General features: G+C 66.2%; 105 protein-coding genes and 1 pseudogene (2 of these 106 running past the window's edge). 64 read left to right on the forward strand and 42 right to left on the reverse strand.

Annotation, left to right across the window (positions count from 1 at the left end):
* Window positions 1-3, reverse strand: partial view of a sensor histidine kinase RisS gene (risS, locus tag AGI3411_RS05100; protein ID WP_165359067.1) — the 5' portion only. 1392 nt of this gene lie to the left of the window's left edge; 3 of the gene's 1395 nt are visible here — the first part of the coding sequence; it begins with the start codon at window positions 1-3; its stop codon lies beyond the left edge, outside the window.
* A 34-nt stretch (window positions 4-37) separates the two neighbouring features.
* Complete coding sequence (gene risA / locus AGI3411_RS05105; protein ID WP_129526314.1) at window positions 38-772, reverse strand: response regulator transcription factor RisA; 735 nt, start codon at window positions 770-772, stop codon at window positions 38-40.
* Window positions 773-903: 131 nt separating this feature from the next.
* Here risA and tsaB point away from each other — a divergent pair, with 131 nt between their 5' ends.
* Together tsaB and AGI3411_RS05115 are read left to right on the forward strand one after the other, a co-directional pair.
* Complete coding sequence (tsaB, locus tag AGI3411_RS05110; protein ID WP_129526315.1) at window positions 904-2157, forward strand: tRNA (adenosine(37)-N6)-threonylcarbamoyltransferase complex dimerization subunit type 1 TsaB; 1254 nt, start codon at window positions 904-906, stop codon at window positions 2155-2157.
* Window positions 2154-3089 (forward strand): uracil-DNA glycosylase, encoded by a 936-nt coding sequence (locus AGI3411_RS05115; protein ID WP_129526316.1) that lies wholly within the window; start codon window positions 2154-2156, stop codon window positions 3087-3089. The genes tsaB and AGI3411_RS05115 overlap by 4 nt, the downstream gene beginning before the upstream one ends.
* A 62-nt stretch (window positions 3090-3151) precedes the next feature.
* Here the strand turns inward: AGI3411_RS05115 and lplT are convergent, their stop codons facing one another.
* Entirely contained in the window at window positions 3152-4465 is a 1314-nt protein-coding gene (lplT, locus tag AGI3411_RS05120; RefSeq protein WP_129526317.1) for a lysophospholipid transporter LplT, read from the reverse strand.
* Window positions 4466-4729: 264 nt separating this feature from the next.
* Here lplT and smc point away from each other — a divergent pair, with 264 nt between their 5' ends.
* Genes smc through ligA form a run of 3 tightly spaced genes read left to right on the forward strand, consistent with a single transcriptional unit; the run spans window position 4730 to window position 11496 of the window.
* On the forward strand, window positions 4730-8263 hold the full coding sequence (smc, locus tag AGI3411_RS05125) for a chromosome segregation protein SMC (protein WP_129526318.1): 3534 nt from the start codon (window positions 4730-4732) through the stop codon (window positions 8261-8263).
* A gap of 46 nt (window positions 8264-8309) precedes the next feature.
* Window positions 8310-9389: a cell division protein ZipA C-terminal FtsZ-binding domain-containing protein gene (locus tag AGI3411_RS05130; protein WP_129526319.1), complete on the forward strand. Its 1080-nt coding sequence runs from the start codon at window positions 8310-8312 to the stop codon at window positions 9387-9389.
* Window position 9390: 1 nt separating this feature from the next.
* Window positions 9391-11496 carry an NAD-dependent DNA ligase LigA gene (gene ligA / locus AGI3411_RS05135; RefSeq protein WP_129526320.1) on the forward strand — a complete coding sequence of 702 codons (2106 nt, stop codon included), beginning with the start codon at window positions 9391-9393 and terminating at the stop codon, window positions 11494-11496.
* An 81-nt stretch (window positions 11497-11577) separates the two neighbouring features.
* Here the strand turns inward: ligA and AGI3411_RS05140 are convergent, their stop codons facing one another.
* The 4 genes from AGI3411_RS05140 to msrB are packed head-to-tail and all read right to left on the reverse strand — an operon-like array spanning window position 11578 to window position 13680.
* Complete coding sequence (locus AGI3411_RS05140; RefSeq protein WP_129526321.1) at window positions 11578-12354, reverse strand: peptidylprolyl isomerase; 777 nt, start codon at window positions 12352-12354, stop codon at window positions 11578-11580.
* A gap of 17 nt (window positions 12355-12371) precedes the next feature.
* On the reverse strand, window positions 12372-12641 hold the full coding sequence (locus tag AGI3411_RS05145; protein ID WP_129526322.1) for a BolA family protein: 270 nt from the start codon (window positions 12639-12641) through the stop codon (window positions 12372-12374).
* Between the two features lie 58 nt (window positions 12642-12699).
* Window positions 12700-13281, reverse strand: a complete 582-nt coding sequence (locus AGI3411_RS05150; protein WP_129526323.1) for a septation protein A — start codon at window positions 13279-13281, stop codon at window positions 12700-12702.
* Window positions 13282-13680: a peptide-methionine (R)-S-oxide reductase MsrB gene (gene msrB, locus AGI3411_RS05155; RefSeq protein ID WP_129526324.1), complete on the reverse strand. Its 399-nt coding sequence runs from the start codon at window positions 13678-13680 to the stop codon at window positions 13282-13284.
* A 52-nt stretch (window positions 13681-13732) separates the two neighbouring features.
* Between msrB and AGI3411_RS05160 the strand changes: the two genes are divergently transcribed.
* From AGI3411_RS05160 to AGI3411_RS05190, 7 genes are all read left to right on the forward strand, one after another.
* Window positions 13733-14410, forward strand: coding sequence for an energy-coupling factor ABC transporter ATP-binding protein (locus tag AGI3411_RS05160; protein ID WP_129526325.1), 678 nt, complete (start codon window positions 13733-13735; stop codon window positions 14408-14410).
* Window positions 14407-15003, forward strand: coding sequence for an energy-coupling factor transporter transmembrane component T family protein (locus AGI3411_RS05165; RefSeq protein ID WP_129526326.1), 597 nt, complete (start codon window positions 14407-14409; stop codon window positions 15001-15003). Before AGI3411_RS05160 ends, AGI3411_RS05165 begins: the two co-directional genes overlap by 4 nt.
* 25 nt (window positions 15004-15028) lie before the next feature.
* Entirely contained in the window at window positions 15029-15583 is a 555-nt protein-coding gene (locus tag AGI3411_RS05170) for a biotin transporter BioY (RefSeq protein WP_129526327.1), read from the forward strand.
* Between the two features lie 242 nt (window positions 15584-15825).
* Entirely contained in the window at window positions 15826-16989 is a 1164-nt protein-coding gene (locus AGI3411_RS05175; RefSeq protein ID WP_129526328.1) for an ABC transporter substrate-binding protein, read from the forward strand.
* Between the two features lie 161 nt (window positions 16990-17150).
* Window positions 17151-18188, forward strand: coding sequence for a branched-chain amino acid ABC transporter permease (locus AGI3411_RS05180; RefSeq protein WP_129526329.1), 1038 nt, complete (start codon window positions 17151-17153; stop codon window positions 18186-18188).
* 5 nt (window positions 18189-18193) lie between these two features.
* Window positions 18194-20029 (forward strand): branched-chain amino acid ABC transporter ATP-binding protein/permease, encoded by a 1836-nt coding sequence (locus tag AGI3411_RS05185; RefSeq protein WP_129526330.1) that lies wholly within the window; start codon window positions 18194-18196, stop codon window positions 20027-20029.
* Window positions 20029-20790, forward strand: a complete 762-nt coding sequence (locus AGI3411_RS05190; protein WP_129526331.1) for an ABC transporter ATP-binding protein — start codon at window positions 20029-20031, stop codon at window positions 20788-20790. The genes AGI3411_RS05185 and AGI3411_RS05190 overlap by 1 nt, the downstream gene beginning before the upstream one ends.
* Window positions 20791-20944: 154 nt before the next feature.
* On the opposite strand, the gene AGI3411_RS05195 is transcribed toward AGI3411_RS05190, so the two are convergent.
* The 4 genes from AGI3411_RS05195 to AGI3411_RS05210 all read right to left on the reverse strand — a co-directional run bounded on the left by AGI3411_RS05195 (window position 20945) and on the right by AGI3411_RS05210 (window position 26285).
* Window positions 20945-23092, reverse strand: coding sequence for a phosphocholine-specific phospholipase C (locus AGI3411_RS05195; protein ID WP_129526332.1), 2148 nt, complete (start codon window positions 23090-23092; stop codon window positions 20945-20947).
* Window positions 23093-23129: 37 nt separating this feature from the next.
* Complete coding sequence (locus tag AGI3411_RS05200; protein WP_129526333.1) at window positions 23130-23846, reverse strand: IclR family transcriptional regulator; 717 nt, start codon at window positions 23844-23846, stop codon at window positions 23130-23132.
* Between the two features lie 34 nt (window positions 23847-23880).
* On the reverse strand, window positions 23881-24762 hold the full coding sequence (locus AGI3411_RS05205; protein WP_129526334.1) for an NAD(P)-dependent oxidoreductase: 882 nt from the start codon (window positions 24760-24762) through the stop codon (window positions 23881-23883).
* Window positions 24763-24830: 68 nt separating this feature from the next.
* Complete coding sequence (locus AGI3411_RS05210; RefSeq protein WP_129526335.1) at window positions 24831-26285, reverse strand: aldehyde dehydrogenase; 1455 nt, start codon at window positions 26283-26285, stop codon at window positions 24831-24833.
* Between the two features lie 167 nt (window positions 26286-26452).
* Between AGI3411_RS05210 and AGI3411_RS05215 the strand changes: the two genes are divergently transcribed.
* The 9 genes from AGI3411_RS05215 (at window position 26453) to AGI3411_RS05255 (ending at window position 34413) form a co-directional block, all read left to right on the forward strand.
* Window positions 26453-27421, forward strand: a complete 969-nt coding sequence (locus AGI3411_RS05215) for a Bug family tripartite tricarboxylate transporter substrate binding protein (protein WP_129526336.1) — start codon at window positions 26453-26455, stop codon at window positions 27419-27421.
* Window positions 27422-27800: 379 nt separating this feature from the next.
* Window positions 27801-28196: a hypothetical protein gene (locus AGI3411_RS05220; protein WP_129526337.1), complete on the forward strand. Its 396-nt coding sequence runs from the start codon at window positions 27801-27803 to the stop codon at window positions 28194-28196.
* Window positions 28193-29041: an alpha/beta fold hydrolase gene (locus AGI3411_RS05225; protein WP_129526338.1), complete on the forward strand. Its 849-nt coding sequence runs from the start codon at window positions 28193-28195 to the stop codon at window positions 29039-29041. The genes AGI3411_RS05220 and AGI3411_RS05225 overlap by 4 nt, the downstream gene beginning before the upstream one ends.
* A gap of 50 nt (window positions 29042-29091) precedes the next feature.
* Window positions 29092-30255 carry an ABC transporter substrate-binding protein gene (locus AGI3411_RS05230; protein WP_129526339.1) on the forward strand — a complete coding sequence of 388 codons (1164 nt, stop codon included), beginning with the start codon at window positions 29092-29094 and terminating at the stop codon, window positions 30253-30255.
* Between the two features lie 17 nt (window positions 30256-30272).
* Window positions 30273-31142, forward strand: coding sequence for a branched-chain amino acid ABC transporter permease (locus AGI3411_RS05235; protein ID WP_129526340.1), 870 nt, complete (start codon window positions 30273-30275; stop codon window positions 31140-31142).
* Between the two features lie 3 nt (window positions 31143-31145).
* The gene (locus tag AGI3411_RS05240) at window positions 31146-32120 is read left to right on the forward strand and encodes a branched-chain amino acid ABC transporter permease (protein ID WP_129526341.1); all 975 of its coding nucleotides are present in this window, start codon (window positions 31146-31148) and stop codon (window positions 32118-32120) included.
* Window positions 32117-32899, forward strand: a complete 783-nt coding sequence (locus AGI3411_RS05245; protein ID WP_129526342.1) for an ABC transporter ATP-binding protein — start codon at window positions 32117-32119, stop codon at window positions 32897-32899. Before AGI3411_RS05240 ends, AGI3411_RS05245 begins: the two co-directional genes overlap by 4 nt.
* Window positions 32886-33599 (forward strand): ABC transporter ATP-binding protein, encoded by a 714-nt coding sequence (locus tag AGI3411_RS05250; RefSeq protein WP_129526343.1) that lies wholly within the window; start codon window positions 32886-32888, stop codon window positions 33597-33599. Before AGI3411_RS05245 ends, AGI3411_RS05250 begins: the two co-directional genes overlap by 14 nt.
* 25 nt (window positions 33600-33624) lie before the next feature.
* Window positions 33625-34413: an N-acyl homoserine lactonase family protein gene (locus AGI3411_RS05255; RefSeq protein ID WP_129526450.1), complete on the forward strand. Its 789-nt coding sequence runs from the start codon at window positions 33625-33627 to the stop codon at window positions 34411-34413.
* A 23-nt stretch (window positions 34414-34436) separates the two neighbouring features.
* On the opposite strand, the gene AGI3411_RS05260 is transcribed toward AGI3411_RS05255, so the two are convergent.
* The 12 genes from AGI3411_RS05260 to fdxA form a co-directional block, all read right to left on the reverse strand.
* Entirely contained in the window at window positions 34437-35282 is an 846-nt protein-coding gene (locus AGI3411_RS05260; RefSeq protein WP_129526344.1) for a branched-chain amino acid aminotransferase, read from the reverse strand.
* Window positions 35283-35377: 95 nt separating this feature from the next.
* Complete coding sequence (locus tag AGI3411_RS05265; protein ID WP_129526345.1) at window positions 35378-36403, reverse strand: ABC transporter substrate-binding protein; 1026 nt, start codon at window positions 36401-36403, stop codon at window positions 35378-35380.
* 124 nt (window positions 36404-36527) lie between these two features.
* Window positions 36528-37511 carry a branched-chain amino acid ABC transporter permease gene (locus AGI3411_RS05270; protein WP_129526346.1) on the reverse strand — a complete coding sequence of 328 codons (984 nt, stop codon included), beginning with the start codon at window positions 37509-37511 and terminating at the stop codon, window positions 36528-36530.
* A complete protein-coding gene (locus tag AGI3411_RS05275; RefSeq protein WP_129526347.1) occupies window positions 37508-38395 on the reverse strand; it encodes a branched-chain amino acid ABC transporter permease in 888 nt (295 codons plus the stop codon). The genes AGI3411_RS05270 and AGI3411_RS05275 overlap by 4 nt, the downstream gene beginning before the upstream one ends.
* Before the next feature lie 92 nt (window positions 38396-38487).
* Window positions 38488-39702: an ABC transporter substrate-binding protein gene (locus AGI3411_RS05280; protein WP_129526348.1), complete on the reverse strand. Its 1215-nt coding sequence runs from the start codon at window positions 39700-39702 to the stop codon at window positions 38488-38490.
* Window positions 39703-39762: 60 nt separating this feature from the next.
* Complete coding sequence (locus AGI3411_RS05285) at window positions 39763-40473, reverse strand: ABC transporter ATP-binding protein (RefSeq protein ID WP_013392192.1); 711 nt, start codon at window positions 40471-40473, stop codon at window positions 39763-39765.
* Window positions 40470-41243: an ABC transporter ATP-binding protein gene (locus tag AGI3411_RS05290; RefSeq protein ID WP_129526349.1), complete on the reverse strand. Its 774-nt coding sequence runs from the start codon at window positions 41241-41243 to the stop codon at window positions 40470-40472. The genes AGI3411_RS05285 and AGI3411_RS05290 overlap by 4 nt, the downstream gene beginning before the upstream one ends.
* Window positions 41244-41594: 351 nt before the next feature.
* Window positions 41595-42230 carry an endonuclease III gene (gene nth, locus AGI3411_RS05295; protein WP_129526350.1) on the reverse strand — a complete coding sequence of 212 codons (636 nt, stop codon included), beginning with the start codon at window positions 42228-42230 and terminating at the stop codon, window positions 41595-41597.
* Between the two features lie 5 nt (window positions 42231-42235).
* A complete protein-coding gene (gene rsxB, locus AGI3411_RS05300) occupies window positions 42236-42862 on the reverse strand; it encodes an electron transport complex subunit RsxB (protein WP_129526351.1) in 627 nt (208 codons plus the stop codon).
* A gap of 153 nt (window positions 42863-43015) precedes the next feature.
* On the reverse strand, window positions 43016-44242 hold the full coding sequence (locus AGI3411_RS05305) for a polyhydroxyalkanoate depolymerase (RefSeq protein WP_129526352.1): 1227 nt from the start codon (window positions 44240-44242) through the stop codon (window positions 43016-43018).
* Window positions 44243-44455: 213 nt separating this feature from the next.
* Window positions 44456-45256 carry a ferredoxin--NADP reductase gene (locus tag AGI3411_RS05310; RefSeq protein WP_129526353.1) on the reverse strand — a complete coding sequence of 267 codons (801 nt, stop codon included), beginning with the start codon at window positions 45254-45256 and terminating at the stop codon, window positions 44456-44458.
* 48 nt (window positions 45257-45304) lie between these two features.
* Window positions 45305-45628 carry a ferredoxin FdxA gene (gene fdxA, locus AGI3411_RS05315; protein ID WP_043543338.1) on the reverse strand — a complete coding sequence of 108 codons (324 nt, stop codon included), beginning with the start codon at window positions 45626-45628 and terminating at the stop codon, window positions 45305-45307.
* Window positions 45629-45782: 154 nt separating this feature from the next.
* Between fdxA and pncB the strand changes: the two genes are divergently transcribed.
* Window positions 45783-46958: a nicotinate phosphoribosyltransferase gene (gene pncB / locus AGI3411_RS05320; RefSeq protein ID WP_165359068.1), complete on the forward strand. Its 1176-nt coding sequence runs from the start codon at window positions 45783-45785 to the stop codon at window positions 46956-46958.
* Window positions 46959-47030: 72 nt separating this feature from the next.
* Entirely contained in the window at window positions 47031-47381 is a 351-nt protein-coding gene (locus tag AGI3411_RS05325; protein WP_129526355.1) for a RidA family protein, read from the forward strand.
* A gap of 269 nt (window positions 47382-47650) precedes the next feature.
* Here AGI3411_RS05325 and AGI3411_RS05330 read toward each other — a convergent pair.
* Both AGI3411_RS05330 and AGI3411_RS05335 read right to left on the reverse strand, forming a co-directional pair.
* A pseudogene (locus tag AGI3411_RS05330) lies at window positions 47651-48161 on the reverse strand (flavodoxin family protein).
* A complete protein-coding gene (locus tag AGI3411_RS05335; protein ID WP_129526356.1) occupies window positions 48158-48991 on the reverse strand; it encodes a M90 family metallopeptidase in 834 nt (277 codons plus the stop codon). The pseudogene AGI3411_RS05330 and the gene AGI3411_RS05335 overlap by 4 nt, the downstream one beginning before the upstream one ends.
* 103 nt (window positions 48992-49094) lie before the next feature.
* Between AGI3411_RS05335 and AGI3411_RS05340 the strand changes: the two genes are divergently transcribed.
* The gene (locus AGI3411_RS05340; protein WP_129526357.1) at window positions 49095-51359 is read left to right on the forward strand and encodes a RelA/SpoT family protein; all 2265 of its coding nucleotides are present in this window, start codon (window positions 49095-49097) and stop codon (window positions 51357-51359) included.
* 39 nt (window positions 51360-51398) lie between these two features.
* Here AGI3411_RS05340 and AGI3411_RS05345 read toward each other — a convergent pair whose 3' ends face one another.
* Entirely contained in the window at window positions 51399-52712 is a 1314-nt protein-coding gene (locus AGI3411_RS05345; RefSeq protein WP_129526358.1) for an MFS transporter, read from the reverse strand.
* Window positions 52713-52846: 134 nt separating this feature from the next.
* On the opposite strand from AGI3411_RS05345, the gene argE reads away from it, so the two are divergent.
* The 7 genes from argE to AGI3411_RS05380 all read left to right on the forward strand — a co-directional run bounded on the left by argE (window position 52847) and on the right by AGI3411_RS05380 (window position 60863).
* Complete coding sequence (gene argE, locus AGI3411_RS05350; protein WP_129526359.1) at window positions 52847-53998, forward strand: acetylornithine deacetylase; 1152 nt, start codon at window positions 52847-52849, stop codon at window positions 53996-53998.
* 136 nt (window positions 53999-54134) lie between these two features.
* Entirely contained in the window at window positions 54135-55334 is a 1200-nt protein-coding gene (gene trpB / locus AGI3411_RS05355) for a tryptophan synthase subunit beta (protein WP_129526360.1), read from the forward strand.
* A gap of 11 nt (window positions 55335-55345) precedes the next feature.
* Entirely contained in the window at window positions 55346-56209 is an 864-nt protein-coding gene (gene trpA, locus AGI3411_RS05360) for a tryptophan synthase subunit alpha (protein ID WP_129526361.1), read from the forward strand.
* A 35-nt stretch (window positions 56210-56244) separates the two neighbouring features.
* Window positions 56245-57120, forward strand: coding sequence for an acetyl-CoA carboxylase, carboxyltransferase subunit beta (gene accD, locus AGI3411_RS05365; RefSeq protein ID WP_129526362.1), 876 nt, complete (start codon window positions 56245-56247; stop codon window positions 57118-57120).
* Window positions 57121-57382: 262 nt separating this feature from the next.
* Window positions 57383-57931, forward strand: a complete 549-nt coding sequence (locus AGI3411_RS05370; protein WP_129526363.1) for an acyloxyacyl hydrolase — start codon at window positions 57383-57385, stop codon at window positions 57929-57931.
* A gap of 314 nt (window positions 57932-58245) precedes the next feature.
* Window positions 58246-59253, forward strand: a complete 1008-nt coding sequence (locus AGI3411_RS05375) for a Bug family tripartite tricarboxylate transporter substrate binding protein (RefSeq protein WP_129526364.1) — start codon at window positions 58246-58248, stop codon at window positions 59251-59253.
* Window positions 59254-59315: 62 nt separating this feature from the next.
* Window positions 59316-60863 (forward strand): UxaA family hydrolase, encoded by a 1548-nt coding sequence (locus AGI3411_RS05380; RefSeq protein WP_129526365.1) that lies wholly within the window; start codon window positions 59316-59318, stop codon window positions 60861-60863.
* A 79-nt stretch (window positions 60864-60942) separates the two neighbouring features.
* Here the strand turns inward: AGI3411_RS05380 and AGI3411_RS05385 are convergent, their stop codons facing one another.
* Window positions 60943-61878, reverse strand: a complete 936-nt coding sequence (locus AGI3411_RS05385; protein WP_129526366.1) for a dihydrodipicolinate synthase family protein — start codon at window positions 61876-61878, stop codon at window positions 60943-60945.
* A 173-nt stretch (window positions 61879-62051) separates the two neighbouring features.
* On the opposite strand from AGI3411_RS05385, the gene AGI3411_RS05390 reads away from it, so the two are divergent.
* Window positions 62052-62948 (forward strand): LysR family transcriptional regulator, encoded by an 897-nt coding sequence (locus AGI3411_RS05390; RefSeq protein WP_129526367.1) that lies wholly within the window; start codon window positions 62052-62054, stop codon window positions 62946-62948.
* Between the two features lie 119 nt (window positions 62949-63067).
* Here the strand turns inward: AGI3411_RS05390 and AGI3411_RS05395 are convergent, their stop codons facing one another.
* Window positions 63068-66115: an Rne/Rng family ribonuclease gene (locus AGI3411_RS05395; protein WP_129526368.1), complete on the reverse strand. Its 3048-nt coding sequence runs from the start codon at window positions 66113-66115 to the stop codon at window positions 63068-63070.
* A gap of 511 nt (window positions 66116-66626) precedes the next feature.
* Here AGI3411_RS05395 and AGI3411_RS05400 point away from each other — a divergent pair.
* The 4 genes from AGI3411_RS05400 to msrQ all read left to right on the forward strand — a co-directional run bounded on the left by AGI3411_RS05400 (window position 66627) and on the right by msrQ (window position 70036).
* Window positions 66627-67604 (forward strand): RluA family pseudouridine synthase, encoded by a 978-nt coding sequence (locus tag AGI3411_RS05400; protein ID WP_129526369.1) that lies wholly within the window; start codon window positions 66627-66629, stop codon window positions 67602-67604.
* A gap of 1 nt (window position 67605) precedes the next feature.
* Window positions 67606-68274: an HAD family hydrolase gene (locus tag AGI3411_RS05405; RefSeq protein WP_129526370.1), complete on the forward strand. Its 669-nt coding sequence runs from the start codon at window positions 67606-67608 to the stop codon at window positions 68272-68274.
* Between the two features lie 153 nt (window positions 68275-68427).
* The gene (gene msrP / locus AGI3411_RS05410) at window positions 68428-69390 is read left to right on the forward strand and encodes a protein-methionine-sulfoxide reductase catalytic subunit MsrP (RefSeq protein ID WP_129526371.1); all 963 of its coding nucleotides are present in this window, start codon (window positions 68428-68430) and stop codon (window positions 69388-69390) included.
* Window positions 69391-69397: 7 nt separating this feature from the next.
* On the forward strand, window positions 69398-70036 hold the full coding sequence (msrQ, locus tag AGI3411_RS05415; protein WP_129526372.1) for a protein-methionine-sulfoxide reductase heme-binding subunit MsrQ: 639 nt from the start codon (window positions 69398-69400) through the stop codon (window positions 70034-70036).
* 12 nt (window positions 70037-70048) lie between these two features.
* Here the strand turns inward: msrQ and AGI3411_RS05420 are convergent, their stop codons facing one another.
* From AGI3411_RS05420 to AGI3411_RS05430, 3 genes are read right to left on the reverse strand one after another with little or no spacing between them, the layout of a single operon-like run.
* The gene (locus AGI3411_RS05420; RefSeq protein WP_129526373.1) at window positions 70049-70834 is read right to left on the reverse strand and encodes an N-acetylmuramoyl-L-alanine amidase; all 786 of its coding nucleotides are present in this window, start codon (window positions 70832-70834) and stop codon (window positions 70049-70051) included.
* Between the two features lie 3 nt (window positions 70835-70837).
* Complete coding sequence (locus AGI3411_RS05425) at window positions 70838-71611, reverse strand: SAM-dependent methyltransferase (protein WP_244240259.1); 774 nt, start codon at window positions 71609-71611, stop codon at window positions 70838-70840.
* Complete coding sequence (locus AGI3411_RS05430; protein WP_129526374.1) at window positions 71608-72210, reverse strand: Maf family nucleotide pyrophosphatase; 603 nt, start codon at window positions 72208-72210, stop codon at window positions 71608-71610. The genes AGI3411_RS05425 and AGI3411_RS05430 overlap by 4 nt, the downstream gene beginning before the upstream one ends.
* Window positions 72211-72282: 72 nt before the next feature.
* Here AGI3411_RS05430 and AGI3411_RS05435 point away from each other — a divergent pair, with 72 nt between their 5' ends.
* The 18 genes from AGI3411_RS05435 (at window position 72283) to AGI3411_RS05525 (ending at window position 89470) form a co-directional block, all read left to right on the forward strand.
* The gene (locus AGI3411_RS05435; RefSeq protein WP_129526375.1) at window positions 72283-73023 is read left to right on the forward strand and encodes a YceD family protein; all 741 of its coding nucleotides are present in this window, start codon (window positions 72283-72285) and stop codon (window positions 73021-73023) included.
* 52 nt (window positions 73024-73075) lie between these two features.
* The gene (rpmF, locus tag AGI3411_RS05440) at window positions 73076-73258 is read left to right on the forward strand and encodes a 50S ribosomal protein L32 (RefSeq protein ID WP_013392223.1); all 183 of its coding nucleotides are present in this window, start codon (window positions 73076-73078) and stop codon (window positions 73256-73258) included.
* Window positions 73259-73317: 59 nt separating this feature from the next.
* On the forward strand, window positions 73318-74385 hold the full coding sequence (gene plsX / locus AGI3411_RS05445; protein WP_129526376.1) for a phosphate acyltransferase PlsX: 1068 nt from the start codon (window positions 73318-73320) through the stop codon (window positions 74383-74385).
* Entirely contained in the window at window positions 74385-75371 is a 987-nt protein-coding gene (locus AGI3411_RS05450; protein ID WP_129526377.1) for a beta-ketoacyl-ACP synthase III, read from the forward strand. Before plsX ends, AGI3411_RS05450 begins: the two co-directional genes overlap by 1 nt.
* Before the next feature lie 96 nt (window positions 75372-75467).
* Entirely contained in the window at window positions 75468-76403 is a 936-nt protein-coding gene (gene fabD, locus AGI3411_RS05455; RefSeq protein WP_129526378.1) for an ACP S-malonyltransferase, read from the forward strand.
* A gap of 5 nt (window positions 76404-76408) precedes the next feature.
* Complete coding sequence (gene fabG / locus AGI3411_RS05460) at window positions 76409-77161, forward strand: 3-oxoacyl-ACP reductase FabG (RefSeq protein ID WP_129526379.1); 753 nt, start codon at window positions 76409-76411, stop codon at window positions 77159-77161.
* Window positions 77162-77374: 213 nt separating this feature from the next.
* Window positions 77375-77614, forward strand: coding sequence for an acyl carrier protein (gene acpP, locus AGI3411_RS05465; RefSeq protein ID WP_003813816.1), 240 nt, complete (start codon window positions 77375-77377; stop codon window positions 77612-77614).
* Between the two features lie 192 nt (window positions 77615-77806).
* Window positions 77807-79036: a beta-ketoacyl-ACP synthase II gene (gene fabF, locus AGI3411_RS05470; RefSeq protein ID WP_129526380.1), complete on the forward strand. Its 1230-nt coding sequence runs from the start codon at window positions 77807-77809 to the stop codon at window positions 79034-79036.
* 492 nt (window positions 79037-79528) lie between these two features.
* Complete coding sequence (rpoE, locus tag AGI3411_RS05480; protein ID WP_043543305.1) at window positions 79529-80128, forward strand: RNA polymerase sigma factor RpoE; 600 nt, start codon at window positions 79529-79531, stop codon at window positions 80126-80128.
* Window positions 80129-80140: 12 nt separating this feature from the next.
* Window positions 80141-80653 carry a sigma-E factor negative regulatory protein gene (locus AGI3411_RS05485; protein ID WP_129526382.1) on the forward strand — a complete coding sequence of 171 codons (513 nt, stop codon included), beginning with the start codon at window positions 80141-80143 and terminating at the stop codon, window positions 80651-80653.
* Complete coding sequence (locus tag AGI3411_RS05490) at window positions 80653-81717, forward strand: MucB/RseB C-terminal domain-containing protein (protein WP_129526383.1); 1065 nt, start codon at window positions 80653-80655, stop codon at window positions 81715-81717. Before AGI3411_RS05485 ends, AGI3411_RS05490 begins: the two co-directional genes overlap by 1 nt.
* A 108-nt stretch (window positions 81718-81825) precedes the next feature.
* Window positions 81826-83235 (forward strand): DegQ family serine endoprotease, encoded by a 1410-nt coding sequence (locus tag AGI3411_RS05495; RefSeq protein ID WP_425265317.1) that lies wholly within the window; start codon window positions 81826-81828, stop codon window positions 83233-83235.
* Between the two features lie 374 nt (window positions 83236-83609).
* On the forward strand, window positions 83610-85403 hold the full coding sequence (gene lepA / locus AGI3411_RS05500; protein WP_129526385.1) for a translation elongation factor 4: 1794 nt from the start codon (window positions 83610-83612) through the stop codon (window positions 85401-85403).
* A gap of 24 nt (window positions 85404-85427) precedes the next feature.
* Complete coding sequence (lepB, locus tag AGI3411_RS05505; protein WP_129526386.1) at window positions 85428-86312, forward strand: signal peptidase I; 885 nt, start codon at window positions 85428-85430, stop codon at window positions 86310-86312.
* A gap of 2 nt (window positions 86313-86314) precedes the next feature.
* Window positions 86315-87076, forward strand: coding sequence for a ribonuclease III (rnc, locus tag AGI3411_RS05510; protein WP_129526387.1), 762 nt, complete (start codon window positions 86315-86317; stop codon window positions 87074-87076).
* Window positions 87073-87963, forward strand: coding sequence for a GTPase Era (gene era / locus AGI3411_RS05515; protein ID WP_129526388.1), 891 nt, complete (start codon window positions 87073-87075; stop codon window positions 87961-87963). Before rnc ends, era begins: the two co-directional genes overlap by 4 nt.
* The gene (gene recO, locus AGI3411_RS05520) at window positions 87956-88543 is read left to right on the forward strand and encodes a DNA repair protein RecO (protein WP_129526389.1); all 588 of its coding nucleotides are present in this window, start codon (window positions 87956-87958) and stop codon (window positions 88541-88543) included. Before era ends, recO begins: the two co-directional genes overlap by 8 nt.
* 18 nt (window positions 88544-88561) lie before the next feature.
* Complete coding sequence (locus tag AGI3411_RS05525; protein ID WP_129526390.1) at window positions 88562-89470, forward strand: LysR family transcriptional regulator; 909 nt, start codon at window positions 88562-88564, stop codon at window positions 89468-89470.
* A gap of 15 nt (window positions 89471-89485) precedes the next feature.
* On the opposite strand, the gene AGI3411_RS05530 is transcribed toward AGI3411_RS05525, so the two are convergent.
* From AGI3411_RS05530 to AGI3411_RS05570, 9 genes are all read right to left on the reverse strand, one after another.
* A complete protein-coding gene (locus AGI3411_RS05530) occupies window positions 89486-90583 on the reverse strand; it encodes a pyridoxal-phosphate dependent enzyme (protein WP_129526391.1) in 1098 nt (365 codons plus the stop codon).
* Window positions 90584-90589: 6 nt separating this feature from the next.
* Window positions 90590-91570 carry a M14 family metallopeptidase gene (locus AGI3411_RS05535; protein ID WP_129526392.1) on the reverse strand — a complete coding sequence of 327 codons (981 nt, stop codon included), beginning with the start codon at window positions 91568-91570 and terminating at the stop codon, window positions 90590-90592.
* Window positions 91571-91601: 31 nt separating this feature from the next.
* A complete protein-coding gene (locus tag AGI3411_RS05540; RefSeq protein ID WP_129526393.1) occupies window positions 91602-92570 on the reverse strand; it encodes a Bug family tripartite tricarboxylate transporter substrate binding protein in 969 nt (322 codons plus the stop codon).
* A gap of 90 nt (window positions 92571-92660) precedes the next feature.
* Window positions 92661-93947 carry an NTP/NDP exchange transporter gene (locus AGI3411_RS05545; RefSeq protein ID WP_129526394.1) on the reverse strand — a complete coding sequence of 429 codons (1287 nt, stop codon included), beginning with the start codon at window positions 93945-93947 and terminating at the stop codon, window positions 92661-92663.
* Window positions 93948-93951: 4 nt separating this feature from the next.
* Window positions 93952-94869, reverse strand: coding sequence for an aldo/keto reductase (locus AGI3411_RS05550; protein WP_129526395.1), 918 nt, complete (start codon window positions 94867-94869; stop codon window positions 93952-93954).
* Window positions 94870-94933: 64 nt separating this feature from the next.
* Window positions 94934-95644, reverse strand: a complete 711-nt coding sequence (locus AGI3411_RS05555) for a Bax inhibitor-1/YccA family protein (protein WP_129526396.1) — start codon at window positions 95642-95644, stop codon at window positions 94934-94936.
* Window positions 95645-95774: 130 nt separating this feature from the next.
* Complete coding sequence (locus tag AGI3411_RS05560) at window positions 95775-96149, reverse strand: hypothetical protein (RefSeq protein ID WP_129526397.1); 375 nt, start codon at window positions 96147-96149, stop codon at window positions 95775-95777.
* Between the two features lie 61 nt (window positions 96150-96210).
* Window positions 96211-96672: a DNA polymerase III subunit chi gene (locus AGI3411_RS05565; RefSeq protein WP_129526398.1), complete on the reverse strand. Its 462-nt coding sequence runs from the start codon at window positions 96670-96672 to the stop codon at window positions 96211-96213.
* 22 nt (window positions 96673-96694) lie between these two features.
* A complete protein-coding gene (locus AGI3411_RS05570) occupies window positions 96695-98203 on the reverse strand; it encodes a leucyl aminopeptidase (RefSeq protein ID WP_129526399.1) in 1509 nt (502 codons plus the stop codon).
* A 57-nt stretch (window positions 98204-98260) separates the two neighbouring features.
* On the opposite strand from AGI3411_RS05570, the gene lptF reads away from it, so the two are divergent.
* A complete protein-coding gene (lptF, locus tag AGI3411_RS05575) occupies window positions 98261-99364 on the forward strand; it encodes an LPS export ABC transporter permease LptF (RefSeq protein ID WP_129526400.1) in 1104 nt (367 codons plus the stop codon).
* A gap of 27 nt (window positions 99365-99391) precedes the next feature.
* Here lptF and AGI3411_RS05580 read toward each other — a convergent pair whose 3' ends face one another.
* Complete coding sequence (locus AGI3411_RS05580) at window positions 99392-100312, reverse strand: LysR family transcriptional regulator (RefSeq protein WP_129526401.1); 921 nt, start codon at window positions 100310-100312, stop codon at window positions 99392-99394.
* Between the two features lie 202 nt (window positions 100313-100514).
* Between AGI3411_RS05580 and AGI3411_RS05585 the strand changes: the two genes are divergently transcribed.
* The 4 genes from AGI3411_RS05585 (at window position 100515) to AGI3411_RS05600 (ending at window position 104882) form a co-directional block, all read left to right on the forward strand.
* On the forward strand, window positions 100515-101732 hold the full coding sequence (locus tag AGI3411_RS05585; protein ID WP_129526402.1) for an ABC transporter substrate-binding protein: 1218 nt from the start codon (window positions 100515-100517) through the stop codon (window positions 101730-101732).
* Window positions 101733-101832: 100 nt separating this feature from the next.
* The gene (locus AGI3411_RS05590) at window positions 101833-103326 is read left to right on the forward strand and encodes a CoA-acylating methylmalonate-semialdehyde dehydrogenase (RefSeq protein ID WP_129526403.1); all 1494 of its coding nucleotides are present in this window, start codon (window positions 101833-101835) and stop codon (window positions 103324-103326) included.
* Between the two features lie 94 nt (window positions 103327-103420).
* A complete protein-coding gene (locus AGI3411_RS05595; protein ID WP_129526404.1) occupies window positions 103421-104365 on the forward strand; it encodes a CysB family HTH-type transcriptional regulator in 945 nt (314 codons plus the stop codon).
* 193 nt (window positions 104366-104558) lie between these two features.
* Window positions 104559-104882, forward strand: coding sequence for a DUF2325 domain-containing protein (locus AGI3411_RS05600; protein ID WP_039883953.1), 324 nt, complete (start codon window positions 104559-104561; stop codon window positions 104880-104882).
* A 147-nt stretch (window positions 104883-105029) separates the two neighbouring features.
* On the opposite strand, the gene AGI3411_RS05605 is transcribed toward AGI3411_RS05600, so the two are convergent.
* On the reverse strand, window positions 105030-105689 hold the full coding sequence (locus tag AGI3411_RS05605; RefSeq protein ID WP_165359070.1) for a C40 family peptidase: 660 nt from the start codon (window positions 105687-105689) through the stop codon (window positions 105030-105032).
* 289 nt (window positions 105690-105978) lie between these two features.
* Here AGI3411_RS05605 and AGI3411_RS05610 point away from each other — a divergent pair, with 289 nt between their 5' ends.
* The 5 genes from AGI3411_RS05610 to AGI3411_RS05630 form a co-directional block, all read left to right on the forward strand.
* Window positions 105979-107868: a propionate--CoA ligase gene (locus AGI3411_RS05610; protein ID WP_129526406.1), complete on the forward strand. Its 1890-nt coding sequence runs from the start codon at window positions 105979-105981 to the stop codon at window positions 107866-107868.
* A complete protein-coding gene (locus tag AGI3411_RS05615) occupies window positions 107865-108272 on the forward strand; it encodes a heme-binding protein (RefSeq protein ID WP_129526407.1) in 408 nt (135 codons plus the stop codon). The genes AGI3411_RS05610 and AGI3411_RS05615 overlap by 4 nt, the downstream gene beginning before the upstream one ends.
* A 233-nt stretch (window positions 108273-108505) precedes the next feature.
* Window positions 108506-109729, forward strand: coding sequence for an MFS transporter (locus tag AGI3411_RS05620; protein ID WP_129526452.1), 1224 nt, complete (start codon window positions 108506-108508; stop codon window positions 109727-109729).
* Window positions 109730-110013: 284 nt separating this feature from the next.
* The gene (acs, locus tag AGI3411_RS05625) at window positions 110014-111993 is read left to right on the forward strand and encodes an acetate--CoA ligase (RefSeq protein ID WP_129526408.1); all 1980 of its coding nucleotides are present in this window, start codon (window positions 110014-110016) and stop codon (window positions 111991-111993) included.
* Window positions 111994-112124: 131 nt separating this feature from the next.
* Window positions 112125-112519, forward strand: partial view of a DMT family transporter gene (locus AGI3411_RS05630; RefSeq protein WP_129526409.1) — the beginning only. It continues 493 nt past the right edge of the window; 395 of the gene's 888 nt are visible here — the first part of the coding sequence; it begins with the start codon at window positions 112125-112127; its stop codon lies beyond the right edge, outside the window.

A 112519-nucleotide genomic window follows, 5' to 3' on the forward strand; every position in this document is an offset into this window, starting at 1 on the left:
CACGAAGCTGCGCTCCTGCCCGGGGCGGGCGAGCCGGTCAACTACCACCGTCCGGCACGAACACGTATCCCAGACCCCAGACGGTCTGGATGAATACGGGCTTGGACGGATTCGGTTCGATCAGTTTGCGCAGGCGCGAGATCTGGACGTCGAGGCTGCGGTCGAAGGCTTCGTATTCGCGGCCGCGGGCCAGCTCCATGAGCTTGTCGCGCGACAGCGGGATCTTCGGGTGCCGCGCAAACACCTTGAGCACCGAGAATTCGCCCGTGGTGATGGGCACCTGTTCGCCGTTGCGCGTGAGCGTGCGGGTGGACAGGTTCAGCACGTAGGGGCCGAAGGCGATGGATTCGTTCTCCTGGCTGGGGGCGCCGGGGTGTTCCTCGGTGCCGCGGCGGCGCAGGGTCGCGTTGATCCGCGCCAGCAGTTCCCGGGGGTTGAACGGCTTGGACAGGTAATCGTCCGCGCCCATCTCCAGGCCGACGATGCGGTCGATCTCTTCCGCCTTGGCCGTCAGCATGATGATGGGAGTATTGTCGTGGCCACCGCGCAGCCGGCGGCAGATGGACAGGCCATCTTCGCCAGGCAGCATCAGATCCAGCACGAGCAGGTCGAAATGCTCGCGTTGCCAGAGTTTGCCCATCTCTTTCGCGTCTTCTGCGACGAAAACGTTGAATCCCTGCTCGGACAGATACCGACGCAGCAGATCGCGCAAGCGCGGATCATCGTCGACGACGAGGATTTTTCGGGTGGGGGTGGTGTTTTGCGTATTCATGGCCGGAAATGTAACAGTGACAAGAACCAGCGGCTAGTGGGCGTTCACAAGATATTACACATTGCGAACCATCGTTGAAATCCCCCTTACAACCGGGGGCGGAGCCGCGGTATTTCGTACAATCTGCATCTATGGAACTAAACCTGCTGGCCTTGGAAACTTCTTCGTCCCGTTGCGGCGTGGCTCTTTTGCGCGCGGCCGGCGGCCGCCTGGAGGTCAGCGTCAGGGAACACGAGGGCTCCCAGGAGCACGCGGAACGGCTCTTGCCCATGGCCAACGAGCTGCTGGCGGCCTCGGGGCTGACGCCGGCCGCCCTGCACGCGGTGGCTTTTGGCCAGGGGCCGGGCGGCTTCACGGGCCTGCGGGTGGCTTGCGGCGTGGCCCAAGGCATGGGCCTCGGGCTGGGCATTCCTGTATTGCCCATTGTCTCTCATCAGGCGGTCGCTGCCCAGGTGGATGCGACGCCCGCGGATGCGATCGTCGTGGCGCTGGACGCCCGCATGAACGAAGTCTATCTGGCGGTGTACCGGCAGGCCGGCATTTCGGATGGCGAAATTTCCTGGGAAACGCTGCAGGCGCCGATGCTGATCGCGGCGGCCGAGGTCGTGCCCTGGACCGCCCATCACCTGCCGGGCTGGTCCGACAGCGCGGGTCGTCCGCTCGATGTGGTGCTGGTCGGCGACGCCTGGGATGCCTACGCGGCCGAGATGGTTCCGCCCGGGCAGTGGCGTCGCGCCGCTGGCGCGCAGCGCCCCGAAGCGGCCAGCGTGGCCCGCCTGGCGCGGCAGGGTTGGCTGCGGGGCGAGGCACTGGCTCCCGAGCTGGCCGCGCCGCTCTATGTGCGGGACAAGGTCGCCTTCACCACCGCCGAGCGCATGCGCGGGGAGGGCGGCAATCCCAAGGCCCAGCCCTCGCTGGCGCCCCTGGTTCCGCAGCCGATGATGGATGCGGACCTGGAAGAGGTCGTGGCGCTGGAGGCGCATGTGCAGTCCTTTCCCTGGACGCGCGGCAATTTCGCCGATGCGCTGGCGGCGGGCTATGGCGCATGGGTACTGCGGCGCGAGGGGAAACTGGCGGGATTCTGTGTTGTCATGTTTGCCCCGGACGTGGCCCACCTGCTTGTGATTGCCGTGGCGAAGAAGCTGCATCGCCAGGGGCTGGGCGGCATCCTGCTCGACTGGTGCGAACAGCAGGCGCGCGAACGCGGCCTGGAGGGGGTGCTGCTGGAAGTGCGTCCGTCCAATGCGTCGGCCATCAGCTTCTATAAGCGTCATGGCTACCTGCAGATCGGCGTGCGCCGCGCCTACTATCCTGCGGAAAAAGGCGGCAGGGAAGATGCCCTGGTCATGCAGAAGCGCTTTGCGGCAGCCGGAGCCGCCGAATGATGCCGCCCGCCGCCGCCCCGCGCGTCAATCCGCTGCAGCGCATCTGGCTGCGCGAGATCGGCATGGAACGGCTATGGCTGCGTCCAGCGCCGGCCGCCAGCCGCCCGGCCATCGAGCCCCAGGCCCTTGTTTCCAACCCGGTTTTGCCCGCATCGGCGCCTGCGGCGCTGGCGGATGCGCCTGGCGGCGCCGCGCCTGCCGTGGCGCGGCCTGCCGCTACACCTGCGGCGCCGCCCGCGGAGCCCGCAGCGGCTCGTCCGGGCATGCCTGCTTCCATCCTGAACCGCAACGGCCCGCCACCGCGTCCGGCGCCCAAGGCCGCGGACGAAGCGCCGCCGCCCGCGCCCATCCCGGTGGCCGAAACCATCAGGAATGCCACCCTGGACGAGATGCGCGACCTGGTCGTGGCCTGCGAGGCTTGCGGGCTGTGCAAGGGCCGCCGCAACGCGGTATTCGGCCATGGCGGCCAGCCGACGCGCTGGCTGGTGGTGGGCGAGGCGCCCGGCGAGCAAGAGGACCGGCAGGGGCAACCGTTCGTGGGCCGCTCCGGCCAACTGCTGGACGCCATGCTGTCGGCGGTGTCCATGAGCCGCGAGCGCGACGTTTTCATCACCAACGTCATCAAGTGTCGTCCGCCCGGCAACCGCAACCCCAAGCCCGAGGAAATCGCGGCCTGCAGCCCGTATCTGATGCGGCAGATCGCCCTGCTCAAGCCCGAGCGGATCCTGGTCCTGGGTCGTTTCGCCGCCCAGACGCTGCTGGGCACGGACGCCACGATCGGCAGCCTGCGGGGCCGCATCCATCAGTTGAAGACGGACGAGGGGCAGCAGATTCCGGTCGTGGTCAGCTACCACCCCGCCTATCTGTTGCGCAGCCCGAGCGAGAAGGCGCGGGCCTGGCAGGACCTGAAGCTGGCGGCGCGCATGGGCTGACCCCCGCCGCGGACGAAAAAAAACCGGGCGAAAGCCCGGTTTTTCATTGGAAGATCAAGCGCTTAGTGCGAGGAATCCAGCGCGCGGCCGTGGCCTTCCTGGCCGATCTGCTCGTGAAGCTCGGGGTTGGCCTGCAGGTTGCGCTTGCTCCAGCGCATGAAGACCACCATCAGCACGGCGACCACGGTGCCGAAGATCACGATGATCACGTTGATCGGCAATTGCAACCACAGCAGCAGCGTGTACATGGCCACCATCAGCAGGATGTTGAGCTGCTCGTTGAAGTTCTGCACGGCGATGGAGTGGCCGGCCGACAGCAGGACGTGGCCGCGGTGCTGCAGCAGGGCGTTCATCGGAACCACGAAGAAGCCGGCCAGGCCGCCCGTGATCAGCAGCAGCAGGTAGACGCTCCAGGGCGAATAGACCAGCGGCATCAGCAGGACGACGAGGCCCATGGCCGCGCCGACGGGCAGCACGGAGAGCGCGCGGCGCAGCGGGATGCGGCCCGCCAGGATCGAGCCGACCACCGTGCCCAGGGCGGCCACGCCCATCAGCATCGAGGCCTTGTCCAGCTGGTATCCCAGATGGCTGCGGCCCCATTCGATGACGATCAGCTGCAGCGTGGCGCCCGCGCCCCAGAAGAGGGTCGTGACGGCCAGCGAGATCTGGCCCAGCTTGTCTTTCCAGAGCACCCGGACGTAGCCCCAGAAGGTGCGGACGAGACGGACCGGGTTCTTCTGCTGCGGCGGATAGCGCACGTGGGTGTGCGGAATCAGCAGGTTGCACAGCGCCGCCAGCAGGTAGACGAATGCGATCACCAGGATCGCGGCCTCGGCCGGGGTGTGGACCAGCTTGCCGATGAACGAGTGGCTGAGCAGGGCGGCGGAAACGGAGGACGAAATGAGCAGGCCGCCCAGCACCGTGCCCAGGATGATGGAGAAGACCGTCAGGCCTTCGATCCAGCTGTTGCCCTTGACCAGCATGGCGGGCGGCAGCATTTCGGTCACGATGCCGTATTTGGCCGGCGAATAGGCCGCGGCGCCGATGCCCACGATGCCGTAGGCCATGCAGACGAGATAGGTTTGGTACTGAGAGGGGACGCCGATGTTGGCGTAGGAGAACATCAGCATGCAGCCGGCCACTTTCAGCGCGTTGGTCGAGAACATCACGCGCCCCTTGGGGAAGGAGTCCGCCAATGCGCCGACAAAGGCCGCGAGGACGACATAAGCCAGCGCGAAGGACCACTTCATCATGGGGGCCAACCAGTCGGGGCCGTGCAGTTCCTGTATCAGGGCGATGGCTGCGATGAACAGCGCATTGTCCGCCAATGACGAGAAGGCCTGCGCGGCCATGACCAGATAGAAACCACGTTTCAAGAATGTCCCCGTTCTTCGGCCTGAGCCCGGTCAGTCCGCGTGAAAATTTATGTGCCGTGCCAAAAAGTGTCAGGGAGTATAGCCGGAGCCCAAACGGCGGCCATTGAGCGTTTGCCCGTGGGTTGCGCATTGCCGGCTTCGGCAATGGACCGCCTGCGGTATCATACGTGGCATATGAGAGCCGGCCCTCTATGGGCCGGTTTGCAATCTGCGCGGCAGGTCCGTTAACGCCTTTCGTTCAACCCACCCCGTCGTCATCGTACTGTGCGTCTTACTCAGCTCAAACTAGCCGGCTTCAAGTCCTTCGTCGATCCCACCGTGATTCCCGTGCCCAGCCAACTGGTGGGCGTGGTGGGTCCCAATGGCTGCGGGAAGTCGAACATCATCGACGCCGTGCGCTGGGTGCTGGGCGAGGCAAAGGCCTCGGAACTGCGCGGCGAGTCCATGCAGGACGTCATTTTCAACGGCTCCGGCAATCGCAAGCCGGCCGCCCGCGCGTCGGTCGAAATGGTGTTCGACAACAGCGAGGGGCGCGCCGCCGGCCAATGGAGCAGCTACGCGGAAATCGCCGTGCGCCGGGTGCTGACCCGCGACGGCACCAGCAGCTACTTCGTCAACAACCAGCAGGTCCGCCGCCGCGACATCCACGACATCTTCCTGGGCACCGGCCTGGGCGCCCGGGGCTACGCCATCATCGGGCAGGGGATGATCAACCGCCTGATCGAGGCGCGCCCGGAAGAACTCCGGGTATTCCTCGAGGAAGCGGCCGGGGTGTCGCGCTATAAGGAACGGCGCCGGGAAACCGAGAACCGCCTGTCCGACACGCGCGAGAACCTGACCCGCGTCGAAGACATCCTGCGCGAACTGAATAATCAGCTGGAAAAACTGGAAGCGCAGGCCGAAGTGGCTACGCGCTACCGCGAGCTCCAGGCCGATGGCGAAAAGAAGCAACATGCGCTGTGGTTCCTGAAGGAAACCGGGGCGCGCGAGGAGCGCGCCAAGAAGGCCCAGGAAATGGCGCAGGCCCAGAACGAGCTGGAAGCCGCCATCGCCGGCCTCCGCGCGGGCGAAGCGGCGCTGGAGTCCCGGCGCCAGGCCCACTACGCGGCTAGCGACGCCGCCCATACCGCCCAGGGCGCGCTGTACGAAGCCAATGCCCAGGTGAGCCGCCTGGAAGCCGAGATCCGGCACGTCGTCGATTCCCGCAACCGCCTGCAGGCGCGCCGCGAGCAGTTGCAGCAGCAGATCGGGGAATGGACCGCCCAGCGCGAGCACTGCACCGAGCAGATCGCCCAGGCCGAGGATGACCTGGCGACCGGCGCCGCCCGTACCGAAGAGGCGCGCGCCAAGGCGGAAGACGCCCAGGCCTCCCTGCCCGCGGTGGAGCAGCGCGTGCGCGAGGCCGCCTCCGGGCGCGACGAGATGCGCGCCGCGCTGGCCCGCGTCGAACAGAACCTGGCCCTGGTCGCCCAGACGCAGCGCGACGCGGACCGCCAGATGCAGGCCCTGGAGCAGCGCCGCGAGCGCCTGCAGCAGGAACTGCGCGAATTGCACAGCCCCGATCCGGTCCGCCTCGAGCAACTGGCCGGCGACCGGGTGGCCGGCGAAGACCAGCTCGAGGAAGCCCAGGAAGAACTGGCCACCCTGGAAGGCCGCGTGCCCGAAGCGGACGCCGAGCGCAGCAGCGCCCAGGCCGCCGCCCAGACCGACGCGCAGAACCTCGCGCGCCTGGAAGCCCGCCTGTCCGCGCTGGTCAAATTGCAAGAAGACGTGCAGAAGCAGGGGGCGCTGGAGCCCTGGCTTGCCAAGCATGAACTGACGGGGCTGACCCGCCTGTGGCAGAAGCTGCATGTCGAGCCCGGCTGGGAAACCGCCCTGGAAGCCGCCATGCGTGAACGCATGGCCTCCATGGAAGTCCGCAGCCTGGATTGGGCCCGCGCCTTCGCCGAGGACGCGCCGCCGGCCCGCCTGGCGTTCTATCAATTGCCGGTTGCCGCGCCCACGCCGCCGGCCCCGGCCGGGCTGACCCCGCTGGCCAGCCTGCTGCGCATCACGGATCCCGACCTGCGCACGCTGCTCAACGAGTGGCTGGACGGCGTCTATACGGCCACGGATCTGACCCAGGCCCTGTCCATGCGCGCCAGCCTGCCCGCCGGCAGCGCGTGCGTGGTCAAGGCCGGGCATCTGGTGGACGCGCACAGCGTGCGCTTCTACGCGCCGGACTCCGAGCAGGCCGGCCTGCTGGCCCGCCAGCAGGAAATCGAAAACCTCCAGCGCGAAATCAAGGCCCAGCAGCTGATCGCCGATCAGGCGCGCGCCGCCGTGGCCCGCGCCGAGGCCGCCTGGCAGCAAGTGTCCCAGGCCATCGCGCCGGCCCGCCAGCGCGTGGCCGAAGTCACGCGCCGGGTGCATGACATCCAGCTGGAACATTCGCGCCTGCAGCAGCAGGCCGAACAGTCGGGCGAGCGCGCCTCGCGCCTGCGGCAGGACCTGGAAGAAATCAAGGTCCAGGAAGAAGACCTGCGCGCCACCCGCGAAGAGGCCGAGGCCCGCTTCGAGACGCTGGACGAAGAACTGGCCGAACACCAATCCCGTTTCGCCGACGCCGAGATCGACGGCGAAACCCTGGCCGCCCAGGCCGAAACCGCTCGTGCCGGGCTGCGCGAACTGGAGCGCGCCGCTCAGGAAGCCGAATTCGCCGAGCGCAGCATCCAGGTCCGGATCACGGATCTGCAGCGCAACCAGCAATTGGCCGCCGACCAGAGCCAGCGCGCCAGCGTCGAACTGGAGCAGTTGCAGGAAGACCTCGTCGAACTGGACGCCTCGGCTTCCCAGGCCGGCCTGCAGGACGCCCTGGAAGTGCGCGCGGAGCGCGAGGAAGCCCTGTCGCGCGCGCGCCAGGAAATGGACAACCTGGCGGCCCTGCTGCGCGGCGCCGACGAAGACCGCCTGCAGCAAGAGCAAACGCTGGAACCGCGGCGCGCCCGCATCATGGAATTGCAGCTGCAAGAGCAGGCCGCCCGTCTGGCCGAAGAGCAGTTCACGGAACAGCTGAATGCGCGCGAGGTCGACCGCGAGGCCCTGGCCCAGGAACTGGCCAACCAGTCCGACGAATGGCGCCGCGCCAGCTGGCTGCAGTCGGAAGTAGGCCGCATTTCGCGCCAGATCGAGTCCCTGGGCTCGGTCAACCTGGCCGCGCTGGACGAACTGAACACCTCGCGCGAGCGCAAGGGCTTCCTGGATGCGCAGCACCAGGACCTGATGACCGCCATCGAGACCCTCGAAGACGCCATCCGCAAGATCGACCGCGAAACGCGCGAACTGCTCCAGGAAACCTTCAACGTGGTGAACGGCCACTTTGGCGAGCTCTTCCCCAAGCTGTTCGGCGGCGGCGAGGCCAGGCTGAGCATGACGGGCGAGGAAATCCTCGACGCCGGCGTGCAGGTCATGGCCCAGCCTCCCGGCAAGCGCAACAGCACCATCCACCTGCTGTCGGGTGGTGAAAAGGCGCTGACCGCGACCGCGCTGGTGTTTGCGCTGTTCAAGCTCAACCCCGCCCCGTTCTGCTTGCTGGACGAGGTGGACGCGCCGCTGGACGACGCCAACACGGAACGCTACGCCAATCTGGTCGCCAACATGAGCGAGCAGACCCAGTTCCTGTTCATCTCGCATAACAAGATCGCGATGCAGATGGCCAAGCAATTGATCGGTGTAACCATGCAAGAGCAAGGGGTTTCGCGTATCGTTGCGGTAGACATAGATTCGGCCGTGCAGATGATGGCCTCCGAAGCGGCATAAACCAATATTCAGAAGGGCGCCGGGCGTTTCGGCGCGGGATTGATACATGAGTGATTTGCAGATCGGGCTGATTGCCCTCGGCGTCCTGCTGATACTGCTGGTGCTGGGATTCAACTGGTGGCAGGACCGGCGCGTCCGGCGCAAGATGCAGACCCATTTCCCCACGTCCGAGCAGGATCCCCTGCTGGGGGCGGGAACCGCCGCTGGCGCCGCCGGCGCCGGCAGCAGTCCGGCGCCCCGGCGCGAACCTGGCATGGGCGGCGAGGCGCCGCGCGCGCAGGCCGGCCAGCCGGCTCCGGTCGATCCGGGCACGGATGCCGACGATGCCGCCGAGCCGGATCCCGCCTGCGAGGTCGTCATCGAGATCAATTTCGCCGAACCGGTGCGCGGTGCCGAGCTGCTGCCCTATATGCAGAGCCTGCGCCACGTGGGCCGCAAGCCCATGCGCGTGTTCGCCGAGACCGACCAGCGCCGCCACCGCGCGCACGTCCACGCCGACGAATCCTACGCCTCGATGCAGCTGGCTGTCCTGCTGGCCAATCGCAGCGGTCCGCTGACCGCGATCGAATGGTCGCAGGCCTGGGCCAGGGCCCAGGACATGGCCGAGCGCTTCGACGCCACCATCGAGGGCCCGGACCAGCAGGCCGTGCTCGAACAGGGCGCCCGCCTGGACGACACCTGCGCCGCCCTGGATACCCAGGTCGGCCTGACCCTGCTGCTGGGCACGGCCCAGCCCGCCGCCGAGGTGCTTGCCGTGGCACGCGATAGCGGCTTCGTCCCGGACGGCAACCGCCTGGCCTGGCCCGCGGAAAACGGCGTGGCCCGCTTCACGCTGGCGCGCGCCGACGGCGCGGCGTTCGATGCCGGCATGGGCGGCATCGAACGGCTGTACCTGTTGCTCGACGTGCCGTGCAGCCCCGCTGACACCCGCGCGTTCGGTCGTATGGTCGACGTGGGCCGCGACCTGGCCGCCCGTTTGCGTGCGGAACTGGTCGACGATCAGGGCAAGCCGCTGGCCGATGGTTCTGAAACGGTCATCGACGAACGGCTGCAGGTGCTGTTCGGCCAGCTGGAGCAGGCGGGCCTGCCCGCCGGCAGCGAACGCGCCCAGCGGGTGTTCGCCTGATATGAAAGGGTCTTCCGGCGGTGAAAGCGCGGCGCAAGCCGCGGCGCGCTTGCGCGCTGAAATCGAACAGCACAACGTCCGCTACTACGTCTACGACGACCCCTCCGTTTCGGATGCCGAGTATGACGGGCTGATGCGGGAGCTGCAGGCCCTGGAGGCCGAACACCCTGAACTCGTAACGCCGGAATCGCCCACCCAGCGGGTCGGGGCGGCGCCCGTGTCCGCCTTCGGCGCGGTGCGCCACGCGGTACCCATGCTCTCCCTGAGCAACGCCTTCGACGAGGAGGACGTGGTGGCGTTCGACCGCCGCGTGACCGATACCCTGCGCGGCGCAGGCCTGCTCGGCCCGGCGCAGCAGGCGGATTACTTCTGCGAACTCAAGCTCGACGGTCTGGCGATCAGCCTGCGCTACGAGGACGGCCGCCTGGTGCAGGCCGCCACGCGCGGCGATGGCCAGACGGGCGAAGACGTCACCTCTAACATCCGTACCATCAAGGCGATTCCGTTGCGGCTCAAGGGAGCCGCGCCGAAGGTGCTGGAGGTGCGCGGCGAGGTGCTGATGAACCGCACCGACTTCGAAAAATTGAACCAGGCCCAGGCCAAGCGCGACGAAAAGGTGTTCGTCAACCCGCGCAATGCGGCGGCAGGCAGCCTGCGCCAGCTGGATCCGCGCATCACCGCCAAGCGGCCCCTGCGTTTTTTCGCTTATGGCTGGGGTGAGGTGCACGGCTTGCCGGGGGCGCAGGGCGGCCTGTTCGCCGAGGCCTCGGCGGGTGCGGCCGAAGCCTCGCAGCTGCCAGAGAAATCGCATGGCGCCATGCTGGACTGGCTTGCCTCGCTGGGCCTGCCGGTCAACGTGAAGCACAACCATCGCGCCACCGGCGCCGAAGGCCTGATGGCCTTCTACGCCAAGGTCGGCGCGATGCGCGCCGAATTGCCCTACGACATCGACGGCGTGGTCTACAAGGTGGATTCGCTGCCCGCCCAGAAGGTGCTGGGCTTCGTGGCGCGCGCGCCGCGTTTCGCGCTGGCGCACAAGTTTGCCGCCGAAGAGGCCACCACCACGCTGCTGGATATCGAGGTGCAGGTCGGCCGTACCGGCGCCATCACCCCCGTCGCCCGCCTGAAGCCGGTGTTCGTGGGCGGCGTCACCGTCACCAACGCCACGCTGCACAACGAAGACGAGATCCGCCGCAAAGACGTGCGCATCGGCGACACGGTCATCGTGCGCCGCGCGGGCGACGTGATTCCCGAAGTCCTGGGGCCGGTGCTGGAGAAACGGCCGGACGACGCCCGGGAATTCATCATGCCCACCGCCTGTCCGGTGTGCGGTTCCGCCATCGAACGCCTGGAAGACGAGACCATCGCACGCTGCACCGGCGGCCTGTTCTGCGGCGCCCAGCGCAAGCAGACGCTCTGGCACGCGGCCAGCCGCAAGGCGCTGGACATCGAAGGCCTGGGTGAAAAGCTGGTCGACCAATTGGTCGACAGCGGCCGCGTCAAGACGCTGGCCGATCTGTACAGCCTGCGTCCGCTGGAGCTGGTTGGGCTGGACCGTATGGGCCAGAAGTCCGCCGACAACCTGGTGGCCGCCATCGAAAAGGCGCGCGCACCGGCGCTGGGCCGCTTGCTGTTCGCGCTGGGCATCCGCCATGTGGGAGAGACCACAGCGCGCGACGTGGCTCGCCATTTTGGCAGCATCGACGCCATCATGGACGCCGATGAGGACGCCCTGTCGTCCGTGCCCGACGTGGGGCCGGTGGTGGCGGCCTCGATCCGCCGCTTCTTCGCTGAACAGCACAACCGCGACGTGATCGGGCAACTGAAAGCGCAGGGCGTGAATCCGGTGGCCGAAGCGGCGCCGCAAGGCACGACGCTGGCGGGCAAGACTTTCGTGCTCACGGGCACCCTGCCCAACTGGACGCGCGAAGAAGCATCGATGCACATCCAGGCCGCCGGCGGCAAGGTCAGCGGCTCGGTGTCCAAGAAGACCGCCTATCTGGTGGCCGGCGAGGATTCCGGCAGCAAGCTCGCCAAGGCCCAGGAACTGGGCGTGGCGGTGCTGGACGAAGACGGGTTGAAAACCCTGCTGGGAATGGCCGGCTGAGGCCTGCTCCCAGACATTATTCTTTCTCCAAACAAAAACTGCCCGCGAAAAGCGGGCAGTTTTTGTTTGAGCGGGCCAGGGTTACTGGATCTTGGCCTTTTCGCGCAGTTCCTTCTGGTAGTCGGCCAGGGTTTGCTGGCGCAGCATTTCTTCCAGCTGCGTGCGCACCTGGTCGAGCGGCGGGAATTCCACCGGGCGGGTGTCGTCGACCATGATGATGTGCCAGCCGAACTGGGTTTGCACCGGCTTGTCGACCAGTTCGCCCTTCTTCAGTTGCGTCACGGCTTGCGCGAACGGCTGGACGTAGTTGGTGGGGGGAGCCCAACCCAGGTCGCCACCCTTTTCGGCGCTGCCGGGGTCCTTCGAGTTCTTCTTGGCCAGGTCGTTGAACTTGCTCTTGTTGCTCTTGATCTGGGCCAGCAGGTCATTGGCCGTCTTCTCGTCTTCGACGAGGATGTGACGGACCTTGTATTCCATCTTGCCGGCCTGTTCCTTCTTGATCTTTTCGTATTCCGCCGTGACCTTGGCGTCCGACACCGGGTGCTTGGCCAGGTAGTCGGCCATCAGGGCGCGGACCAGGATGCCCTGGCGGGCCAGTTCGATTTCGGTCTGGACGTCGGCCTGCTTGGCGATGCCGCTGGATTCGGCGGCCTGCACGAAGATCTGGCGGTTGATCATTTCCTGCTTGACCTGTTCGCGCAGTTGCGGCGAATCGGTCGCGCCCTGGCTGACCAGCAGCTTGACGAATTGATCCAGGCTCTTTTGCGGAATGGCCTTGCCGTTGACCGTGGCAACGTTCTGGGCGAAAGCCGGCACGGCGATGACGCAGGCCGCAGCCAGCATGACGATGCGTTTCATGAATATCCTTTTACTTTCTATTTGGGAGCCTGGGCATCAAGCGCAAGCGCATGAATCGGATAAGGGATCAAATCTTGCAAATGATGATACACCAGCCTATGCCGCGCGACGGGGGAGAGCCCCGCAAAGCAAGACGCAACGATGACCACGCGATAGTGGCCGGCGCCGTTTTTACTGCCTTCGTGCCCGGCGTGCAAATGTGAGTCATCCAGGATGTCCAGGCTGGCGGGTTCCAGGACGGCGAGCCGTTCCCGGATCAGGGCGATGCGGTCGGTGGTGTCTGACATGGTGGCGAGTATGAAAATTCCGGCGTCTGGGACGCCGGACAGGGGAGGGCGGAGCGGTTCAGGGCTTGCCGGGCGGGGTGTCGGGGCCGGAGGGCGTTTGCTCTTCGGTCTGGATGTGCTTGCCTAGCCACACCGACTGCCCGATCACGAAGACGACCATCAGGCCCATCAGGCCGAAGGCCTTGAAGCTGACCCATTGCGACTCGGTAAAGTGGCCGGAAAACGCCACGTAGAGGTTGAGCGCGCCGGCGATCAGGAAGAATGCGGCCCAGACGAGGTTCAGGCGTTCCCAGGCGGCATCCGGCAACTGGATCTGCTTTTCCATCAGGCGGCGGATCAGGTTGCGGCCGAACAGCAGGCGCGCGAAAACCAGCGAGCCGCCGAACAGCCAGTACAGCACCGTGGGCTTCCATTTGATGAAGACGTCGCTGTGCAGCCAGATGGTGGCGCCGCCAAACACCAGGATGACCGTGAGGTTGATCCAGTGCATGGCCTCGGTGGCGCGCCCGGTGGCCTTCAGCCAGATGATCTGCGCGACGGCCGCGGCCATGGCGACGCCCGTGGCGATGAAAATGTCCGTGTACCGATAGGCGATGAAGAAAAGGAACAGCGGAAACAGGTCGAACAGGAACTTCTTCATTCAGTCTTCTACGGGTTCAAACGTCATCGACAGGGAATTGATGCAGTAGCGCAGGCCGGTGGGCTCGGGGCCGTCGGGGAAGACGTGGCCCAGGTGCGAGTCGCAGACATTGCACAGCACTTCGGTGCGGACCATGCCGTGGCTGGCATCCCGCTCTTCGCGCACCTTTTCCGGATCCAGCGGCTGGAAATAGCTGGGCCAGCCACAGCCGGCATCGAACTTGGTGTCGGACGCGAACAGCGCCGTGCCACAGCCTACGCAGCGGTAGATTCCATGCGAGAACGTATTCCAGTAACGCCCGGTGAATGCGCGTTCGGTACCCTTTTCACGGGTGACGACGTATTCTTCAGGGGAAAGCTGGGCACGCCATTCGGCGTCGGATTTTCGTACTTTGTCCATATGAGCTCTTGGAGTCCCGATGCCCGAAATGGTTCGGGCATAATCCCGCCCCATGTTAATCGAGTTTGACCAGGCGGTTGTATCCACGCCCCAGGCGGAAGTGCTGCGCGGGGTGAGCGTGACGCTGGCCGAGCGCCGCGTCGGCATCGTCGGCCCCAACGGCGCCGGCAAGAGCACGCTGGCGCGCCTGGTCAACGGGCTGGTGCTGCCGTCCTTCGGCAGCGTGCGGGTGGGCGGGCTGGATACCCGGCAGGACCTGAAGGCGGTGCGCCGGCAGGTCGGATTCGTCTTCCAGAACCCCGAAAACCAGATCGTCTTCCCTATCGTGCGGGAAGACCTGGCGTTCGGCCTGAAACACCTGGCGCCGGACCGCCGGCAGCGCGAGACCCGCATCGAGGCCCAGTTGGGCAGCCTGGGGGTGGGGCACCTGGCCGACCGGACCAGCCATACCCTGTCGGGCGGTGAGCGCCAGTTGGTGGCGCTGGCGGCGGTGCTGGTCATGGAACCCGCGCTCATCGTGTTCGACGAACCCACCACCCAGCTCGACCTGCGTAACCGCAACCGGGTGCGCGACGCCATCGGCGGGCTGCCTCATGACGCCATCGTCGTCAGCCACGACCTGGAACTGCTGGAAGATTTCGACCGGGTGCTGGTCGTGCGCGACGGCAATATCGCGGCGGACGATACCCCGGCCGCCGCCCTGCGCTGGTACCGGGAGCATTGCGCATGATGGAGCCGCTGTATGTGCCGGGCGGCACGCCGCTGCACCGCTTGCCGGCTTGGCTGAAGCTGCTGACGCTGATGGCCGCGGGGGCGGGGCTCTTCCTGCTGCGCGACCCGCGCTGGCTGGCGCCGGCGTTCCTGGCCGCCTGCGTGCTGGTCTGGTCCACGGGCGTGGGCGCGGCCGCTGTCTGGCGGCAGTTGAAGGGGCTGGTCTGGGTACTGCTGGCCGTGGGCGGCTTCACCGCCTGGTTCCAGGGCGGGATGGCGGCGCTGGCCGTGTTGCTGCGCGTCGGGGCGCTCGTGGGCCTGGCGCTGGCCGTCACCCTGGCCACCCGCACATCCGACCTGATCGAGGTCTGCGAAAAGGCGCTGATGCCGTTGCAGCGCGCCGGGTTGGTCGACGCCGGTAAGGTCGCGCTGGCGCTGGCGCTGGCCCTGCGCTTCGTGCCCGAAATCTGGCGCAATTTCCAGGAAATCCGGGAGGCGCAGGCGGCCAGGGGGCTGGGCGCCAATCCCGTGGCGCTCATCGTGCCATTGATCGTGCTGACCCTGAAAAGGGCGCAGGAAGTCGCTGAAGCCATCGACGCGCGCAGCGCCTGACTATCATCCACCAGGGGGAAAACCCATGAAATCCAGCAACACCGTGCTGATCGCGCTGTTCGCGGCGCTGATCGTCGTCCTCAGCCTGATCCCGCCTATCCCGCTGCCCGCCATCCCGGTGCCCATCACGCTGCAGACGCTGGGCGCCATGCTGGCGGGCGCGATGCTGGGACCCGTGCGGGGCGCGCTGGCCTGCCTGTTGTACCTGGCGCTGGCGGCCATCGGGCTGCCCGTGTTGCCGGGCGGCCGCGGCGGACTGGGCGCGTTCCTCGGGCCGACGGGCGGCTTTCTTGTGGGGTTGGTGGCCGGCGCCTTCGTGACAGGCTGGCTGGCCCGCCGGCTGGCCGCCCGTGCAGCGGGCGCCGCGCAGGTGGCCGGTTATGTGGCCGCCTGCGTCGTGGGCGGGATTGCCGTGGTGTACGCCTTCGGCGTGCCCTGGCTGGCCGCCGTCGCGAAGATGGACCTGGCGAAAGCCGCGCTCGCGGTAGCCGTGTTCGTGCCCGGCGATCTCATCAAGGCCGTGGTGGCCGCGTGGGTGGCGTCGAGGGTGGAGCGCGCGTGGCCGATGCTGGGGCGCTGACGCGGGCGCGGTGGGCCAAGGGAATCCCCCAACTGACGCGCGGCAGCCTTTTCTAGTACAAGTTCGCCATTAACGAATGCGTTTGCTGAAACGCCTTTCTGTACCACATCAGGGATTTACCGGAGTTGCGCGTAGTCATCTGATACTGTTTTAACCCTATAATATTTTTTTCTGTATAACTTTAACTAGGCTCGCCCATGCCTCGATCGAGGCGCCTCTGAGCCACCACAGGAGACAAAAATATGCGCAAGCACTTCGGCTTGTCCGCGGCGGCTGCCGCTGTTGCCCTGACGCTGCCGCTTCTGGCAAGCGCGCAGGTCAAGGTTGGCGTGACGGTGGCCAGCACCGGCCCCGCCGCCTCGCTGGGTATCCCCGAGCGCAACACGGTGGCGCTCCTGCCCAAGGAAGTGGCCGGCCAGAAGATCGAATGGATCGTCCTGGACGACGCCACCGATACCACGCAAGCCGTCAAGAACTCGCGCAAGCTGGCGTCCGACGACAAGGTCGACGTGCTGATCGGCACCTCGGTCACACCGGGCTCGCTGGCCATGGTCGACGTGGCCGCGGAAGCCAAGGTCCCGATGATCAGCGTGGCCGCCAGCGCCAAGATCGTCGAACCCGTGGACGACAAGCGCCGCTGGGTCTTCAAGACCCCGCAGAACGACGCGCTGATGGCAGGCGCCTTGGCTGACGCCATGGCCAAGTCCAAGGTCAAGACCCTGGGCTTCATCGGCTTTGCCGACGCCTACGGCGACGGCTGGCTGGACGTGATGCAGAAGGCCGCCAAGGCCAAGGGCATCGAGATCGTCGCCGTTGAAAAATACAGCCGCACCGACACCAGCGTCACCGGCCAGGTGCTCAAGCTGGTCGGCGCGAAGCCCGACGCCATCCTGATCGCCGGCGCCGGCACCCCTTCCGCGCTGCCGCAGAAGGAACTGAAGGCCCGCAACTACGGCGGCACCATCTACCAAACGCACGGCGCCGCCAACAACGACGTGCTGCGCGTCTGCGGCAAGGATTGCGACGGCATGCTCCTGCCGGCCGGCCCGCTGCTGGTCGCGGCCCAGCTGCCGGACAGCAATCCGGTCAAGAAGTCGGCCCTGGCCTACGTGCAAGCCTACGAAAAGGTCAATGGCGCGGGTTCCACCAACACGTTCGGCGGCCATATGTGGGACGCCGGCCAGCTGGTTGTGGCCGCGCTGCCGGTGGCGCTGAAGTCGGGCGCCAAGCCGGGCACGCCGGAATTCCGCGCCGCCATGCGCGACGCCCTGGAAGGCGTGAAGGACCTGGCCGCCTCGCAAGGCGTGTTCAATATGTCGCCGACGGACCATGCCGGCTTTGACGAGCGCTCGCGCGTCATCGTCAAGGTGGAAGGCGGCAAGTGGGTCTACCAGCCCAATCTGTAAATCCACGGGATCGCCCGATCCACGGGCGCACAACGCGGACGGCGCCGGCAAGGCGTCCGCCTGCGGCGCTCGAGCAATGCTTCGCACCGGCCCTTCCGGCCGGTGTGTCGTATCAGTGTCCCGGGTGCGGCCGGAGCACCAAGAATAAATAAGGTTGTTAGATGGATTCCTCAATTGCGCTGATCCTGCTGCAAGACGGTGTCGTCAACGGCGCCATCTATGCCCTGCTGGGCATGGCTCTGGTGCTGGTATTCGCCGTTACGCGCGTCATTTTCATTCCCCAGGGCGAGTTCGTGGCGTTCGGCGCCCTGACCTTGGCCATGCTGGTGGACGGCAAGGTGCCCGGCACCGCTTATCTCTTGCCGTTGCTGGGCGCCGTCTGCCTGGCGCTCGAGCTGTTGCGTGCGCTGCGCACCCGCAGCGCTTCCGGCCTTCCCAAAGCCCTGGTGACCTGCGTGGCCCTCCCGCTGGCGCTGCTTTGGCTGACCGTGACCTACACCGCGCCCGGCAATTCGCTGTGGCTGAACATGCTGCTGACGCTGTTGCTGGTGATCCCGATGGGCCCGATGGTCTATCGCATCGTCTACCAGCCGCTGGCTGAAGCCACCGTGCTGGTGCTGCTGATCGTTTCCGTGGCGGTGCACTTCGCGCTGACCGGCCTGGCCCTGGTGTTCTTCGGCGCCGAAGGCTGGCGCACGCCGGCATTCGTCAGCGGGCAGGTCGACCTGGGCTTTACCACGTGGTCCGCGCAGAGCCTGTTCGTGGTCGCGACCTGCGCCCTCCTGATCGTGGCCCTGTGGCTGTTCTTCGGCAAGACGCTCTATGGCCGCGCCCTGCGCGCCACCGCGGTCAACCGCCGGGGCGCCCGCCTGGTGGGTATCAGCACGACCATGTCCGGCAGCCTGACCTTCACGCTGGCCGTCGCCATTGGCGGCATGTCCGGCATGCTGATCGCGCCCATCACCACCGTCTACTACGACACCGGCTTCCTGATCGGCCTGAAGGGCTTCGTGGGTGCCATCATCGGCGGCCTCGCCAGCTACCCCGTGGCGGCCGCGGGCTCGCTGCTGGTGGGCGTGCTGGAATCCTTTTCCTCCTTCTGGGCCAGCGCCTATAAGGAAGTCATCGTCTTCACCCTGATTATCCCGGTTCTGGTCTGGCGTTCGTTCAGCACCCATCACGTGGACGAAGAGGAATAAACGTCATGAACCGCATTCTGCTTGCCGTCTTCATCGTCGTCCTGGCGGGCCTGCCCATGGTGTCGGCCACGCCCGAATTCTGGGTGACGCAACTCAACTACATCGGGCTGGCCAGCCTGGTCGTGCTCGGCCTGGTGCTGCTGACCGGCGTCGGCGGCCTGACGTCGTTTGGCCAGGCGGCCTTCGTGGGCCTGGGCGCCTACACGACCGCCTTCCTCACCACGCAGTACGACGTGTCTCCCTGGCTGGCGCTGCCGGCCGGGCTGATCCTGACCGCCGTGGTGGCTTACCTGCTGGGCGCCATTACGCTGCGCCTGTCGGGCCACTACCTGCCGCTGGGCACCATCGCATGGGGCCTGTCGCTGTACTTCCTGTTCGGCAACATCGATTGGCTGGGCAAACATGACGGCATCGCTGGTATCGAACCCATCAGCATCTTCGGCATGTCCCTGGCCAGCGGACGCCACATTTACTACCTGATCTGGGTGTTCGTGCTGCTGGCGCTGTGGGCGACCCGCAACCTGCTGAATTCGCGTCCCGGCCGTGCCATCCGCGCGCTCAAGAGCGGCGCGGGCATGGCCGAGTCCATGGGCGTGAACACCGCCGCCTACAAGGTCGTGATCTTTGTCTGGGCCGCGCTGCTGGCTTGCGTGTCCGGCTGGCTCTATGCGCACATGCAGCGCGCGGTCAGCCCCAGCCCCTTCGGTGTGAACTACGGCATCGAATACCTGTTCATGGCCGTGGTGGGCGGCGCGGGCTACGTCTGGGGCGCTCTGCTGGGCTCTAGCGTCATCCTGGTGCTGAAAGATCAGCTGCAGAACCTCCTGCCCAAGCTGCTGGATACCAACGCCAACTTCGAGATGATCGTTTTCGGCGTGCTGCTGATCTTGATGCTGCAATACGCCCGCAACGGCCTGTGGCCGATCCTGGCCGGCTGGTGGGACAGCATCACCGGCGCCGACGGCTCGCGCCGCAACCTGGCGCCGCCGGCCCCGGCGCCGGCCCTGCCGACGCGGGCGCGTCCGCAAGCCGGCCAGGTGGTGCTGGAAGTGGATGCCATCCGCAAGGAATTCGGCGGCCTGGTCGCCGTCAACGACATCTCTTTCAAGGTCAGCTCCGGCGAGATCATGGGCCTGATCGGCCCGAACGGCGCCGGCAAGAGCACAACCTTCAACTTGATCAGCGGCGTGTTGCCGGTCACGCGCGGCAAGGTCACTTTCATGGGCCAGCGCATCGACAGCCGCTCGGCGCGCGAGATCGCCAAGCTCGGCGTCGGACGCACCTTCCAGCACGTGCAGCTGCTGCCCGGCATGACGGTGCTGGAGAACGTGGCGCTGGGCGCGCATCTGCGCTCCGACGTCGGCGTACTGGCTGGCGCGCTGCATTCGGACCGTGCCCGCGAAGCGCAATTGCTGCACGAGGCCGCCGAACAGATCAAGCGCGTGGGCCTGGGCGAATACCTGTACGAACAGGCGGGCAACCTGGCGCTGGGCCAGCAGCGCATCCTGGAAATCGCGCGCGCCCTGGCCGCCGATCCGATGCTGCTGCTGCTGGACGAACCGGCCGCCGGCCTGCGCTACAAGGAAAAGCAAGACCTGGCCCGCGTGCTGGAGCAGCTGCGCGCCGAAGGAATGAGCATTCTGCTCGTCGAACACGATATGGATTTTGTGATGCGCCTGACCAACCACCTGGTGGTGATGGATTTCGGCACCAAGCTGGCGGAAGGCGTGCCGGCCGACGTGCAAAAGAACCCGGCGGTGCTGGAGGCCTATCTGGGCGGCATCGATGATGACCTGCCCGAAGCGGACCAGGCCAAGCCCGTATCGGCAGGAGGCGTGTGATGAGCGCAACGCAATCCCCCGTCCTCGAAGTCAGCAGCCTGTCGGCCCGTTACGGCAAGGTCGGCGCGCTGGTGGGCGCCACGCTCACCGTGCCCGCCGGCAGCATCGTCACGGTGATCGGCGCCAACGGCGCCGGCAAATCCACCATGTTGAACGCGATCATGGGCTCTTTGCCCCATACCGGCCACGCGGCGGGCGCCGTGCAGTACGCCGGCGCCGACGTATCGGGCTGGCAGGTCGAGCGCCGCGTCGCGGCCGGCATGTCGCTGGTACCCGAACGCCGCGAGCTGTTCGGCACGATGTCGGTGGAAGACAACCTGCTGCTGGGCGGGTTCCGCCGCTACCGCGCCCGCGAGAGCGGCTGGCGCGACACGCTGAACGAAGTCTTCGACCTGTTCCCGCGCTTGCGCGAGCGGCGCGGCCAGCAGGCCGGCACGCTATCGGGCGGCGAACGCCAGATGCTAGCGGTGGGCCGGGCGCTGATGGCCAAGCCAAATCTGCTGATGCTGGACGAACCCAGCCTGGGGCTGGCGCCCCGCATCGTGCGCGAAATCTTCCACATCATCGCGCGCCTGCGTGAAACCGGCGTGGCGATCCTGCTGGTCGAGCAGAATGCGCGCGCGGCGCTGCAAGTGGCCGACTACGGCTATGTGCTGGAAACCGGCGAGGTCATCCTGCACGGCCCGGCGCGCGAGCTGGCCGGCGATCCGAAGGTTATCGAAAGCTACCTGGGGCTGGGCAAGGGCGGCGAGCAGGGCTGAACGGCCGCGTCTCCCTGGGCATTCTTGTTCCGCAAGAGAAAAAGCGCCGGCTTATGGCAAGCCCGGCGCTTTTTCATTACGGGCGTTCGCCCTGGCCAGCGCGGGCGAGGCGCCGAACGGGAACGTCACGGCGTTTCCATCGGGGCGGGCGGTTTCACTCCGCGGGTGTCCATTGCAGTATCAGCGCCTGTCCCATGGCGGGGTCGGACGTGGACGGTGCCCCGGTTTCGATGCGTCCGGCCAGCCGGCGGGCGTAAGCGGGGTCATTGTTGTCGCGTACCGTGACGTCGTACCAGCCCGCGCTGCGCGACATGTCCCACGACAGGCTGACCGCCTCGCCCGGGGGCAGGGCGGTGGCGGCCGGGCGCGGGTAGCCATAGGCGTTGGCCTCCACCAGGAACGAGCGGGCCTGCGGCGCGGGGTTGCGCACCGTCAGGCGCAGCGGCATGCCGGGCCCCTGGTGGTCGGCCGTGACTTCCAGCGGCGGCGTGGCCGGCGAGCCCAACCGCCCCGTGCAATGCCGGTGGAATCCATTGGGGCCCAGCACCCACAGGTCGTAGCGGCCGTCGGCCAAGGCCGGCCATGCGTCTTGCAGCGACTTGCCGGCTTCCACGGTGTAGCGGCGCGGACCATGCTCCAGATGCAGCCGGTCGTACACGTGGAGCACGGCGCCGGCCGCGCCGGTGTTTTCGAAATGCAGCGTGATGCCTTCGCCTTCCGTGCGCGCATGGACTTGCAGTGCGTAAGGCAGCGGGCGCGACGGGCGCGTGCCGGGCTGTTGCCGGGCCCCTTCGGGCTGGAGCGGCGGCAGCGGGATGACGGTGCCCGGCAGCGCGGAGGCGAGGCCGGCGCGTTCGGCCGTGGGCGGCAGCTCGCGCAGCAGGTCTGCGTCGTTGGGCGTGGCGAAGTTGAAGATCGAGGTCAGATCGCCGCAGACTGCCCGGCGCCACGGCGAAATGTTCGGCTCGGCCACGCCGAAGCGGCGCTCGATGAAGCGCAGCACCGAGGTGTGGTCGAACACCTGAGAATTGACCCAGCCGCCCTTGGTCCAGGGCGACAGCACGTACATCGGCACGCGCGGCCCCAGTCCGTACACGCCATGCAGGTGCGCCGGCGTATCGTCCTTTTCGGCGCCGCTGACGATCTCGTGGTATTCGCCTGCCGTATCGACGGTGGATGCGCCGGCCAGCGTGCCCGAGGGATCGCGCGAGGGCGGCGCGGGCGGCGGCATGTGATCGAAGAAGCCATCGTTCTCGTCGAACATCAGCAGCAGGACCGTCTTGCTCCAAACTTCCGGGTTGGCGGTCAGCGCATCCAGCACGCGGGCGGTGTAGTCTGCGCCCTGCGCCGGGCTCGACGGACTGGGATGTTCGGATCCGGCCTTGGTGGCGCAGATCCAGGACACCTGGGGCAGCGTGCCGTCCAGCACGTCCTGGCGCAGCCGGTCCAGGCTGCGCGTGGTCAGGGCCTTTTCCTTCAGCGCGGCAAGCGAACCGGGCGCGCCATGGTAGGCATCGCGGTAGGCCTTGAAGCCGGCGGTAGGGTTGAGCGAATAGTTGTCCGCCATGTCCTGGTAGATGCGCCAGCTGACGCCGGCCGCCTCCAGCCGTTCCGGATACGTCGTCCAGGTGTAGCCGCCTGCGGGATCGCCGCCGGAAAGCTTGTTGTAGAGATTGCCCAGCGCCGGACCGTTGCCCCGGCCCAGGCCGTCATTGGTGCCGGTCCACAGGAACAGCCGGTTGGTGTTGGTGCCGCCGGTGAACGAACAGTGATAGGCGTCGCACACGGTGAAGGCGCGCGCCATGGCGTACTGGAAGGGCATGTCGCCTTCCGTGAAATACGCCATGGAATGGTTCTTCTTGGCCGCGGGCCACTTGCCCATGCGGCCGCCGTCCCAGGCCGCTTGCGCGTTCGACCAGGTGTGCGGCGTGCTGGCGATGCGCATGTACTCCGCCACCTTGCGCGTATCCGTATGGAAGGGCAGGACGGTGCGCGGCCCTTCGCCGACCTGGTCGTTGTACTGGGCCCAGACCGTGCGATGCGCGTGGTCGGGGCTGCCGGGCACGGGAATGGGAAAGCGGTCGCCGAAGCCGCGCACCCCCGCCAGCCCGCCAAAATAATGGTCGAACGAGCGGTTTTCCTGCATGAAGACCACGATGTGTTCGACGTCGCGGATCGTGCCCGTGCGGCGGGCGGCCGGAATCGCGAAGGCGCGGCGCAGCGATGCCGGCAACAGGGCCAGGGCGCTGCCTGTGGCGGCGAGCGACGCGCTGTTGCGGAGGAAGTCGCGGCGGGTGTGCATGGAGTTCCTCCGTGGGGGCGGCGTTGCCGGTGTTTCCCTACCTGCCCGATGGCCAGCGGCCGCCCAGCGCCTGGGTTGCCGAAGCCGCGGCCTCCTGAGCCAGCTTCGACATTTTCTTGACGGCGGCGGGGGAGAAGCGTTCTTTCGGACCCGACAGCGAAATGGCGCCGCAGATATCGTCGTCCGGACCGAACACCGGGCTGGCCACGGCCGCGCAGTTTGGATCCCGTTCGCCCATGGACGTCAGGACCAGGCCCGCCTGCGCGGGCGCCTGACCGTCGATCAGGTAGGCGGTGATCAGCCTGCCCGCCGCGCCCTTGTCCAGGGGAAGAAGATCGCCGACGCGGATCCGGTCCAGTGTGGAATGGTGGGAATCCACGCGCAACACGCAGACGCGCGATTGCCCGTCATGGTAGACGTGGAAGGACGCGCTTTCCGTTCCCTTGTCCACCAGCCCCTGCAGCAAGGGCAGGATGGTTTCCGTCAAGCGGTAGGTGGCTTCGTAGGCGCGCCCCAATTGATGGGCATAGGGGCCCAACGCGTAGCGGCCGTCGGCGCGGCGCACGACCAGGGCGGCTTTTTCAAGCGAGGCGATAAGCCGCAAGAGCGTGCTCTTGTAAAACCCCGTGGCCCGGGAAAGGTCGGCAAGCGTGATGGGATCGGTGCGTTGCGCAACGGCCCCGATGATTGCCAGGGCGCGTTCGACGGCGGCGACGCCGTCGGTGGAGTTGTCCTGAGTGGGGGTACGGCTCATTGGAATGATAAGGGGGTGATTTGGCGGTGGTTCCCTACTCCGCGTCGATCACCCGGCTGATGACCGGGAAATAACGGTTGCCTTGTCCCTGGACGAGCGCCGCATCGAACCAGACATCCACGTTGCGGGCGCCAAGCGCTTGCACGCCGGTCTGTTCCGCCAAGGCCAATGCATAGCGCAGGTCTTTGCGGGCGTAGTCCACTGGGAAGGCTTTTTCGGGAAAATCTCCAGGCAGAATAGCCTTTAAGCCGTGGTTGCGCAACGCGAAGCTATCGGCCGATCCACGGGTGAAGGTCTCCAGCAGGACTTGCGGATCCACCCCCGAACGGCGCGCGATGGCGCGCGCTTCGGACAGGGCTACCACCGTCTCGAACAGCACCATATTGTTCAGGATCTTCACCACCTGGCCGCTGCCGATGGGGCCGCAATAGGTGATTTCGTTGGCGAAGGTGGAGACCAGGGGCTTGACGGCTTCGAAGGTCTGTTTGTCCCCGCCGATCATGACCGACAGCGTGCCGGCCTCCGCCGCGGCTCGGGTGCGGGCCACCGGGGCGTCGATGAAGGTGGCGCCCTTGGCCGCGAACTCGCGCGCCAGTTCGCGCGTGACGTCCACCGGCGAGGTGCTCAGGTCCACGATCAGTTGGCCCGCGCGCGCGTTCGCCAGCAGGCCGTCGGCGGCGCGCGACAACTGGGCGACCACTTCGCCCGACGGCAGGGACAGGAACACCACGTCGCTCTGCTGCATGATCTGCACGATGGTCGCGGCCGCCACGCCGTGCGGTGCCAGACGTTGCAGCGGGGCAGGGTCGGTGTCGCAGCCCAGTACCGGCAATCCGCATTTGACGGCCAGGTTGCGGCAGATCGGTTCGCCCATGACGCCCAGGCCAATGAAACCGGCGCGTTGAAATTCAGCCATTTAGGTAGTCTCCGATAGGAAGAAGGGGCCGCAGTCGCGGCCAGGATTGGAAAGGATGGCCGCTGCGGCTACATGCCGAAGTAGATGCCCTTGGATTGCTGGTAGAGCCGCAGTCCGCTCGCGCCTTTCTCACGGCCGATGCCGCTTTGCTTGAAGCCGCCGAAGGGGGTGGAGATCGACAGCTGCTTGTAGGTGTTGATCCACACGCTGCCTGCTTCGAGGCGCCCGGCCACGCGCCAGGCGCGGCGGTAGTCGGCGGTCCAGATGCCGGAGGCCAGGCCGTAGGCGCTGTCATTGGCCTGCTCGACCAGATCGTCTTCGTCGTCGAACGTCAGCGCGCACAGCACCGGCCCGAAGATCTCCTCGCGCACGGCCTGCGCCTCGCGCGAGAGCCCGCCCAGCACGGTGGGCCGGTAGAACGCGCCCGCCGACAGCGCGGCACCGTCCGGCCGTTCGCCGCCGGTCAGTACTTGCGCGCCTTCGCGGCGGGCCGTCTCCACCATGCTCTCGATCCTGCCGCGATGCGCGAAAGAGGCAATTGGGCCCATTTGCGCGCCTTCCGCATCGGGCAGGCCGACTTTCAGCTGGCCTGCGCGGGCCACCAGCTTCGCGATGAACGATTCGGCGATGCTGCGTTGCACGTAGAGCCGCGAGCCCGCCACGCACGATTGCCCGCTGCCTTCGAAAATGCCGCCGATCACGCCGTCGATCGCGGCATCCTGGTCTGCGTCCGCGAACACGATGTGCGGCGATTTTCCGCCGAGTTCCAGGGCGACCGGCATGAGCTTTTCCGCGGCGGCATGCGCGATGGCGCGGCCGCTGGCGGTGCCGCCGGTGAACGACACCATGCGCACGCCCGGGTGTTCGACCAAGCGGCGGCCCACCGTCGATCCCAGTCCGGTGACGACGTTGAGGATGCCGGGGGGGAGGCCGGCCTCGAGCGCGATGCGGCCCAGCACCAGGGCGGGAGATGACGTGACCTCGGAAGGCTTGAGGATCACGGCATTGCCCGCGGCGAGCGCGGGCGCAACCTTCTGCGCTTCCATCGTCAACGGCGAATTCCACGGCGTGATGGCCACGACGACGCCATACGGTTCGTAATGCGTCATTGAAAGATAGTTGCCGCGCGGCGGCGTCACTTCTGCGCAGAGCGTCTCGCAGACGCCGGCGTAGTAGCGGAAGGTGGCCGCGGCGCTGGCGACCTGGGCCTTGCACTCTGCCCACACCTTGCCGTTTTCGATCATCTGCAATCGCGCCAGGACGGAAGCGTTGGCGTCCATGCCGTCCGCGATGCGCCGCAGGATCGCCGCGCGTTGATGCGGCAGCATGTTGCGCCAGGCCGCTTGGCGTTGCGCCTGCCACGCGGTGTCGACGGCCTGGTCCACCTGGGCGTCGGACGCTGCGCTGATCAGGTAGTTGCGCGCGCCGGTCGCGGGGTTGATGGACTCGAATGGGCTGACTTCCTGCGCAATCCACTGACCGCCTATCAGCATGGATTTCAGGGTGTCCGGTGTGTCGGCCATGATGCTTTGCTCCTCTCTCGTTGGCGTTTTCCGGATGGATCGCAGAACGCCGGAAAACACTTGGTCATTGACATATCAGGTTTGAAAAAATATAAAATAGAATAAGCGTTCTGTCTACAGGAACGATAAAAAGCAAGCTCAAACCGAAGAAAAGAGGAGACATTCCGATGCCATGCAATTGGTTGCGCGCCGTGGCCTGTGCCGCCGCGCTGTTGTCCGGAGCGGTTCAGGCCGATTCGTATCCCGCCAAGCCCGTCACGATGGTGGTGCCTTATCCGGCAGGCGGGGCCACCGACGTGGTGGCGCGGGCCGTGGCCGAGAAACTGACGCAGGCGTGGAAGCAGACGGTCATCGTCGAGAACCGCGCCGGCGCGGGTACGACGATCGGGGCGAGCGCGGTGGCGCGCGCGCTGGGTGACGGCTACACGCTGTTCATGACCACGTCGGCGCACACCATCAGCGGCCATCTCTACAGCAAGCTCAGCTACGACCCGGCAAAGGACTTCGCGCCCATCACGCTCGTCACCAAGGTTCCGCTGGTGCTGGTGGTCAATCCGTCCGTTCCCGCCAGAAACCTGCAGGAATTCCTGGGCTATCTGAAGCAGGATGGCGCGGCGGTGAACTTCGCGTCGCCAGGCAATGGCACAGCCCAGCATTTGAGCGGCGAACTGTTCAAGATCGCCACGCGGTCCGCCATCACCCATGTGCCGTATCGGGGAGACGCACCCGCCTTCACCGACCTGGCCGGCGGCCAGGTGCAGATGATGCTGGCGACCATTACGTCCGCGCTGCCGCTGATCCAGTCCGGCAAGCTGCGCGCGCTCGCAGTCGCCAACGGCAAGCGCGTGCAGGCGCTGCGCGACGTGCCCACTTTCGCCGAAGCCGGCATGCCGGGCTTTGAGGCCGCCACCTGGTTCGGATTGCTGGCCCCCGCGTCGCTGCCGCCGGCGCAGGCGCGGCGCATCTACGAGGACGTGTCGAAGATCGTCGCCACGCCCGACATGCAGGCGCGGATCGAAGGGCTGGGAGGGGAGGTCGTCAACAGCACGCCCGAGGCCTTCGCCGCATTCATGGCTCAAGAGCAGGAGAAGTGGGGGCAGGCCGTCAAGGCTTCGGGCGCCGTCGTGACGCAATGACCAATACCGGCCCGTAGCGCCGCGCCGATGTAGCGCGGAACGCGGAGCCGGGATTCAACGGAGGAGACTCATCATGCAAGCATCAAAACTGCTGGCCGCGGGCGCGTCCGTCCAGTCGACGATCGTTCCCCTGACGGCTGGCGCCGCCATTCGTCGTCGAGAACAGGACGGGCGCCAACGGCATGATCGCCGCGCGCGCGGTCGTGCAGGCCGTGACGAGATGCCCGTTGGTACTTGCGCCCGACTGCCGATCCCTCTAGCAATAATCAGCCAAATCTTTGACGCGCCGTGTTGACACGGAAAGTTTTCGATCGATAGAATGTTCTTACAGAAAGAATATTCGTTCTGTCAAAAAGAACGACAAAAGAAGGGAGACACCATGGAAGTCCAATCCATTCCCACCGACGAGAGCCTGGGCGCCCAATTGGTCCGGCGCTTCTGCCGGCTGGCGCCGTCGTTTTCGCGCCCTCGGGCCGTGCAGCTGGACATGCTGGTCGGGTTCGGCGTCCACCGCGTGCTGGTGCGTGTCCGGGATGGACGCGTGGACTCGGCGGAAACGCCGTTCGGGCCGCTGCCGTCGTGCGACTTTTCGCTGCGCGCCTCGGCGGACGCCTGGTCGCGCTTCTGGCAACCGGTGCCGGCCGCCGGCTGGCACGATCTCTTCGCCCTCAGCAAGCGGCGAGAGCTCGCGATCGACGGCAACCTGCAACCGCTGATGGCGCACCTGCAATTCATCAAGGACCTGCTGGCCGTGGGGCGGGAGACACAAGCATGAGCGCGGCCCTGGAACCCATCGTCGGCCGCTACGTGTCGTTCGACATCGCCGGCAAGATCTGCCGCGTCTATTTCGAAGAGGCGGGCAGCGGCATTCCGCTGGTCTGCCTGCATACGGCGGGCGCGGACAGCAGACAGTACCGGCACATGATGTGCGATCCCGACATCACGTCGCGGTATCGCGTGATTGCTTTCGACCTGCCATGGCACGGCAAGTCCTATCCTCCGGAGGGCTGGCAGGACGAGGAATATCGGCTGTCGACCGACCGTTACGTCGAGACCGTCCTGGCGTTCTGCGATGCGTTGGCCCTGGAGCGTCCGGCGCTGATCGGCTGTTCCATCGGCGGGCGGATCGTCCTGGAGCTCGCGAATCTGCACGGGGCGCGCTTTCGCGCATTGATCGGCGTGGAAGCGGCCGATTTCCAGGAACCCTGGTACGACACGTCCTGGCTGCATCGCGGCGATGTGCACGGAGGCGAGGTCTGCGCCGCCCTGGTTTCGGGCCTGGTCGCGCCGCAATCGCCGGCCGTGTATCGCCATGAAACCCTGTGGCAATACATGCAGGGCGGACCCGGCGTGTTCCGCGGCGATCTGTATTTCTATCGCGTGGATGGCGACCTGCGCGGGCGGCTGGACGGTATTCGCACCGAACAGTGCCCACTCTATCTGCTCACAGGCGAGTACGACTTTTCCTGCACGCCTGAAGACACTTTGCGAACCGCCGCCGGCATTCCCGGCGTGCAGGTCACGATCATGCGCGAATTGGGGCATTTCCCGATGAGCGAGAACCCGCGGCAGTTCCGTGGCTACGTGCTGCCGGTCCTGGACGCCATCGCCCGCCAATAGCGCGGACGCAATAGACGGGCAGCCATTGCCCGCGCCCCACAGGAGACATCATGCGTTATTCGATCATTCTGGCCAGTCTTCTGGCCTTTGCTGCCGTGCCCACGTCCCAGGCGCAGGAAACTCTGAAGCTGGGCGCGCTGGTCACCCTGTCCGGCGCCGGCGCCGCATGGGGGCAGGGCATGAAGAACGCCGCCGAGGTGGCGGCCGACCAGGTCAACGAGGCCGGCGGGCTGGAGGTAGGCGGCAAGAAGTACCGCGTCCAGGTCGTCGCCTATGACGATAAATACCAGGCGAACGAAGCGGTCACCGTGGCCAACCGGCTGGTGTTCGAGGACAAGGTCCGCTACATCATCGGGCCGGTTGGTTCGGCGCCGGTGTTGGCGATCCAGCCCATGACCGAGAAGAACAAGGTCATCCTGCTGACACTGGGTTTCACGGCGAAGGCCTTAGCGGCAGAGAGGCCCTATACCTTTCGCCCCAACGTGACCACGGCCGAGGTGTCGCAGCCGCAGATCGACTGGCTCGTCAAAGCGCAGGGGCTGCGCAAGGTGGGAGCGCTGTTTCCCAACGACGAGACCGGGCAGCAGATTGCGCTAGACCTCGAGGCTGCCTACAAGAAGGCGGGCGCGGCGCTGTCGACGAAGGAATTCTTCGAGCGCGACCGGGTCGATTTCGTGCCCTTGCTGACCCGCATGATGGCGCGCGGCATTGACGCAATCGAGCTTGACGGAAACTCCCCCACTACGGCCGGCCTGATCGTCAAGCAGGCGCGCGAGCTCGGTTTCGAAGGGCGCATCGTTCGCACGGGCGGGCCTGCGACGCAGGAGATCGTGAACGTGGCCGGAAAGCAGGCCACGGAAGGCATGTTGGTCCATACGCCGATCGATCCCGACCTGGCCGCGACCAAGGCCTACGCCGAGCGGTACGCGGCCAAGTACAAGCATCCCATGAACGGCTTCAGTCCGGCATTCTATGACGGCACGCTCATGCTGTTCGAGGCCATGCGGCGCGCGGGCACCGTCGAAGATACCGAACGCGTGCGCGTCGAGATGGAGAAACTCGACGGCTTCGAAGGATCGCTGGGCAAGTTGAGCTGGACCGGGCGGGCCATGTACGGCATCGACCATCAGCTCAACGCGCCGTTCTACGTCGCCGAGGTCAAGGACGGCCGCGAGGTGATCCGCGCGCGTTGCAGCGTCGAGGGCTGCCGCTGACGCGGCGGGAGGGCGACGTGGATTGGAGCACTCTGCTGGCACAGGCCACCATCAACGGTCTGATCGTGGGCTTGTTGTATCTGCTTATGGCGGTGGGTTTCACCCTGGTGTTCGGCGTAATGAGGATGGTGAACTTCGCGCATGGCGAGTTCTACATGCTCGGCGCGTTCGGCGCCTACTTCCTGACGACCCAGGCGGGCCTGTCTTTCCTGCCGGCGGTGGCGTTGACCTTCGCGCTGGCTGTCGCCGGAGGCGCCGTGCTGGAATGGGGCGTGCTCAAGCCGTTCCGCCGGGACGAGCTTAACGGCATGATCGCGACCATCGGCCTGGCGATGATTCTGCAGAACGTCGCCCTGATGTTCTTCGGGCCCGATCCGCTGTCCATGCCGGCGGTCGCCCAGGGCACCGCGCGGCTGGGCAAGGTCGTCATTCCGCTGTCGCGCATCTACGTGGTGGTGTTCGCGCTGCTGGCGTTGGCGCTGCTATACGGGTTCCTGAAGTTCTCCCGCCCGGGCCGCGCGCTGCGGGCGGTGGTGGAGGATTTCGAGATCGCGGCCATACAGGGGATCCGTTCCCGCATCTACTACCCGCTGGGTTTCGGGCTGGGGGTTGGGCTGGCGGCGGTCGCCGGCGCGTTGATGGCGCCGCTGTTTTCGGTCTCGCCATTCGTCGGCGCCACGCCGCTGCTCAAGGCGTTCATCGTGGTGATCCTGGGCGGGCTGGGCAGCATTCCGGGCGCGGCCGTGGCGGGCCTGGCGCTCGGGCTGGCCGAGAGCTACGGCAGCCTGATGTTCGAAAGCAGCACGGCGGACATGCTGATTTTCGCCATCGTGATCGTGATGCTGGTCGTGCGGCCCAAGGGCTTGCTGGGCCGGGGGGAGGCATAAGCCATGACAGTAATTTCACTTGAATGCGGTTCGGCGCGGCCGGCGCCGTTGCGCTGGCTATTGTGGTCGGCGCTGGCCGCGGCCGCGGTGGCGCCCTGGTTCGCCGGGCCTTTTGTCCAGCATCTGGCGGTGTTGACCTGCCTTAACGTGCTGATCGTCAACGGCCTGGCGCTCATTGCGCGTTGCGGCCAGCTGTCGCTGGGGCACGCGGCCTTCGTCGCCGTGGGCGCCTATGGCTCGGTGCTGGCCGGACGCCATCTGGGCCTGGGTTTCCTGCCCGCGGCGCTGATCGGCATTGCGCTGACGGCGTTGGTCGCGCTCGCGCTGGGCGCGGTCATCCTGCGCCTGAAGGGCGTCTACTTCGTGCTGGTCACGTTCGCGTTCGGCGAACTGCTAAGGCTGATTCTCCTGGATGGCGCCTCCTGGTCGGGCGGCGCCAACGGCATCGCCGGTATCGAACCCGCCGCGCTGGCCGGGTTGGTGTTCGACTCGCGCGCCCGCTTCTATGGACTGGCGCTGCTCATTGCGCTGGGCTCGGTCGCCCTGTTGAGCGCGCTGGCGCGGCGACCGTTCGGCCACGCGATCGACGCGGTGTCTGAAAACCCCGCGCTGGCGGAATCCACGGGTCTGAGCGTGCGCCGCATCCAGCTGTGCGCGTTCGTGGGCGGCTGCGCGCTTGCCGCCGCGGGCGGTGCGTTGCAGGCGCGCTATGTGGGCTACGTGTCGCCGGAATCGTTCAATGCCAGCATCTCTATCGGCTTCATCATCATGCTCGTCATCGGCGGACGGCGTTCGGTATGGGGAGGACTGATCGGCGCGATGGTGCTGACGCCGCTGCCGGAATTGTTCCGCGGCGCGGTGCAGACCCAGCACATTTTCTACGGCGCAGCGCTGATCCTCATCCTGCGTTTCCTGCCCGTGGGCCTGGCGGGCCTGCCGGGCCCGTGGCAAGCCCGCCGGGGCCAGGAGTCCCAATGAACCCGTCCCTATTGCAAGTCGAGGGCTTGTCGCGCAGCTTTGGCGGCCTGGCGGCCTTGCGCGGCCTGAGCTTCTCTATCGCCGAAGGCGAGATCGTCGGGCTGATCGGCCCGAACGGCGCCGGCAAGACGACGGCATTCAATGTCATCAGCGGCACCATGCCGCCCAGCGCCGGCCGTGTGCGCTTCGACGGCCGCGATATTTCCGGTGGCCCGCCCAGCCGCGTGGTGGTGCAAGGCCTGGCGCGCACCTTCCAGTCCACGTCGACCTATCCCGAGGCCACGGTCGCCGAGAACATCCGGCGCGGCATGTTGTCGCGCGTCCAGCATTCGTGGCTGCGCCGGCTTGCCGGGCGCAGCCACGACCTGCTCGGCGATGCGCAGCTCGCGCAGGAGGTGGATCGCCTGTTGACCCTGCTGGACCTGCATGCCTGGCGCGACGCGCCCGCGGGGGCCTTGGCGTATGGGCTGCAGAAGAAGCTGGGGATCGCGGTGGCGCTTGCGTGCCGTCCCCGGATGCTGCTGCTGGACGAGCCGGCCGCGGGCCTGAACCATGAGGAGTGCAATGAGCTGGGCCGGCTGCTGCGCAGGCTGCAGGCGGAGGAGGGCCTGACGATGCTTCTGGTGGAGCATCACATGGCGCTGGTCATGGAACTGTGCCACCGCATCGTCGTCCTGGTGCAGGGAGAGAAAATCGCCGAAGGCGAGCCACAGGCAATCCGCGAGAATCCCGCCGTCATTGAAGCCTATCTGGGAGCGCCTGACTATGCCCATGCTTGAAGTCCAGGACCTGAATGTGCGCTACGGCCGGCTGGAGGCCGTCCGGGGAGTCAGCTTCTCGGTGGAACGCGGCCAGATCGTGGCCCTGGTCGGTTCCAACGGGGCGGGCAAGAGTTCCACCCTGAAGGCGCTGATCGGGCTGACGCCGGTGGCGGCTGGCCGCATCGTTTTCGACGGCCGCGATATCGCCGGCCAGGGATCCGCCGCCCGCGTCGCGGGCGGGTTGTCGCTCTCGCCCGAAGGGCGCCGCCTGTTCGGCCGCATGACCGTGCGGGACAATCTGCTGGCCGGCGCCCATGCGGTGCGTTCGCGCGCGGCCGTGCGCGGCAGGCTCGACGAGATCTACGCGCTGTTTCCGCGGGTGCATGAACGCCGGGCCCAACTGGCGGGATCGTTGTCCGGCGGAGAGCAGCAGATGGTCGCCATCGGGCGCGCGATGATGGCGCAGCCGCGTCTGCTGATGCTGGACGAACCCTCGCTCGGCATCGCGCCTAAGATCGTCGCGGAGATCGCCGGCGCGATCGAACGCATCAATCGCGACAATGGCATCGCCATCGTGTTGGTAGAGCAGAACGCGCGCCTTGCGCTGCGCCTCGCCCATCAGGCATATGCGTTCGAGCACGGCGAAGTGGTGCGCAGCGGCAGCGGCGCCGAACTGCTGGCGGACCCGTTCGTGCAGAAGGCCTATCTGGGAGTTTGACGTGAGCCATAGCCAGCTTGGGCCCATGCCCGAATACGAGGTCTATGCCATCCGCTATGCGCGGATGCCGCGTCAGCGGCGCGATAACTTCCTCGGCGGAGATCCGCATGACGGCGACATGCCGATGGATTTTTTCGTGTGGTTGTTGCGCGGCGCCGAAGGCATTGTCCTGGTCGATACCGGATTCAACGCGGAAATGGCGCGCAGGCGCCGCCGCGAATTGATCCACTGCCCGATCGAGGCGCTGGCGCCGTTGGGCGTGCGCCCCGAAGACGTGCAGCACGTGGTGTTGACCCATCTGCACTACGACCATGCCGGCAATCTCGACCGCCTGCCGCGGGCGCGTTTCCATGTGCAGGACGCCGAGATGGAGTACGCGACGGGCCGCTGCATGTGCTTCGAGCCGCTGCGGCACGCTTATGCGGCCGAGGACGTGGTTGCCTTGGTCAGGCGGGTCTACGAAGACCGGGTCGTGTTCCATGACGGGGATTCGGCGCTGCTGCCCGGCATCGAACTGCTGAAGATCGGCGGCCATACGAAGGGGCTGCAAGCCGTGCGCGTGCACACGGCAAGGGGATGGGTGGTGCTGGCCTCGGATGCCAGCCACTATTACGAGAACATGGGGGCGGGCCGCCCCTTTCCCATCGTCTACAACACCGCCGAGATGATTTCAGGATACGCCAGGCTGCTCGGCGCGGCGCAATCCCGGGCGCACGTCGTGCCGGGGCACGATCCGGAGGTGCTGGAGCGCTATCCGCGCTGGCGGGAATCGCCGCATGTGGCGGCGCTGCACCTGCCGCCCCGGGAACCTTGACTCCGGAGCGGCCCAGGGCCGCGTCAGCGGCGGCCCGTGCTTTCCGCGTAATCCATGTACAGCTTGTGCGCGCGGCGCGCTAGCGGGCCGTACTCCAGGGCGCGGTCTTCGACGCGGTTCACGTGTACCACCTTGCCATAGTTGCCGGACGAGAAGACTTCATCGGCGGTTTCGACGTCGGCGCGGGTGAGGCTGCGCTCTTGCACGTCGACGCCGTCGGCCTTCAGCAGGGCCAGCACGCGGCGGCGGGTGATGCCGTTCAGGAAGGTGCCGTTGTCCACGGGCGTGGAGACCACCCCGTTCTTGGCGATCCAGAGGTTGCTGGTGGCGAATTCGGCGATGTTGCCCGCGCCGTCCAGCATGATGGCGTTGTCGAAACCCTTTTCCGCAGCTTCGCGGATGGCGCGCTGGCCGTTGGGGTAGAGGCAGGAAGCCTTGGCGTCTGTCGGCGCCATGTTGGGCCAGGATCGGGCGAAGCTGGAGAAGCAGGCGGAAAAGCCCTGGTCGCCGGGCATCGGGACCTTGAACACGTGCAGCACGAACTGCGTCTTGTCGGCGTCGGGCAGCAGGAAGCCGTCGGCGCAGTAGAACATGGGCTTGATATAGAGCTCGGTGCCCGGCGGGAACTTGGCGACGGCCTGCAGGCACAGCGACTGGATTTCTTCCCAGCCGAGCTGCGGCTTCATCAGCATTTTCTCGGCGGAGCGCACGACGCGCTGACAGTGCAGGTCCAGGTCGGGTGTCAGGCCGCGGAAGGCGCGGGCGCCGTCGAAGACCATGCTGGCCATCCAGAAGGCGTGGTCGGCGGGGCCGAGCAGTTTGGGGTTTTCAGTGGTCCAGCGGCCGTCGTGCCAGTACAGGGCATCCATGGTTGTCTTCCTTCGCTTGTATGAGGTGGCGCGTCAGCCGCGCCGAAACGTCAGGATACATGAGCGCGGGGCTGGGGCGGCCCCGGCCGCCCGCCTCACTCCTTCGCCAGCGCCGCCTGCACGCGCGCGGCGGTCTCGGCGGGCATCCACTGCCGCCACACCGCGCCGTACTGCTTGAGGAAATAGCGGGCGGCGTCCTCGGGTTCCTTGCCCTCGTTTTCCAGCCAGCCGAGGGTTGCGTCGATGGCGTCTTCCGGCACGGTCAGCTTGGCGAAGAAGGCAGCCAGCTGCGGCGCGTCTCTGGCGAAGCCGGTGTTCAGGCCCGTCACTACGGGGTTGGGCTTGAACTCGGTGGCCACCGGCTGAGCGCATTTCGGGTCGGTCATGCAGGTGTAGGCCTGCTGGTCGAAGGGGGGCAGTTCCAGCTTGACCAGGTCCAACGCGCCCACCAGCGAGGTGGGCGTCCAGTAGTAGAAGACGATGTCGCGCTTGCGCTTGTAGGCGGAGACGATGGCGGCCTTCTGCGCGGCGCCCGAGCCGGGCGCGAAGAGGGCGTAGTCGCGGTCCAGGCCCAGGGCGCGCAGCAGGTTTTCGTTGAGCGTGCCGCAGGCCCACCCGGCGGGGCAGCCATAGATGCGGCCGCGCCCCGGGTCTTCGGGGTCGGCGAAGACTTCCTTGAAGCGCGCCAGATCGGACGCGGCCTTCAGGCCCGGGTGGCGTTCCGCGGTGTAGCGAGGCACGTACCAGCCTTCGCCCGCATCGTAGACGTGGCCCACGCCCACCACGCGGCCGCTGGACAGCGCCTTCTTCCATGCCCCCTCGATCTGCCCCGGCCAGACTTCCGGGGTGACGTCTACGTCGCCGCGCTGCAGCGCGGCCAGCATGGGCAGCGTTTCGCCGATTTCGACCGAGGTCTTGCAGCCGTAGCCATGTTCGAGCACATAGCGTTCAATGCCGGCCAGCACCAGGTTGGATTCCCAGTTCAGGCCGCTGAAGCGCACGGGACGGTCTACTTCGCAGACCGGAGGAGCGGAGGGAGGGGTTTGCGCCGCCGCGGCGGACGGCATGGCCGCGGCCAAGGCCAGGGCGCAAAAGGCGGAGGCGATGTGCAAGTTGCGCATGGTCAGGCACCTGTCGGATTGGGTCTTGCCATTGTACGGGGGGGGCTGTGCAGGCGGGCGCCGGGGCGGAATGCAAACGGGGCCGCTTGCTGCGGCCCCGTCTGGTCATCGGGTGGTGGATGCGCTAGACGCGGGCGGCGCGCCGCCGGCTTATGAAGGCGCCGATCTCGCCCACGATGCCGCGCCGGAACGCCAGCACGCAGATCACGAAGATCAGGCCGATGACGATCGTGACGGATTCACCCAGCCGCAGGAACCAGTCCACGCCGGTCACGTTGGCCAGCATCTGGCCGAAGTCGCCCACCTTGTTCTCGAGCAGCACCACGATGAAGGCGCCCAGGATGGGGCCGGTCAAGGTGCCCAGGCCGCCGATCAGCGTCATGAGGATCACGAGGCCGGACATTTGCCAGGTGGCGTCAGACAAGGTGGCCGATACGAAGACCAGCGTCTTGGTGGCGCCGGCCAGCCCGGCGATGGCGGCCGACAGCACGAAGGCAAGCAGCTTGAAGCGCTCGACATCGTAGCCCAGCGAGATGGCGCGCGGCTCATTCTCGCGCAGGGCTTGCAGCACTTGCCCGAAGGGCGAGTGCACCGTGCGCCAGATGATGAAAAAGCCCAGCGCGAACACGCCCATCACCACGTAGTACAGGTTCAGGTCCTTGGACAGGTCGACCAGGCCCAGCAAGGTGCCGCGCGGCACGCTTTGCAGGCCGTCTTCGCCGCCGGTGAAATGCGCCTGCAGGAAGAAGAAGAACACCATCTGCGCCAGCGCCAGCGTGATCATGGCGAAGTAGATGCCGCTGCGCCGGATGGCGAGCGCGCCCATGGCCAGGCCCAGCAGCGCCGCGACGGCCACGCCGAACAGCAGGCCGATCTCGGTGGGGAAGCCCCACACCTTCATCGCGTGCCCGGCCGCATAGGCCGCGCTGCCCAGGAAGGCCGCGTGGCCGAACGAGAGCAGCCCGGTGAAGCCCAGCAGCAGATTGAATGCGCAGGCGAAGAGGGCATAACACATGACCTTCATGGCGAAGATCGGATACACCCCGACGAAGGGAAGAATGGCCACCACGATGGCCAGCGCCGCATAGCCCAGGAATTGACGATTCATTTCTCTTTTCCGAACAGCCCGGCCGGGCGGATCAACAGAACAATGGCCATGATGATGAAGACGACCGTGCTGGAGGCTTCGGGCCAGAACACTTTGGTCAGGCCTTCGACGACGCCCAGGCCCAGCCCGGTGACGATGGCGCCCAGGATGGACCCCATGCCTCCGATCACGACGACCGCGAATACGACGATGATGAGGTTGGATCCCATCAACGGGGAAATCTGCAGGACGGGCGCGGCGAGCACGCCCGCAAAGCCCGCCAGCGCCACGCCGAACCCGTAGGTCAGCGTGATCATGCGAGGCACGTTCACTCCGAAGGCCTCGACCAGTTTCGGGTTTTCCGTGCCCGCGCGCAGCAGCGCGCCGAGCCGGGTGCGCTCAATGACGAACCAGGTGGCCAGGCACACCACGAGGGAGGCCGCCACGACCCAGCCGCGATAGTTCGGCAGGATCATGAAGCCCAGGTTGGTCGCGCCGCGCAGGGCGTCGGGCGTGGGATAGGGCTGGCCCGACACGCCGTAGAAGCTGCGGAACAGCCCCTCGATGAGCAGCGTCAGCCCGAACGTCAGCAGCAGGCCGTACAGGTGGTCGAGTTTGTACAGGTGCTTGAGCAGGAGTTTTTCGATGATGATGCCGAACAGCCCGACGACCAAGGGCGCCAGGATCAGCATGATCCAGTAGTTCAATCCCAGGTACGACAGCCCCATCCAGGCCACGAACGCGCCCAGCATGTAGAGGGCGCCGTGCGCGAAGTTGATGACGTTTAGCAGCCCGAAGATGACGGCCAGCCCGAGCGACAGCATGGCGTAGAAGGAGCCGTTGACCAGGCCTAGCAATAGCTGGCCGAACAAGGCCTGTATGGGGATGCCGAAAAAGTCAGTCATCTTGTGAAAATCCTGCGCTTACGGATGGGGGCGGGCGATTCGGGATGCTGCCCGGCGGGTGGCCGGACAGCATCAGGGACACATGGGCTGGATTACTTCTTGACCAGCTTGCAGGTGGACTCGGACAACTTGGTGTAGACCTCGTCGCCGGGCAGCGTCGCCACGACCTTGTAGTAGTCCCACGGAGCCTTGGACTCGGCGGGCGTCTTCACTTGCATCAGGTACATGTCATGGATCATGCGGCCGTCTTCGCGCACGTAGCCGCCCTGGGCGAAGAAGTCGTTGACCTTGTTCGACTTCATCCACTTCATCACGGCATCGCCGTCGTCCGTGCCGGTGGCCTTGATGGCGTTCAGATAGAAGGCCGTGGCGGAGTAGTCGCCCGCCTGCAGCATGGAGGGCTTGCGGCCGACCTTGGCCTCGAACTTCTTGGACCAGGCGCGCGAGGCGTCGGATTGATCCCAGTACCAGCCATCGGTCAGGTACATGCCCTGCGTGGCTTGCAGGCCCAGCGCGTGCACATCATTGATGAAGACCAGCAGGCCGGCCATCTTCATCGTCTTGGTCACGCCGAATTCATTGGCGGCCTTGATCGAGTTGATGGTGTCGCCGCCGGCGTTGGCCAGGCCCAGGATCTGTGCCTTGGAGGCTTGCGCCTGCAGCAGGAAGGACGAGAAGTCCGACGCGCCCAGCGGTGCCCGCACCTGGCCCTTCACTTCGCCGCCGGCGGCCTTGACCACGGCTATCGTGTCGCGCTCAAGCGCATGGCCAAAGGCGTAGTCGGCGGTCAGGAAGAACCAGCTCTTGCCGCCGTCCTTCACCACGGCGGAGCCGGTGCCGCGCGCCAGCGCCACGGTGTCGTAGGCGTAGTGAACGGTGTAGGGCGAGCATTGGGCGTTGGTCAGGTCCGATGCGCCCGCGCCGATGGCCATGAAGGGCTTCTTCTTCGCGGCGGCCACGCCGGCCATGGCCAGGCTGGTCGACGAGTTCGTGCCGGCGATGATGACGTCCACCTTCTGCTCGTCGAACCATTCGCGCACGCGCGCGGACGCCACGTCGGCCTTGTTCTGGTGGTCTGCGGAAACGATTTCGATCTTCTTGCCGTTGATCGAACCGCCGGCGTCTTCGATTGCCATGCGCACGGCTTCCAGACCGGCCTTGCCGTCGATGTCGGAATACACGCCCGACATGTCAGTGATGAAGCCGATGCGGATGACATCGTCGGAGATACCTTGCGCGTGGGCGGTCGCCCCAGCAAATCCCAGGCCCGCCATGGCCAGTGCAGCAGTGATGGTGTGCAGCTTCATGGGATGACTCCTCTTCCCTACGGTGTAGTGTTGCCGGGGTTCCGGCGGATGACAGGTTTATTACACGCCCAGCAGTTCGTTGAGCGTGTCCTGTTTTTCTGAAAGTTCTGCCGCTTCGAAGTGTTCGACGATCTGGCCGTGTTCCATGACGTAGAAACGGTCGGCCAGCGGCGCTGCGAAGCGGAAGTTCTGTTCCACCATGACGATGGTGTAGCCGCGCTGCTTGAGCGCCGTGATCATGCGCGCGAGCGCTTGCACGATGACGGGTGCGAGGCCTTCGGAAATTTCATCGAGCAGCAGCAGGTTGGCGCCGGTGCGCAGGATGCGCGCGACGGCCAGCATCTGCTGTTCGCCCCCCGACAGCCGGGTGCCGGGAGAATTCCGGCGTTCCTGGAGGTTGGGGAACATGTCGTAGATCTCGGCCAGCGACATGCCGCCGCCCAGCGAGCCGACAACGGGAGGCAGCAGCAGGTTTTCTTCGCAGGACAGGCTGGCGAAGATGCCGCGTTCTTCGGGGCAGTAGCCCACTCCCAGATGGGCGATCTTGTAGGTGGGCAGGTCGATGGCTTCGGTGCCGTGGATGCGTACCGAGCCCTTGCGCGATCCCGTCAGGCCGAGAATGGCCCGCAGCGTGGTGGTGCGGCCGGCGCCGTTGCGCCCGAGCAGCGTGACCACTTCGCCCTGCCCGACGCGCATATCCACGCCGTGCAGGATATGCGATTCCCCGTACCAGGCCTGCAGGCCCGAAATTTCCAGCGCGGGGGTGCTCATGCGTGTGCTCCTTGAAGTTCGCCCTCGGTGGTGCCCATGTAGGCCTGCATCACTGCCGGATGGCGGGAGACTTCGGCGTAGGTTCCTTCGGCCAGCACGGAACCGCGCGCCAGCACGGTGATGGTGTCGGCGATGGAGGACACGACATTCATGTTGTGTTCCACCATGAGGATGGTCCGTCCGACGCTGACCCGCTTGATCAACTGCGTGACGCGATCCACGTCTTCGTGGCCCATGCCCTGGGTGGGTTCGTCCAGCAGCATCAGCTCGGGCTCCATCGCCAGCGTGGTGGCGATCTCGAGCGCGCGCTTGCGGCCGTACGGCAGGTTGACGGTGGTTTCGTCGGCGAAGGCGCCAAGATCCACCTGCTCAAGCAGGGCGCGCGCCGGCTCGTTCAGCGCGGCGAGCTGCTTGTCGCTGCTCCAAAAGTGGAACGACAGCCCGGTCTTGCGCTGCAAGCCGATGCGCACGTTCTCCAGCACGGTGAGGTGGGGAAACACGGCCGAGATCTGGAACGACCGGATGATGCCGCGCCGCGCGATCTGCGCGGGCCGCTCGCCGGTGATGTCGATGCCGTTGAACTTGATGCTTCCCGAAGTGGGGGATAGAAACTTGGTAAGGAGGTTGAAGCATGTGGTCTTGCCCGCGCCGTTAGGCCCGATCAAGGCATGAATCTCGCCTCGCTTGATACGCAAATCGACCCCATTGACCGCGACGAAACCGCGGAATTCCTTCGTGAGGCCTTTTGTCTCCAGGATCGTGTCGTCCATGTTCGCTGCACCAGCGTTGTATTTATTGGTCTGCACCTGCCGTTATTGCGCCAGGCCCCGCGGGGTTCGGAAATCCAGCGAGGTATCGCAGTTTTCCGATGAGTTGCCGGCGAGTATGCGCACCTATTTATCAAAATTCCATGAGGGTTTGTCATAGGTTTTGCAGTGCGGAAAGGGCAATTGTCGGCGGGCCGACAATGCTCTCGCTGCGCGGGGAGAAAGCACTGCCAGAGTGGAAATGCATCGCAGCAAATAAGCGTTGATCGTCATCAACGCGTCACAACTTTTTGCACGAGGGAAAACCCGGTTTTCCCGTTGCTGATGCGATGCGCGCGCCATGGCACGCGGTGTTCAGGCGGGTGTTTTCTGCTTGAATTCGCAGAGATCGGAGATGCCGCACTGAGGGCATTTCGGCTTGCGGGCCACGCAGACATAACGGCCCAGCAGGATCAGCCAATGGTGCGCGTCCTGCATATATTCGCGGGGCACGAATTTTTCGAGCTTGCGTTCGACTTCCAGCACGTTCTTGCCGGGCGCGATGCCGGTGCGGTTGGACACGCGGAAGATGTGCGTGTCCACGGCCATCGTGGGTTGGCCGAACGCGGTGTTGAGCACTACGTTGGCGGTCTTGCGGCCCACGCCGGGCAAGGCTTCCAGCGCCTCGCGGGTTTGCGGCACTTCGCCGCCGTGCTGCTCCAGCAGAATCTTGCAGGTGGCGATGGTGTTCTTCGCCTTCGTGCGGAAGAGTCCGATGGTTTTGATGTAGTCCGCCAGGCCCGCTTCGCCCAGCGCCAGCAGGCCTTGCGGCGTGCCATGTTGCGGGAAGAACTTGCGCGTGGCGATGTTGACCGATTTATCGGTGGCCTGCGCCGACAGCAGCACCGCGATCAGCAGCTGGAACGGCGTGTCGTATTCGAGTTCGGTGGTGGGATGGGGATTGGCCGCTTGCAGGCGGGCGAAGATCTCTTGGCGTTTGGCGGCGTTCATGGCTGCTAGGCGTTGCGGCGGGCCCGGGCGCGAGCCAGCGCGGATTCGATGGCGGAGCGCTTGCGCTCCTCGTTGCCGGCGTCGGCGGCGGGCGTGCTGGGGGAGGCAGGCGCTTCGGGCGCCATCAGGCGCGCGTTGTCGGCCGCCAGGCGTTCCATTCGCGCCTGGTGGCTGCGGTGACGTTCGCGGCTGATGGCGGCGTCTTGCGCGCCCCAGGTGCGTCCCGCGGGCACCATCTCGATGCAGTCCACCGGACAGGGCGCCACGCACAGGTCGCAGCCGGTGCACCAGTCGTCCAGCACGGTGTGCATGTGCTTGTTGGCGCCGACGATGGCGTCCACCGGACAGGCCTGGATGCACAGCGTACAGCCGATGCAGTGCGATTCGTCGATGCGGGCGACCAGCAGCGGGCCGGGCTCGCCGCGGGCCGTGTCCAACGGCAGGACGGGCGTGCCGAGCAGGGTGGACAACGCGGCGATGCCTTCGTCGCCGCCGGGCGGACAGCGATTGATCGGAGCGGCGGCGTCGGCGATGGCGTCGGCGTAGGGCCGGCAGCCGTCGTATCCGCACTTGGTGCATTGCGTCTGGGGCAGCAAGGCATCGATGCGGTCGGCAAGGGAGCGACAGGACATGATAGGAAACAGAAAACCGTAGGAGGGGCGTGGCGCGTCGATGCAAGGCCCAAATGCCGATCGCGCGCAAGCGGTCAAGCGAAGACCGCTTGACCGCTTGCGCGCGCTTGACATCCGGGGGCTAGTTCAGGCGCGGCTCACGCGGCATCCATCCTACGCAGATTGCCGGATGAATTCGGCAATTTTAGGACAGATCATTTCCCGCCAGCGGCGGCCCGAGAAAATCCCGTAATGGCCGCAGTTGGGCGCCGTGTAATGCATCTTGCGCTCGGCCGGAATGTTCTTGCACAGCTTGATGGCGGCGCGCGTCTGGCCCTGGCCGGAGATGTCGTCCAGTTCGCCTTCAATGCTGAAGAGGGCGACCTTCTTGATGTCCGCGGGGCGCACCGGCTTGCCTTCGACTTCCCAGGTGCCGTTGGGCAGCTGGAATTCCTGGAACACCATGCGGATCGTGTCCAGGTAGAACTCGGCCGGCATGTCCAGCACGGCGTTGTATTCGTCGTAGAAGCGGCGATGCGCCTCGGCGTCGCTGTCGTCTCCGCGCAGCAGGTCCAGGTAGAAGTCGTAGTGCGACTTCATGTGGCGGTCCGGGTTCATGGCCATGAACCCGGCATGCTGCAGGAAACCCGGGTAGACCTTGCGGCCCGAGCCCGGATAGCGCGGCGGCACCGGGTGGATGACCTGGTTCTCGAACCAGGAGTAGGGCTTGGTCGTGGCCAGGCGGTTTACCTGCGTGGGCGACTGGCGCGGGTCGATGGGGCCGCCCATCATCACCATGCTGCGCGGCTGGCAGGGATCGTTGGCGGAGGCCATCAGGGAAACGGCGGCCAGCACCGGCACCGTGGGCTGGCAGACGGACATAACGTGCACGTCCGGGCCCAGATGGCGGATGAAGTCCTGCACGTAGCGCACGTAGTCGTTCAGGTGGAACGGTCCGGCGGACAGCGGCACCATGCGGGCGTCGATCCAGTCTGTGACGTAGACGTCATGGGCGGGCAGCAGGGCCCGCACCGTGTCGCGCAGCAAAGTGGCGTGATGGCCGGACAGGGGAGCGACCAGCAGGATCTTGGGATCGTCGCCGCGGGCATGGCGGACGTCGCGGTGAAAGTGCACCAGGCGGCAGAACGGCTTGTCCATCACCACGCCTTCGGTGACGCGGACGGCCTTGCCATCGATCTGGGTGGTGGGGAGGTTCCAGGCCGGCTTCTGGTATTCCTTGCCGATGCGTGTCATCAGCTCGTACCCAGCCGCCATCTGGCGGGAAATCGGGGTGTAAGCGAGAGGGCTGTAGGGGCTGGAAAACAGCTGGGAGCCGGCGTCCGTGAAAGCTGCGAACGGAGTCAGGAAGGCGCGCTGCATTTCGTGCAATTGATACAGCATGTGGGAAAAGTCCTTCTGGGTCGTGCGTGTGTCCCGATTATTGCCCCGGGGACTAACGATATTTCTAAACAGCCTGAAGAAACGTCGACAAAAAAAGCAAATATGTTGCTAAAAAACGACCCAATACCCGATTAGGCACCAGTTTAGGGCGCTTCTTATGCCTTGCCGTGATGCCAAATGGAGGATTTATGCACTACACCGGGCGGTGTCGGGTCACCAGTAGTTTTCGACCGCCAGATTGCCGGGGATGCCGCGGCGGCCCGGCTTGAATCCGCGCTCGCCCAGGAGCTTGCGGGCGTCCGCCAGCATGGCGGGGTTGCCGCAAAGCATGACCTTCGCGTGCTCGGGATCCAGGGATTGGCCGGCCAACTGTTCCAGGCGGCCGTCGGCGATCAGCGTGGTGAGGCGCTCCTGCGGCATGCCGGGCAGGGGCTCGCGCGTGGCGATGGGCAGGTAGATAAGCTTCTGCGGATCCGTCGCGAACAGCTCGGCGAGGCCGGGCTGCCGGCGCCAGGATTCGATCTCTTCGCGATAGGCCAGTTCCGCGGCGGTGCGCACGCCGTGCACCAGGATGATGCGGCGGTAGGCGCGCCAGGCGGCAGGATCACGCAGGATGGACAGGTAGGCCGACAGGCCGGTGCCGGACGCCAGCAGCCACAGGTCGCCGCCGGGAGCGAAGCGTTCCAGCGTCAGGAATCCGTAGGGGGCCTTCTCGACGTACAGCGAGTCCCCGGGCTGCAGCCGCGCCATGCGCGGGCTGAACAGTCCTTCGGGGACCACGATGGAATAGAACTCGAGCCACGGCTCGTGCGGCGCCGACACCATGGAGTAGGCGCGCCACAGCGTGGGGTCGCCGCCGGGGGCGTCGGCTTCAGGCAGGCCTACGCGGGCGAACTGGCCAGGCAGGAATGCGTACGCGTCGTCGCGCGTCACGCGCACGGAGAACAGCTTGTCCGGCACCCAGGTATGGACGTGGGTTACGGTCTGGCACGTGTATTTGGAGTCGTCGGTCATCGGGGCATCGCACGAAGCCGGCCGCCAGGCGGGGCCGGCCTTCGCCGATTATTTTTCCAGGTATTGCAGCTTGTCCTGCTTGCCGTTCCAGTCGTCGGCGTCGGGCAGGGGCTTCTTGGCGCGGCTGATGCTGGCGAACTCGGGGGAGAGTTCGGCGTTCAGGGCGATGAAGTTCATTTGGTCCTGCGGCACGTCTTCTTCGGCGTAGATCGCATTGGCCGGGCATTCCGGGATGCAGACGGCGCAGTCGATGCATTCGTCGGGATCGATCACGAGGAAGTTCGGGCCCTCACGAAAACAGTCCACCGGGCACACGTCTACGCAGTCGGTGTACTTGCACTTAATACAGTTTTCGGTGACAACGTGGGTCATTCAGGAACTCCGGGATCGGCGGCTTTGGTCTTGTTGCAGCGATTTTACCCAATGCCGCGCGGATGTGCCGGTAATACCCGTATTGACATCGTGGCCCTTCGCCCCTTGCGGCGCACGCTCTATGCTATGGTGTCGCGAAACGAAACGCGCAATCATGATAATTACCTCGCTGCTCGACACCGACCTGTATAAATTCAGCATGATGCAGGTGGTCCTGCATCAGTTTCCCGCTGCCCAGGTCGAGTACCGTTACAAATGCCGTACTGCCGGGGTGGACTTGCGCCCCTATCTGGACGAAATCCGCGAGGAAGTGCACCAGCTGTGCCAGCTTCGGTTCACCGACGACGAACTTAAATATCTCGGCGGCTTGCGTTTTATCAAGAGCGACTTCGTTGATTTCCTCGAGCTGTTCCACATGCCCGAGCGCTGCATTCATATCGGCGAGGGCGATGCGCCCGGCGAAATCAGCATTGAGGTCAAGGGGCCGTGGCTGCACACGATCCTGTTCGAGATCCCGGTGCTGGCCATCGTCAACGAGGTCTATTTCCGCAATACGCGCAAGAGCCCCGACTGGGAAGAGGGGCGCAAGCGCCTGCAGTCCAAGATGCACCTGGTGCTTGACGACCCTGCGCTGGCGGACTTCCGGGTGGCCGAATACGGCACGCGCCGCCGGTTCTCCAAGGTCTGGCACGAGGAAATCGTGTCCACCATGAAGGCACAGATGGGCCCGCATTTCGCCGGCACCAGCAACGTGTTGTTCGCCAAGCAGCACGAGGTCCTGCCGCTGGGAACGATGGGCCACGAATACCTGCAGGCCTGCCAGGCGCTGGGTCCGCGCCTGCGCGATTCGCAAGTATTCGCGCTGGAGGTCTGGGCCAAGGAATACCGCGGCGACCTGGGCATCGCGCTGTCCGACGTCTACGGCATGGATGCCTTCCTGCGCGATTTCGACATGTATTTCTGCAAGCTGTTCGACGGCGCGCGGCATGACTCCGGCGATCCGTTCATCTGGGGAGAGCGCCTGCTCGAGCACTATCGCCAGAACCGCGTGGATCCGCGCGCCAAAACGCTGGTGTTTTCAGATTCCCTGACCTTCCCGCGCGCCATCGAACTGGCCCGCCAGTTCTCCGGCCGCTGCAAGGTGTCCTTCGGCATCGGCACCAACCTGACCAACGACCTGGGCCACGAACCTCTGCAGATCGTCATGAAGATGGTCCGTTGCAACGGGCAGCCCGTCGCCAAGGTGTCGGACGCGCCGGAAAAGACCATGTGCGACGATCCGGCCTACCTGGCCTACCTGCGCCAGGTTTTCCAGCTGCCTCCCGCCTGAGGGCGGCTCGGGGTACAGTGCGGGTTCCTTGTCATTGTTTCACCCAACCCACTCGAATCTAGGGGAATATTCATGAGCAGCATCAAGCGCTTCCACGTCGACAAGCGCCTGTCGGACATGGCCGTGTTCAACGGCGTTGCATACCTGGCTGGTCAGGTGCCGGATGATGCCACGCTGGACATCACCGGCCAGACCGCGCAAGTGCTCGCGACGATCGACCGCCTGCTGGCCGAAGCCGGCACCGACAAGACCAAGATCCTGATGGCCCAGATCTACGTGGCCAACATGAAGGAATTCGACGGCATGAACAAGGCGTGGGACGCCTGGGTCGCCGCCGGCAACTCGCCTCCGCGCGCCACGGTCGAAGCCCGCCTGGCCAATCCCGACTACAAGGTCGAGATCGTCGTCACGGCCGCGATCTAAAACCCAGCCGAGCCTTCCGTGTGTCTGACACCAGCCGAGCCTTCCGTGTGTCTGACACCTTGTGTGTCTGACACCGGCTGACTTCGAGGACACCGGCTGACTTCGAGAGATATCTGCCATGCGGTTGGTGTCAGACACCCGCGAAACACCCGAGCATGGCGCAGTCCGTCTCCTCGGGTGTCAGACACCTGTCCTATAGCCGAGTCCTGTCTTATAGCGACCATCGACCCAGCGACCGCCTCACACCCGCCCCGAGCGCGGCATCGCCCTCACTGCCCCAGTAGCAGTGTCCCCGCCAGCAATCCCCCCAGTTCCTCGCATTTCTCCAGGTCCGCCTGAGCCACCGTCTTGGGCGCCAGGATCTGCTGCGCCGTCTGCGCGCCCATATTGACGATGAGGGCAGGGGCCACGGCCTTGAGCCGCCATCCGGTGCAGATGCGTTCCGTCTGCCGGGCGGCGCCCGAGCCGTCGCTGCCCGCGCTGATCGCGCAGGCATAGGGCAGCCCCTGTATCCGGTCCAGCACCGCGTAGTAGTTGCGGTCGAAGCATTCCTTCATCTCGCCGCTCAGCCCCGCCAGGTTCTCGGGGGGCGCAGAACAGATAGCCATGGCTGGCGAGCAGGTCTTCGGCCTGCACGTCCGAGGCGCGCCGCAGCTCGACGCGCAGCTCGCTCTCTTGTTCGAGCTGGGCGGCGGCGGACTGCGCGCCACGGGCTGCGGCCTCGGCCATCTGGCGCGCGGCGCCGGTGCGGGAATGCCAGACGATCAGCAGCTGTTTCATGCGTAGCGTTCCAAGGGGTCCTGCCGGTAGTAGGCCTTCAGCAGTTCATACCATTGCGGCAGCGCCTGCTGCATGGGGTAGGGATCCACGAAGAAGTGTTCCGAGCTGACCGCGAAGAACTCGGCTTCGTCGGTGGCGGCGTACGGGTCCATCGGCAACTGGCCGTACCAGGTGTCCGCTTCTTCGCTTTCGGGATCGACGTCGGGCGGGATGGCGGCCTCCACCGCGTCGAGGGCGGCGATGAAGCGGTTCAGGCTGTCGTCCAGGACGCGGCGCCAGGCGCCGGGCTTCAGGCTGGGATGCGCCGCCAGCGACGGCATCCCGTCCGCGAAACCCGAGCGCAGGTCCAGCTTGTGGGCGAATTCGTGGATGACGACGTTGAAGCCGCCTTCGGAGAGCTGCGCGTCCTCCCAGGACAGAACCAGCGGCCCGCCTTCCCAGGCCTCGCCGGCGGCATCTTCGATGTACTCGTGCACCACGCCGTCTTCGTCCTGGCGCGACCGGGGAATGCGGAAACTGGCCGGGTACACGATGATTTCGTCCCAGCCTTCGTACAGTTCGGGGGCGAGGTTCAGGATGGGCAGGCTGGCCTGGGCCGCAATGGACAAGCGCATGAAGTCCGACACTTCCAGCCCCTGCGCGCCGTTGATGTTCTTGCTGGCCAGCAGCCAGGCCGAACGCGCCAGCAACTGGGCGGATTCATCGGCGTTCAATACCGCCAGGAACGGGTGGGTGTCCAGCACCTGCCGCCACAGTTCAGGCGAGATGCGGGACTGCATTTCGGCCACTGCGGACGGGCGGGCGCCGCGGCCCTTCAGCCAGCGCAACATAAGCTCGGGTTCCTTCCATATGCCGCGGGCAGCGGCGCCTTTTGGTGTCTACAGGCCCTAGTGTAGAGTGTCGGAATATCAACCTACTTCGCTCACGTCCGTCATGTCCGCCCCGCCTGTTCTCGACGCGCCTTCGCCTTTCGACGCCGCCTGGCGCCAGGAGGTAGGGGTTGGCCTGGATGCCGACGGCCGGGCGTTGATCGATCAGGCCGTCGCCTGGGCCGAACCCCGTTTCGACGGGCAGCACGCGCTCACGGGCGAGTCCCTGGTCGGGCACGGCGCTGGCGTGGTCCGGATCCTGGCGGCCCTGCATACCGATGCCGCGACGCGGGCGGCGGCCTTGCTGGCCGCCTTGCCGACCGATCTGATGGCGCCCGCGCCGTCCTTGCGCAATGACCCGGTCGCGGCCGCCTTCGGCGCCGAGGTCGCGCGGCTGGTGCAAGGCACGCACGCTTTGCTGCGGCTGGGCGTGGTGGCCCGGCAGGCCAGCGACGCCGAGGCCGAAACCGGCTCGCAGAAAGAGATGCAGCGCAAAATGCTGCTGGCCATGGCGGCCGACCTGCGCATTGTGCTGATGCGGCTGGCGTCCCGGCTGCGCAGCCTGCGCTGGCACGCGGAAAGCAAGGCGCCGTGCTCCATCGCCTTCGCCCGGGAAACCCTGGACCTGTACGCGCCCCTGGCCAACCGGCTGGGGATCTGGCAGATCAAATGGGAAATGGAAGATCTGGCGTTCCGCTTCCTGGAGCCCGAAAAGTACAAGCAGATCGCTCGTCTGCTCGAGGAAAAGCGGGTGGAACGCGAGGCCTTCATCGCCGGCGCCATCGAGCGCCTGCAGGCGGCGCTGGCCAGGAGCGGGGTCGAGGCCGAGGTCAGCGGCCGGCCCAAGCACATCTACAGCATCTGGAACAAGATGCGCGTGAAGGGCCTGGACTTTGCCCAGATGTACGACCTGCGCGCCCTGCGGGTCATTGTGGACGACGTGCGCGCCTGTTATACGGCGCTGGGCATGGTGCACGAGATGTGGACGCCGATCTCCGAGGAGTTCGACGACTATATCTCCCGGCCCAAGCCCAACGGCTACCGCTCCCTGCACACGGTCGTGACCGACGATGACGGCCGTCCCTTCGAAGTGCAGATCCGCACCCGCGAGATGCACCAGTTCGCCGAGTACGGCATGGCCGCGCACTGGCGCTACAAGGAAGCGGGAGCCAAGGGCGGCCAGGTGGCGGCCTCCAGCGAATACGACCGCCAGCTGGCCTGGATGCGCCAGCTGCTGGCCTGGAACACCGATGTCGAAGGCGGCGAACCCGCCAAGCCGGCTTCCGGCAAGCCCGCCGCGGGCAAGGGCCGCAATGCCGCGGCCGCGCCTGCCCACACCGACGAACGCATCTACGTGCTGACGCCGCAGGCGCGCGTGATCGAGCTGCCCGCCGGCGCCACGCCGGTTGACTTTGCCTATCACCTGCATACCGACCTGGGCCACCGCTGCCGCGGCGCCCGCGTCGACGGGCAGATGGTGCCGCTGCAGACAAGGCTGGCCACGGGCCAGACGGTAGAGATCATCTCCGCCAAGTCCGGCGGCCCGTCGCGCGACTGGCTCAATCCCCAGCTGGGCTTCCTGGCCAGCCCCCGGGCCCGCGCCAAGGTGCGCATGTGGTTCAACGCGATCGAGCTGCAGCAGCGCATCACCCAGGGCCAGGCGCTGGTGGAAAAGGAGTTGCAGCGCCTGGGCAAGACCGCGGTCAATCTCGAACAGCTGGCGCAGAACCTGGGTTTCGCGCGGGCGGACGACCTGTACGTGGCGGCGGCCAAGGAAGAGTTCAGCCTGCGGCAGATCGACGCGCTGTTCCAGCAGCCGGCGCCCGCGGCCGAGCCGCAGCCGGCCGCGCTGCGCAACGCCAGCGCGGGCAGCGCCGAAAAGAGCGGCAAGAGCGGTGTGCTGGTGGTGGGCGTGGGCTCGCTCCTGACCCAGCTGGCTCGCTGCTGCCGCCCGGCGCCGCCGGACGCGATCGCGGGCTTCGTCACACGGGGGCGCGGCGTGTCCATCCACCGCAGCGACTGCCATAGCTATCTGGCCCTGGCCGCGCGCGAGCCCGAACGCGTGATCGAAGTGGCGTGGGGCGAGACGGCCGACACCTTCTATCCGGTGGACATCAGCGTGCGCGCGCACGACCGCTCCGGCCTGTTGCGGGACCTGTCCGAAGTCTTCGCCCGGCTGCGCCTGAATGTGGTGGGCGTGAACACACAGAGCAAGCAGTCGCTTGCCCATATGGTGTTCACGGTGGAGGTGCGGGGAGGGGAGTCCCTGGCGCGCGCGCTGGACGCGCTGGCCGAAGTGCCGGGCGTGTCGTCGGCGGCGCGCCGCTGACCCCTACGGCGCGCGCGGCGCCGAGGGGCGGTGCCGGACTCAGTCGTCCAGCGTCTCGTGCGCGCGGTCGCGCATGTAGAACGAGGCGACCAGGCCCAGGGCCACGCCGAACATGACGTAGTAGGCGGGCGCCATCGGCGAGCCGGTCGTCTTGATCAGCCAGGTGACGATGAACTGGGCGAAGCCGCCGAAGACCATGACGGCCACGTTATAGGCCAGGGACAGGCCCACCGAGCGCACGCGCGCGGGGAACAGCTCCGCCATCACGGTGCTGAACACGCCGAAGAAGGCCGAAACGAACAGGCAGACGACGATCTGCACGGTCAGGAGGCGCGCGATCGACGGCGCGTCCGACAGCCAGTAATACAGCGGATACAGCACGAGTAGGTAGCCGATCAGCGAGCCGATCACGATCGGCCGGCGGCCGACGCGGTCCGACCAGGCGCCCATGAAAGGCGTCAGCAGCACCATCAGGGCCGCGCCCGCCATCTGTACCAGGAAGGTCTGGTTCAGCGGCAGCTTGAGGATCTGCGTGGAGTACGTCACCAGGTACGTGAAGGTGATGTAGATGGAGACGGTCGCGGTTACGACGAGGCCCACGCCGATCAGCGTTTCGCGTGTGTGCGTCTTCAGCATCTGTCCCAGGCTCAGGCGCTGCACCTCGCCGCGCGCGGCCGCCTGGCGCTCTTCTGCCTTGATCTGCTTGAAGGCGTCGGTTTCGTCGATGTTGCGGCGGATGTAGATCGCGATCGGCACGATGACCAGGCCGAAGGCGAAGGGCAGGCGCCACGCCCAGTCGGCGATCTGCTGCGGGGTGAAGAATTCGGTGATGAGCGTGCCGCAGGCGGCGCCGATCAGCAGGGCCAGCATCTGCCCGGCCATTTGCCACGAACCGTAGAACCCGCGCTTGCCGTTGGGCGCCATTTCGATCAGCAGCGCCGTGGAGGTGCCGAATTCGCCGCCAGCCGAGAAACCCTGCAGCAGACGCGCGATTAGGATGAAGATCGGGGCCAGGATGCCGGCGGCGTGATAGGTGGGAGCGACGGTGATCAGCGCGATGGATACGGCCATCAGCGACGTGACCATCACCATGGCGGCCTTGCGGCCCTTTTTGTCGCCGTACAGGCCCAGGATGATGCCGCCCACCGGGCGCATGAAGAAGCCGACGCCGAAGATCGCCGTGGTCATCAGGATGGCGTTCAGCTCGCTGCCGGGCACGCTGGGATCGGTGGGGAAGAACAGCTTCGAGATGATCGGCGTCATGAACGCGAACACCAGGAAGTCATACCATTCGAGGGCGTTGCCGATTACTGCCGCCACGATGTTGCGTGTGGGAACTGCCTTGTGCTGCACGGTTTCTCCTTGGGGTGTTTGTTCGATGCGGCCGACATTCTAGGCGCTTCGCCGGACCCGGCGCCTGTCCGGTCGTCCGAGACGCGGGCGCCGCCTGGCTTTACACTTCTCTTTTTCCCCACGAGAGTAGTGACATGAACGCGCGCACCTGGCTGGAAACGCTGGTCGGTTTCGATACCACCAGCCGCAATTCCAATCTTGCCCTGATCGAAACCGTCCGCGATTGGCTCAAGGGCCAGGGCGTCGACGCATGGCTGGCGCACAATCCGGAGCGCACCAAGGCCAATCTGTTCGCGACCCTGCCGGCGCAGGACGGCGGCCTCCAGGGTGGAATCGTCCTGTCCGGCCATACCGACGTGGTGCCGGTGGACGGCCAGGACTGGAGCACGGATCCGTTCAAGCTCGTCGAAAAGGACGGCCTGCTCTACGGCCGCGGCAGCTGCGACATGAAAGGCTTCATCGCCGGTTCGCTCGCGATGGTGCCGGAATTCCTGGCTATGCCCCGCAAGAAGCCCATCCACCTGGCGTTCTCGTACGACGAGGAAGTGGGTTGCGCCGGGGCTCCCTACATGCTGGCCGACCTGCACGAGCGGGGCATCCGGCCCGAAGGCTGCGTGGTGGGCGAGCCCACGGGCATGCAGGTCGTGGTGGCGCACAAGGGCATCAACCTGTTCCGCTGCAAGGTGCATGGCAAGGCGGCGCATTCGTCCCTGACCCCGCGCGGCTGCAACGCCATCGAATACGCCGCCCGCCTGATCTGCCGCATCCGCGATCTGGCCGACAGCTTCAAGGCCAACGGCCCCTACGACCAGTTCTACGACGTGCCGTTCTCCACGATGACCACCAACCAGATCCAGGGCGGCATCGCGGTCAATACCATTCCGGAATCCTGCGAATTCAGCTACGAATTCCGCAACCTGCCCGGTATGCAGCCCGACGCGATCCAGGCCGAAGTCGAGAAATACGTTCGTGAAGAGCTCCTGCCGCGCATGAAGGCCGAGTTCGACGGCGCCAGCATCGAGATCGAAACGGGCGCGGCGGCGCCGGCGCTGGAAGCCTCCGAGGAGGCCGCGATCACCCAGCTGGTGCGCGCGCTGACCGAAGACCGTGCGACCCGCAAGGTTGCGTACGGCACCGAAGCCGGCCTGTTCCAGGGAATTGGCATCCCTACGGTCGTCTGCGGCCCCGGTTCGATCGAACAGGCCCACAAGCCGGACGAATACGTCGCACTGGACCAACTGGCCTCGTGCGAGACCTTCCTGCGCCGCCTCGGGCAGTCGCTCTGACGCCGCTTCAGCCGTTTCCGGGCCGGGTACGCGCCCGCGCCCGTACCCGGCCGTGGCCGGCGTCAGGTAAAATGCCGGGTTGCAAACCGGATTTGCGGACGGCAGAGGCCTGCCGCGATGCCGGGGGAGATGCTTGGTGAAACCTTACGACTTTCCGGATGCCAAGGGCCATTTCGGCCCTTATGGTGGCGTTTTCGTGGCGGAAACGCTGATGCACGCGCTCGACGAGCTGCGCGCGGCTTACGACCGATATCGTGTCGACCCCGCTTTCCTGGAAGAGTTCAACTACGAACTCAAGCATTTCGTGGGCCGGCCCAGCCCGGTCTACCATGCCCGCCGCTGGTCTGAACAGCTGGGCGGCGCCCAGATCTGGTTCAAGCGCGAAGACCTGAACCACACCGGCGCCCACAAGGTGAACAACTGCATCGGCCAGGCATTGCTGGCCAAGCGCATGGGCAAGCCGCGCGTCATCGCCGAGACCGGCGCCGGCCAGCACGGCGTGGCCACCGCCACCGTGGCGGCCCGCTACGGCATGGAATGCGTGGTCTACATGGGCAGCGAAGACGTCCGCCGCCAGGCGTCGAACGTCTATCGCATGAAGCTGCTGGGCGCCACGGTCGTTCCGGTCACCTCTGGCTCGTGCACCCTGAAGGACGCGCTGAATGAAGCCATGCGCGACTGGGTCACCAATATCGAGAACACGTTCTACATCATCGGCACGGTGGCGGGCCCCGACCCTTACCCCCGCATGGTGCGCGATTTCCAGACCGTGATCGGCAACGAATGCCTGACGCAGATGCCCGAAGCCGCCGGCCGCCAGCCCGACTACGTCGTGGCGGCGGTGGGTGGCGGCTCCAATGCCATGGGCATCTTCCATCCCTATATTCCGTACGAAAACGTGCGCCTGATCGGCGTCGAGGCGGCGGGCGAGGGCATGGATACCGGCCGCCACGCCGCGTCCCTGGCCGCGGGCCAGGTGGGTGTGCTGCACGGCAACCGCACCTACGTCATGCAGGACGCCGACGGCCAGGTCATCGAAACGCATTCCGTGTCGGCCGGCCTGGACTATCCCGGCGTCGGTCCCGAACACGCCTGGCTGAAGGATTCCGGCCGCGCCGAATACGTCGGCATTACCGACGAAGAAGCCCTGAAGGCCTTCCACGACTGCTGCCGCATCGAAGGCATCATGCCGGCGCTGGAATCGTCGCACGCCATCGCCCAGGCCGTGAAAATGGCGCCTGCGCTGCCGCGCGACGCCATCGTCCTGGTCAATTTGTCGGGCCGTGGCGACAAAGATATGCATACCGTCGCCGAAAAGGCCGGTATCGAGCTTTAAGGGCCCCGACCATGGCAACTCGCACCGACCGCATCGCCGCCGCTTTCGCGCGCACCGCCGAATCCGGCCGCGCCGCGGCGCTGATCCCCTACATTGCCGCGGGCGATCCCTCGCCCGCGACCACCGTTCCCCTGATGCATGCGCTGGTCGAGGCCGGCGCCGACGTCATCGAACTGGGCGTGCCGTTCTCCGATCCCATGGCCGACGGCCCAGTCATCCAGCGGGCCGCCGAGCGCGCCATCGCGCAGGGGGTGGGCCTGGCCCGGGTGCTGGACATGGTGGCCGAGTTCCGCCAGCGCGACACCGTCACGCCGGTGGTCCTGATGGGCTACGCCAACCCGATCGAACGCATGGGCCAGGACCGGTTCGCGCGCGACGCCGAGCAGGCGGGCGTGGACGGCGTGCTGGTGGTGGACTATCCGCCCGAGGAAGTCGTCGAATTCGCCGCCACGCTGGGCGAGCATGGCATTGCCCCCATTTTCCTGCTGGCGCCCACCTCTACGGAAGACCGCATCAAGGCGGTCGCCGAGGTGGCCCGCGGCTACGTGTACTACGTGTCGCTCAAGGGCGTGACGGGCTCGGGCTCGCTGAATACTGACGACGTGGCCGAGCGCGTGGCCGTGATCCGCCGCCATGTGCGCGACATTCCGGTCGGCGTGGGGTTCGGCATCCGTGACGCCGAGAGCGCCCAGCGCGTGGCGCGCGCGGCCGATGCGGTCGTCATTGGCAGCAAACTGATTGAAACCATGGAGCAGGCGGTGACGGACGTCCCAGCTGCCCAGAAAACCGATGCCGCAGTCGCCGCCGCCAGCGGCTGGCTGCGCACCATCCGGCAGGCGCTGGATCTAGTGAAACGAGAAAACGCGTCGGCCTGAATGGCGGGCGCGACCTCATACGGGATGAAAAAACAATGAGCTGGATCGAAAAACTCCTGCCTCCTCGCATCAATAAAACCAGCGACAGCGGCGCCCGCCGCGTTCCTGAAGGCCTATGGGTGAAATGCCCGTCGTGCGAGTCGGTGCTGTACAGCGAAGACCTGGCCGCCAACCTGCATGTCTGCCCCAAGTGCGACCATCACATGCGTATCGGCGCCCGCGCCCGCATCGATTCGCTGCTCGACATGGAAGGCCGCGTCGAAATCGGCCAAACCACGCGTTCGGTCGATACGCTGAAGTTCAAGGACACGCGCAAGTACCCTGAGCGCCTCCAGGAAGCGGTCAAGCAAACGGGTGAGTCCGACGCCCTGGTGGTCATGAGCGGCTCGATCCGCGGCGTGCCGGCGACGCTGGCCTGCTTCGAATTCGAATTCATGGGCGGCTCCATGGGCTCGGTGGTCGGCGAACGCTTCGCGCGCGGCGCCCAGGCAGCCCTGGACAACAAGACGCCCTTCATCTGTGTGGCCGCCTCGGGCGGCGCGCGCATGCAGGAAAGCCTGCTGTCGCTGATGCAGATGGCCAAGACGAACGCCATGCTGACCCGCCTGTCGGCGGCCGGCCTGCCGTTCATCAGCGTGCTGACCGATCCCACCATGGGCGGCGTGTCGGCCAGCTTCGCCTTCATGGGCGACGTGGTCATCGCCGAACCGAAGGCGCTGATCGGCTTTGCCGGCCCGCGTGTGATCGAACAGACCGTGCGTGAAAAGCTGCCGGAAGGCTTCCAGCGCGCCGAGTTCCTGCTGCAGAAGGGAGCCATCGACATGGTCGTGGACCGCCGCCAGCTGCGCGAGGAGATCGCCCGCCTGCTGGCCTTGCTGACCAACCAGCCGGCGGACGTGGTCACGGCCTGACGAATTCCTTCCGATTCCCGGACCAACCGCCACTAGGCGGCGGGGGCTGGCAGTAGCAAAATGCCGTCGGCGGGCCGAGCCCTCCGGCGGCATTTTCGTGGGGCGAGCGTAGTACCCCCGGCATGCCTGGCGGGTTTGTGGCGGCTGTTTTACGGAACAGTGTTTTCCATCGGCGATGTTGCCTGCGTGCGACACAAATCAAGTCGTTTGACCCGTATTTTGCTATGTTGCGATCTAGAGTTGAAATCACGGAGTAATTCCAATGCAGTCGATCAAGAAAAAAATGCTTACAGGCCTTGTCGGGCTGGCTCTGGCGGCAACCACGACCTTAGCAAGCGCCCAATCGGCCACCGGCACCCAGGGTGGCGTGAGCATGCATTACGGCATTGGAGACCACTATCAGCGCCTGACGCTGAACTACGAAACGCCTTCCGTGTGGACGTACCAATTCGGCGGTAATTGGGGCCGCCTGGACCTGACGCCCGAATTCGGCGCCTCGTACTGGTGGGCAGACGGTTCGCGCTCCCCGGGCCATGTCTGGCAGTTCAGCGCCATCCCGATGTTCCGCTGGTGGACCGGCGAACGCTTCTACATCGAAGCGGGCATTGGCGCCACGCTCTTCTCTAGCACGCGCTTCGCCGACGAAAACATCAGTACAGCTTTCCAGTTCGGCGACCACGTCGGCCTGGGCTTCTTGTTGACGCCGAACAATCGTATTGGGGTGCGCTATTCGCACTTCTCGAACGCCAGCATCAAGCGCCCGAATCCTGGCCTGGACGTGGTGCAGCTTACGTACACCTACCAGTTCTGATTCCGCTGCCTGCCCGGCGCAGGGAACGCTCGCTTTCGAGGGTTCGCGCAGCAGGAAGTCTTGCAAATCCACCCGCGCGGGTGGATTTTTTTTGCGCCGCGGAATCCGCGGATCCGGCTGCCTCGCATCTGCGTTCAATACTCAAAAAATATTATGGTCTGACGGTGCGTTCACATACTTGTTGCTGTGGAGTGCGATGGCCAGAATGCCCTGGCAAGACACAAAACACACAATGAGCCGCCACGGGGCTCCGAGACTTCCAGCGCGCAGGGTCGCGCAGAAGGGCCCGAATGGCGGCAAATGGAGACCGTCAAATGAGTTACCCCTGTATGCCCGCGCGTCCGACGACGCGCATGGCTCGAGCGATCGGCCTGGCCTTCGCGCTTTCCTGCGCTTCGTCCGCCGTGATGGCGGACGCATTCCCGAACAAGCCCCTGCGGATGGTCGTGGGCTTCGCACCCGGCGGCGGCGCGGACATCGTGGCTCGCCTGGTCGGCGCCAAGATGGCGGAAAACCTGGGGCAGCAGGTGGTGGTGGAGAACCGGGCGGGCGCCACGGGTACGATAGCGGCCGACAACGTCGCGCGCTCGCCCGCCGACGGCTATTCGCTCTTCCTGGGATCGCAATCCACCATGGTGGTGGCTCCTTCCTTGTTTCCCTCGCTGCCATTCAAGCCCGAAAAGGACTTTTCCCCGGTGTCGCAGGTGGTGACCATGCCCTTGATCCTGGTGGTCAATCCCGCCTTGGTCGACGCGAAAAACGTGCAGGAACTCACCGAGCACATCCGCAAGGCAGGCGACGGCGCGGTGAGCTATGCCTCGTCTGGCCAAGGGGGGCCGCAGCATATCGCCGGAGAGCTCTATGCGCACATGGTGGGCACCAAAGTGACGCACGTGCCCTATAAAGGCGAATCGGCGGCGATCGCCGATGTGCTGGGCGGACACGTGCCGTATATGTTCGCGAATCTCCCCGTGGCGCTGCCCTACATCAACTCAGGCAAGGTCCGGCCGCTTGCCATTACCAGCCTGAAGCGGGATCCCAAGGCGCCGGAGATTCCGACGCTGGCGGAATCCGGGTTCAAGGATTTCGAGGTGTCGACCTGGTACGGCGTTTTTGCGCCGGCCAATACGCCCAAGCCCGTGGTGGACAAACTTTCCGGATCCATCCGCGCCGCCCTGGAACAGAGCGACATGCAGGCCAAGCTCAGCGAACAGGGCTTTACGGTGGTGGGCAGCGACGCCGACGCCTTCACGCGCTTCGTTGGGTCCGAACTGCCCCGCTGGTCCGTGGTGATCCGCGACATCGGCATCAAACCCGAGTAATCGGGGCTGCTTGTACGGAGCGGCCGCTGTCGGGCGCTCCATTATCAATCCGAGACGACGATATGATCGATTTGAACGAAAAACGCGCCACGGGGCCCGTCATACGGCTGCATTCCGCCGACAACATCGTGGTGGCGCGGGTGCCCATCGGCATCGGGACGGCGGTGACTTCCGAGGGGATCGTCAGCCGCAGCCAAGTGCCGGCCGGGCACAAAATCGCGGCGCGGGACCTGCGCGCCGGCGAACCCATCCTGAAATACAACGTCTGTATCGGCTTCGCCGCGGTGGACATCCAGGCGGGCACGTATGTGCATTCGCACAATATGGAGTTCCAGGAGTTCGACCGGGACTACGCGCATGCGCGGAAATACGTGCCCACCGAGGTCCTGCCCGAGTCCGAACAGGCGCGTTTCCAAGGCATCGTGCGCGCCAACGGGCAGGTGGGCACGCGCAATTACATCGGCATCATGGCAACGGTCAATTGCTCGGCGACGGTGGTGCACCGCATTGCCGCCGCCTTTACGCCCGAACTGATGGCCGCCTATCCTAATGTGGACGGTGTGGTGGCGCTCAGCCATGGCATGGGTTGCGGCATGGAAATGTCCGGCGAGCCGATGGATCTGCTGCGCCGTACGATGGGAGGGTACGCCTGCCACGCGAACTTCGCGGGTGTGCTGATCGTTGGGCTGGGCTGCGAGCGCAACCAGTTGGACGCCTTGCTCAAGGACCAGGGCCTCGAAGCGGGCGCGCGCCTGAAAACCTTCATCATGCAGGAGACCGGCGGCACGCGCAAAACCATCGAGGCGGGCGTCGCTGCGGTCCAGGCCATGCTTCCCCAGGCAAACGAGGTATCGCGGGTGCCGGTGCCGGCGCGCCACCTGAAGGTCGGCCTGCAGTGCGGCGGGTCTGATGGGTTCTCGTCGATTACCGCCAACCCGGCACTCGGCGCCGCCATGGACATCCTGGTACGCCACGGCGGCACCGCCATCCTGTCCGAAACGCCGGAGATCTACGGGGTAGAGCACACGCTGACGTCGCGGGCGCGCAATCGCGAAGTCGGCGAGAAGCTGGTGCAGCGCATCCGCTGGTGGAAAGAGGATTATTCGCCGGGACGCGATGTGCAGATCAATGGCAAGGTCAGCCCGGGCAATCAGATGGGCGGGTTGGCGAACATCTTCGAGAAATCGCTGGGATCCTCGATGAAGGGCGGCACGACCGGGTTGATGGAGGTGTACCGCTACGCGGAGCCGGTGCGGCAGCCGGGCATGGTGTTCATGGATACGCCCGGATTCGATCCCGTGTCCGCGACCGGGCAGATCGCGGGCGGCGCCAACATGATCTGCTTTACGACGGGGCGCGGTTCCATGTTCGGCGCCAAGCCCGTGCCTTCGATCAAGCTGGCCACTAATACACCGATGTACGAACGGCTGACGGAAGACATGGACGTCAATTGCGGAGACATCCTGGACGGCACCGCTACGCTGCCGGAAGTGGCCCAGCGCATTTTCGAGGAGATCCTGCTCGTGGCTTCAGGCACGCGCAGCAAGAGCGAACTGCTGGGGCTGGGCGATCACGAATTCGTCCCCTGGAACATCGGCGTCGTGAGCTGATCCGGCGGCCGTCATCCGCGGCCCCGCCAGGGACGATCGCGAATGATCGTCCCTGGCGGGCGCCCCCGCAGGGCGCGAATCAGGATCCGGCCAGCGTATCGGCGCCAGGCATGTCGAAACCAATGCCGTCCAGCGCGGCTTTCAACGCCGCGGTTTGCGCGGCGTTCAATTCGACCAGGGGCGGGCGCACCGTCGCCCAGGCGGCATCGCCGGACTTCCAGGCGATGGCGGCCTTCATGGCCGGAATCATGGGGAACTGCTGGAATGCATTGCGGGTCGCGTTCAGCCCCGCCTGGCGTTCGTTGGCGTCCGCGTCCTGCCAGTGCTGGTGCAAGGCGACGATCGGGCCCGGATTGACGTTGCCGGTGGCCGTGATGCAGCCCACGCCGCCCGCGCGCAGAGTCTGGAGCAGGAAGGCCTCGCTGCCGGCATAAACGTGGAACCCGCGCGGCGCAAAGCGTTCGATCATGGCCGCCGTGTTGCTCCAGTCGCCGCCGCTGTCCTTGACGCCCGCGACGATGCCCGGGTAGCGGTCCAGCAGGCGGTCGATCAGGTCCAGGCTCAACGGCACCTGGCTCACAGGCGGAATGTGATACAGGTACATGCGCAGCTTATCGTCGCTCACGCCTTCGATCAGTCCGGCGTAGTAGCGGAACAGGCCTTCGTCGCTCACGCCCTTGTAGTAGAACGGCGGCAGGACCAGCACGCCCATGCTGCCGCTACGGACAGCGTGGCGGGTCAGGGCGACGGCGTCGGGCAGCGCGCAGGCGCCCGTGCCGGGCATCAGGGCCGCCGGTTCCACACCGGCGTCCAGCAGCGCGTCCAGCAATTCGTGCTTTTCGCTCAGCGAAAGCGAGTTCGCCTCGGAATTGGTGCCAAAAATAGCCAGGCCGACCGATTGCTCACGCAGCCAGCGGCAATGCTTTACGTAGCGCCCCAGGGCCGGCCGGTGGGCCTCGTCGAATGGCGTCAATACCGGAGAAAAAACGCCGGGAATGCGGGCATGGGTCGTCATGATCTCTACTCGTCGTCGGGGGCAGGAGATTGGCGCGCCAGGAGCGGCGCGCCAGCAACATTCGATTCTGGCACTGATCCTGCCCATGAACATCTGCTGTTTAATTACTTCAATCCATAAAATTGTTGTGGTTTGCGGTCGCTCAAACCACGCAGCCAGAAAAGGGGGAGACTGTGGATACTCGATATGTGCAGAGCTTTGTGTCGGTGGTCGAAAGCGGATCGCTGGCGGAAGCGGCTCGGCGCCTGGACCTGACCCCGGCCGCCATCGCGGCGCGGGTGCGCACCCTGGAGGACGAGCTTGGCGCAACCCTGATCAAGCGGGTGGGCCGCAGCGTCAAGGCGACCGAGGCCGGCCTGAAGGTTCTGGAGCGGGCCCGCGCGGTGCTTCGCGAAGTGCGCGACCTGCGGGCCAGTGCCTGCGACGATGCCCCGCTGGGCGAACTGCGCCTGGGGGTGTCGGCTTCGGCCCTGACGGGGACCATGCCCGCCGTCCTGGCGCGCCTGTACCGGCGCATGCCGAAACTTGCCGTGTTCATGGAGCCTGGGACGTCCAATCACTTGTATCACCGGGTGATCAACGGGGATCTGGACGCCGCCTTTATCGTCAAGCCCCAGTTCAATCTGTCGAAGGGCTATGCGTGGCGGCTGGTCACCGAGGAACCGCTGGTGGTGCTGGCGCCGCCGGACACCCTGAGCGAGGATGCGCACGAATTGATGAGGACGCAGCCCTTCATACGGTACGACCGCAACGTCTGGGGCGGCCGCTTGGCGGATCAATACCTGCGGCAGCACGACATTACCCCGCGCGAGCGCCTGGAGGTCGATGGCCTGATGGGGATCGCCTGCATGGTGTCGGAAGGGTTGGGCGTGTCGCTGGTACCCGATTGGGCGCCAGACTGGCTCGACAGCCGGCGCGTCAAGCGGGTGCTTTTGCCCGGGCGAGCGCCGTTGCGCCGAATGGGCATCATATGGGCGCGGCACATGCCGCATTCGGCCCTGGCGGAAGCGTTTGTGGAAGAGGCCGCATTGGCGTTGAACCTGCCGGACCGCGGGCCGAGCGGCGATTGATTGGCCGTTCGCGCCGGGTAGAAGCAGGGCCGCCATGAAAAACACCCCGGAAGCTGGAACATGTCCAGCTTCCGGGGTGCGGTTTACTACCGGGCAAGCCTTTTCAGGCTTGCGGCGGATCAGTGACGCGTCTCGATCTGAACCAGGGGTTCGTTGGAGACGGCCGCGACCGGCTTGCGCTCGCGGCCCAGGCGGACCGGCGTGTGCGTGGCGGCGATGCGCAACTGCGTCTGAGCGTGGCGGTCCGGGTCGGTTTCAACCCACTGCAGGCCAGCGGCGTTCACCACGTCATGCAGGGCCTGGGCCTTGGCCGACGGGGCCGCGGCGGGCACCACGATAGGCTGTTGCGCGCTGGCCGGCGCTTGCGCTGCGGCGGGAGCCGGGGCGGGCGTGACGACCGGCGCGGGGGCTTCCACCTGGACCGGCACGGCGGGGGGCGTGATCACGGGTTCGGCCGCGGCGGTTTCCACGGGGGCGGCGGGAGCCGCGGGCGCGGAGACTTCGCTGGCGGGCTGCACCACGACTGGCTGCGTCGCATCGGCGGCAGGGGCGGTTTGCACGGGCTGGGCGACGGGCTCGGCGGCTTGCGCTTGCACGGGCTCGGCCTGCTGCTGGGGCGCCTCGACCGGGGCGGCTTCCGCCTGCTCGACTTGCACCGGAGCGGCTTCGACCGGCTGGGCCTGAGGGGCTTGCACCGCTTCCGCCACGGCTTGCGCGGGCGCTTCGGCGGGCTGGGCGGCGCCTTCCGGTTGCTCGCCGGCTTCTTCGTCGGCGCCTTCCTCGAGCTGCTCGTCTGCGGCCAAACCTCCTTCTTCCTGGCTGCGGCGGCCACGGCGGCTGCGGCGGCGGCGGCGCTTGCGTTCCGGATCGGCTGCATTTTCCGCACCTTCGGCGCCCGGAATGGCATCGGCGGTCTGCTCGACGGCCTCGGCGGCTTCCTGGATCGCGTCCGAGGCGGGCGGCTGCGTGGTGTCGGGCAGGGCGGTCGCGACCGTCTGCGCCAGGGCGGCGACCATGCTTTCCTGTTCGCTCATCGGCGCGTCGGACTGGCCTTCCTCGCGGCGGTTGCGGCCGCGGCCACGGCGGCGGTTACGGCCAGCGCCGGTATCCTCTCCGGCAGCCTGCTCGGCCTGCTCGGGGCGGTTCGACGCCAGGGCCGATTGCGTGGCCTGGGTGTCGCGCTCGGCGCGGGCTTCGTTGCGGTTGTGGCGTTCGCCGCGTTCCTGGCGCTCGCCTTCGGCGCGACGGCCGCCGCGCACGTGATGGCGGCCGCCTTCGCTGCCTTCCGCGCCTTCGCCGCGCGATTCGCCGCGGCGGTTGCGGTTGCGGTCCGAGCCATGGCGCTCGCCACGGCGTTCCTGGCCATCATGGTTGCTGCGGCCCTTGCCGCGGCCGGAGGCGGCGCGCTTGGCGCTGTCATCCTGGGCGGCGGGGGCGGGCTTGGCCGTGTCGGCATTGCCGGTCAGCCATCCGACCAGCCGCTTGAACAGGCCGCCCAGACCGCCGGAGGCTGCCGGAGCAGGTGCGGCGGCGGGAGCGGGGGCCGGCGTGGAAACGGGGGCGGGTTGCGAAGGCGTGATGCCCTTGACCAGCGCTTCCGGACGGGACTTGACCTCGTGCTCGCGCGGCTGCCAGGGGGCGTCCGTGGCCGGGGCCTCGACCAGTTCGAAGCTGGTCTTCAGCTCTTCCAGGCGGGGATCGTCGTGACGCAGGCGTTCGATGTGGTGATGCGGGGTCTCCAGGTGCTTGTTGGGGATCAGCAGCAGGTTGACCTTCAGGCGGGCTTCCATCTTGGTGATGTCGGCGCGCTTTTCGTTCAGCAGGTAGGTGGCCACGTCGACCGGCACCTGGGCGTGCACGGCGGCGGTGTTTTCCTTCATCGCCTCTTCCTGCAGCAGGCGCAGCACGTGCAGCGCGCTGGACTCGGCGTCGCGGATCACGCCGGTGCCGTTGCAACGCGGGCAGGTGATGTGCGAGCCTTCATTCAGGGCAGGGCGCAGGCGCTGGCGCGACAGCTCCATCAGGCCGAAGCGCGATATCTTGCCCATCTGGACGCGGGCGCGGTCGAAATGGAGGGCATCGCGCAGGCGCTGTTCGACGGCGCGCTGGTTCTTGCTGTCCTCCATGTCGATGAAGTCGATGACGATCAGACCGCCCAGGTCGCGCAGGCGCAGCTGGCGGGCCACTTCGTCCGCCGCTTCCGAGTTGGTGCGCAGCGCGGTTTCTTCGATGTCGGCGCCGCGGGTGGAGCGGGCCGAGTTGACGTCCACGGACACCAGCGCTTCGGTGTGGTCGATGACGATGGCGCCGCCCGAGGGCAGCTGCACCGTGCGCGAGTACGCCGTTTCGATCTGGTGTTCGATCTGGAAGCGGGAGAAGAGCGGGATGTCGTCGCGGTAGCGTTTGACGCGCTGGACGTTGTCAGGCATCACCACACTCATGAAGGCGGTGGCCTGATCGGCGATCTCGTCGGTATCGATGAGGATTTCACCGATTTCCGGGGAGAAGTAGTCGCGGATGGCCCGGATGACCAGGCTGGACTCCAGGTAGATCAGGATGGGCGCGGAGTTGTCGCGCGCGGCGCCGTCGATGGCCGTCCAGAGCTGCAACAGGTAGGACAAGTCCCACTGGAGTTCTTCGACGTTGCGGCCGATGCCGGCAGTGCGGGCGATGATGCTCATGCCCTGGGGCAGCTCGAGCTGCTCCATGGTGTCGCGCAGTTCCTGGCGGTCTTCGCCCTCGACGCGGCGCGAAACGCCGCCGCCACGGGGGTTGTTGGGCATCAGGACCAGATAGCGGCCGGCGAGCGAGATGAACGTGGTCAGGGCGGCGCCCTTGTTGCCGCGTTCTTCCTTTTCGACCTGGACAATCAGTTCCTGGCCTTCGCGCAGGGCGTCCTGGATGCGGGCACTGCGGACGTCTACGCCTTCCTTGAAGTAGCTGCGGGCCACTTCCTTGAAGGGCAGGAAGCCGTGGCGGTCTTCACCGTAGTTGACGAAGCAAGCTTCGAGGCCGGGTTCGATCCGGGTGATGACACCTTTGTAGATGTTGCCTTTGCGTTGTTCGCGGCCGGCAGTCTCGATGTCGAGGTCGATGAGTTTCTGCCCATCGACGATAGCGACGCGTAATTCTTCCTGATGCGTCGCATTGAACAGCATGCGCTTCATGAGAGGGGTTCTCCGTTGTCATGACGCGCCGATATCGGCGCGTGACCTCGGGTCACTCGGGCTGCGGGCTGAAGCGGGCAAGAAAGAATGCGGACCGTACCTGGGCGGCGCCCAGGCGTATCCGCCGCGGGTCAGGCGGGCACGTCGTGCCGTGGGGCACGGGGTTCTGTCAGCAGGAGGGTCAGCTTCACTGAATGTGGTTTGACGGAAAGATTGCTGTGAACGGCAGTTGCGGTCGGAATGGTTGCCCACGCGCAGCTGGTGCTTTAAATATGCGACGATTCTTGCAGTGCTTCAGAGCCGCTTGCGGCATGCAACGGACCTGCTGGGACAGCGGGCAAAATGAATGCCACACCACTATCCGGCAGGGCGCGGTTGCGCCGGCGACCAAGAGACCCAGGGACTGAATGAGCAGGCAGTACAATGGCGGCCCACGCGCTCGACGGAGTTGCGCACAGTTGCATCTCTACGTCAGGCGGCTAGTTCAGCCCCTTTAGGCTGTCCCGATTATATGTCGCTTTCCGCAATGCGCAAAGAAACTTCCTCCCCCTCATCTCCCTCTAAAGCCGCTCCCTCCGTCCGCATGGTGGAAGTGGGCGCCGAGCACGCCGGCCAGCGCCTGGACAATTACCTGGTCAGGCTGTGCAAGGGCGTCCCCAAAACGCACATCTACAAGGCCATCCGCGGCGGCGAGGTGCGGGTAAACAAGGGACGTATCTCGGCCGACTACCGCGTCGCCGAAGGCGATGTCGTCCGCATTCCGCCGCTGCGGTTGCCCGATGCCGGCACGCCCCGTCCGGTGCCGGGCGCGGAATTCCCCATCGTCTTCGAGGACGACGCGCTGCTGGTGGTGGACAAGCCCGCCGGCGTGGCGGTACACGGAGGCAGCGGCGTGTCCTTCGGCGTGATCGAGCAGTTGCGGGCCGCCCGGCCCGGCGCCAAGTTCCTGGAGCTGGCGCACCGGCTGGACCGCGAGACCTCGGGCCTGCTGATGGTGGCCAAGAAGCGCAGCGCGCTGCTGGCGCTGCATTCCATGCTGCGCGAAGGAAAAGGGGACAAACACTACCTGGCGCTGGTCGAGGGCGATTGGGTCAACGACCGTCAGCACATCAAGCTGGGCCTTTCCAAGTGGACCACGCAGTCCGGCGAGCGCCGGGTCAAGGTGGACCCGGACGGGCAGTCGGCGCACACCATTGTCACGCTCAAGCGCCGGTTCGGCGGCTACAGTCTGGTGGACGCCGAGCTGCGCACCGGGCGCACCCACCAGATCCGGGTGCACCTGGCCGCCAGCGGCTTTCCCATCGTGGGCGACGACAAGTACGGCCATGACGAGGTGCGGGCGCATTTTGCGCGCCAGGGCTTCGGCAGGATGTTTCTGCACGCCCACCAATTGACGCTGGCTCACCCCACCACGGGCGAGCCCCTGACGCTTACTGCCGAACTGCCCCCGGCTTGCGTGAAAATACTGAAACAACTGGAGTCGGTCTGATATGTCGTATTCGCTGGTCGTTTTTGACTGGGATGGCACCCTGATGGATTCCACGCACAGCATCGTGGCCGCCATCCAGGGGGCTTGCCGCGACCTGGACCTGGCGGTGCCGTCGGCATCCGACGCCAGCTGGGTAATTGGTCTGTCCCTGGAAAGCGCCCTGCGGCGAGCCGTTCCGGAACTGACGCAGGCCATGCTGCCGCGTTTCCTGGAACGCTACCGTACGCATTACCTGCTGCGGGATCCTGAGTTGCGCCTGTTCGAGGGCGCGCGGGAACTGCTGACCGAACTGGCGGAGCAGAACGTGCGCCTGGCGGTCGCTACCGGCAAGAGCCGAGTCGGCCTGACCCGCGCCTTGGCCGCGACGGGGTTGGGGCCGCTTTTTGACGCCACCCGCACCGCCGACGAAACCTTCAGCAAGCCGCATCCCGCGATGCTCCACGAACTGATGCAGGAGCTGGACGTGGCGCCGGACCGCGTGGTGATGATCGGCGATACCTCGCACGACCTGCAGATGGCGATCAACGCGGGCGTGCACGGGCTGGGGGTAACCTATGGCGCTCATACGCTGAAGGAACTTGAGGGTTGTGCCCCTCAGGCCGTGCTCGACAGCGTGCCCCGCGTGCGCGAATGGCTGCTGCCGCGGGTTTTGGCTGGCGCCGAGCTGTAAAGCCAGGCGTTTTCGGGCGAGGAACGTCTGGCTTGCCGGCCGGTCTATAAGAAATACCCGCAAGCGCCGCATCTGCGGCGGAATATCATGGAGCCCCGCGTCGTCCATGGGAGGCGCGGGCGTGATTCCGCAGGCGCCACACCGGAGACCATGATGTTGATACGCAAGCCCGACGATATTCTTCCCTCCGAGATTACCTCCGAAGCCGTCTGGCGGTCGCGCCGCGAGTTGATGTTGCGGGCCGGCCTGGTTGCTGCCGCAGCGGGCTTGCCGGGCTGGACCATGCGCAGTGCGTTTGCGCAGGAGGCCGGCATATTGCCCGGCAAGGCCAATCCGGTCCTGAGCGTCATGGACAAGCAGACCTCGTTCGCCGACGTCACGTCTTACAACAATTACTACGAGTTCGGCGTCGATAAGGGCGATCCGGCCGCCAATGCCGGCAAATTGCAGACGAGCCCCTGGGCCGTGAGCGTCGAGGGCGAGTGCGGCAAGCCGCGCACGTTCTCCCTGGACGAGCTGCTCAAACTGGCGCCCATGGAAGAGCGCGTCTACCGGCTGCGCTGCGTCGAGGGCTGGTCCATGGTCATTCCCTGGGTGGGCTATTCGCTGTCGGCGCTGCTCAAGCAGGTCGAGCCCACGGGCAACGCCAAGTACGTGGAATTCGTGACGGCGGTGCAGCGCGAGAACATGCCGGGCGTGCGCGCCGCGATCCTGGAATGGCCCTACGTCGAGGGGCTGCGCATCGATGAAGCGATGAATCCGCTCGCCATGCTGGTTTTCGGCGTCTACGGCAAGGTGCTGCCCAACCAGAACGGCGCGCCGCTGCGGCTGGCCGTTCCCTGGAAGTACGGTTTCAAGTCGGCCAAGTCCTTGGTGAAGATCCGCCTGGTGGAAAAGGCGCCCGTTTCATCGTGGATGCAGGCCGCGTCCCAGGAATATGGCTTTTACGCCAACGTGAACCCCGGCGTGCCCCATCCGCGCTGGAGCCAGGCGACGGAGCGCCGCATCGGCGAGGACGGCCTGTTCTCGCCCAAGCGCAAGACCCTGATGTTCAACGGCTATGGCGAACAGGTCGCATCGCTCTATCAGGGCATGGACCTGAAGGCGAATTACTGAGGCGCCTATGCCCGATGGCATTTCGCAGGCGCCGCCGCGCAAGGCGCAGCTTTCCGCAAAGGCGGTCGGGCGTTTCAAACCCCTGTTGTTCCTGCTGGGGCTGGCGCCGTTCGCGCGCTGGTTCTGGCTGGGCGCGAACGACGGCCTGACCGCGAATCCGGTCGAGTTCCTGACCCGTTCCTCGGGCACCTGGACGCTGGTCTGCCTGCTGATTACTTTGGCCATTACGCCGCTGCGCCGCCTGACCGGGCAGCCGGCTCTGGTGCGCCTGCGGCGCATGTGCGGGTTGTTTGCCTTTTTCTACGGCGCCATGCATTTCATGGCCTGGGTCTGGTGGGATCGCGGCCTGGACCCGGCGGCGATGCTGCGCGACATCGGCGAGCGTCCGTTCATCACCGTGGGATTCGCGGCGTTCGTGCTGATGAGCGCGCTGGCGGCCACGTCCACGCAGTGGGCCATGCGCAAGCTGGGCAAGCGCTGGCAAAGCCTGCATCGGGCCGTCTATGCCATCGGCCTGCTGGCAGTGCTGCACTACTGGTGGCACAAGGCCGGCAAGAACGACTTCGCGCAGCCCTTGCTCTATGCCTCCATCCTGGCCCTGCTGCTGGGCTGGCGGGTGGTGGCTTGGCTGCGGCGCCGTCCCTAGCGGGGCTTGGCGCTACAGCATCGCCAGCATGATGGCGGCGGTTTCCGCGTCCGGCTGGCCATCGTGCAGCGCCGGGCGATAGTGCATCTGGAATGCCGCCAGTGCATTGATCGTGGGTTTGTCCAGCACGCCGTCCTGCGGGCAGGCGTAGCCCAGCCGCTGCAATTGCTGCTGGAACCAGGCGGTGTCCGGAAGGCCCTGCAACTGCAGGCGGGCAAGATGCTCGGCCGCGCCGGTTTCGTCGTACCAGCGTCCGATCCCGGCGTCGGCCAGGGCCTTCCAGGGGAAAAGGGGGCCGGGGTCCACCTTGCGCTGCGGCGCGATGTCGCTGTGGCCCACCACGTTCTCGGGCGCGATGCCGTGACGCTGGATGATGTCGCGCAGCAGGATGGTCAGCGCGCGCAGTTGGCGGTCGTTATAGGGGTGCCACAGCGGTTTGCCGTCAGGCCCTTCCGTCCAGCCCGAATTGACGACTTCGATGCCGATGGACGTGCTGTTCATGGCGATATTGCCGTACCAGGAACTGGCGCCCGCGTGCCAGGCGGCACGGTTTTCGTCGACCAGCCGATAGGCTCGCCCCGAATCGGTCACGAGATAGTGGGCGCTGACCTTGCCCTTGGAGAGCAGGTGTATTGAGCTGGCATCGTCGACCGACGTGTAGTGCAGCACGACGGAGCGGACCCGGCTGGCCTGGCTGACGGCGGTGATGGAGGTGTCCAGGTCCAGGCCGGCGGGGCCGCGCGCCGCGCATCCGGCCAGGACTGCCGTGGTCAGCAGCGCGGAGGTCAGGCGGAACATGGTTCAGCGGGCCAGATAGAGGAACAGCGTGGGCAGCTTGTCGAGCTGGGGCGCCGGTTGCTGCTTCCACTCGGCCACGCTGCGAGTAGCGATCCATTCGTCGGCGGTCGTCACTGAGCGGGCCACGCATAGCCTGGTGTCGCCTTTCAGGCTGGCCAGCAGCGTCGCGAACATCGCGGCGTTGCGATAGGGTGTTTCGATCAGCAGTTGGGTCTGGTTGTGCTTGGCGGAATGCTGTTCCCAGGCCCGCAGCTGCTTGGCGCGCTCGGCGGGGTCCACGGGCGCGTAGCCGTGGAAGGCGAAGCGCTGGCCGTCCAGCCCGCTCGCCATCAGGGCCAGCAGGATGGAGGAGGGGCCGACCCAGGGTTTGACGGGCATGCCCAGCTTGTGGGCGGTATCCACGACTTTGGCGCCGGGATCCGCCACCGCGGGGCAGCCGGCCTCGGAAACCAGCCCGATCTCCGCCCCGTGCTTGATGGGGGCGAGCCAGGCCTTGATCTGGGCGGCGTCGACCCTGTCGTTCAGGGTGTGGATGGTGATTTCCTGGAGCGGCCGGGCCGTGCCGATCAGCTTGAGGAAGGCGCGGGCGGTCTTGGCGTTTTCCGCGATATAGGTGTCCAGGCGGCCGGCCAGGGCGCGTACCTCGGCGGGTAGCCAGCGCTCGGGCGGTGCGTCGCCCAGGCCGACGGGGATCAGGTGCAGGGCGCCGTTTGCCGGAGTGCCTTCGCGCTGGCGCGCTGCGGCGCTATGAGCCGTCGGGGTGGCCGGGGGGCTCATGCGGGCGCTCCAGGCGCGTCCAGCGGGTCCAGTCCGAAGCGGACCAGCATGCCGGTCAGGGCGATCAGCGGCAGGCCGATAATGGCGGTCGGATCGTCGCTCTGGATGCTTTCCATCAGGGCGATGCCCAGGCTTTCCGCCTTGGCGCTGCCTGCGGTATCGTAAGGTTCCTCGGCGTGCAAATAGGCCTCGATCTCCTGGTCCGTCAGCCGGCGGAAGCGGCAACGCGTGATGATGTCGGCCTTTTCCACGCGTTGGCCGTCCGTGACCGCCAAGGCACTGTGGAATTCCACGATCTGCCCCGACAGGGCCTGCAATTGCGCGAGAGCGCGCGGAAAATCGCCGGGTTTGCCGATGGGCTGCCCGTCCACGGTGGCCACCTGGTCCGAGCCGATCACGATGCTGCCCGGGCGGTTTGCCGCCACGGCCATGGCCTTGGCGACGGACAGCCGCAGGGCCAGGGCCTCGGGTGTTTCGCCGGGTTGTGGCGTTTCGTCCACATCGGGGGAAATGGCGGTAAACGGCAGGCGCAGGCGGGACAGCAATTCTCTGCGGTAACGCGAGCTGGAGGCGAGGATGAGACTGGGCTTCAAGGACATGCGATATTTGACGCTGATACGTAAGTCACAGTATTATCTAACGTTTTGCGGCATTTTTGCAGGAACATCGACATGAACACCAAGGGCTTAGCTGAGCTTGGCGAAAGCGCGGGTGACCGGGATGTGAGCGCCGATGCCGCGGCAGTGGTTGCAAACGCGGGTGCAAAACCGGGTGCAAAACCCGGGGATGCAAAGCAGGCAGATGCGAAGCCGGTAGATGCAAAGCGCATCGACGCGTTCGCGTTTGCCCGGTTGGGCAAGGAAGCGCAGGGTAGTGTGCCGCTCGTGCGGTTCACGAGGCTCGTCGATGGGCTGCCCGAGCAGCCTGCAGGCGAAGCCGGTCTTGTGTACTGGTCCGTTCGCGGAGAAGAGGGCAAGTCCGGTCTCCTGGCAGGTCTGCCGCTGCTGCATCTTCATGTGCAAGCGAATCCGGTGGTCGTGTGCCAGCGGTGCAACGTGCCGTTTGCGTACCCGGTCGACAGCGAAGTCCTGCTGCAGCTGGTCAAGTCCGAAGACGATCTCGATGACGGCTTTGCTTCCGGAGAACACTCCGGCGGCATCGAAGACGAGGACGACGAGGACGAAGAAGGAAAAGGTTTTGTGTCCAGCCTGCCTGAAAAGGTGGTGGGTTCACATCATTTCGATCTGCTGGCCCAGATCGAAGATGAGCTCATTCTGAGCGTTCCGTATGTGCCCAAGCATGATGTATGCCCGGGCGCGCAGGCCAATGCCGGCGAAGCTTCTCCCGAGGAGCCCGCTGTCAAGCGTCCGTCGCCGTTTGCGGTGCTGGAACAACTGAAGCACAAAGATTGAGATCAACATCGGGCCGCATCGCGTACAATGCGCCCCGTTTCTAGGAGTCATCATGGCCGTTCAACAAAACAAGAAGTCCCCGTCCAAGCGCGGTATGCACCGCTCGCACGATTTTCTGGTGAACCCGCCGACCGCGATCGAGCCCAACACGGGCGAAGCGCATCTGCGTCACCACATCAGCCCCAACGGCTTCTACCGCGGCCGCAAGGTCCTGAAGACCAAGGCCGACGAATAAGGCCCCCGGGCCGAACTCGTACTCGGACCAACTCGGCTGAGCGCTGATACCTGGCACCCGTGATACGCATCGCCATAGACTGTATGGGCGGAGACTTCGGTCTGCCCGTCACGATTCCGGCTGCGATCGAGTTCGCCCGGCAATTTCCGGATACCCGGCTATTGCTGGTCGGGCTTCCCGACGCTATCGAAGCGGCGCTTTCCGAGCACCGCGGCGTGGCGCGCGATCGTCTTGAGATCGTGGCGGCTTCCGAGGTCGTCACCATGGACGACCCGGTCGAGGTCGCCTTGCGCCGCAAAAAAGACTCCTCCATGCGCCTGGCCGCCCAGTCCGTCAAGGACGGGCGCGCCGACGCCTGCGTTTCCGCGGGCAACACCGGCGCGTGGATGGCCATTTCACGCTACGTGCTCAAGACGCTGGACGGCATCGACCGTCCCGCTATCGCCACGTCCATTCCGAACCAGACCGGCCGTGCCACCACGGTGCTGGACCTGGGCGCGAACGTGGACTGCACGGCCGAGCACCTTCTGCAATTCGCCATCATGGGCGCCGCGCTGTCGCAGGCGGTGGACCATCGCGACAACCCTTCGGTTGGCCTGCTCAACATCGGCGAAGAAGTCATCAAAGGCAACGAAGTCGTCAAGGAAGCCGCTGAACTGCTACGCAGCAGTCCGCTGAACTTCTACGGCAACGTCGAAGGCAATGACATTTTCAAGGGCACGGTCGACGTCGTCGTTTGCGACGGTTTCGTCGGCAACGTCGTGCTCAAGTCCGTCGAGGGGCTGGCGAAGATGCTTTCCAGCGTCATTCGCGAAGAGTTCAAACGCAATCTGATCACGCTGCTTGCCGGCGCGGTGGCCAAGCCGGTGCTGAACCGCCTGCGCACCCGCGTCGACAACCGGCGCTACAACGGCGCCGCGCTGCTGGGCTTGCGCGGCGTGGTCATCAAAAGCCATGGCTCCGCGGACGTTTACGCCTACGGTTTTGCCTTGCAGCGTGCCCGTGAAGCCGTAGTGAGTAAACTGCTGGAGCGTACCGCTCAGACGGTCGCTCAGATTACCAAGCGCGTTCAATCCGGCAGCGTCCCTTCGGCGCCGCCGCAAAACGTGGCTGGGGACACCGCTTGATGGATACCGCAATGAAATATTCCGTGATCGCGGGCACCGGCAGCTTCTTGCCGGAACGCGTGGTTTCGAATGACGATCTGGCAGCGGAACTGGCGACGCGCGACATCGCTACTTCCGACGAGTGGATCGTCGAGCGCACGGGCATCCGGCAGCGCCATTTGGCCGAGCGCGGCGTCACGACTAGCCAACTGGCCACCGAAGCCTCGCGCCGCGCGCTGGCCGACGCGGGCGTGGACGCCTCCGAGGTCGACCTGATCGTCCTGGCCACGTCGACGCCGGACTTCGTTTTCCCAAGCACCGCCTGCATCGTGCAGGCCAACCTCGGCGCCAAGGGCTCCGCGGCTTTCGACGTTCAGGCCGTGTGCAGCGGTTTCGTTTACGCGATGACCACCGCGGACAGCTTCATCCGCGCGGGCCGCGCGCGTTGCGCGCTGGTCATCGGCGCCGAAGTGTTTTCGCGCATCCTGGACTGGAACGACCGCAGCACCTGCGTGCTGTTCGGCGATGGCGCGGGCGCCGTGGTACTCAAGGCTTCCGACAAGCCGGGCATCCTGGCCGCGCAATTGCATGCCGACGGCAGCCAGGGCAAGATCCTGAACGCCGCGGGCAACGTGGCCTATGGCGACGTGACCGGCGATCCGTTCCTGCGCATGGACGGCCAGGCCGTGTTCAAGCAGGCTGTTACCGTGCTGGACCGCTCTGCGCGCGACACCTGCGCCGAGGCCGGCGTCGACCTCGCCGAGGTCGATTGGCTGATCCCGCACCAGGCCAATGTGCGCATCCTGAATTTCCTGGCGCGCAAGCTGTCCGTGCCGGTAGAGAAAGTCGTCATCACCGTCGACACCCATGCCAACACCTCCGCGGCAAGCGTGCCGCTGGCCCTTGATGCCGCGCGCCGCGACGGCCGCGTCAAGCCGGGCCAGCTGGTCCTGATGCAGGGCGTGGGCGGTGGATTCACCTGGGGCTCGGTCCTGGCTCGCATGTAAGGGCGGGCCCGGCCGGAGGCGGCTCGCCAGCCGCCGCCGCTGGGCAGGCGCGCCCGACATTCCACACAGACACTGAATCAATCCATACGGTCAACCATGAAAATTGCTTTTGTCTTCCCTGGCCAAGGTTCTCAAGCTGTCGGCATGCTGGACGCCTGGTCGGGCGTCGCGGCCGTCACGGAGACCGTGGCACGGGCGTCGCAAGCCCTGGGGCAGGACCTGGGCGCGCTGATCGCGCAGGGCCCTGCCGAGCAGCTCAACCTGACCACCAACACCCAGCCCGCGATGCTGACGGCCGGCGTTGCGATGTACGCCGCCTGGTGTGCCGCGGGCGGCCGCAAGCCGGATGTCGTGGCCGGGCACAGCCTCGGTGAATACGCCGCGCTGACGGCCGCCGGTTCGCTCTCGCTCGAAGACGCTGTGCGCCTGGTGCGCGTGCGCGCCGACGCCATGCAGGCCGCCGTGCCGGTCGGCACCGGCGCCATGGCCGCCATCCTGGGCCTGGACGATGACGCCGTGCGCGCCGCCTGCGCCGCCGCCGCCCAGGGCGAGGTCGTCGAGGCCGTGAACTTCAACGCGCCCGCCCAGGTCGTGATCGCCGGCGACAAGGCCGCCGTCGAGCGCGCCTGCGAACAGGCCAAAGCGGCGGGCGCCAAGCGCGCGCTGCTGCTGCCGGTATCCGCGCCGTTCCATTCCAGCCTGCTCAAGCCCGCCGCTGACGTGCTGGCCGGCGCGCTGGCCAGCGTGGCGGTGTCCGCACCGCAAATGCAGGTCATCAACAACGTCGATGTGGCTTCGCCCGTCGAACCTGGGGCAATCCGGGATGCGCTGGTCCGCCAGGCATGGCATCCTGTGCGCTGGGTCGAAACCCTGCGCGCGATGAAGGCGCAAGGCGTCACGCACGTCATTGAATGCGGCCCCGGCAAGGTGCTGGCCGGCCTGACCAAGCGCATCGATCCCGAACTCACGGGCATGGCCATCACCGATCCGGCTTCGCTGGAAGCCGCGCTGGCCGCCGTCAACGGAAACTAATGAATATGGACAACACCTCGATCGAACTGCAAGGCAAGATCGCGCTGGTGACCGGCGCCACGCGCGGCATTGGCCGCGCCATCGCCCAGGAGCTGGCTGCGCGCGGCGCGACCGTCGTCGGCACCGCGACGTCCGAGTCGGGCGCGGCCGCCATCACCGAAGCGCTGGCCCCGTCCGGCGGCCGCGGCGTGGTGCTGGATGTGACCGACGCCGCTGCTTGCGACGCGCTGATCGACGCGTTGGGCAAGGAAGGCGGCGGTCCGCACATCCTCGTCAATAACGCCGGCATCACGCGTGATACGCTGGCGATGCGCATGAAGGACGAAGACTGGTCGGCCGTCATCGACACCAACCTGGCGTCGGTGTTCCGTCTGTCGCGCGCGGTGTTGCGCAACATGATGAAGGCCCGTTGGGGACGCATCATCAACGTGACCTCGGTGGTGGGCTCGAGCGGCAACCCCGGCCAGGCCAACTACGCGGCCGCCAAGGCCGGCGTGGCCGGCATGTCGCGCGCGCTGGCCCGCGAGCTGGGCAGCCGCAACATCACCGTGAACTGCGTCGCGCCCGGTTTCATCGATACCGACATGACGCGCGCCCTCGGCGAAAGCCAGACCGCGGCCCTGTTGCAGCAGATTCCGCTCGGCCGTCTTGGCTCGCCGACGGACATCGCGCACGCGGTGGCCTTTTTGTCCGGGCCGCAGGCGGGTTACATTACCGGCACCACCCTGCACGTCAACGGCGGGATGTACATGCAATAAATCACGAATCGCGCGAAGGCGGCCCAGGCCGCCGCGCCGCAGCCGGGCCACTGGCAAGGCTATGCGCGGTTCAACCGGAAACGCCGCACACGGGTTTCCTGCGCCATTCCCGGCGACAGATCAAGTGCGCGGTGTTATTTTTGTCACGGCCAGGCGTCGCAATACTCCGCGCTTGGCTATAATTCGCGGGATTTTTCCCATTTGGAGATCTGCATGGAAAGCATCGAACAGCGCGTCAAGAAGATCGTCGCTGAACAACTTGGCGTCAACGAAGCCGAGATCAAGAACGAATCCTCCTTCCTTGACGACCTCGGTGCCGATTCGCTCGACATGGTCGAACTGGTCATGGCGCTCGAAGACGAATTCGAGACCGAGATCCCCGACGAAGAGGCCGAAAAGATCACGACCGTGCAACAAGCGATTGACTACATCAACTCGCACGGCAAGCAGTAAGCTAGGCTTATACCCTTCTGGTGGCCCGAGGACGGACTTCGGAGCCAACTGGAAAATCGGGGCGGTTTCAGGAATTTGCCGTGTGGTCCGCATGCGGGAAGGGCGTGGTAGAGCCCGACCCGCTTTTGCGTGGGCCGCACGAGCAGCGCATCCCGAAAACCGCCTTTCTTTTGTCTGTTTGAGGAGTCATCCGTGAAGCGACGTGTCGTCATCACCGGCCTGGGTATCGTTTCTCCCGTGGGGAACGACCTGACCACCGCTTGGGACAATATCGTCAACGGACGTTCTGGCATCAGCCGCATCACCCGTTTCGATCCCTCGGCCATCACCACGCACATTGCCGGCGAAGTCAAAGACTTCGACATCAGCACCTATATCTCGGCCAAGGAAGCCCGCCAGATGGATACGTTCATCCATTACGGGCTGGCTGCCGGGATGCAGGCATGGCGCGATAGCGGTCTTGAAGTCACCGAAGCCAACGCCGAACGCATCGGCGTGATCGTGGGCTCGGGCATCGGCGGCTTGCCGCGCATCGAAGAAACCCAGGTCGAATACCTGTCCAAGGGTCCGCGGCGCATTTCGCCGTTCTTCGTGCCGGGCTCGCTGATCAACCTGATCTCCGGCCACCTGTCCATCGCCTATGGCATGAAGGGTCCGAGCTACGCCGTCGTGTCGGCTTGCACCACCGGCCTGCATTGCATCGGCGATGCCGCGCGCCTGATCGAGTACGGCGATGCCGACGTCATGCTGGCCGGCGGCGCCGAATCGACCGTGTCGCCGCTGGGCATCGGCGGTTTTGCCGCCATGCGCGCCCTGTCGACCCGCAATGATGATCCTCAGACGGCTTCGCGTCCCTGGGATCGCGACCGCGACGGTTTCGTCCTGGGCGAAGGTGCCGGCGTACTGGTGCTGGAAGAGTACGAACACGCCAAGAAGCGCGGCGCGCGCATCTACGGCGAGTTCGCGGGCTACGGCATGAGCTCCGATGCGCACCACATTACCGCGCCGGACAAGGACGGCCCGCGCCGCGGTGTCGCGAACGCGCTGCGCAACGGCGGCCTGAACGTCGATGACGTCCAGTACGTCAACGCGCACGGTACGTCGACGCCCCTGGGCGACAAGAACGAAACCGACGCATTGAAGCTGGCTTTCGGCGACCACGCCAAGAAGCTGGTGGTCAACTCGACCAAGTCCATGACCGGGCACCTGCTCGGCGCAGCGGGCGGCATCGAGGCGGTGTTCACCACGTTGGCCGTGTACAACCAGGTTTCGCCTCCGACGATCAACATCTTCAATCAAGATCCCGAATGCGATCTGGATTACTGCGCCAACGAAGCGCGGCAGATGAAGATCGACGTGGGCCTGTCCAACTCGTTCGGTTTCGGCGGCACCAACGGCTCCATGGCCGTTCGCCGGGTCTGATTTGGAAGGCTTGGTCGGGAGGCCTTGGTCGTTTCGCGTGCCTGTCTCGCGTCCGAGGGGCGCCAAGGCGCTTTACAGCCTGGCGCTGGCCTCGGCCGTGGGCAGCGTGCTGACGGCCGCCTCCTGGCACGGCCTGACCTGGCCCGCGTCGGCGGCGATTGCGTTGTTGCTTGGGCTGGCGGGGCTGTTACACTCCGCACGGAGCGGCCCGTCCCCGGTATCTGCGCTGCGCACGGCGGCCGGGGCAGGGCATTGGCAGTTGAGGCTGCCGCAAGGCTGGCAGGAGGCACGCCTCCTGGACCGGCAGCGCGGCCCCCGCTGGCTTACGCTCACTTTGCAGCCCTTGCCCACCGGGAGTACAGCCTTTACCCATAGCACAATCACCCTCACCGTCTGGCAGCGGACGTTGCGACCCGAGTCCTGGCGGCGCCTTTGCCTGCTGACGGGCACGGCGCGGCGCGCTCAGCCGGCGGCCCGCCCGCGGGAGGCGTCATGAGCGAGCGCGAAGTCGACGCCGAGCTTGTCGCGCGCGTCCAGCGAGGCGACAAGAAAGCCTTCGATCTGCTGGTGCTCAAGTACCAGCGCAAGATTCTCCGTCTGCTGGCCCGGATGATCCGCGACCCCGCGGAAATCGAGGACGTGGCCCAGGAAGCGTTCATCAAGGCCTACCGGGCCTTGCCCCAGTTCCGGGGCGAGAGCGCCTTCTACACCTGGTTGTATCGTATCGCCATCAATACGGCGCGGAACTGGCTGGCCTCGCAAGGCCGGCGTCCCAGCGCGCCCAACGCGATAGAAACGGAAGACGGTGAAACTTTTAACGAAACCGACAACCTAACCGATATAAGCACGCCGGAATCCATGGTCGCCAGCCGCGAAATCGCCGAGACGGTGAACGCGGCTATCGAGGAATTGCCTGAAGAATTGCGCACTGCAATCGTCCTGCGTGAAATCGAAGGTATGAGTTACGAAGACATCGCCCAGAGCATGGATTGCCCGATCGGTACGGTGCGTTCCCGCATTTTTCGTGCGCGTGAAGCCATCGCCACCAAATTGCGCCCATTGCTAGGCACCGATGACGAGCGTCGCTGGTAAGGAGTGGCAGTCATGCAAACAGCAGCCAAATCCGTCGTGATCTCCGAGTCCTCCTGGGAGGAGTCGGTCTCCGCCTGGATGGACGGAGAGGAATCCGACGATATTTTTTCCGGTTTGTTGTCCCGAGAGGGGCGCGAGACCTGGGATACCTATCACCTGATCGGTGATTCCCTGCGCAACGCCGATCTGGCGCTGACCCCCAGTGCGGCCTTCCAGGCCCGGCTGGCACGGGCTCTGGACGCGGAATTGCCTATCGTTGCGGCGCCTCGGCGCCGCTCGCCTTTGCGGGTGGGCCTGTCCGGCCTGGCCGTGGCCGCCGCCGTGGCGACCGTGGCCTGGGTGGCGCAGCCCTACCTGACCGGCGAGCAGGGCGGCGAAGTGCGCGTGCTGGCCGACGCCAGCGCGCCGGCTTCGGCGTCCGCCGCGGACGATTCGGGCCTGCGAGACTACCTGGAGGCCCATCGTCAGATGGCCGGCCCCAGCGCCGTCCGGCAGGTGTCGTTCGACGTAGGTGCGGGGCGTTGATGGCGCTGGTGCTTCCATCACGCTGGCCGGTGCTGGGTTTGGGACGCGCTGCTTCGCTGCAGGCCCACCGCGCCGGCTGGTTCGCCGCAACGCTCCTGACCGCTTTCCTGGCTGCGCACGAACCTGCGCGCGCCGCCGACGCCGCCCCGGCCGCCACCGATGACGTGGTCCAACTGCTGACCCGCATCCAGCAAGCCGCCCGCAAGCAGGACTATGCGGGCGTCTTCATGTACCAGCAAGGCGAGACGATCCAGTCCTCGCGCCTCGTGCACGTCCTGGACGGCACCGGCGAGCGCGAGCGCCTGGAAATCCTCGACGGCCAGCCCCGGGAATACCTGCGCCACAACGATGACGTGCAGTGCCTGATCCCCGAGCGCAAGACCGTGCTGCTCGAGCGCCGCCGGGGGGACCGCTTCCCCGGCCTGCTGCTCGGAGACGCCGCGAGCCTGACCGAAAACTACAAGATCCGCACCGAATCGGCCCTGCATCGCGTGGCCGGCCGGGAGTGCCGCCTGATCACGATAGAACCGCTGGACAAGCTGCGCTACGGCTATCGGCTCTGCGCCGACGTCGAAACCAACCTGCTGCTGAAGGCCCAGACCCTCAACGCCGCGCGCGGCGTGGTCGAGCAGGTGTCGTTCACCTCGCTGCGCCTGGGCTCGGAGGTCGATCCCCAACTGCTGACTTCGCGCTGGAGCACGCGCGACTGGAAGGTGCTCGAAGCCTCCATGAAGCCCGTGGACCTCGCCGCCCAGGGCTGGCGCATTCCGGCCCCCAAAGGCTTCAAGACGGTCATGCAGGTGACACGAGCCATGGGGCGCGGGGCCACGGTCAGCCAGATGGTGCTGTCCGATGGGCTGGCGGCCATCTCCGTGTTCATCGAACCGTACGACAGCCAGCGCGGCCACCGCCCGCCCCATGGCGCCGCACAGCGGGGTTCGATTACCGTATATGGCACGCGCATCGCGGATTTCTGGCTGACCGCCGTGGGCGAAGTGCCCGTGGCGACGCTGGAACAGCTTGCCGAGTCCACAGAATACGTGCCCGCTGCCGGGTCCCAGTGATCCGCCGGCTGCGGCAAGCAGCAATTTCGGAGTAAGTCTATGAAAGCAATGACAGTGTCGAACGCGTTTTTCCGGCGCTTTCTGGCGGCGGCGACGCTGGGCGTGGCGATGTCCGTCGCCCAGGCGCCCGTGGCGCTCGCGCAGTCGCCCGGCGTGGTACTGCCTGATTTCACGAGCATCGTCGAAAAGGCAGACCCCGCGGTCGTCAACATCCGCACCACGGCGACCGTGCCGGTGCGCGGCATGGGACCGGGCGGCGGCAACGACCCGTACGAACTGTTCCGCTGGTTCTTCGGCCCCGAATTCCAGCCGCCGGGCGGTGGCGGCGCGCCGACGCCGCGCCAGCGTCCGCAGCCCCAGCCCGAAGAGCGCACCGTGCCGCGTGGCGTGGGGTCGGGTTTCTTCATTTCCGACGACGGCTACATCCTGACCAACAACCACGTGGTCGTGGACGCGACGGACATCTACGTCACCCTGACCGACGGCCGCGAGTTCAAGGCCAAGGTCATCGGCACGGACGAGCGCACCGACGTCGCGCTGATCAAGATCGAAGCCAAGGACATGACGCCGCTGGTCATTGGCGATCCGAAGAAGCTCAAGAAGGGCCAATGGGTGCTGGCCATCGGTTCGCCGTTCGGCCTGGATTCGACCGTAACGTCCGGCATCGTCAGCGCCATTGGCCGCGATACCGGCGAATACCTGCCTTTCATCCAGACGGACGTGGCGGTCAACCCGGGCAATTCGGGTGGCCCGCTGATCAACCTGGACGGTGAAGTGGTAGGCATCAATTCCCAGATCATTTCGCGCAGCGGCGGCTTCATGGGCATTTCGCTGGCCATCCCGATCGACGAGGCCATGCGGGTCGTGGACCAGTTGCGCGCCACGGGCAAGGTGACGCGCGGCCGCGTCGGCGTGCAGATCGGCGAAGTGGGCAAGGACGTGGCCGAAGCCATCGGCCTGCCCAAGGCCGAGGGCGCGCTGGTGAGCAGCGTGGAAGCCGACGGCCCCGCCGAGCAGGCGGGCGTGCAGCCGGGCGACGTGATCTTGAAGTTCAACAACGAACCGATCAAGCGCTGGTCCGACCTGCCGCGTATCGTGGGCGAAACCAAGCCGGGCACCCGCGCCGACATGCAGGTCTGGCGCAAGGGCAAGACCCTGACGCTGACGGTCAAGGTCGGAGAGATCCCGGCCGAGAAGACCCCCGCGGCGGGCAAGCCGGGCGCGGCGCCCGTGCCTGAAGCCACCAACGCGCTGGGCCTGAGTGTGGTCGACGTGCCCGCCGACGTGCAGAAGAAGCTGCGCATCAAGGGCGGCGTGCAGGTGAAGATCGCCGAAGGCGCGGCCGGCAAGGCGGGTCTGCAGGAAGGCGATATCGTGTTGGCCCTGAACGACACCGACGTTACGAGCGCCAAGCAATTCGGCGATCTCGTCTCCAAGCTGGACAAGGGACGGGCGGCTGGCCTGCTGGTGCGTCGGGGCGACCAGACGCAATGGGTGGCGGTGCCCGCCTCGAAATAGGTGGAGATGCCCCCACGCTGCGCACACTTCGTGCGCTTGCTGCCCCCCGAGGGGGCGCTTTTTGCCTTGGGGCGGCCCGGCGGCAAAAAGGAGCCCCCACGCTGCGCACACTTCGTGCGCTTGCGGTCTCCCGAGGGGGCGTTTTTTGTGGGTTTGCCACCTCCCGAGGGGGCAATTTTTGCCCTGGGGCGGCCCGCCGGCAAAAATGGCTCAAGACCGGCTAAAATGCCTGATTGCCGCAAGAGGGGGCGCATGGCGCCCCCTCGTTTTGCCCGGGCAATGCCCACAGGCACCTCTTTCGTCAGCCGTGCGTACTCCGGCGGCGGTGTCTTCCGGCCCTGTGCCGAGTGTTCCGTCCCCTTATAATTTCAAGCATGCAGCATATCCGCAACTTCTCCATCATTGCCCACATCGATCACGGCAAATCGACCCTGGCCGATCGCCTGATCCAGCGCTGCGGCGGATTGGCGGACCGCGAAATGTCGGCGCAGGTCCTCGACTCGATGGAAATCGAGCGTGAGCGCGGCATCACCATCAAGGCGCAGACCGCCGCCCTGCATTACAAGGCGCAGGACGGCAAGGTCTACAACCTGAACTTGATCGACACCCCGGGGCACGTGGACTTTTCGTATGAAGTCAGCCGCTCGCTGTCGGCGTGCGAAGGCGCGCTGCTGGTGGTCGACGCCTCGCAGGGCGTCGAAGCGCAGACCGTGGCCAACTGCTACACCGCCATCGAGCTGGGCGTGGAAGTCCTGCCCGTGCTCAACAAGATGGACCTGCCGCAGGCCGACCCGGAGGGCGCGCGTCAGGAAGTCGAGGACGTGATCGGCATCGATGCCTCGCAGGCCGTGCTGGCCAGCGCCAAGACCGGCATGGGCATCGACGAGATCCTCGAGGCCATCGTCGCCCGTGTGCCGCATCCGCAGGGGGATCCCGAGGCCCCGCTGCAGGCGCTGATCATCGATTCGTGGTTCGACAACTACGTGGGCGTGGTGATGCTGGTGCGCATCATCAACGGCGTGCTCAAGCCCAAGGACAAGATACTGTTGATGGCCTCCGGCGCCACCCACCTGTGCGAGCAGACCGGCGTGTTCACGCCGAAGTCGCAGCAGCGTCCGCACCTGTCGGCGGGCGAGGTCGGTTTCATCATCGCCGGCATCAAACAGCTGGAAGATGCCAAAGTGGGCGATACCATCACCTTGGCCAACAAGCCTGCCGCGGAGCCGCTGCCCGGCTTCAAGGAAGTGAAGCCGCAGGTGTTCGCGGGCCTGTACCCGGTGGAAAGCTCCGAGTACGACCAGCTGCGCGATTCGCTCGACAAGCTCAAGCTGAACGATGCCGCCCTGATGTTCGAGCCGGAAGTGTCGCAGGCCCTGGGCTTCGGTTTCCGTTGCGGCTTCCTGGGTCTTCTGCACATGGAAATCGTGCAGGAACGCCTGGAACGCGAATTCGACATGGACATCATCACCACCGCGCCTTCGGTGGTGTACGAGGTCGAGCAGCGCGACGGTTCCGTGATTACCGTGGAAAGCCCATCGCGCATGCCCGAAGTGGGCAAGATCGCGGACATCCGCGAACCCATCGTCAAAGTCACGCTGTTCATGCCGCAGGACTACGTGGGCCCGGTCATGACGCTATGCAATAACAAGCGCGGCGTGCAGGTCAACATGAGCTACCACGGCCGCCAGGTGCACCTGGTGTACGAGATCCCGCTGGCGGAGATCGTGCTGGACTTCTTCGACAAGCTGAAGTCGGTGTCGCGCGGCTACGCGTCCATGGACTACGAGTTCCTGGAATACCGCTCGGCCGACGTGGTGCGCGTGGACCTGCTGATCAACAACGACCGCGTCGATGCGCTGGCCGTGATCGTCCACCGCAGCAACGCGCGCCATCGCGCTCGCGACGTGGTCACGCGCATGCGCGGGCTGATCCCGCGGCAGATGTTCGACGTGGTCATCCAGGCGGCCATCGGCGCGGAAATCATTGCGCGCGAGAATGTGAAGGCCTTGCGCAAGAACGTGCTGGCCAAGTGCTACGGCGGCGACATTTCGCGCAAGAAGAAGCTGCTTGAAAAGCAGAAGGCCGGCAAGAAGCGCATGAAGCAGGTGGGTAGTGTGGAAATCCCGCAGGAGGCGTTCCTGGCCATCCTGCAAGTGGAAGACAAATAGAACCAAAAAGAAGGCGGTTAGCTGATGAGTTGGAACTTTGCCCTGATCCTGTTTGTTTTGCTGGTGCTGACCGGCATTATCTGGGTGCTCGATCTGGCAGTGCTGCGCCGAGGCCGCGAACGCCGGGCCCAGGTCGCAATGGCGCAATACGATACGGCGCTGGTCGGAGACGCCCAGGAAGCCGAACGGCTGCGCCGCGAGGCGGGCGACGCGGCGCGCCGCGTGCCCTGGTGGATCGAATACGCGGTCAGCTTCTTCCCAGTCATTCTTTTCGTGTTTCTGCTGCGCTCGTTCGTGGTCGAGCCCTTCCGCATTCCGTCGGGCTCCATGCTGCCGACGCTGCAATCGGGCGACCTGATCCTGGTGAACAAGTTCAGCTACGGCCTGCGTCTGCCTGTCATTGACAAGAAAGTCATCGAGGTGGGCAAGCCCCAGCGCGGCGATGTTTTCGTCTTCCGCTACCCCGTGGATCCGGACGTCGACTACATCAAGCGTGTGGTCGGCCTGCCGGGCGACGAGATCGCCTACCTGGACAAAAAGCTGTACATCAACGGCGAATTGGTGCCGCATGTGCGCGATGGCGACTACTTCGAACCCGACCGCGTCTCCTATATTGCGCAATATAAGGAGAAATTGGGCGAAATTGAGCACAAAATACTGCTGAATGAGAGCAATCCCCAGGAGTATGCGCCGATGTGGCAATTTCCCAACCGTGGAAACTGCCAATACAGCCGCAATGGGGTACGCTGCAAAGTACCCGAAGGCCAATTTTTTGCAATGGGCGATAATCGGGACAACAGCGCGGACAGCCGGTATTGGGGCTTCGTTCCGGAATCCAACATCGTCGGGCGCGCGTTTTTCATCTGGATGAACTTTAGCGATCTCAGCCGCATCGGCCGGTTCAACTGATTATGTCGCTAGCCACGCTAGAAAACCGCCTGGAGCACCACTTCGGTGATCCGGCCTTGCTCGAACAGGCGCTGACCCATCGCAGTCACGGTGCGCGCCACAACGAGCGATTGGAATTCCTGGGGGATTCCGTGCTGAACTTCGTCGTCGCGGCGATGCTGTTCGAGCGCTATTCCAAGATCGACGAAGGCGACCTGTCGCGCCTGCGGGCCAATCTGGTCAAGCAGGCCTCGCTGGCGGATATCGCCCAGCGCCTGGAGCTGTCGCAGTATCTGCGCCTGGGCGAAGGCGAATTGAAGAGCGGCGGTTTCCGCCGCCCCTCCATTCTGGCGGACACGGTCGAGGCGCTGTTCGGCGCCGTCTTCCTGGATGCCGGCTTCGATGCCGCCCGCCGCGTAATCGTGCGCCAGTACCAGCCGGTGCTGGCGTCCGTCGATCCCAAGACCCTGGGCAAGGACGCCAAGACGCTGCTGCAGGAATTCCTGCAGGGCCGCAAGCTGGCGCTCCCGCAATACACGGTGGTGGCCACGCACGGCGCGGCCCATAGCCAGCAGTTCGAAGTCGAGTGCGCCATCCCGGCGCTCGAGATCAAAGTCATGGCCGCGGGCGCCAGCCGCCGCGCGGCCGAGCAATCGGCGGCCAAGCTGGCGCTTGAAGCCGCGTTGGCCGTCAGCCCGGCCACCAAGGCTGCCCGCAAGTCGGGCAAGGCGCGCAAAACCGCGCAATTGTCGCTGCCCGTGGCAGTGGCTCAAGAGACTAAATGAGCGATACCCCTTTCCGTACCGGCTTCGTTGCCATCGTGGGCCGTCCCAACGTGGGCAAGTCCACGCTGACCAACGCCTTGATCGGCTCCAAGATTTCCATCGTGTCGCGCAAGGCGCAGACCACGCGCCACCGCATTCATGGCGTGCTGACGCGCGAGCACGAGCAGTTCGTCTTCGTCGACACGCCCGGGTTCCAGACGCGCCATGGCGGCGCGATGAACCGCATGATGAACCGCGTGGTCACGCAGGCCCTGGCCGACGTGGACGTGGTGGTGCACGTGGTCGAGGCGGGCAAGTGGTCCGAAGGCGACGCCAAGCTGCTGCCGCTGCTGCCGTCGCCTGAGCGCACCATCCTGGCCATTTCCAAGATCGATGCACTCAAGAACCGCAACGACCTGTTCGCGTTCGTGTCCAAGATCATGGCGCTGCATCCGTTCGGCGCCGTCGTGCCGGTCAGCGCCACCAAGAACCAGCAGCTCGACCAGCTGCTGCAGGAAATCGCGGCCCGCCTGCCGGAAGGCGAGGCGATGTTCGAAGAAGACACCCTGACCGACCGGCCCATGCGTTTCATCGCCGCGGAACTCGTGCGCGAGAAGATCTTCCGCCTGGTGGGCGACGAATTGCCCTATGGCTGTACCGTCGTCATCGAACAGTGGGAAGAGACCGACAAGGGCGCGCGCATCGCCGCCTGCGTAGTGGTCGAGCGCGACAGCCACAAGCCCATCCTGCTGGGCACGGGCGGCATGCACATGAAGCGCATCGCGTCGGAGGCGCGGCAGGACATCGCCAAGCTGCTGGACAAGCCGGTGCACCTGGAGGTCTACATCAAGGTGCGCAAGGGCTGGTCCGACCGCGAGGGTGCGCTGCGCGACCTGGGCTATGAGTAGACGGGCGCCTCGCGTCCAGGATCGTCCGGGATATATGCTGCACGCCACCGCGTGGCGTGAAACCTCCCTCATCGTTCAGACTTTCTCGCGCGACCACGGCTGCGTGGCCATGGTCGCCAAGGGCGCGAAGCGCCCGTACTCCGTGCTGCGGCCCGTGCTGTCCGCGTTTCAGCCCTTGCTGCTGTCGTGGACCGGCAATGGCGAAGTCAAGACGCTGACGCGGGCCGAGATCGCCGGCATCCGCCCGCTGACCGGCACCGCGCTGATGTCGGCCTGGTACATGAACGAGCTGCTGCTGCGGCTGCTGCCGCGCGAAGACGCCCATCCGCTGCTGTTCGACGCCTATGACGTTGCTTTGCAGCAGCTGTCGGGAGGCACCCGCGCGGCCGGCGCGTTGCGCCGCTTCGAATGGACGCTGTTGCGCGAGACCGGCTATGGCGTAGACGAGGCGCCGCCCGATTTCGACGACCCAGCGATCGAGCCGGCCCTGCGGCGCGACCTGCGCGAGCGGCTGGCCGAAATCCTTGCCGGCCGGCCGCTGTCGACCCGGCGCGTGCTGCTGGACCTGCAGCGCATCTGAGCGCATCGCGTCCCGGCCATGACCTTCACGCTCAAGCAGGTCGAGACCTTCCGTACCGTCTACGAGACGGAAAGCGTCACGGCCGCCGCCAGGCGGCTGGACGTGTCGCCGGCGACCGTCAGTGCCACCCTGGCCGCGCTGGAGGCCAGCATCGAACTGCGGCTGTTCGAGCGCGTACGCCAGCGCATGCAGCGCACGCCCGAGGCGACGCTGTTGTATGAGGAAATCCGCCGCCTGAATGTCGGGCTGGAAAGCCTGGGACGCAAGATCCGGGCGATCCGCGGCGCCGCGCAGCCGCGGCTGCGCATCGGCTGCATCCACGCCTACAGCGGCGCGATCATCAGCGACACCATTTCCCGCTTCCGCGAGCGCTATCCCGATACGGCGCTGTATCTGCAGATCCGGGACTCCAACACCTTGCGCGACATGGTGGTGTCGGGCGAACTGGACCTGGCCGCGGTCGCGGACGAGTCGGAACTGGAAGGGCTGCGAGGCCACCGGCTCGCCAGCCTGCGCGCCGTGGCGGTCTTTCCCAAAGGGCATCCCTTGGCGCGCCTGGAATGCGTGGAGTTTACGCATCTGTTCGAAGCCGACGTGATCGCGCTGAATGCCGAGGACGGCTCGCGCAAGCGTCTCGACGCCCTGCTGGCGCAGGCGGGGCAGCGCCTCAAGGTGGCCATCGAGACGCCGTATTCGAGCACGGTGTGCCAGCTGGCGCTGGCGGGCCACGGCGTAGGCATCGCCAACCCCGCGACCGCGGTGGGCATGGAGGCGGCCGGGTTAAGCTACCGGCCGCTGGCGGCGCCCGTGCATTTCGAGTGCCACATGATCCTGCACGGCAGCCGCCCCCTGTCCGAGGCGGGGAAATTCTGGGCCACCTGCCTGCGCGGGGCGCTGGCCCCGCTCGTGGAGCGCTTTGGCGTCTAGCGGGCGAAGCGGCCGTTAGCCGCGCCGTCCATCCGAGGTCAGCAGCAGCACGACGGACGATTCCGCATCTACCAGGCCCGCGCGTCGCAGCCGGGACACGGCGGCCAGCGCCGCGGCGGAAGAAAGTTCGGTGGCGAACCCGCCGCGCTCCAGGCGCTGCTGCGCCTGCGCGGCCGCCGCGTCGGAGACTTCAACGGGCGAACCGCCCGAGCGCGACAGGACTTCCAGCGATTGCAGCGTGCACGTGCTGCCTGCGATCGAATATTGGTCCGTAACGCCTTCCCAGTTCTTGCGCGCGTCGCCCGCGGCGCGGGCGCGCGACAGGCGGGCATAGGGCTCCACGGCGTGCATCCGGGGCAGGCGGTCGATGCGCCCGATTTGCAGCAGGTGCTGCCAGCCCAGGAAAATCCCCCAGAACAGGTCGCCGCGCGCCACCGGCACGACGATATCGGTCGGAACGCCGCAGGCATCGAAGAGTTCCTCGGCGATCGGCTTGTAGCCTTCCACGCCGTAGGCATGCGTGCCGACAGGGGGATTGAGGTAGTTGGTGCCGGCGAACGCGCCGTGATTGCGGCACAGGTCCGCGATATAGGGCCAGCGGCTCAGGCTGTCCTCGAAGGCGCGCAGCTTGGCGCCGAAGCGCTGCATAGCCTCGCGCTGGAGCGGCGGGCAGTCGCGGGTGATGGCGATGTCGGCCTCCAGGCGCGCGGCGGCGCAATAGGCCGCCAGCGATACGCCCGCGTTGCCGCTGGAGGCGGCCGCCACGCGCGAAGCGCCGGCCAGGCGGGCGCGCGATACCAGCTGGGCCGCCATGCGGTCCTTGTGGCTGCCCGTGGGATTGGCGCTTTCGCATTTGAGCCATAGCTCGCCGACGCCTTCGGCCTGTGCGAGCGCGGGTGCGGCCAGGCAGGGCGTGGCGCCTTCGCCCAGCGTGACCGGATCGAGCACGGGCAGCGGCATGGACGGGTCCGCCGATGGCTCGTAGCGGCATTCCAGGGACGCGGGGTGGCCGGCTTCCAGGCAGCTGGGGCAACCTTCGGGGTAATCGGCCGGGGGCCACAGGCTGTCGCAGCGGATGCAGCGCAGACCGGACAATCTTGGGTTCATCTGCATGGTGCTTCAATACCTCGACGAGAGGGAATCCAGGGGAAGGGCGGGCGCGATCTGGAACAGGCAGTCGCCGTCGCTGCTGCGGGCGATGGCGCGCAGGCAGACGACGGTGCCGGCTTGCGGGCTGACCAGCGCGCGGGCGGGGGTGTCGGGACGGGCGGGTTCGATCATCTGGCCGATGCGCTGATGGGCCGCGACCGACTGTCCCAGTTCAACGCCCGGGATGAATACGCCGGGCTCACGGGCGCGCAGGGTGGCGGCCGGCGCGTCGAGATCGTAGAGCCGGATCTCGGGATTGCGCGGCAAGGGCCGGCCCGGCAGCAGCCCCAGTTCGCCGAGGCAACCCAGCAGGCCATCGCGGCAGCGTTCGACCAGGCTGCCGCTCGTCTCCCGGCCGCCGCCGATTTCCGCGCTTAGGCGCAGTACGCCATGGCGGCTGGCGGCGGCAGGCATGGAGCCTGCCTCGCTGCCGCGGAAGTAGATGCATTGCGGCAGCCCGAAGGCGCGGGCCAAGCCGGGCAGCCGCGCGTCGTAGGGATCGTCGCCATAGCGGGTGATCACGGAGGAGGGAAGGTAGCGCAGCGAGGCGCCGCCGCTGTGCACATCCACCAGCGCCTGTATGCGCGGCAGCAGGCGGGCTTCCAGCGCGGCCGCGACGCTTTCCGTATAGCCGCGCGCAGGCTGGCCCAGGAAGGCGCGATTGAGATTGCCGCCATCGGACGGGGAGAGCCGCGTGCCGGCCAGCGAGGCTTCGGCGTTGACTGCCGGCAGCAGGTAGACCGTGCCGCGCTGCAGAATGCCTGGCAAATGGTGCCATAGGTCCAGGATGGCCGCCTGGCCTTCCCATTCATCGCCGTGCACGCCCGCCATCAGGGCGACGGCGGGCCCCGGCCCCGCTTCTATTTTCAGTACCGGGACCGTGACGCGGCGGTAGGCGGACTCGTTGGTGGCCGCGGCGCAGGAGAAATCCTCGCGGCTTACCGTGGCCATGCGGCGGCTCCCGGGCTCGGCGGGGTTTCGGTCAATCCAGCGTCGTGCCGGCGGCCTTGATGATGCCTTCCCATTTGGGCAGCTCCTTGCGAATCTGAGTCTGTACGTCTTGCGGCGTGCCGCCCAGGGGTTCCTGGGAGCGGCTGCGCAATTCCTTGCTGACGCTGTCGGAGCGCAGCGCCTGGTTCATTGCCGTATTCAGGCGTGCGATGAAGGCCGGGGGCGTGCCCGCAGGCGCGACCAGCGCGCTCCAGGCGGATTGCTCGTAGTCGGGATAGCCCTGCTCGGCCACGGTCGGCACGTCCGGGTTGAAGGCGGCGCGGCTCTTGGTGGTAACCGCCAGGGCGCGCAGCCGGCCGTCTTTCAGATTGCCGATCAGGGGCGGCAGGTTTTCCATCATGGAATCGACGTGGCCGCCGAGCAGGTCCGCGAGCTGGGCGGCCGTGGCCTTGTAGGGGATCTGGCGCACCGCGGCGCCTGTCTGGGCGATGAACAGCTTCACGCCGACTTCGCTGGTCGTGCCGGGGTCCGCCGAGGTCATCGTCAGGCGTTCCGGCTGGGCGCGGCTGGCTTCGATGAAGCTCTTCAGGTCGCGATAGGGCGAAGACGCGTTCACGACGATGACGTTGGGCGTCTCGGCCACAAGGCCGATCGGCGCGAGGTCGCGGTCCAGGTCGTAGAGTTGCTGCTTGAACAGGAACCGGTGCAGCACGAGCGTGCCGACGTGCGCGTAGCCGATGGTGTAGCCGTCGGCGGCGGCCCGCGCCACGGCCTGGGTGCCGATGCGGCCGCCCGCGCCGACGCGGTTCTCCACCACTACCGCCTGGCCCAGCTGACGACTCATTTCCTGGCCGATGAGGCGGGCGGTGATGTCGGCGTTGCCGCCCGCGGCGGCGGGCACGATCAGGGTGATCGCGCGTTCCGGGTAGTCGGCCAGCGCGAGGGGTGCGGCCAGGCAAAGCGACAGGGCGGCAAGGCAGGCGGGGGCGGAGCGGTTCATGACGATTCCCGAGGCGTTGAGAGCGGTGCCATTGTGCGGTGGCGGCACGGGGAATCCGTTTGGAACAATGATATGAATGTTCAGTAAAACCTAATGATCGTCGCGCTTGCCGGCGTCGGCGCGCCGCCCCAGCCGATCGCCCACCGCGGCGGCGGCCAGCGCGCAGGCGGCGCCCAGCACGGCGATCAGCGCCGCGCCGTAGCCCAACATGTCCACGCCTGCCTTGACCCAGCCGCTGGCCGCATCGCCCGCCCGGTAGACCACCGTGTCGATGACGTTCTTGGCCTTGTACTTGTCTTCCGGCGGCACCGCGGTGAAGAGCATCTCTCGTCCCGGCTTGATCAACGCATACTCGCCCACGCGGCGCAGAATCATGGCCGCGGCCAGCACGCCGAAGACCGGGTAGGCCGCGAGCGCCAGGAACCCGGCCGCCATCGCAAGCGGCACGGCGGTCAGCAGGAAGCGCAGCCCCAGGCGCGCCGCGACCCGGCCGGTAATGAAGACCTGGGACAGCAGCGACAGCGCCTGCACCGCGAAGTCCAGCGTGCTGAAAACGCGGATGCGTTGCGCCGTGTCGGGAAAAGCATGAGCCACGAGCCGCGCCTGTTCCATGTACAGGAAGGTGCTCAGCGTGGCCAGCAGGATCACCAGCAGCGAGATCCCCATCAGGTAGGGGGACCGGAAGATGCGCGATATGCCGGCCAGCACGGAACCCTCGATCGGGCGCGCCATGTCGTCTGGCGCCGTGTCCTCCCGCGTAGCCGCGCGCCAGCGCAGCAGCCAGTGCTTGAGCGGCAGCGTGGCCGCGAGCAGCAGCGCGGACAGGAGCAGCAGGCCGGCCGGGCCCAGGGCGCCGGCCAGGAGGCCGCCCAGCAGCGGGCCGGACAGGCCGCCCGCGCTGGCGCCCGCTGCGATTAGGGCGAAGAGGCGCTTGGCGGACTCCATCCGGAACACGTCGGCCATCAGGCTCCAGGCGATGGAGACGACGAACAGGTTGAACACCGACAGCCAGACGTAGAACGTGCGCGCCGCCCAGACGCTGCCGGGCCGCAGATGAAGCAGGACGGCGAATCCGGTCATCGTGAGGGCGAACGCGGCGTAGACCCAGGTGACCAGCGTGGCGCGCGGCACGCGGGCGGACAGCCAGCCGAACAGCGGCACGACGGCCAGCATGGCGACGAAGGTGGCGGTGAACAGCCACTGCAGCTGATCGACGCCGGCCTGTATGCCCATCGTCTCGCGGATGGGGCGCAGCATGAAATAGCCGCAGAAGAGGAAGAAGAAAAAAGCGAAGCCGCAGGCTGCCGGCGCCAGTTCGTCGTCGCGTATGCCCAGCGCTTGCGCCGCCCGGCCCCGCAAGGTGCTGGGCGGCGCCATGGCGTCAGGCCAGCAGGGCGGCGATGCGTTCCCGCAGGGCGGCGTCCGGCTGCCGTCCGAATCCCGCCCGGGCGTTGTCCGCCATGTTGGCCGGCTTGGAGGTGGCCGGGATGACGGCCGTGACGGCGGGATGGCCGATGATGAATTTCAGGAAGAGCTGCGCCCACGAGGTGCAATCGACCTCCGCCGCCAGCGCGGGCAGCGCCACGCCCCTGACCTGGCGAAACAGCGCGCCATCCTGGAAAGGCCGGTTGATCAGCACCGCGACGCCGTTGGCCTGGCATGCGGGCAGCAGGCGCTTTTCCGCGTTGCGCGCGCCGACCGACAGGTTGACCTGCAGGAAATCGGGGCGCTCGCGCTCTACCAGCGTGGTCAGTTCGTCATGCGCGTAATCCGTGTAATGGGTGATACCGACATAGCGGATGACGCCTTGCCGCTTCAGGTCGCGCAGCAGCGCCAGCTGGTTGGCGGTGTCGATCAGGTTGTGCACCTGGACCAGGTCGAGCTTGTCGCTGCCGAGCGCCTTCTGGGACTGCCGCAGCTGGCGCATGGCCGATTCGTGCCCTTGCGTGCTGACCTTGGTGGCCAGGAAGGTACGGGTCCGCAGGCCGCCTTCGCGGGCCAGCAGCGCGCCGGTGACGGCTTCCGCCTGGCCATAGCTGGGCGCGGTGTCGATGAGGGCGCCCCCCGCCTGCAGGAAGACATCCAGCACCTGGGCCAGCGGCGCCATGGCCGCGGCGTCGGATGGGGGCGCATTGAAGGTGTCCGCAGTGCCCAGGCCGATGACGGGCAGCGCCTCGCCGGAGGCCGGGATGGTCCGGGCCAGCATGGGGGGCGACAGGCTGAGCGCGCGGGCGGCCCGCGACGAGCCGGCCAGGGCGGCGCCGGCGGCGGTCAGGAGGAAGTGGCGGCGGTCAGGCATGGCGAGGAAAAAAAAGGGCCTACATGACAATGTAGGCCCTTGGCGCAGGTTTGGCTGCTGGCGATTACTCGCGGTTGCCGCCGAAGATGCCCAGCAGCATCAGCAGGTTCGAGAAAACGTTGTAGACGTCCAGGTAGATGGCCAGCGTGGCGGACACGTAATTGGTCTCGCCGCCGTTCACCACGCGCTGGAGGTCGACCAGCATGAAGGCCGAGAAGATGACGATGGCCAGGACCGAAATGGTCAGCATCAGCGCCGGCAACTGCAGGAAGATGTTGGCCAGGGCCGCCACCAGGATCACGACCGCGCCGATGAACAGGAATTTCTGCATTCCCGAGAGGTCGCGCTTGATGGTCGTGGCCAGCGTGGCCATCGTGCCGAATACGATGGCGGTGCCGCCGAAGGCCGTCATGACGAGCTGCGAGCCGTTGCTCATGCCCATGACGAACCCGAGCAGGCGCGACAGCATGATGCCCATGAAGAAAGTGAAGGCCAGCAGCAGGACGACGCCCAGCGAATTGTTCTTGTTCTTTTCGATGGCGAACATCATGCCGAACGCGCCCACCAGGAACACGATCGCCGACAGGCCCGGGCTGGCGCCCATGACGGCGTTGATGCCGGTGTACAGGCCCACGGCGGCGCCCAGCACAGTGGGAATCAGCGAGAGCGCCAGGAGCCAATAGGTGTTGCGCAGGACTTTATTGCGCGCGACCTCGCCCGGCGCGCCGGCCATCGAGCCGGAACGGTTAAAAGGGGACGGACGATATTCGTTCATGGAGAACTCCTGTGTACGGCAGAGTAGTGGTTGCCTAGAAGGCTTAGATGGGAAGGATACCTTACAGTTCCCTGAAGAATCCAGTTTCACCAAGAATTAGACCAGACGCGGGGCATGGGTTCCAGAGGGGTCAACCCGGCCGGACGTTACGCAGCACGCGGGCCACGATGCCTGGCAGTTCGGCATCCATGCGGGCCTGGATCTGTTCGATGGCGTCGGCCAGGGCTTCCCGCATGAGCTCTTCAACCTCGGCCTGCAGGCGCGCGCTGACGACGGCCGCGTCGGGCAGGGGGGCGGATGGGGGGGCGGCGGAAGGCGCGTCCATGGGTTCCGCCACGTCGGTCAGCAGCGGGAAGGCATCGTCAGCGTACGCCGGTCCGGCGTCGTCGGCCAGCTCCGTCAGCACCGGCGCCTGCGCGTCGTTGCCGGCGGGGGGCGCATGAAACGTGGGCTCGGCCCGTTGGGTCAAGGTAGGGATGCCGGGGTCGTTGAGGCGAGAGGGCATGGTGGCTCCCGAGAGTCTGGGTGGCGCGGCGGGCGCGGGCACGCCGGCGCCGGTGTGGCGATCAGCCGTCAGGCTGGCGGCTGAGATCGTGGCTGTGCGGCGTGTGGCCGGCGCCCTGGTACGCGCGCCAACGCTGGCGGGCCGCCTGCTTGTCGTCCGGATCGTCGGAGACGATTTCGAGCAGCCGCTCGAAGGCTTCGAATCCGGGGGGGCAGTCGTTGTCCAGGTTCAGCAGCCAGGCGGGCGGCGGGAGCCCGCCCTGACTTGCGGCCGCTGCGGCCTGCTGCGGATCGCCGGCGGTCAGGACCACCGCGGTATCGGGCGCCAGCGGGTCGTTGGCCAGCACGTGCGGCACGAAAGACGTGTCGTCGAATGCCCACAGCATGCGGTCGAACGCGGCCAAGCGGCTGCCGTCTTTACAGTACACCACCAGCCGCTGGCCTGCCAGGTAGCGCTTGCGCACGACCTGGCAGGCCATGCGCAGGCGGTCGGGCGCGCCGAAGGCGAAATCGATGCGCGTCATGCCGGGTACCGTTGCAGGCGCTTCAAGCCTGGTCCAGCAGGTACTGCATCAGCAGCGGCACGGGGCGGCCGGTGGCGCCCTTGTCCTTGCCGCCGCGCCAGGCCGTGCCGGCGATGTCCAGGTGGGCCCAGGGATAGGCTGTGGCGAAGCGCGACAGGAAGCAGGCCGCCGTGACCGCGCCAGCCGGAGGGCCGCCGATGTTGGCGAGGTCGGCGAAGTTGGACTTCAGCTGTTCCTGGTAGGCGTCGTCCATGGGCATGCGCCACGCGGTGTCCAGCGACGCGCGGCCGGCCGCGGCCAGAGCGTCGGCCAGGGCGTCGTCCTTGGAGAACAGACCGCTGTTGACGTTGCCCAGCGCGACCACGCAAGCGCCGGTCAGCGTGGCGATGTCGATGACGGCGGACGGCTTGAAGCGTTCAGCGTAGGTCAGGGCGTCGCACAAGACCAGGCGGCCCTCGGCATCCGTGTTCAGGATTTCGATGGTCAGGCCGGCCATGCTGGTGACGACGTCGCCCGGCTTGTTGGCCTTGCCGCTGGGGAGGTTTTCGCAAGCGGGGATCAGGCCGACCACGTCCAGCGGCAGTTCGAGTTCGGCCAGGGCGCGGAACGAACCCAGCACGCTGGCGGCGCCGCACATGTCGTACTTCATTTCGTCCATGGTGGCGGCGGGCTTGAGCGAGATGCCGCCGGCGTCGAATGTGATGCCCTTGCCGACCAGCACGACGGGGCCGCGGGCGGCCTTCGCGCCCTTCTTGGCGGCTTTGTTGCCGGCGTGGCGCAGCACGATGAAGCGCAGCGCTTCCTCGGAACCGCGGGCGACCGACAGGAACGAACCCATGCCCAGCGCTTCGACTTGCTTCCTGTCGAGCACTTCGACCTTCAGCGACTTGAATTCGCGGGCCAGGCGCTTGGCCGTTTCGCCCAGGTAGGTGGGGGTGCAGAGGTTGCCGGGCAGGTTGCCCAGCGTGCGGGTCAGCTCCATGCCGTTGGCGATGGCGCCGCCTTCGCGCAGGCCCTTCTGCGCCTGGGCGGCGTCGGCGCGTTCGACGACCTGGGTGATCTTCTTGAGCTTGGGGCGGGCGTCGCGGTCGGGCTTGCCGAAGCTGGCGTCGTAGTGATAGGTGGCGCTGCCGGCCGCGATGGCGGCGCTGCGGGCGCGGGCGGCGATGCTCACGTCGGCGATGGGGTTGGCGGTCAGCGTGGACACGCCTTCGGTCAGCTGGGCGGCCACGCAGGCCGAGGCGAAGGCCTGTTCGGCGGAGGCGTGGGCGCGGGCGGCGTATTCCTCCTGCTTGCCCAGGCCCACCAGCACTACGCGCTGCGCGGCTACGCCGGGCAGGTTGCGCAGCGTCAGGGTGAAGCCGGCGCGGCCGCGGAACTCGGCCTTGACCACCGAGCGCACGGCGCCGTTGGAGGCGCGGTCGATGAGATCGGCGGCGGGACTCAACACGCCTTCCGCGTACACGCCGACGGCCAGCGCGGCGGTTTTGACTTGGTGCAGGGAAGCGGTGGTCTGTGTGCTAAATTCCATGAGGGTTTCCCGTGTGCGTCTGTGTATGATGCGGTCGATTATCCCGCATATTCTCCCATGTCTCTATTTAAACGCTCTGTCGTCAGCGAGATCATCAGTCACGCTGGCGTTGTCTTTTCCACGTTGCTCGTCGTGTGGCTCAGCGTGCTGCTCGTGCGCTTGCTCGGCGAAGCCGCGGGAGGCAACATCGGAGCGGACGTCGTGCTGGTCCTGGCCGCGCTGTCGACCATCACCGCCTTGCCGACCATCCTCGCGGTCTCGGTGTTCATCGCGGTCCTGACCACCGTCACGCGCAACTACCGCGAATCCGAAATGGTGGTGTGGTTCGCCAGCGGCCTGTCCTTGGCGGATTGGCTGAGGCCCGTGCTGCGCGTCGCCGTTCCCGTCGCGCTGGCGGTGGCGGGGCTGACGCTGGTGGCGGCGCCTTGGGCGTACCGCCAGATCGGCGAATACCACGAACGTTTCGAGCAGCGCTCGGACCTGTCCAAGGTCACGGCCGGGCAGTTCGCGGAGTCTTCGGGCGGCAGCCGCGTGTTCTTCGCGGAAGATCCGCTCGATGCCAACGACGAACTGGGCAACGTGTTCGCGCGTGAAACCGGGCCCGAATGGCTGAGCGTGCTGACCGCCAGCAAGGCGCGCAGCGAAACGCTTCCCAACGGCGACCGCTTCCTGGTGCTGGGCGAAGGGCACCGCTACGACCTGAAACCGGGCACGCCCGAGCTCCGCCTGGTGCATTTCGACAAGTACGGGCTGCGCCTGGAAAGCAAGTCGGGCGGCGATCCCGTGGCCGAGGCCCGCGCCGCGGCGGAGCGTTCCTCCAAGGCGCGCACCACCACGCAATTGATGGCCGACAACACCGACAGCAGCTGGTCGCAGGTCATGTGGCGCATCTCGCTGCCGCTGGCCGCGTTGAACCTCGCGCTGCTCGCGATCCCTCTCGGGGCGGTCAACCCGCGCCTGGGGCGCTCGGGCGACCTGCTCATCGCGGGCCTCGTGGGCCTGCTCTACATGAACCTGATCAACCTGTCGCGCGCCTGGATCTCCAGCGGCAAGCTCAGCTTCGGCGTGGGCGTGTGGGCCATCCACGGCGCCGTGGCCCTGTTGACGGTCTTCCTGCTGATGCGCCGCCTGCGCGTGAAGGCGCCCCGGACCAGCGCGTAGGCGCGGCTTCGGGGGCGGCCTCGGCCGTCACGGCAGGTATTTCATGGTGCCGCGCCTGCCGGCCAGCAGGTCGGCGTTCTTCAGCACCGACTTGCGGATGAATTCCCACAGGACCGTCACGCGCTTGAGCTTGCGCAGGTCTTCATGGCAGTACATCCAGAACGAGCGCGTGATCTCCACCTCGTTTTCCAGCACCGGCGTGAGCCGCGGATCCTGCGCGGCGATGAAGCAGGGCAGGATCGCCAGCGACTGGCCCTGCAGCGCGGCATGGTACTGCGCAACCACGCTGGTGCTGCGCAGCACCACCTTGCTGGCGGGCAGCAGGTCTTCCAGGTAGCGCAGGCGTTCGCTGAACAGGAGTTCGTCCACGTAGCCGATAAAGGAATGTCCGGCCAGGTCCGCGCGGGCCGCGATCGGCGGGTGGCGGGCGAGGTGGCCGGGCGTGCCGTACAGGCGCAGCGTGTAATCGCACAGCTTGCTGCACACATACGGGCCGCGCTGGGGGCGCTCGATGGTGATGGCCAGGTCGGCCTCGCGCTTGGACAGGCTGACGAACCGGGGCACCGGCAGGATGTCCAGCGTGATGTGCGGATAGCGCCGCTGGAAGTCGGCGGCCAGGGGCGTCAGCACGTAGCTGCCGAAACCCTCGGTGGCGCCGATGCGCAGGTGGCCCGATAGCGCCTGGCCGATGCCCGACAGGTTCTCGCGGGCGGAATGCACCGTGCTTTCCATCTGTTCGGCATGGACGAAGAGGCGCTGGCCGTCTTCCGTCAGCATGAATCCGGCGCTGCGCGACTTCTCGAACAGCAGCGTTTCCAGCTCGGCCTCCAGCGCGCGAATGCGCCGCGACACCGTCGTGTGCTCCACCCCGAGCTTGCGCGCGGCCGCGCTGACCCGCTGCGTACGGGCCACTTCCAGGAAATACCTCAGGCTGTCCCAATCAAGCACGATCTGGCGCTCCAGGCGTCCGCGGCGCTGCGCGCGGCGGGCCAGAAATTCAATTGTTCATTTATGCACAAGGAATGTGCATTTCTGGTGTTGCTCGTTGATTTTCACACATCTACACTGGGTTGGCAGGCCCTAGGGCATAACCCGGGGCCGCAGGCCGCAAAGACGGCGCCATAACGCATAGAACTCAGGAGACAAATCCATGAAATTGCACGCACGCGGGCTGGCCGTAGGTTTGTGTCTGGGCGCCGTCCTGGTTGCCCAGGCGCACGCGGCGGACAAGCCGCCAGTGAAGATCGGCATTCTGACGGACATGTCCGGCACCTACGCCGCCATGGGAGGAGCAGGTTCGGTGGCGGCGGCGCAGCTGGCCATCGATGATTGCCTGGCCGCGGAGTGCAAGGGCATGAAGATCGACCTGGTGTCCGCGGACAACCAGAACAAGGCGGACGTGGGCGCGGCCAAGGCGCGCGAATGGTTCGACCGCGACGGCGTTACCGCCATCGCCGACCTGACCAACTCCGCCGTGGCCCTGGCTGTGCAGGGCATTGCGCGCGAAAAGAACAAGGTCGTGATGTTCTCCGGCCCGGCCACCACGGCGCTGACCAACAAGGAATGCTCGCCCGTCGGCTTCCACTGGATGTTCGACACGTATTCGCAATCCGCAGGCGGCGCCAAGGCTACCGTGCGGGCGGGCGGCAAGTCCTGGTTCTTCATTACCGTGGACTACGCCTTCGGCCACTCGCTGGAAGCCGATACGGCCAAGGCCGTGAAGGCGCTGGGCGGCACGGTGACCGGCAGCGTGCGGCATCCGCTGAACGCGCCTGACTTCGCGTCCTATCTGCTGCAGGCCCAAAGCTCCAAGGCGCAGGTCGTGGCGCTGGCCAACGGCGGCCAGGACACCGTCAACGCCGTGAAGCAGGCGCGCGAGTTCGGCATCGTGGCCGGCGGGCAGCGCCTGGTGTCGCTGCTGATCTTCCTGTCCGACCTGCGCGCGCTCGGCCTGGAGAACGCCCAGGGCCTGTCATACGTGGACGGCTTCTACTGGGATTACGACGATTCCACCCGCCAGTGGTCCGGGCGCTTCGAAAAGGCCTTCCGCGGCCTGAAGCCCACCATGACCCAGGCCGGCGTGTATTCCAGCGTGCTGCACTACCTGCGCGCCGTGGCGGCGTCCGGCAGCACGGACGGCAAGGTGGTCGCCGACAAGATGCGCGAACTGCCCATCAAGGATCCGATCATGCGCAATGCGTCGATCCGTCCCGATGGCCGCGTGATCCACGACATGTACCTGTATGAAGTGAAGAAGCCCGCGGAGTCCAAGGGCGGCTGGGATTACTCCAAGCTGGTGGCGACCATTCCGGCCGCCGAGGCGTTCCAGCCCCTGGCCGATTCGTCGTGCCCGCTGGTGAAGAAATAAGCCGTGCGCGCGCCGCCGGCCCTCGGGCCCGGCGGCGCGCCGCGAGATCCATGATCGCGGAGTTCCCTCCGCATCGACTACGCAGTGTGAGGAGCATCAAATGAGTGAAGTCCCGCGCGTTCCGCTATTGATCGGCGGCAAGCTAGTGCAGTCCAAAACCACCGAATGGCGAGACGTGATCAATCCCGCCACCCAGGAGGTCGTCGCCAAGGTTCCCTTCGCCACCCGCGAAGAACTGGACCTGGCCGTCTCCAACGCCAAGGAGGCCTTCAAGACCTGGCGCAACAGCGGGCAGGGCATGCGGATGCGCGTCATGCTGAAGTTCCAGGAGCTGCTGCGCGCCAACACCGGCAAGCTGGCCGAGATGATCACCCGCGAGCACGGCAAGACCCTGCCGGACGCCGAAGGTGAAGTCGGCCGCGGCCTGGAAGTGGTCGAGCACGCCTGCTCGATCGCCAACCTGCAGCTGGGCGAGTACGCCGAAAACGCCGCCTCGGGCATCGACGTCTATACGCTGATCCAGCCGCTGGGCGTGTGCGCGGGCATTACCGCGTTCAACTTCCCCGTGATGCTGCCTTGCTTCATGTTCCCGATCGCCGTGGCTTGCGGCAACACGTTCGTGCTCAAGCCCTCCGAGCAGGATCCGACGTCATCGCTGTTCCTGGCGGAACTGGCCCTGGAAGCCGGCCTGCCCCCGGGCGTGCTGAACGTCGTGCACGGCGGTCCGGAAACCGCCAACGGCCTGTGCGAGCATCCGGACATCAAGGCGGTCTCGTTCATCGGTTCGACCCGTGTGGGCACCGAGATCTACAACCGCGCGTCGGCCGCGGGCAAGCGCTGTCAGTCCATGATGGGCGCCAAGAACCACTGCGTGGTCCTGCCGGACGCCGATCCCGATGTCGCCCTGAACCAATTGCTGGGCGCCGCCTTCGGCGCGGCCGGCCAGCGCTGCATGGCTTCGTCGGTGGCCGTGCTGGTCGGCGAGGCGCGCAACTGGCTGCCCGACTTCGTCGAGCGCGCGAAGAAGCTCAAGGTCAATTCCGGCACCGACCGCGCCGCCGACCTGGGCCCGCTGGTGTCGCCCAATGCCAAGAAGCGCGTCGAAAGCCTGATCCAGAAGGGCGTGGACGAAGGCGCCAAGCTGCTGCTGGACGGTCGCAACCTGAAGGTGGCGGGCTTCGAGCAGGGCAATTTCGTGGGCCCGACGATCTTCGACGGCGTCAACGAAAACATGACCATCTACACCGAAGAGATCTTCGGCCCGGTCCTGTGCGTGGTGGGCGCCGAAACGCTGGAGGACGCGGTGGCATTCATCAACCGCAATCCCAACGGCAACGGCGTCGCGCTGTTTACCCAGGATGGCGGCGCGGCCCGTTACTTCCAGAACAACATCGACGTGGGCCAGGTGGGCATCAACGTGCCGATCCCGGTGCCTGTGGCCTGGTTCAGCTTCACTGGCTCGCGCGGCTCCAAGCTGGGCGACCTGGGCCCCAACGGCAAGCAGGCCGTGCAGTTCTGGACGCAGACCAAGACGGTCACCGCGCGCTGGTCGGCCCACGCCAAGAGCGTGAACACCACAATCGCGATGCGCTGAAAAGGGGACGTCTTGCTCCTAAGCTTATATGAATAAGTGATATAGCAAGGCGTCCTTATTACTTATAATTGGTCCGTCTATCAGGGGCCAATTCATGAACCTGCAGCAATTTCGTTTCGTGCGGGAAACCATCCGGCGCGACTTCAATCTGACCGAAGCCGCCCGGATGCTCTACACCTCCCAACCGGGGGTATCCAAGGCAATCATCGAGTTCGAAGATGAACTGGGCATCAAGATCTTCGAACGGCATGGAAAACGCATCAAAGGGCTGACCAAGCCCGGCCTGGCGGTGTCGCAGGTCATCGATCGCATCATGCGCGAAGTGGACAACCTCAAGAAGGTCAGCGACGAGTTCGCGCGCCGCGACGAGGGTGGCCTGGTGATTGCATGCACGCATACCCAGGCGCGCTACCTGCTGCCCAGGGTCATCCCCGCGTTCCGCAAGCAATTCCCCAAGGTGCATCTGTCGCTGGCCGAAGGCAGCCCCGCGCAACTGGCCGAGATGGTCCTGCACGAGCAGGCCGACCTGGCGCTGGCGACGGAATCCCTGGCCCTGACGCCCGGCCTCGCGACGTTGCCGGTCTACGCCTGGGAGCACACCGTGGTGGTGCGTCCGGACCACCCGCTGGCCGAGCTGACTTCCAGCGCCGCCAAGCGGCTGTCGCTGGCGCAGCTGGCTGAATTCCCCATCGTGACCTATGACCGGGCCTTCACCGGCCGCAGCACCATCGACGAGATCTTCGCGAACCAGGGCATTCATCCGGACATCGTGCTGGAAGCCATTGACGCCGACGTGATCAAGACCTATGTCGACGTGGGCCTGGGCATCGGCATCATCGCGGGCGTGGCCTATGACCCGCGGCGTGACTCCAATCTGGTGGGGCTGCCCGTGGGCCATCTGTTCGGCACCCATACGACACGCGTCGGCGTGAAGTCTGGCGTGTTCTTGCGCGACTACGTCTACACCTTCCTGGAAATGCTGGCGCCTTCGCTGAGCCGTGCAGTGGTGACGGAAGCAGTGCAGGGCGTTCCCAAATAGACGGTTCGTCCTGTCGCAAGCAAGCCGCGCGGCGCCTTCCGGCCCGCGCTTTTTTTTTGGATGGACCGGGTCTCGCTATCCCTTTTTGCGGGCTCATAAAAATAATTAAATAAGAACAGATCTCATTTGTGTTGACTAAAAAATAGGAATCATTATCATTACATCCAGTCTCAACGACCCAGTGAGGTTCATCATGACGGCAGGACTCAGTGCAGTGGTAGTGGGCGCCGACCGCCTCGGCAACATTCCCGATCTTCTCAAAGGACACAATATTTCGATCACGCACCACATCAGCGGGCGTGATCCCTCGCATCAAAAGAAGACGCTGCAACTGCCGTCCGGCACCCAACTGGTCATCCTGCTGACCGATTTCCTCGGCCACAACGTCATGAAGACCTTCCGCAACGCGGCGCAGCGCGGCGGCATCCGGGTCGTGGCTTGTCGCCGTTCGGTCTGCAGCATGCAGCAGGCGTTGCAGCAATGCGGCCTGTGCTCCCGCGCGGGCACGGTGCACTAAACCGCCGGCCGCCTGCCGCGGCCGGGTAAAAGAACTGGGGAGGCCGAAACGGCCTGCGGCGTTCAAGCCGCGAAGAGAAACGAAAACGCCGCCGGACTGGAAAGCCCGGCGGCGTTTTGCTTGTTTGTACGGGAAGCGGGGCGGGGCTCAGTTGGCCGCGCGCGCGGAGGCCATGAGATTGTTGTCGAGGCGGCGGGCGCCGTTGTAGCGCTTGGCCCAGTAGGCCATGGTCATGTTTTCGACGCGGACCACGCCGCCGGCGCTGGGCGAGTGCACGAAGCGGTCATCGCCCAGGTAGATGCCCACGTGCGAATAGCGGCGGCCCAGCGTGTTGAAGAAGACCAGGTCGCCGGCCTTCAACTCGTTCTTGTCGACGGCGACGCCCTGACGCGCCATCTCGGCTGCGACGCGGGGCAGTTTCAGGCCCAGCGAACGTTCGGCGGTGTACGTGACCAGCCCGCTGCAATCGAAGCCGGTATCGGGGGAATTGCCGCCGAAGCGGTAGCGGATGCCCAGTTGGTTCAGGGCTTCGCTTACCATGGCGTTGTCGCTGCTCACGCCCGAGTGGGCCTTCTGGCGCTCGCGCTTGAACTTGTGCACCACCAGCATGCCGATGGGGTCATCGGCGGTGGCGACCCACTCCGTTTCGTAGGGGTCGATCTCCGACGTATAGGCGGTTGACTTTTGGCTTGTGCCGGCACAACCTGCCAGACCCGCCATGCACGCAAACAGCGCCAGCAAACGCAGACCGCGAGTTGCCTGGCCAGTAGATGAAATCTGTAGCGCGCGTGTGGAGTGTCGATGCATTCGCCTGGGGATGACTTGCGGACAACGACAGAAAGCACGGAATTCGCCGTGAATCTGACCAGGATGTCAGCAAAATCAACATTTTTGTACAACTTTGCGGGCGATTCTACCAAACTTTTAAGACCGGCCCGTTACGTTACCGGCTTAAATGTCCATGCAGCGTGGACGCTAGGCAGAATTTTTTTGACTTGCGGCAAGCCTCGTGCAAGGTTCGCCTACCAAAATGACCGAAGGATTCAAAAAGAAAGCAATCAGCCTTAAGGCTTACGAACGATAACAGGAGACATAAATGCAAAAAACCCGGGATTTCCATTACCGCTCGGTGCACGATCGCGATGCATTCTGGCGGGAAGAGGCGGGCCGCATTCATTGGGAAACGCCGTTCGAGTCTGTGCTGGACTTCTCCCGGCCGCCCTTCGCCAAGTGGTTCACGGGCGGGCGGACCAACCTTTGCTACAACGCGGTCGACCGCTGGCTGCCGACCCAGGCCGACGCGCCGGCCCTGATCTGGGTGTCTACCGAGGTTGAGCGGGAGCGCGTCTATACGCGCCAGGACGTCTTCGAAGAGGTCAATGCCGCCGCCGCCATGCTCAAGGAACTGGGCGTGGGGCGCGGCGACCGGGTGCTGCTGTACATGCCGATGGTGCCGGAAGCGGTGTTCACGATGCTGGCTTGCGCCCGGATCGGGGCGGTGCACTCCGTGGTATTCGGCGGTTTCGCCTCGGTCAACCTGGCCCAGCGCATCGACGACGCGGCGCCCAAGGTCGTGGTCTGTACCGATGGCGGTTCCCGCGCCGGCAAGGTCGTGCCGTACAAGCCGCTGCTGGACCGAGCGCTGGCGCTGGCCAAGTCGCCGCCGGCCTCGGTCGTGGTGTTCGACCGCGGCCTGGCCCCCTTCGAGCCTGTGGCCGGGCGCGACCTGGATTACGCGGCCCTGCGGGAACGTCACCGCGGCGCGCGGGTGCCGGTCGAATGGCTGGAATCGTCCGAACCCAGCTATATCCTCTATACCTCAGGCACCACGGGCCGGCCCAAGGGCGTGCAGCGCGACACCGGCGGCTACGCGGTGGCGCTGGCCTCGTCCATGGAATACATCTTCAACGGGAAGCCTGGCGACACCTTCTTCTGCACTAGCGACATCGGCTGGGTGGTGGGGCATTCCTATATTGTCTACGGCCCCCTGATCGGCGGGCAGGCGTCGATACTGTATGAAGGCACGCCGGTGCGCCCGGACGGCGCGATCCTGTGGAAACTGGTAGAGCAGTTCGGGGTCAACGCCCTGTTTTCGGCGCCGACCGCGGTGCGCGTGCTCAAGCGTCAGGACCCGGCGCTGCTCAAGCAGCACGACCTGTCCACGCTGCGCGCGGTGTACCTGGCGGGCGAGCCCCTGGACGAGCCGACGGCGCAATGGATTTCCAGCGGGCTGGGCAAGCCCATCATCGACAATTACTGGCAGACGGAATCCGGCTGGCCGATCCTCTCGGCCCAGCCCGGCGTAGAGAACGTGCCCACCCGCTACGGCAGCCCGTCGTTCCCCGTGTACGGCTTCGACGCGCGCATCGTCAGCGAATCCACCGGCGAGGACCTGGGCCCCGACCAGAAGGGCGTCGTGGCCATCGTGCCGCCGCTGCCGCCGGGCGCCATGTCCACCATCTGGGGCGACGACGAGCGTTTCGTCGAGACCTATTTCACCTCCATTCCCGGGCGCCAGGTGTATTCCACCTTCGACTGGGGCCTGGTCGACGCCGACGGCTACTGGTTCATCCTGGGGCGCACGGACGACGTGATCAACGTGGCGGGCCACCGGCTGGGCACACGCGAGATCGAGGAATCGGTCAACAGCCACAGCCAGGTCGCCGAGTGCGCGGTGGTCGGGGTGGCCGATACGCTCAAGGGGCAGGTGGCCATGGCGTTCGCCGTGCTGAAGAATCCGGCGGGCGCCGAAACGCCGGAGGGGGCAAAGCAGCTGGAAGGCGATATCATGCGGCTGGTGGAAGATCAGCTGGGAGCGGTGGCCAGGCCCGCCCGGATCCGGTTCGTGGGCGCGTTGCCCAAGACCCGCTCCGGCAAGGTGCTGCGCCGCGCGATCGTCGCGGTATGCGAAGGACGCGATCCCGGGGACCTGACAACCATCGAAGACCCAACCGCCCTGGAACAGATCAAGGAGTCGCTGCAATGAATACCAAACCCGTGCTGAGCGCCGAAGACGTCAAGAAAGTGTTGGCCGCGGCCGAGGCACACGCCCTGCAGAACAAATGGGCCGTCACCATCGCCGTGGTTGATGATGGCGGCCACTTGCTGGGCATGCTGCGCCTGGACGAAGCCGCCCCGATTTCGGCGCACATCGCGCCCGCGAAGGCCAAGACCGCCGCGCTGGGCCGCCGCGAATCGCGCGTCTATGAAGAAATGATCAACAACGGCCGCTATTCGTTCCTGTCGGCCCCGCTGATCGACGGCCTGCTGGAAGGCGGCGTGCCGGTCGTAGCCAACGGCCACGTGGTGGGCGCGGTCGGCGTGTCGGGCGTCAAATCGACCGAAGACGTGCAGATCGCGCAAGCAGGCATCGCGGCGCTGGGCCTATGAGCCTGCCGGGCCGCCCCAAAGGCGAATACCGGAGTGCGGAGCACGAAGGCGGACCGATGAGCCTGCCGGGCCGCCCCAAAGGCGAATACCGGAGTGCGGAGCACGAAGGCCGCCTCCTGAGCCAGGGCGAGCCCTCGGAAGCGTCGCCCGACGCTTCCGGCCAGAACGGCGGGGCAGGGGGCGGCAGCCCCCTGAATCCCGGCGTGGCCAAGCGCGAAGTCTGGGCCTGGGCCATGTACGACTTCGCCAATTCCGGCTACACCACCGTGATCCTCACGGCGGTGTTCAGTACCTATTTCGTCGGCGTGGTGGGCGGGCGCGCCCCGTGGGCCACGCTGGCCTGGACCGCGGCGCTATCGCTGTCCTATCTCCTCATCATGCTGACCATGCCCACGCTGGGCGCCCGCGCCGACGCGCGTGCCGGCAAGCGCCGCCTGCTCTACACGAGCACGGTGGGCTGCGTCGCCGCCACCCTGGTGCTGACGCAGGCGGGCCCAGGCGACGTCTGGCTCGCGCTGGCCGCCATCGTCATTTCCAACTACTGCTACTGCGTGGGCGAGTCCGTGGTCGCGGCGTTCCTGCCCGAGCTCGCCAAGCCCACGGCGCTGGGCCGGGTCTCGGGCTGGGGCTGGAGTTTCGGCTATTGCGGCGGCATGCTCACGCTGGGCCTGTCGCTGGTGGTCGTGACCCTGGCCGAGGCGCGCGGCGCGACCGCCGAGCACTTCGTGCCGTGGGTCATCGTCGTCACGTGTTCCGTCTTCGCGCTGGCGGCGCTGCCGTCCTTCTTCCTGCTGCGCGAGCGTGCCAAGCCGCAGGCCGGCCAGCCCGAGGCGCTGCACGTGCTCAAGCGCCTGGCCTATGCCTGGCGCGAAACCGGGCAGCACTTTCCGGAATTCCGCCGGCTGCTCATGTGCATTGCCTGCTACCAGGCCGGGATTTCGGTGGTGATCACGCTGGCGGCCGTATACGCCTCGGAGGTCATGGGGTTCACCACACCCCAGATCATGCTGCTGGTCTTCACGGTGAACATCGGCGCCGCGGCGGGGGCGTTCTCGTTTGGCTACGTGCAGGACCGCATCGGCCACAAGCCCGCGCTGGCCGTGACGCTGGTCGGCTGGATCGCAATGGTGCTGGTGGCCTACGCCGCCGTGACGGCGCCGGTGTTCTGGGTGGCCGCCACGCTGGCCGGGTTGTGCATGGGCACCACCCAGAGCGCGGGGCGGGCGATGACCGGCGCGCTCGCTCCCGCGGGCCGGCTGGCCGAATTCTTCTCGCTATGGACCTTTGCGGTGCAGCTGGCCGCCGTGATCGGCCCGCTGACCTACGGCCTGGTGACCTGGGCGACTGACGGCAACCACCGCCTGGCCATCCTGGTTACCGGCCTGTTCTTCGTCGGAGGCCTCATCCTGCTGTCGCGCGTGGATATGAAGCGCGGCCTGGCCCGGCGGGCCGCCTGAGTCTCACGAAAGCGGCGCCGCGGCTGCTATCCTTATGGTCTGCCCAGCGGCGCCGCGTTTGCAATGCGGCGCCGGTGCGTTGTTTGCTTGTGCATGCCGCTCGTTTGATGCCTTCCGGCCATTTCGGCGCGAGGCCGGCATTGCCGGCGCTCCGAGTTCCTGCGCCCGTGCGGGCTCTGGCCCGCATTTTGCGTAAGGTGCCCGTAAGAGCGTGGCGATACGGTTGCAGATGGGTAATAAAAAAGCGGCATAAACGACAGAATCACCGATTGGAGACAAAAATCATGTCGAACGCTATTGAGTCCGTCCTGGTGGAAACCCGTGTTTTCCCGCCGCCCGAGCGCGCGGCGCAGGGCGCCGCCATTCCCAGCATGGAAGCCTATAACGCGCTGTGCGCGCAGGTCGAGAACGATTTCGACGGGTTCTGGGCCGGGCAGGCCCGCGACAACCTGCAGTGGACCAAACCGTTCACGCAGGTGCTCGACGAATCCGACGCCCCGTTCTACCGCTGGTTCGGCGACGGCGAACTCAACGTCTCGGCCAACTGCCTGGACGTGCACCTGACCAACGGCAATGCCGACAAGACCGCCATCCTCTTCGAATCCGACGATGGCAAGGTCGACAAGGTGACCTATCGCGAACTGCTGGCCCGCGTGTGCCGCTTCGCCAACGGCATTGCCGCGCTGGGCTACAAGAAGGGCGACCGCGCCATCATCTACATGCCGATGTCGATCGAAGCCGTGGTGGCCATGCAGGCCTGCGCGCGCCTGGGCGTGACGCACTCGGTGGTGTTCGGCGGCTTCTCGGCCAAGAGCCTGCAGGAGCGCATCATGGACGTGGGCGCGTCGCTGGTTATCACCGCTGACGAGCAGGTGCGCGGCGGCAAGACTATTCCGCTCAAGCCGGCGGTGGAGGAAGCCTTTGCGATGGGCGGCTGCGAAGCCGTCTCCAAGGTCATCGTGTACCGCCGAACCGGCGGCAAGGTGCAGTGGAACGAAGGCCGCGATCTCTGGATGCACGACGTCGAGGCCGGCCAGCCCGACACCTGCGCGCCCGTGCCGGTCAACGCCGAGCATCCGCTCTTCATCCTCTACACCTCCGGTTCCACCGGCAAGCCCAAGGGCGTGCAGCATTCGTCGGCCGGCTACCTGCTGTGGGCGCTGCTGACGGTGAAATGGACCTTCGACGCCCGCAAGGACGACGTGTACTGGTGCACGGCCGATGTGGGCTGGGTCACGGGCCACACCTACATCACCTACGGCCCGCTGGCCGCCGGCCTGACGCAGGTGGTCTTCGAGGGCGTGCCGACCTACCCGAACGCCGGTCGCTTCTGGGACATGATCGCCCGCCACAAGGTCACCACGTTCTATACCGCGCCCACCGCCATCCGCTCGCTGATCAAGGCGGCCGAGGCCTCGCCCGAAGCGCATCCGGCGAACTACGACCTGGACAGCCTGCGCATCATCGGCACGGTGGGCGAGCCCATCAATCCCGAAGCCTGGATGTGGTATCACAAGAACGTAGGCCGCGAGCGCTGCCCGATCGTGGACACATGGTGGCAGACCGAGACCGGCGGCCATATGATCACGCCGCTGCCGGGCGCCACGCCGACCAAGCCGGGTTCCTGCACCTTGCCCCTGCCGGGCATCGCGGCGGCCATCGTCGACGAGACGGGCGCCGACGTCGAGCAGGGCAACGGCGGCTTCCTGGTCGTCAAGCGGCCATGGCCCGCCATGATCCGCAACATCTGGGGCGATCCGGAGCGTTTCAAGAAGAGCTATTTCCCCTCCGAGCTGCGCGGCTACTACCTGGCCGGCGACGGCGCGCAACGCGACGCGGATGGCTATTTCTGGATCATGGGCCGCATCGACGACGTGCTGAACGTATCCGGCCACCGCCTGGGCACGATGGAAGTCGAGTCTGCGCTGGTGGCGCACGAGATGGTGGCCGAGGCCGCGGTGGTGGGCCGTCCGGACGACACCACGGGTGAGGCCGTCGTGGCCTTCGTGGTCCTCAAGCGGACGCGTCCGGAAGGCGACGAAGCGCAGGCCATCGCCAAGACGCTGCGCGACTGGGTGGCCAAGGAAATCGGCCCCATCGCCAAGCCCAAGGACATCCGCTTCGGCGACAACCTGCCCAAGACGCGTTCGGGCAAGATCATGCGCCGCCTGCTGCGCGTGGTCGCCAAGGGCGAGGAAGTCACGCAGGACGTCTCCACGCTGGAAAACCCCGCCATCCTGGAACAGCTGTCCAGGCCCCTGTGAGCGCGACCGGCCGGCGCGCGCCGGCTGTTCGCTGCGCGACAGGCGCATAATGTCAGGCGCCCGTGCCGGCAATCCGCCGGCGCCGGGCGCCTTTTCTTTTTCTTCCTTCGCATTTCCACGGAGCCATAGACGTGAGCCGCAGCAGTTTCGATCGGGCAGGGCTGGCCCTTATGCTCAGCACCATTCTGGTCTGGGCGGGCAGCTGGATCGCGATGAAACTGATCGTGTCCTACATCGGCCCCTTCGATTTCGTGGCGCTGCGCTACGTGGCGGGCAGCCTGGTGCTGTTCGCGCTGGTGATCGCGACCCGCCGCCCGCTGGCCATGCCGCCCTGGAAGCTGACCCTGCTGATCGGTCTGACCCAGACGGCGGGCTTTCAAGGGTTCGTGCAGACGGCGCTGGTAACGGGCGGGGTGGGCAAGGTCTCGCTCATGGCCTACACCATGCCGTTCTGGGTGATCCTGTTCGCGTGGTGGCTGCTGCGCGAACGGCCCACCGCGACGCACGGGCTGGGCATCGGCCTGGC

Origin of the sequence: Achromobacter agilis (assembly GCF_900496965.1) — a bacterium.
GTDB lineage: Bacteria > Pseudomonadota > Gammaproteobacteria > Burkholderiales > Burkholderiaceae_B > Achromobacter > Achromobacter agilis.

What these genes read in the sequence shown, in the direction of transcription:
- AGI3411_RS05605 (WP_165359070.1), bottom strand. Translation starts at nt 105,689, where the DNA reads ATGCATCGACACTCCACACGCGCGCTACAGATTTCATCTACTGGCCAG.
- AGI3411_RS05140 (WP_129526321.1), bottom strand. Translation starts at nt 12,354, where the DNA reads ATGAAACGCATCGTCATGCTGGCTGCGGCCTGCGTCATCGCCGTGCCG.
- AGI3411_RS05550 (WP_129526395.1), bottom strand. Translation starts at nt 94,869, where the DNA reads ATGCCTGACCGCCGCCACTTCCTCCTGACCGCCGCCGGCGCCGCCCTG.
- AGI3411_RS05275 (WP_129526347.1), bottom strand. Translation starts at nt 38,395, where the DNA reads ATGACTGACTTTTTCGGCATCCCCATACAGGCCTTGTTCGGCCAGCTA.
- AGI3411_RS05130 (WP_129526319.1), top strand. Translation starts at nt 8,310, where the DNA reads ATGAGTGATTTGCAGATCGGGCTGATTGCCCTCGGCGTCCTGCTGATA.
- AGI3411_RS05250 (WP_129526343.1), top strand. Translation starts at nt 32,886, where the DNA reads ATGCCCATGCTTGAAGTCCAGGACCTGAATGTGCGCTACGGCCGGCTG.
- AGI3411_RS05490 (WP_129526383.1), top strand. Translation starts at nt 80,653, where the DNA reads ATGGCGCTGGTGCTTCCATCACGCTGGCCGGTGCTGGGTTTGGGACGC.
- AGI3411_RS05620 (WP_129526452.1), top strand. Translation starts at nt 108,506, where the DNA reads ATGTACGACTTCGCCAATTCCGGCTACACCACCGTGATCCTCACGGCG.
- AGI3411_RS05185 (WP_129526330.1), top strand. Translation starts at nt 18,194, where the DNA reads ATGAACCGCATTCTGCTTGCCGTCTTCATCGTCGTCCTGGCGGGCCTG.
- msrP (WP_129526371.1), top strand. Translation starts at nt 68,428, where the DNA reads ATGTTGATACGCAAGCCCGACGATATTCTTCCCTCCGAGATTACCTCC.
- AGI3411_RS05205 (WP_129526334.1), bottom strand. Translation starts at nt 24,762, where the DNA reads ATGGCTGAATTTCAACGCGCCGGTTTCATTGGCCTGGGCGTCATGGGC.
- AGI3411_RS05420 (WP_129526373.1), bottom strand. Translation starts at nt 70,834, where the DNA reads ATGTTCCGCCTGACCTCCGCGCTGCTGACCACGGCAGTCCTGGCCGGA.
- AGI3411_RS05200 (WP_129526333.1), bottom strand. Translation starts at nt 23,846, where the DNA reads ATGAGCCGTACCCCCACTCAGGACAACTCCACCGACGGCGTCGCCGCC.
- AGI3411_RS05215 (WP_129526336.1), top strand. Translation starts at nt 26,453, where the DNA reads ATGCCATGCAATTGGTTGCGCGCCGTGGCCTGTGCCGCCGCGCTGTTG.
- AGI3411_RS05305 (WP_129526352.1), bottom strand. Translation starts at nt 44,242, where the DNA reads ATGCTGTATCAATTGCACGAAATGCAGCGCGCCTTCCTGACTCCGTTC.
- rnc (WP_129526387.1), top strand. Translation starts at nt 86,315, where the DNA reads ATGTCGCTAGCCACGCTAGAAAACCGCCTGGAGCACCACTTCGGTGAT.
- AGI3411_RS05220 (WP_129526337.1), top strand. Translation starts at nt 27,801, where the DNA reads ATGGAAGTCCAATCCATTCCCACCGACGAGAGCCTGGGCGCCCAATTG.
- AGI3411_RS05195 (WP_129526332.1), bottom strand. Translation starts at nt 23,092, where the DNA reads ATGCACACCCGCCGCGACTTCCTCCGCAACAGCGCGTCGCTCGCCGCC.
- lepB (WP_129526386.1), top strand. Translation starts at nt 85,428, where the DNA reads ATGAGTTGGAACTTTGCCCTGATCCTGTTTGTTTTGCTGGTGCTGACC.
- AGI3411_RS05600 (WP_039883953.1), top strand. Translation starts at nt 104,559, where the DNA reads ATGACGGCAGGACTCAGTGCAGTGGTAGTGGGCGCCGACCGCCTCGGC.
- ligA (WP_129526320.1), top strand. Translation starts at nt 9,391, where the DNA reads ATGAAAGGGTCTTCCGGCGGTGAAAGCGCGGCGCAAGCCGCGGCGCGC.
- AGI3411_RS05180 (WP_129526329.1), top strand. Translation starts at nt 17,151, where the DNA reads ATGGATTCCTCAATTGCGCTGATCCTGCTGCAAGACGGTGTCGTCAAC.
- AGI3411_RS05245 (WP_129526342.1), top strand. Translation starts at nt 32,117, where the DNA reads ATGAACCCGTCCCTATTGCAAGTCGAGGGCTTGTCGCGCAGCTTTGGC.
- AGI3411_RS05450 (WP_129526377.1), top strand. Translation starts at nt 74,385, where the DNA reads ATGGATACCGCAATGAAATATTCCGTGATCGCGGGCACCGGCAGCTTC.
- AGI3411_RS05150 (WP_129526323.1), bottom strand. Translation starts at nt 13,281, where the DNA reads ATGAAGAAGTTCCTGTTCGACCTGTTTCCGCTGTTCCTTTTCTTCATC.
- AGI3411_RS05370 (WP_129526363.1), top strand. Translation starts at nt 57,383, where the DNA reads ATGCAGTCGATCAAGAAAAAAATGCTTACAGGCCTTGTCGGGCTGGCT.
- AGI3411_RS05495 (WP_425265317.1), top strand. Translation starts at nt 81,826, where the DNA reads ATGTCCGTCGCCCAGGCGCCCGTGGCGCTCGCGCAGTCGCCCGGCGTG.
- AGI3411_RS05340 (WP_129526357.1), top strand. Translation starts at nt 49,095, where the DNA reads ATGTCCGCCCCGCCTGTTCTCGACGCGCCTTCGCCTTTCGACGCCGCC.
- era (WP_129526388.1), top strand. Translation starts at nt 87,073, where the DNA reads ATGAGCGATACCCCTTTCCGTACCGGCTTCGTTGCCATCGTGGGCCGT.
- AGI3411_RS05280 (WP_129526348.1), bottom strand. Translation starts at nt 39,702, where the DNA reads ATGAAGCTGCACACCATCACTGCTGCACTGGCCATGGCGGGCCTGGGA.
- AGI3411_RS05240 (WP_129526341.1), top strand. Translation starts at nt 31,146, where the DNA reads ATGACAGTAATTTCACTTGAATGCGGTTCGGCGCGGCCGGCGCCGTTG.
- AGI3411_RS05310 (WP_129526353.1), bottom strand. Translation starts at nt 45,256, where the DNA reads ATGACCGACGACTCCAAATACACGTGCCAGACCGTAACCCACGTCCAT.
- recO (WP_129526389.1), top strand. Translation starts at nt 87,956, where the DNA reads ATGAGTAGACGGGCGCCTCGCGTCCAGGATCGTCCGGGATATATGCTG.
- nth (WP_129526350.1), bottom strand. Translation starts at nt 42,230, where the DNA reads ATGAACGCCGCCAAACGCCAAGAGATCTTCGCCCGCCTGCAAGCGGCC.
- AGI3411_RS05265 (WP_129526345.1), bottom strand. Translation starts at nt 36,403, where the DNA reads ATGCGCAACTTGCACATCGCCTCCGCCTTTTGCGCCCTGGCCTTGGCC.
- AGI3411_RS05230 (WP_129526339.1), top strand. Translation starts at nt 29,092, where the DNA reads ATGCGTTATTCGATCATTCTGGCCAGTCTTCTGGCCTTTGCTGCCGTG.
- tsaB (WP_129526315.1), top strand. Translation starts at nt 904, where the DNA reads ATGGAACTAAACCTGCTGGCCTTGGAAACTTCTTCGTCCCGTTGCGGC.
- AGI3411_RS05210 (WP_129526335.1), bottom strand. Translation starts at nt 26,285, where the DNA reads ATGGCCGACACACCGGACACCCTGAAATCCATGCTGATAGGCGGTCAG.
- AGI3411_RS05285 (WP_013392192.1), bottom strand. Translation starts at nt 40,473, where the DNA reads ATGAGCACCCCCGCGCTGGAAATTTCGGGCCTGCAGGCCTGGTACGGG.
- trpA (WP_129526361.1), top strand. Translation starts at nt 55,346, where the DNA reads ATGGCAACTCGCACCGACCGCATCGCCGCCGCTTTCGCGCGCACCGCC.
- AGI3411_RS05385 (WP_129526366.1), bottom strand. Translation starts at nt 61,878, where the DNA reads ATGACGACCCATGCCCGCATTCCCGGCGTTTTTTCTCCGGTATTGACG.
- AGI3411_RS05540 (WP_129526393.1), bottom strand. Translation starts at nt 92,570, where the DNA reads ATGAACCGCTCCGCCCCCGCCTGCCTTGCCGCCCTGTCGCTTTGCCTG.
- AGI3411_RS05425 (WP_244240259.1), bottom strand. Translation starts at nt 71,611, where the DNA reads ATGAGCCCCCCGGCCACCCCGACGGCTCATAGCGCCGCAGCGCGCCAG.
- rpmF (WP_013392223.1), top strand. Translation starts at nt 73,076, where the DNA reads ATGGCCGTTCAACAAAACAAGAAGTCCCCGTCCAAGCGCGGTATGCAC.
- AGI3411_RS05375 (WP_129526364.1), top strand. Translation starts at nt 58,246, where the DNA reads ATGAGTTACCCCTGTATGCCCGCGCGTCCGACGACGCGCATGGCTCGA.
- rsxB (WP_129526351.1), bottom strand. Translation starts at nt 42,862, where the DNA reads ATGTCCTGTCGCTCCCTTGCCGACCGCATCGATGCCTTGCTGCCCCAG.
- AGI3411_RS05165 (WP_129526326.1), top strand. Translation starts at nt 14,407, where the DNA reads ATGATGGAGCCGCTGTATGTGCCGGGCGGCACGCCGCTGCACCGCTTG.
- AGI3411_RS05590 (WP_129526403.1), top strand. Translation starts at nt 101,833, where the DNA reads ATGAGTGAAGTCCCGCGCGTTCCGCTATTGATCGGCGGCAAGCTAGTG.
- msrB (WP_129526324.1), bottom strand. Translation starts at nt 13,680, where the DNA reads ATGGACAAAGTACGAAAATCCGACGCCGAATGGCGTGCCCAGCTTTCC.
- AGI3411_RS05570 (WP_129526399.1), bottom strand. Translation starts at nt 98,203, where the DNA reads ATGGAATTTAGCACACAGACCACCGCTTCCCTGCACCAAGTCAAAACC.
- AGI3411_RS05610 (WP_129526406.1), top strand. Translation starts at nt 105,979, where the DNA reads ATGCAAAAAACCCGGGATTTCCATTACCGCTCGGTGCACGATCGCGAT.
- AGI3411_RS05400 (WP_129526369.1), top strand. Translation starts at nt 66,627, where the DNA reads ATGTCGCTTTCCGCAATGCGCAAAGAAACTTCCTCCCCCTCATCTCCC.
- AGI3411_RS05530 (WP_129526391.1), bottom strand. Translation starts at nt 90,583, where the DNA reads ATGCAGATGAACCCAAGATTGTCCGGTCTGCGCTGCATCCGCTGCGAC.
- AGI3411_RS05175 (WP_129526328.1), top strand. Translation starts at nt 15,826, where the DNA reads ATGCGCAAGCACTTCGGCTTGTCCGCGGCGGCTGCCGCTGTTGCCCTG.
- acpP (WP_003813816.1), top strand. Translation starts at nt 77,375, where the DNA reads ATGGAAAGCATCGAACAGCGCGTCAAGAAGATCGTCGCTGAACAACTT.
- AGI3411_RS05380 (WP_129526365.1), top strand. Translation starts at nt 59,316, where the DNA reads ATGATCGATTTGAACGAAAAACGCGCCACGGGGCCCGTCATACGGCTG.
- AGI3411_RS05115 (WP_129526316.1), top strand. Translation starts at nt 2,154, where the DNA reads ATGATGCCGCCCGCCGCCGCCCCGCGCGTCAATCCGCTGCAGCGCATC.
- AGI3411_RS05145 (WP_129526322.1), bottom strand. Translation starts at nt 12,641, where the DNA reads ATGTCAGACACCACCGACCGCATCGCCCTGATCCGGGAACGGCTCGCC.
- AGI3411_RS05485 (WP_129526382.1), top strand. Translation starts at nt 80,141, where the DNA reads ATGCAAACAGCAGCCAAATCCGTCGTGATCTCCGAGTCCTCCTGGGAG.
- fabG (WP_129526379.1), top strand. Translation starts at nt 76,409, where the DNA reads ATGGACAACACCTCGATCGAACTGCAAGGCAAGATCGCGCTGGTGACC.
- acs (WP_129526408.1), top strand. Translation starts at nt 110,014, where the DNA reads ATGTCGAACGCTATTGAGTCCGTCCTGGTGGAAACCCGTGTTTTCCCG.
- fdxA (WP_043543338.1), bottom strand. Translation starts at nt 45,628, where the DNA reads ATGACCCACGTTGTCACCGAAAACTGTATTAAGTGCAAGTACACCGAC.
- AGI3411_RS05325 (WP_129526355.1), top strand. Translation starts at nt 47,031, where the DNA reads ATGAGCAGCATCAAGCGCTTCCACGTCGACAAGCGCCTGTCGGACATG.
- fabD (WP_129526378.1), top strand. Translation starts at nt 75,468, where the DNA reads ATGAAAATTGCTTTTGTCTTCCCTGGCCAAGGTTCTCAAGCTGTCGGC.
- AGI3411_RS05260 (WP_129526344.1), bottom strand. Translation starts at nt 35,282, where the DNA reads ATGGATGCCCTGTACTGGCACGACGGCCGCTGGACCACTGAAAACCCC.
- AGI3411_RS05555 (WP_129526396.1), bottom strand. Translation starts at nt 95,644, where the DNA reads ATGAACGAATATCGTCCGTCCCCTTTTAACCGTTCCGGCTCGATGGCC.
- AGI3411_RS05395 (WP_129526368.1), bottom strand. Translation starts at nt 66,115, where the DNA reads ATGAAGCGCATGCTGTTCAATGCGACGCATCAGGAAGAATTACGCGTC.
- AGI3411_RS05430 (WP_129526374.1), bottom strand. Translation starts at nt 72,210, where the DNA reads ATGTCCTTGAAGCCCAGTCTCATCCTCGCCTCCAGCTCGCGTTACCGC.
- AGI3411_RS05225 (WP_129526338.1), top strand. Translation starts at nt 28,193, where the DNA reads ATGAGCGCGGCCCTGGAACCCATCGTCGGCCGCTACGTGTCGTTCGAC.
- AGI3411_RS05585 (WP_129526402.1), top strand. Translation starts at nt 100,515, where the DNA reads ATGAAATTGCACGCACGCGGGCTGGCCGTAGGTTTGTGTCTGGGCGCC.
- AGI3411_RS05615 (WP_129526407.1), top strand. Translation starts at nt 107,865, where the DNA reads ATGAATACCAAACCCGTGCTGAGCGCCGAAGACGTCAAGAAAGTGTTG.
- lptF (WP_129526400.1), top strand. Translation starts at nt 98,261, where the DNA reads ATGTCTCTATTTAAACGCTCTGTCGTCAGCGAGATCATCAGTCACGCT.
- msrQ (WP_129526372.1), top strand. Translation starts at nt 69,398, where the DNA reads ATGCCCGATGGCATTTCGCAGGCGCCGCCGCGCAAGGCGCAGCTTTCC.
- AGI3411_RS05170 (WP_129526327.1), top strand. Translation starts at nt 15,029, where the DNA reads ATGAAATCCAGCAACACCGTGCTGATCGCGCTGTTCGCGGCGCTGATC.
- AGI3411_RS05435 (WP_129526375.1), top strand. Translation starts at nt 72,283, where the DNA reads ATGAACACCAAGGGCTTAGCTGAGCTTGGCGAAAGCGCGGGTGACCGG.
- argE (WP_129526359.1), top strand. Translation starts at nt 52,847, where the DNA reads ATGAACGCGCGCACCTGGCTGGAAACGCTGGTCGGTTTCGATACCACC.
- rpoE (WP_043543305.1), top strand. Translation starts at nt 79,529, where the DNA reads ATGAGCGAGCGCGAAGTCGACGCCGAGCTTGTCGCGCGCGTCCAGCGA.
- pncB (WP_165359068.1), top strand. Translation starts at nt 45,783, where the DNA reads ATGATAATTACCTCGCTGCTCGACACCGACCTGTATAAATTCAGCATG.
- AGI3411_RS05545 (WP_129526394.1), bottom strand. Translation starts at nt 93,947, where the DNA reads ATGGCGCCGCCCAGCACCTTGCGGGGCCGGGCGGCGCAAGCGCTGGGC.
- AGI3411_RS05405 (WP_129526370.1), top strand. Translation starts at nt 67,606, where the DNA reads ATGTCGTATTCGCTGGTCGTTTTTGACTGGGATGGCACCCTGATGGAT.
- AGI3411_RS05290 (WP_129526349.1), bottom strand. Translation starts at nt 41,243, where the DNA reads ATGGACGACACGATCCTGGAGACAAAAGGCCTCACGAAGGAATTCCGC.
- accD (WP_129526362.1), top strand. Translation starts at nt 56,245, where the DNA reads ATGAGCTGGATCGAAAAACTCCTGCCTCCTCGCATCAATAAAACCAGC.
- risA (WP_129526314.1), bottom strand. Translation starts at nt 772, where the DNA reads ATGAATACGCAAAACACCACCCCCACCCGAAAAATCCTCGTCGTCGAC.
- AGI3411_RS05160 (WP_129526325.1), top strand. Translation starts at nt 13,733, where the DNA reads ATGTTAATCGAGTTTGACCAGGCGGTTGTATCCACGCCCCAGGCGGAA.
- AGI3411_RS05190 (WP_129526331.1), top strand. Translation starts at nt 20,029, where the DNA reads ATGAGCGCAACGCAATCCCCCGTCCTCGAAGTCAGCAGCCTGTCGGCC.
- AGI3411_RS05560 (WP_129526397.1), bottom strand. Translation starts at nt 96,149, where the DNA reads ATGCCCTCTCGCCTCAACGACCCCGGCATCCCTACCTTGACCCAACGG.
- AGI3411_RS05535 (WP_129526392.1), bottom strand. Translation starts at nt 91,570, where the DNA reads ATGGCCACGGTAAGCCGCGAGGATTTCTCCTGCGCCGCGGCCACCAAC.
- AGI3411_RS05525 (WP_129526390.1), top strand. Translation starts at nt 88,562, where the DNA reads ATGACCTTCACGCTCAAGCAGGTCGAGACCTTCCGTACCGTCTACGAG.
- lepA (WP_129526385.1), top strand. Translation starts at nt 83,610, where the DNA reads ATGCAGCATATCCGCAACTTCTCCATCATTGCCCACATCGATCACGGC.
- AGI3411_RS05255 (WP_129526450.1), top strand. Translation starts at nt 33,625, where the DNA reads ATGCCCGAATACGAGGTCTATGCCATCCGCTATGCGCGGATGCCGCGT.
- AGI3411_RS05565 (WP_129526398.1), bottom strand. Translation starts at nt 96,672, where the DNA reads ATGACGCGCATCGATTTCGCCTTCGGCGCGCCCGACCGCCTGCGCATG.
- AGI3411_RS05335 (WP_129526356.1), bottom strand. Translation starts at nt 48,991, where the DNA reads ATGTTGCGCTGGCTGAAGGGCCGCGGCGCCCGCCCGTCCGCAGTGGCC.
- AGI3411_RS05595 (WP_129526404.1), top strand. Translation starts at nt 103,421, where the DNA reads ATGAACCTGCAGCAATTTCGTTTCGTGCGGGAAACCATCCGGCGCGAC.
- AGI3411_RS05270 (WP_129526346.1), bottom strand. Translation starts at nt 37,511, where the DNA reads ATGAATCGTCAATTCCTGGGCTATGCGGCGCTGGCCATCGTGGTGGCC.